72 protein-coding genes and 4 pseudogenes (1 of these 76 only partly in view) are annotated in these 115,343 nt (G+C 72.4%); 52 read left to right on the plus strand and 24 right to left on the minus strand.

The features are described from left to right. A protein-coding gene (locus ACFYOB_RS17100; RefSeq protein ID WP_119094881.1) for an MFS transporter crosses the window boundary here: on the minus strand, positions 1–554 show its 5' end (the start). Its footprint begins 1,066 nt before the window's first position; the window shows 554 of its 1,620 coding nt (coding positions 1–554); it begins with the start codon at positions 552–554; the stop codon falls past the left edge of the window. Between the two features lie 560 nt (positions 555–1,114). On the opposite strand from ACFYOB_RS17100, the gene ACFYOB_RS17105 reads away from it, so the two are divergent. Further along, complete coding sequence (locus ACFYOB_RS17105) at positions 1,115–1,591, plus strand: LmeA family phospholipid-binding protein (RefSeq protein WP_388560734.1); 477 nt, start codon at positions 1,115–1,117, stop codon at positions 1,589–1,591. A gap of 23 nt (positions 1,592–1,614) precedes the next feature. On the opposite strand, the gene ACFYOB_RS17110 is transcribed toward ACFYOB_RS17105, so the two are convergent. Further along, entirely contained in the window at positions 1,615–2,250 is a 636-nt protein-coding gene (locus ACFYOB_RS17110) for a TetR/AcrR family transcriptional regulator (RefSeq protein ID WP_133896355.1), read from the minus strand. 135 nt (positions 2,251–2,385) lie between these two features. Here ACFYOB_RS17110 and ACFYOB_RS17115 point away from each other — a divergent pair, with 135 nt between their 5' ends. The 5 genes from ACFYOB_RS17115 to ACFYOB_RS17135 are packed head-to-tail and all read left to right on the plus strand — an operon-like array spanning position 2,386 to position 8,478. Next, positions 2,386–3,540: a VOC family protein gene (locus ACFYOB_RS17115; protein WP_053788670.1), complete on the plus strand. Its 1,155-nt coding sequence runs from the start codon at positions 2,386–2,388 to the stop codon at positions 3,538–3,540. 28 nt (positions 3,541–3,568) lie between these two features. Continuing rightward, entirely contained in the window at positions 3,569–4,507 is a 939-nt protein-coding gene (locus ACFYOB_RS17120; protein WP_119094877.1) for a fumarylacetoacetate hydrolase family protein, read from the plus strand. A gap of 19 nt (positions 4,508–4,526) precedes the next feature. Next, entirely contained in the window at positions 4,527–6,158 is a 1,632-nt protein-coding gene (locus ACFYOB_RS17125) for a bifunctional 3-(3-hydroxy-phenyl)propionate/3-hydroxycinnamic acid hydroxylase (protein WP_388560582.1), read from the plus strand. Next, the gene (locus tag ACFYOB_RS17130; protein WP_388560584.1) at positions 6,155–8,128 is read left to right on the plus strand and encodes an acetoacetate--CoA ligase; all 1,974 of its coding nucleotides are present in this window, start codon (positions 6,155–6,157) and stop codon (positions 8,126–8,128) included. The genes ACFYOB_RS17125 and ACFYOB_RS17130 overlap by 4 nt, the downstream gene beginning before the upstream one ends. Further along, entirely contained in the window at positions 8,125–8,478 is a 354-nt protein-coding gene (locus tag ACFYOB_RS17135) for a DoxX family protein (protein ID WP_053788613.1), read from the plus strand. The genes ACFYOB_RS17130 and ACFYOB_RS17135 overlap by 4 nt, the downstream gene beginning before the upstream one ends. Before the next feature lie 963 nt (positions 8,479–9,441). Here ACFYOB_RS17135 and ACFYOB_RS17140 read toward each other — a convergent pair. Beyond that, positions 9,442–9,651, minus strand: a complete 210-nt coding sequence (locus tag ACFYOB_RS17140) for a hypothetical protein (RefSeq protein ID WP_388560586.1) — start codon at positions 9,649–9,651, stop codon at positions 9,442–9,444. A gap of 25 nt (positions 9,652–9,676) precedes the next feature. Next, complete coding sequence (locus tag ACFYOB_RS17145; protein WP_388560588.1) at positions 9,677–10,957, minus strand: hypothetical protein; 1,281 nt, start codon at positions 10,955–10,957, stop codon at positions 9,677–9,679. A 271-nt stretch (positions 10,958–11,228) separates the two neighbouring features. On the opposite strand from ACFYOB_RS17145, the gene ACFYOB_RS17150 reads away from it, so the two are divergent. Then, positions 11,229–11,390 (plus strand): hypothetical protein, encoded by a 162-nt coding sequence (locus ACFYOB_RS17150; RefSeq protein WP_388560590.1) that lies wholly within the window; start codon positions 11,229–11,231, stop codon positions 11,388–11,390. Positions 11,391–12,332: 942 nt separating this feature from the next. Here the strand turns inward: ACFYOB_RS17150 and ACFYOB_RS17155 are convergent. The 5 genes and pseudogenes from ACFYOB_RS17155 to ACFYOB_RS17175 form a co-directional block, all read right to left on the minus strand. After that, complete coding sequence (locus tag ACFYOB_RS17155; protein ID WP_388560592.1) at positions 12,333–12,716, minus strand: tyrosine-type recombinase/integrase; 384 nt, start codon at positions 12,714–12,716, stop codon at positions 12,333–12,335. A gap of 522 nt (positions 12,717–13,238) precedes the next feature. Continuing rightward, complete coding sequence (locus tag ACFYOB_RS17160; RefSeq protein ID WP_388560594.1) at positions 13,239–14,477, minus strand: hypothetical protein; 1,239 nt, start codon at positions 14,475–14,477, stop codon at positions 13,239–13,241. Between the two features lie 745 nt (positions 14,478–15,222). Next, the gene (locus ACFYOB_RS17165; RefSeq protein ID WP_388560596.1) at positions 15,223–16,359 is read right to left on the minus strand and encodes a hypothetical protein; all 1,137 of its coding nucleotides are present in this window, start codon (positions 16,357–16,359) and stop codon (positions 15,223–15,225) included. A 346-nt stretch (positions 16,360–16,705) separates the two neighbouring features. Continuing rightward, positions 16,706–20,311 (minus strand): hypothetical protein, encoded by a 3,606-nt coding sequence (locus tag ACFYOB_RS17170; protein WP_388560598.1) that lies wholly within the window; start codon positions 20,309–20,311, stop codon positions 16,706–16,708. A 1,067-nt stretch (positions 20,312–21,378) separates the two neighbouring features. After that, positions 21,379–22,271, minus strand: a pseudogene (locus ACFYOB_RS17175) (tyrosine-type recombinase/integrase). A 680-nt stretch (positions 22,272–22,951) separates the two neighbouring features. Between ACFYOB_RS17175 and ACFYOB_RS17180 the strand changes: the two are divergent. Further along, positions 22,952–23,256: pseudogene (locus ACFYOB_RS17180) on the plus strand (ArsR/SmtB family transcription factor). 31 nt (positions 23,257–23,287) lie between these two features. Next, positions 23,288–23,694 (plus strand): annotated as a pseudogene (locus ACFYOB_RS17185) (cation transporter); the annotation flags it as partial. 473 nt (positions 23,695–24,167) lie between these two features. Here the strand turns inward: ACFYOB_RS17185 and ACFYOB_RS17190 are convergent. After that, complete coding sequence (locus tag ACFYOB_RS17190; protein WP_388560600.1) at positions 24,168–25,433, minus strand: hypothetical protein; 1,266 nt, start codon at positions 25,431–25,433, stop codon at positions 24,168–24,170. Positions 25,434–25,643: 210 nt separating this feature from the next. Beyond that, a complete protein-coding gene (locus ACFYOB_RS17195) occupies positions 25,644–26,552 on the minus strand; it encodes a LysR family transcriptional regulator (protein ID WP_053788610.1) in 909 nt (302 codons plus the stop codon). 260 nt (positions 26,553–26,812) lie between these two features. Here ACFYOB_RS17195 and ACFYOB_RS17200 point away from each other — a divergent pair, with 260 nt between their 5' ends. The 5 genes from ACFYOB_RS17200 to aspA all read left to right on the plus strand — a co-directional run bounded on the left by ACFYOB_RS17200 (position 26,813) and on the right by aspA (position 32,373). Next, a complete protein-coding gene (locus ACFYOB_RS17200) occupies positions 26,813–27,604 on the plus strand; it encodes a gamma-glutamyl-gamma-aminobutyrate hydrolase family protein (RefSeq protein WP_388560602.1) in 792 nt (263 codons plus the stop codon). Positions 27,605–27,636: 32 nt separating this feature from the next. Next, positions 27,637–28,365, plus strand: a complete 729-nt coding sequence (locus ACFYOB_RS17205; RefSeq protein ID WP_388560604.1) for a FadR/GntR family transcriptional regulator — start codon at positions 27,637–27,639, stop codon at positions 28,363–28,365. Next, a complete protein-coding gene (locus ACFYOB_RS17210) occupies positions 28,362–29,801 on the plus strand; it encodes an amino acid permease (protein WP_388560605.1) in 1,440 nt (479 codons plus the stop codon). Before ACFYOB_RS17205 ends, ACFYOB_RS17210 begins: the two co-directional genes overlap by 4 nt. Before the next feature lie 89 nt (positions 29,802–29,890). Beyond that, a complete protein-coding gene (locus ACFYOB_RS17215) occupies positions 29,891–30,907 on the plus strand; it encodes an asparaginase (RefSeq protein WP_388560607.1) in 1,017 nt (338 codons plus the stop codon). A 56-nt stretch (positions 30,908–30,963) separates the two neighbouring features. Beyond that, positions 30,964–32,373, plus strand: a complete 1,410-nt coding sequence (gene aspA, locus ACFYOB_RS17220; RefSeq protein ID WP_388560609.1) for an aspartate ammonia-lyase — start codon at positions 30,964–30,966, stop codon at positions 32,371–32,373. A gap of 18 nt (positions 32,374–32,391) precedes the next feature. On the opposite strand, the gene ACFYOB_RS17225 is transcribed toward aspA, so the two are convergent. The 3 genes from ACFYOB_RS17225 to ACFYOB_RS17235 all read right to left on the minus strand — a co-directional run bounded on the left by ACFYOB_RS17225 (position 32,392) and on the right by ACFYOB_RS17235 (position 34,874). Then, a complete protein-coding gene (locus tag ACFYOB_RS17225; RefSeq protein WP_388560611.1) occupies positions 32,392–32,838 on the minus strand; it encodes a transposase in 447 nt (148 codons plus the stop codon). A 129-nt stretch (positions 32,839–32,967) separates the two neighbouring features. Next, entirely contained in the window at positions 32,968–33,192 is a 225-nt protein-coding gene (locus ACFYOB_RS17230; RefSeq protein ID WP_388560613.1) for a helix-turn-helix transcriptional regulator, read from the minus strand. A gap of 335 nt (positions 33,193–33,527) precedes the next feature. After that, the gene (locus tag ACFYOB_RS17235; RefSeq protein WP_388560615.1) at positions 33,528–34,874 is read right to left on the minus strand and encodes a mucin-1; all 1,347 of its coding nucleotides are present in this window, start codon (positions 34,872–34,874) and stop codon (positions 33,528–33,530) included. Positions 34,875–35,054: 180 nt separating this feature from the next. On the opposite strand from ACFYOB_RS17235, the gene ACFYOB_RS17240 reads away from it, so the two are divergent. From ACFYOB_RS17240 to ACFYOB_RS17260, 5 genes are all read left to right on the plus strand, one after another. Continuing rightward, on the plus strand, positions 35,055–36,074 hold the full coding sequence (locus ACFYOB_RS17240; protein WP_388560617.1) for a LacI family DNA-binding transcriptional regulator: 1,020 nt from the start codon (positions 35,055–35,057) through the stop codon (positions 36,072–36,074). Between the two features lie 79 nt (positions 36,075–36,153). Continuing rightward, positions 36,154–37,497: an extracellular solute-binding protein gene (locus ACFYOB_RS17245; protein WP_388560619.1), complete on the plus strand. Its 1,344-nt coding sequence runs from the start codon at positions 36,154–36,156 to the stop codon at positions 37,495–37,497. 232 nt (positions 37,498–37,729) lie between these two features. Further along, on the plus strand, positions 37,730–38,728 hold the full coding sequence (locus tag ACFYOB_RS17250) for a carbohydrate ABC transporter permease (protein WP_388560621.1): 999 nt from the start codon (positions 37,730–37,732) through the stop codon (positions 38,726–38,728). 3 nt (positions 38,729–38,731) lie between these two features. Next, positions 38,732–39,574, plus strand: a complete 843-nt coding sequence (locus tag ACFYOB_RS17255; protein ID WP_388560623.1) for a carbohydrate ABC transporter permease — start codon at positions 38,732–38,734, stop codon at positions 39,572–39,574. Positions 39,575–39,657: 83 nt separating this feature from the next. Next, complete coding sequence (locus tag ACFYOB_RS17260; RefSeq protein WP_388560625.1) at positions 39,658–40,653, plus strand: carbohydrate kinase; 996 nt, start codon at positions 39,658–39,660, stop codon at positions 40,651–40,653. Between the two features lie 489 nt (positions 40,654–41,142). Here ACFYOB_RS17260 and ACFYOB_RS17265 read toward each other — a convergent pair whose 3' ends face one another. Then, the gene (locus ACFYOB_RS17265; RefSeq protein ID WP_388560627.1) at positions 41,143–41,559 is read right to left on the minus strand and encodes an arsenate reductase ArsC; all 417 of its coding nucleotides are present in this window, start codon (positions 41,557–41,559) and stop codon (positions 41,143–41,145) included. Positions 41,560–41,662: 103 nt separating this feature from the next. Here ACFYOB_RS17265 and ACFYOB_RS17270 point away from each other — a divergent pair, with 103 nt between their 5' ends. The 3 genes from ACFYOB_RS17270 to ACFYOB_RS17280 are packed head-to-tail and all read left to right on the plus strand — an operon-like array spanning position 41,663 to position 43,862. After that, positions 41,663–41,977, plus strand: a complete 315-nt coding sequence (locus ACFYOB_RS17270; RefSeq protein ID WP_388560629.1) for an ArsR/SmtB family transcription factor — start codon at positions 41,663–41,665, stop codon at positions 41,975–41,977. A 38-nt stretch (positions 41,978–42,015) separates the two neighbouring features. Beyond that, on the plus strand, positions 42,016–42,810 hold the full coding sequence (locus ACFYOB_RS17275; RefSeq protein ID WP_388560631.1) for an aquaporin: 795 nt from the start codon (positions 42,016–42,018) through the stop codon (positions 42,808–42,810). After that, positions 42,807–43,862 carry an ArsO family NAD(P)H-dependent flavin-containing monooxygenase gene (locus ACFYOB_RS17280; RefSeq protein ID WP_388560633.1) on the plus strand — a complete coding sequence of 352 codons (1,056 nt, stop codon included), beginning with the start codon at positions 42,807–42,809 and terminating at the stop codon, positions 43,860–43,862. Before ACFYOB_RS17275 ends, ACFYOB_RS17280 begins: the two co-directional genes overlap by 4 nt. A 16-nt stretch (positions 43,863–43,878) precedes the next feature. Here the strand turns inward: ACFYOB_RS17280 and ACFYOB_RS17285 are convergent, their stop codons facing one another. The 3 genes and pseudogenes from ACFYOB_RS17285 to ACFYOB_RS17295 form a co-directional block, all read right to left on the minus strand. Next, the gene (locus ACFYOB_RS17285) at positions 43,879–44,415 is read right to left on the minus strand and encodes a DinB family protein (RefSeq protein ID WP_388560635.1); all 537 of its coding nucleotides are present in this window, start codon (positions 44,413–44,415) and stop codon (positions 43,879–43,881) included. 61 nt (positions 44,416–44,476) lie between these two features. Beyond that, a pseudogene (locus ACFYOB_RS17290) lies at positions 44,477–44,967 on the minus strand (GNAT family N-acetyltransferase). Beyond that, on the minus strand, positions 44,964–45,332 hold the full coding sequence (locus ACFYOB_RS17295) for an ArsR/SmtB family transcription factor (RefSeq protein WP_388560637.1): 369 nt from the start codon (positions 45,330–45,332) through the stop codon (positions 44,964–44,966). Before ACFYOB_RS17295 ends, ACFYOB_RS17290 begins: the two are co-directional and overlap by 4 nt. Positions 45,333–45,944: 612 nt before the next feature. On the opposite strand from ACFYOB_RS17295, the gene ACFYOB_RS17300 reads away from it, so the two are divergent. From ACFYOB_RS17300 to ACFYOB_RS17315, 4 genes are all read left to right on the plus strand, one after another. Then, entirely contained in the window at positions 45,945–47,309 is a 1,365-nt protein-coding gene (locus ACFYOB_RS17300) for an FAD-dependent oxidoreductase (protein WP_388560639.1), read from the plus strand. Between the two features lie 80 nt (positions 47,310–47,389). Further along, a complete protein-coding gene (locus tag ACFYOB_RS17305; protein ID WP_388560641.1) occupies positions 47,390–47,608 on the plus strand; it encodes a DUF1490 family protein in 219 nt (72 codons plus the stop codon). A 2-nt stretch (positions 47,609–47,610) separates the two neighbouring features. Then, positions 47,611–48,399 (plus strand): HAD family hydrolase, encoded by a 789-nt coding sequence (locus ACFYOB_RS17310; protein WP_388560643.1) that lies wholly within the window; start codon positions 47,611–47,613, stop codon positions 48,397–48,399. A gap of 83 nt (positions 48,400–48,482) precedes the next feature. Beyond that, positions 48,483–48,737: a hypothetical protein gene (locus tag ACFYOB_RS17315; protein ID WP_388560645.1), complete on the plus strand. Its 255-nt coding sequence runs from the start codon at positions 48,483–48,485 to the stop codon at positions 48,735–48,737. Here the strand turns inward: ACFYOB_RS17315 and ACFYOB_RS17320 are convergent. Then, complete coding sequence (locus ACFYOB_RS17320; RefSeq protein WP_388560647.1) at positions 48,730–49,350, minus strand: GNAT family N-acetyltransferase; 621 nt, start codon at positions 49,348–49,350, stop codon at positions 48,730–48,732. The two genes, ACFYOB_RS17315 and ACFYOB_RS17320, sit on opposite strands and share 8 nt — an antisense overlap. A 122-nt stretch (positions 49,351–49,472) precedes the next feature. Between ACFYOB_RS17320 and ACFYOB_RS17325 the strand changes: the two genes are divergently transcribed. From ACFYOB_RS17325 to ACFYOB_RS17355, 7 genes are all read left to right on the plus strand, one after another. Continuing rightward, entirely contained in the window at positions 49,473–50,747 is a 1,275-nt protein-coding gene (locus ACFYOB_RS17325) for an ATP-grasp domain-containing protein (protein WP_388560649.1), read from the plus strand. After that, positions 50,744–51,631, plus strand: coding sequence for a Rossmann-like domain-containing protein (locus ACFYOB_RS17330; protein ID WP_388560651.1), 888 nt, complete (start codon positions 50,744–50,746; stop codon positions 51,629–51,631). Before ACFYOB_RS17325 ends, ACFYOB_RS17330 begins: the two co-directional genes overlap by 4 nt. Positions 51,632–51,645: 14 nt before the next feature. Continuing rightward, positions 51,646–52,758, plus strand: coding sequence for a PLP-dependent cysteine synthase family protein (locus ACFYOB_RS17335; RefSeq protein ID WP_388560735.1), 1,113 nt, complete (start codon positions 51,646–51,648; stop codon positions 52,756–52,758). Next, on the plus strand, positions 52,755–53,819 hold the full coding sequence (locus ACFYOB_RS17340; RefSeq protein ID WP_388560653.1) for an enolase C-terminal domain-like protein: 1,065 nt from the start codon (positions 52,755–52,757) through the stop codon (positions 53,817–53,819). The genes ACFYOB_RS17335 and ACFYOB_RS17340 overlap by 4 nt, the downstream gene beginning before the upstream one ends. Then, positions 53,816–55,147 (plus strand): MFS transporter, encoded by a 1,332-nt coding sequence (locus ACFYOB_RS17345; RefSeq protein WP_388560655.1) that lies wholly within the window; start codon positions 53,816–53,818, stop codon positions 55,145–55,147. The genes ACFYOB_RS17340 and ACFYOB_RS17345 overlap by 4 nt, the downstream gene beginning before the upstream one ends. Next, positions 55,144–55,977 carry a class I SAM-dependent DNA methyltransferase gene (locus ACFYOB_RS17350; protein WP_388560657.1) on the plus strand — a complete coding sequence of 278 codons (834 nt, stop codon included), beginning with the start codon at positions 55,144–55,146 and terminating at the stop codon, positions 55,975–55,977. The genes ACFYOB_RS17345 and ACFYOB_RS17350 overlap by 4 nt, the downstream gene beginning before the upstream one ends. A gap of 303 nt (positions 55,978–56,280) precedes the next feature. After that, the gene (locus ACFYOB_RS17355) at positions 56,281–56,970 is read left to right on the plus strand and encodes a DUF6445 family protein (protein ID WP_388560659.1); all 690 of its coding nucleotides are present in this window, start codon (positions 56,281–56,283) and stop codon (positions 56,968–56,970) included. Positions 56,971–57,524: 554 nt separating this feature from the next. Here ACFYOB_RS17355 and ACFYOB_RS17360 read toward each other — a convergent pair. The 4 genes from ACFYOB_RS17360 to ACFYOB_RS17375 form a co-directional block, all read right to left on the minus strand. Further along, positions 57,525–61,151 carry a trypsin-like peptidase domain-containing protein gene (locus ACFYOB_RS17360; protein ID WP_388560661.1) on the minus strand — a complete coding sequence of 1,209 codons (3,627 nt, stop codon included), beginning with the start codon at positions 61,149–61,151 and terminating at the stop codon, positions 57,525–57,527. Positions 61,152–61,190: 39 nt separating this feature from the next. After that, a complete protein-coding gene (locus ACFYOB_RS17365) occupies positions 61,191–61,493 on the minus strand; it encodes a trypco2 family protein (protein WP_388560663.1) in 303 nt (100 codons plus the stop codon). An 856-nt stretch (positions 61,494–62,349) separates the two neighbouring features. Beyond that, positions 62,350–63,453 carry an alpha/beta hydrolase gene (locus tag ACFYOB_RS17370; RefSeq protein ID WP_388560665.1) on the minus strand — a complete coding sequence of 368 codons (1,104 nt, stop codon included), beginning with the start codon at positions 63,451–63,453 and terminating at the stop codon, positions 62,350–62,352. A gap of 367 nt (positions 63,454–63,820) precedes the next feature. Next, complete coding sequence (locus tag ACFYOB_RS17375) at positions 63,821–64,189, minus strand: zinc-binding dehydrogenase (protein ID WP_388560736.1); 369 nt, start codon at positions 64,187–64,189, stop codon at positions 63,821–63,823. A gap of 295 nt (positions 64,190–64,484) precedes the next feature. On the opposite strand from ACFYOB_RS17375, the gene ACFYOB_RS17380 reads away from it, so the two are divergent. Next, positions 64,485–67,508, plus strand: coding sequence for a BTAD domain-containing putative transcriptional regulator (locus ACFYOB_RS17380; RefSeq protein WP_388560667.1), 3,024 nt, complete (start codon positions 64,485–64,487; stop codon positions 67,506–67,508). Positions 67,509–67,603: 95 nt separating this feature from the next. Here ACFYOB_RS17380 and ACFYOB_RS17385 read toward each other — a convergent pair whose 3' ends face one another. Next, a complete protein-coding gene (locus ACFYOB_RS17385; RefSeq protein WP_388560669.1) occupies positions 67,604–67,783 on the minus strand; it encodes a hypothetical protein in 180 nt (59 codons plus the stop codon). Between the two features lie 361 nt (positions 67,784–68,144). Between ACFYOB_RS17385 and ACFYOB_RS17390 the strand changes: the two genes are divergently transcribed. The 18 genes from ACFYOB_RS17390 to ACFYOB_RS17475 all read left to right on the plus strand — a co-directional run bounded on the left by ACFYOB_RS17390 (position 68,145) and on the right by ACFYOB_RS17475 (position 115,311). Next, positions 68,145–69,185 (plus strand): BTAD domain-containing putative transcriptional regulator, encoded by a 1,041-nt coding sequence (locus ACFYOB_RS17390; RefSeq protein WP_388560671.1) that lies wholly within the window; start codon positions 68,145–68,147, stop codon positions 69,183–69,185. 129 nt (positions 69,186–69,314) lie between these two features. Beyond that, positions 69,315–72,008, plus strand: coding sequence for a penicillin acylase family protein (locus tag ACFYOB_RS17395; protein WP_388560672.1), 2,694 nt, complete (start codon positions 69,315–69,317; stop codon positions 72,006–72,008). 284 nt (positions 72,009–72,292) lie between these two features. After that, positions 72,293–73,387 carry a ketoacyl-ACP synthase III family protein gene (locus ACFYOB_RS17400; protein WP_388560674.1) on the plus strand — a complete coding sequence of 365 codons (1,095 nt, stop codon included), beginning with the start codon at positions 72,293–72,295 and terminating at the stop codon, positions 73,385–73,387. Continuing rightward, entirely contained in the window at positions 73,384–74,970 is a 1,587-nt protein-coding gene (locus tag ACFYOB_RS17405; protein WP_388560676.1) for a class I adenylate-forming enzyme family protein, read from the plus strand. The genes ACFYOB_RS17400 and ACFYOB_RS17405 overlap by 4 nt, the downstream gene beginning before the upstream one ends. Continuing rightward, positions 74,960–76,369 carry a type III PLP-dependent enzyme gene (locus ACFYOB_RS17410; protein ID WP_388560678.1) on the plus strand — a complete coding sequence of 470 codons (1,410 nt, stop codon included), beginning with the start codon at positions 74,960–74,962 and terminating at the stop codon, positions 76,367–76,369. Before ACFYOB_RS17405 ends, ACFYOB_RS17410 begins: the two co-directional genes overlap by 11 nt. Positions 76,370–76,374: 5 nt before the next feature. Next, complete coding sequence (locus ACFYOB_RS17415; RefSeq protein ID WP_388560680.1) at positions 76,375–76,644, plus strand: phosphopantetheine-binding protein; 270 nt, start codon at positions 76,375–76,377, stop codon at positions 76,642–76,644. A gap of 29 nt (positions 76,645–76,673) precedes the next feature. Further along, complete coding sequence (locus ACFYOB_RS17420; protein WP_388560737.1) at positions 76,674–77,696, plus strand: TauD/TfdA family dioxygenase; 1,023 nt, start codon at positions 76,674–76,676, stop codon at positions 77,694–77,696. 179 nt (positions 77,697–77,875) lie between these two features. Further along, complete coding sequence (locus ACFYOB_RS17425) at positions 77,876–79,114, plus strand: hypothetical protein (RefSeq protein WP_388560682.1); 1,239 nt, start codon at positions 77,876–77,878, stop codon at positions 79,112–79,114. A gap of 299 nt (positions 79,115–79,413) precedes the next feature. Then, on the plus strand, positions 79,414–79,650 hold the full coding sequence (locus ACFYOB_RS17430) for an MbtH family protein (RefSeq protein WP_388560684.1): 237 nt from the start codon (positions 79,414–79,416) through the stop codon (positions 79,648–79,650). 82 nt (positions 79,651–79,732) lie between these two features. Further along, a complete protein-coding gene (locus ACFYOB_RS17435) occupies positions 79,733–85,171 on the plus strand; it encodes an amino acid adenylation domain-containing protein (protein WP_388560686.1) in 5,439 nt (1,812 codons plus the stop codon). Continuing rightward, on the plus strand, positions 85,168–86,523 hold the full coding sequence (locus ACFYOB_RS17440; protein ID WP_388560687.1) for a cysteate synthase: 1,356 nt from the start codon (positions 85,168–85,170) through the stop codon (positions 86,521–86,523). The genes ACFYOB_RS17435 and ACFYOB_RS17440 overlap by 4 nt, the downstream gene beginning before the upstream one ends. 89 nt (positions 86,524–86,612) lie before the next feature. Further along, positions 86,613–89,855, plus strand: coding sequence for an amino acid adenylation domain-containing protein (locus ACFYOB_RS17445; protein ID WP_388560689.1), 3,243 nt, complete (start codon positions 86,613–86,615; stop codon positions 89,853–89,855). Then, complete coding sequence (gene glyA / locus ACFYOB_RS17450) at positions 89,852–91,216, plus strand: serine hydroxymethyltransferase (RefSeq protein ID WP_388560691.1); 1,365 nt, start codon at positions 89,852–89,854, stop codon at positions 91,214–91,216. The genes ACFYOB_RS17445 and glyA overlap by 4 nt, the downstream gene beginning before the upstream one ends. Before the next feature lie 36 nt (positions 91,217–91,252). Continuing rightward, positions 91,253–95,911 (plus strand): amino acid adenylation domain-containing protein, encoded by a 4,659-nt coding sequence (locus ACFYOB_RS17455; RefSeq protein WP_388560693.1) that lies wholly within the window; start codon positions 91,253–91,255, stop codon positions 95,909–95,911. A gap of 68 nt (positions 95,912–95,979) precedes the next feature. Continuing rightward, positions 95,980–102,390 carry an amino acid adenylation domain-containing protein gene (locus ACFYOB_RS17460; protein WP_388560695.1) on the plus strand — a complete coding sequence of 2,137 codons (6,411 nt, stop codon included), beginning with the start codon at positions 95,980–95,982 and terminating at the stop codon, positions 102,388–102,390. Positions 102,391–102,483: 93 nt separating this feature from the next. Then, positions 102,484–103,593, plus strand: a complete 1,110-nt coding sequence (gene vioD / locus ACFYOB_RS17465; protein WP_388560697.1) for a capreomycidine synthase — start codon at positions 102,484–102,486, stop codon at positions 103,591–103,593. A gap of 38 nt (positions 103,594–103,631) precedes the next feature. Then, positions 103,632–104,663, plus strand: a complete 1,032-nt coding sequence (gene gntD, locus ACFYOB_RS17470; RefSeq protein WP_388560699.1) for a guanitoxin biosynthesis L-enduracididine beta-hydroxylase GntD — start codon at positions 103,632–103,634, stop codon at positions 104,661–104,663. A gap of 91 nt (positions 104,664–104,754) precedes the next feature. Beyond that, positions 104,755–115,311 carry an amino acid adenylation domain-containing protein gene (locus ACFYOB_RS17475; protein ID WP_388560701.1) on the plus strand — a complete coding sequence of 3,519 codons (10,557 nt, stop codon included), beginning with the start codon at positions 104,755–104,757 and terminating at the stop codon, positions 115,309–115,311. Positions 115,312–115,343: the final 32 nt, after the last annotated feature.

The raw sequence follows: 115,343 nt of genomic DNA on the forward strand, positions 1-115,343 counted from the left end.
GCCAGCGGGACGTTCATGAGAAAGGTGGAGCCCCAGGCGTGCTCCTCCAGCAGCCAGCCGGCGGCCACCGGGCCGGCGGCGATGGCGAGACCGGACGTGGCGCTCCAGGCCGTGATGGCCTTGGCGCGCTCCGCCCTGGGGAAGATCGCGACCAGCAGCGAAAGGGTGGCCGGCATGACGACGGCGGCACCGACGCCCATGGTCGCGCGGGCGATGATGACCAGGTCGGTCTCGTGGACCAGGCCGCCCATCACCGAACCGCCCGCGAAGATCAGCAGGCCCAGGACGAGTGCGCCGCGGCGGCTGTATTTGTCGCCGATCGCGCCCAGGACGAGCATCAGCGCGGCGTACGGGACGGTGTAGCCGTCGATGACCCACTGGAGGTCACTGCTGGACAGCCCTAGATCCTTCGAGAGGTCCGGCGCGGCGACGACGAGCGACGTGTTCGCCATGACCACGATCAGCAGGCTCAGGCAGAGCACCAGCAGGGCCCACCAGCGCCGTGGATAGGGCCCGGTCATCTTCTCGGCGGGTGTGTTCGCAATGAGCGGCATCGAAAACTCCTTGGCAGGAGGCGAAGCGGAGGCTTCGGGGTTCGCAGATGGGGTGTGAAGGGCGGGCGCGGCCGTGGACCGGCGGGGCACCGGGGGCAGTTAATTGCCCACTCGTGTGCAGGTTAGTTTATTGCCCATCGCTGTGCAACTATCGGGTCCATGCCCCATCGACCGGCGGCTCCGACATGACCCGCGCGCACGTCACCGACGCTTCAGGGCGCAACCGGACCCGCGCTCGCGGAGGGCCTGGCGGAGGGCCCTGCACAGGCGCTCCGGTAGGCATTCGCGGCGCCGGGGGCTCCCGCGTGGGACGCCGTCACCGCGCTGGCGCGCTTCGCCCTCCCGCGTGACGCGGCGGCGTCGATCACCGCGCGGGGCAACGGCCGCAGACGCGCCGCGACCGCCGCTCTGATCGCGATGGGCTGGACGGCGACCGCGCCGTCACCTGCGTCCGAGGGCTCGGGCCGGCGCATGCGCCCTTGGCGCCCAGCTAGGGGCTTCCCCGTGCCGACACAGCTGGCTGAGGGCGCCTGAGTCACGTCGACCTCACTGCCCACGACATACCTGCCGACGGCTCGACCCGGCCCCTGCCGGTGACGAAGCTGTCGGTCGGCCTCGACGGTCTGAGGACCTCGGGGAGCGCCGACGAGTCCCATGCCCGCAGGGTCGAGGCGACCGCGTTCCTGTCGTACGAGGACGTGTCGGCCGCGCTCGGCGTGAGCCTGTCGCGAGGTGACGAGCCGGGCCGGATCAACGCGACGGTCAGTCTGCCGCTCGCCGGCGACGTGACCGTGAGTGCGGCAGTCTCGGCGGCGAAGGGCGACCGCATAGCCTTCACGGACGTCCGTACGGTCCAGGGTGAGCTGATCCCGCCCCTGAAGGCGCTGCTCGACAAGGCCCTGGAAGAGCCCGTCCCGCTGGAGAACGTCCCCAAGGGGCTGCACCTACGCTCGGTCACCACCACGGAGAACGGGATCGACGCCCGCGTCACCGGCCACTCGGTCACCTTCCGTCCGAGCTCGTCGTCCACCGCGTAGAGGGAGCGGACGCCGGGGATCGGTCAGGCGAGGTCGGGGAGGGGGCGCCGGGCTACCTCGTGGGCGTCGTCCGGCGGGACGCCCAGCATGCGCAGGACCATCTCGGCGAGGTTCACCGCGGCATCGTCGCCGTCCACATCGGGCCGGGCGAATCGCAGCTCCACCAGGGACAGCAGGGTCCCGCCCAGGGCAGACAAGGCGACCACCGGGTCGACGGCGGTGAAGCGGCCGGAGGCCATGCCCACCTCGACGTCCCGCAGCGCCCGCCGGGCCAGGCCGTTGTCCGAGTGGATGTGGCCCAGGCCCCGGCGGCGCAGCACCTGCATCAGCTCCGGGTGCGACTCGGCCATGCGGGCGCTGAGCCGGAAGCCCGTCGAGACGAGCTCCGCGGGGTCGTCGATCCCGGCCAAGCGCTCGTCGAAGGTCTGGCCGAACTCCTCCAGCGCGTCCTGCACCGCGGCCTCGAACAGCTCCGTCTTCGAGTCGAAGTGGTTGTAGAACGAGCCGAAGCCGACGTCGGCGCGCTCGGCGATCACCTGGATGCTGACGCTGGTGTCCCCGGTCTCGGCGAGTATCTGGCGGGCCGCGCGGACGAGAGCTCCGCGGGTCTCGGCGCGACGCCGCTCGAATCGGTTGCTGGGCGGGGCTGACGTAGGCATACGCAAAGTCTAACCGCGGAGACGATGACGATCGCAGTCCTGATGAAGTCATCATTTCCTGCCGCGAACGCCTTGACGACAGAACTGTCACACTTGATGATTTCCTCATTACGGCAATGTTGCTTGGAGGACACCATGTCCGAAACCCGCATCAACGCAGTCGGCGTCCCGGACGTCAAAACGGCCCATCAGGACCTCCACAGCGCGCAGGGCGCCCTGCGCGGCGAACATCCCGGGCGCTCCCGCAACCCCCTGATCAAGGTGGCCGACCTGGCATGGCTGGAGTTCGAGAAGCGCGACCTGGACCGGGCCGAGGTCTTCGCCCGGGACTTCGGCTTCGGTATCGCCGCCCGGAGCGAGAGCGAGCTGTGGCTGCGGGGCACCTTCGCCGGCTCGCCGTGCATGGTGATCCGGCGCGGCCGGACCTCCCGTTTCATCGGCCCGGCGTTCCGCGCCGCCGAGCGGGCCGACCTGGACCGGCTGGCCCGAGCCACGGGCACGTCCGTACGGGACGCGGACGTTCCCGGCGGCGGCAAGGCGGTCGACCTGCTCGACCCCTCCGGCTTCCCGGTCCGGGTCGTGCACTGCGCGGAGGAACTGCCGGCGCTGCCCGAGCAGCAGCCGCTGCTGCTCAACTTCGGCACCAATCACCGTCGCACGAACGTCACCCAGCGCCCGCCGCGTGAACCCTCCCGCATCCAGCGTCTGGGCCATGTGGTCCTGGAGACGCGGGTGTTCGGGCGCGCCCTCGACTGGTACCTGGACACCCTCGGGATGATCGTGTCCGACTTCCTGTTCCTGGACGGCCAGCGCGGCCGTGGCCCGACGATGGCGTTCATCCGCTGTGACCAGGGCAGCCGGGCCGTTGACCACCACACGCTGGCCATGCACCTGGGCCCGGGCAACGGCTACGTCCACTCTGCCTACCAGGTGACCGACCTCGACTCGATCGCCACCGGCGGCGAGTACCTGGCTGAGCGCGGCTACCAGCGCAGCTGGGGGATCGGCCGGCACATCCAGGGCAGCCAGCTCTTCGACTACTGGCGCGACCCCGACCGCTTCATGCTGGAGCACTTCGCCGACGGCGACCTGTTCTCCTGCGACCTGGAGCCCGGCTGGGCACCCATGTCGACCACCGGCCTCGCCCAGTGGGGACCTCCTGCCACTCGCGACTTCCTCGGCGCGAGCCCCTCCCCTCAGCGGGTCCGTGACGTCATCGAAGCCCTGCGAGGCGACAACGAGATGGACCCGGCACGCCTGCTGGGCCTGCTCAAAGCCGCCAAGTCCTGAACCCCAACCCCCTCACGAAGGTACTGATATGAGCACCAACGTCCTGCGCACCGCCGACGGATGGTGGGTCCTCCGCGGCGACCGGGCCGTCCCCGTCGACACCAAGGCCGCCACCACCGCCGAGCTGATCGCCGACCGGGCGGCCGTGCACGAGGCCGCCCTCTCCGGGGAGGCGGGCACGCCCTTCGCCGACCTGGTCGCCCTCTCGCCGGTCACCACCCCCTGCCGGGTGGTCGCCCAGATGGTCAACTACCGCAGCCACGCTCGCGACTCGGGCTTCACCGGCGACATCCCGCCCGCCTTCTTCCGCAAGGCGTCCGGGTCGGTGAGTGGCCCGGGCGAGGCGATCGTCCGGCCGTCGCACGTGAAGTTCCTCGACTACGAGATCGAACTCGGGCTCGTCATGGGCGCACCCCTGCCCGTCGGCACTGTCGTCGAGGAGCGGGACCTGCCCTCGTACGTCGCCGGACTGGTGATCACGAACGACGTCAGCGCCCGTGACGTGCAGCTCACCAAGACGCAGTTCTACGAGAGCAAGTCCTACCCGACCTTCACACCGACCGGCCCCTACCTGGCGCTGCTGGAGCCCGAGGACTTCGCCCACCTCCTCGATCTGCGGCTGCGGCTGTCGGTCAACGGCGAGCTGCGTCAGGACCGCACCCTCGCCGACATGATCGTCCGCCCGGCACAGGCGCTGACCTTGCTGGCCCGCTTCCAGACCCTCGACCCCGGCGACCTGCTGCTCACCGGGACCCCCGGCGGCACGGCCCTCAAGGCCCCGCCCAAGGCCGTCGAGAAGATCGGCGCGCTGCTGCCGCCCGCCGTGAAGTGGAAGGCGTTCTTCAAGAGCCAGGCCCGTAACCCGCACTACCTGCACACGGGTGACGTGATCACGGCGACGATCTCGACCGCGGACGGGCGGATCGACCTCGGCGAGCAGCGCACGCCCGTCACGGACGCGAAGTAAGACCCGAGGTGAGCCGCACATGACCGCCGACCAGGCCGGACCCCGGGACACCACACCCGCTCCCGCACCCGGGCCCGCGCAGACAGACCCCGCACCCGTCGTGATCATCGGCGCCGGGCCGGTGGGCGTGACCGCCGCCCTCCTCCTCGCCCGGCGCGGTATCCGCACCGTCATCCTGGAACGCCACCAGGACCTCTACCCGCTCCCGCGTGCCGTCGCCACCGACGACGAGGTGCGCCGCATCCTCCAGGCCGCGGGCGTGGGCGAGGAGTTCGACGCGATCGCCCGCCCCGCGAAAGGACTTCGGCTGCTGGATGCCCGGCACCGGGTCATGGCCGAGTTTCGGCGCTCCGAGCACGGCCATCACGGCTACCCGCAGACCAGCATGTTCGACCAGCCCGAGCTGGAACGACTGCTGCGCGACGCCCTCGCCCGCAGCCCGGAGTGCGAACTGCGGGGCGGTATCGAGGTCGCCGGCGTCGGCCCGGACACCACCGGCCCCGTTCGGGTGACCTACCGCGACGACGACGGTGAGCACCATCTGTGGGCCGAGGCGGTCCTCGGCTGCGACGGCGCGGGCAGCCTCACCCGCGACGCGATCGGCGCCGCATGGGAGGACCTGCGCTTCGAGGAACGCTGGACCGTCATCGACGTCCGCACGAAGGCCGACGTCCGCTGCTGGGAAGGCGTCGACCAGGTCTGCGACCCGCACCGGCCGGCGACGTTCATGCGCGTCGGTGAGGACCGCTACCGCTGGGAGTTCCGGCTGCAAGACGGGCAGCAACCGGTCCGCGAACTGATCGCCCCGTGGCTGTCGCCCTCGTACGACGGGGACTTCGAAGTCGTACGGGAGACGCAGTACACCTTCCGGGCGCGGGTGGCCGACCGGTGGCGCAGCGGACGGGTCTTCCTCCTCGGCGACGCCGCCCACCTCACCCCGCCGTTCATCGGGCAGGGGCTGTGCTCGGGCCTGCGTGATGCCCACAACCTCACCTGGAAACTGGCCCGCGTCCTGGGCCAGGGCGGCGACGAACGGCTGCTGGACACCTACGAGAGCGAGCGCAAGCCACACGCGCGGCGCGCGATCCGGCTCGCGGTCGCCATGGGCTGGGCCATGACCGGCGGCCAGGACGGCGCCGCCGCACTGCGCCGCAGGATCCTGGCCGCGGCCTGCCGCATACCCGGCCTCTCGGCGGCGGCGGGCCGCGACCTCAGCCCACCCCTAGCCGCCGGGCCCCTCGTCCGGCGCCGTATGCGCAGGAGCCTCGTGGGCACCCACTGCCCGCAACCATGGGTGGTGGGACTCGACGGCCGGCGCTCCCGTCTCGACGAACTGCTCGGCGACACCTTCAGCGTCCTGACCGCCGCCGAACCCTGGCCCTCGCTGCGCGCCCTCGCCCACGGGCTCGGCGTCCCGGCGATCTCCGTCACCGACCTCCGTGACGACGGCACCCTCACCGCCTGGCTGCGCGCCGGCCGGGCGGACGCCGTCCTGCTCCGCCCCGACCGCGTCGTCATGGACATCGTCCCAGCCGGGGGCCACGGCTTCACGGACACCGCCGCCTGGGCCTCTCTCCTGCACACCACGCGCAGCCCCCACCCTTCCCCACGGACCGTCGAGAAAAGCCTGCTGAGGAGCGCCACACGATGACCAGGCCGTACCCGGAACCCTTCACGACGCCCGATCCGCAGGCCGTCGCCGACAGCCGCATTACGGACTTCGCCCGCCACTCGGGTCTCGACGGCACCGACTACGCCGCCCTGCACCACTGGTCGGTCACCGACCTGGAAGGCTTCTGGGGCGCGGTGTGGGACTACTTCGACATCGACGCGGACTCCCCGTACGACCAGGTGCTGGCCGAGGAGCGGATGCCGGGCGCCCGCTGGTTCCCGGGCGCCACCCTCAACTACACCCACCACGCCCTGCGCAACCTCACCGACGACACTGTGGCGATCATCGCCCTCGACGAGACCGGCTCCAGCCACGAGGTGACCGGCAACCGGCTGCGCGCCCAGGTCGCTTCCGTCGCCGCCACCCTGCGCGACCTGGGCGTCGGCAAGGGGGACCGGGTCGTCGGCTACCTCCCCAACACCCCGCACGCAATCGTCGCGTTTCTCGCCGCCGCGAGCCTGGGCGCGGTGTGGTCGGTCTGCGGGCAGGACTACGCCCCCAAGGCCGCCGCCGACCGCTTCGCCCAGCTCGAACCCACCGTCCTGATCTCCGCCGACGGCTACCTCTTCAACGGCACCACCCACGACCGCCGCGAGGCCGCCCTCGAACTCGCCGGCGCGCTGCCGACGCTGAAGGCCGCGCTGCTGGTGGACCACGTGGGCCTGCCGTGGCCGTCACACGCATACCCGTCACTGGTGGTGCCGTGGGAGGACGCCACCACCCGCACCGAGGAACTCACCTGCACGTCGGTGCCGTTCGACCACCCGCTGTGGGTCGTGTTCTCCTCGGGCACCACCGGCCTGCCCAAGGGCATCGTCCACGGCCACGGCGGCGTCCTGCTCGAACACCTCAAAACCCTCGGACTGCACTCCGACCTCGGTCCCGGCGACCGCCTCCTGTGGTACACCACCACCCACTGGATGATGTGGAACCTGGTCGCCTCCACGCTGCTCACCGGCGCCACCACGTGCACCTACGACGGCAGTCCGGCGCCCTGTGCCAAGCTCGACGTCCTGTGGGAGCTGGCCGCGCGCCACCGGGTGACCGTCTTCGGCACCAGCCCCCAGTACCTGCTGGGCATGGCCAAGTACGGCATCGACCCCTCGGCGCACGACCTGTCGTCGATCCGCGGAGTCGGCTGCACCGGCTCCGCCCTGCCGGCCTCCGCCTACCCCTGGGTCCGCCACCACGTCGGCGACCACGTCCTGCTCGCGTCCATCAGCGGCGGCACGGACGTCGTCTCCGGATTCGCCGGCAGCGCCCCCAACACACCGGTCTGGGCGGGAGAGCTCTCAGCACCCCACCTGGGCGTGGCCCTGGCCGCGTACGACGCCGAGGGCGTCCCGATCGTGGACCAGGTCGGGGAGCTGGTCGTCACCCGCCCGATGCCGTCCATGCCGCTGTACTTCTGGAACGACCCCGACGGCGCCCGCTACCGCGACGCCTACTTCTCCTCCCACCCCGGCGTGTGGCGCCACGGCGACTGGATCACCCTCACCTCTCACGGCTCGGTGGTCGTCCACGGCCGCTCCGACAGCACGCTCAACCGCAACGGCGTACGCCTGGGCAGCGCCGACATCCACGACGTCGTCGAACGCCTCCCCGAGATCACCGAGGCCCTCGTCATCGGCGCGGAAGAACCCGACGGCGGCTACTGGATGCCCCTGTTCGTGGTCCTCGCCGTCGACGCGACCCTGGACGACCCGCTCCGCGAGAAGATCAAGGAGGCGATCCGGACCGGCGCCTCACCCCGCCACGTCCCCGACGAGATCCTCGAAGTCCCCGGCATCCCGCACACCCGCACCGGCAAGAAACTCGAAGTCCCCGTCAAACGCCTCCTCCAGGGCGCCCCGGTCGAGCAGGTCGTCAATCCGGCAGCCGTGGACGCCCCCGACCTCATCGACTACTTCGCCCAGATGGGCGCCGAGCGCCGGGGCCGGTCGACATGACAGCCGCGCAGATCACCCTCGCTGCCCTCCTGACCCTGGTCTTCCTGCCACTGGGAGCGGCGAAGATCGCCGCGGTGCCGTTCATGCGCCGGGCGGCAGCACACCTCGGCATGCCGCCGGGCCTCTACCGCCTCGTCGGCACCCTGGAAGTGGCCGGAGCCCTCGGACTGGTACTCGGACTGGCTTCCACCCCACTCGGGATGGCCGCCGCGATCGGGCTGGCGCTGCTGATGACCGGGGCCGCCGTGGCCCACCTGCGCCACGGCGACCCGCCCGTGCGTGCCCTGCCCGCCGTCGTCCTTGCCCTGACGGCGGTGGCGTACGCCGGAGTGGCGATCGGTACCGGCTGACGGCCCACAGCGGGGCGGCCCGTTGACGCCTTCTCGCATTCACGGTTCTCCTGTCCGCAGCGCTCGGAGCGCGGAGACGGTCCTTTCCCCGGCAGCTCCTGCGGCCACGGCGGCACCGGTATCCGCCGGCGCTGCTCGGCAGGCTGCCCCTCCGCGCTTCGAGATCGTGACCCAGCAGGTGGCGAGTGTCACAATTGAGGAAGGTTGCTCCCGTCTCGTCGGGGAGTCTTCCGGCAGTGGAGGTGCGCCTGGTTGGGGACCACATGGGGACCAGCAACGCCGCATGCCGGTGCACGGCAGGTGCGTTCACGCACGTTAGTCGCCCTCAAATAGCGGCACATGTCCCAATTGTGGCCCCGACGCAGCCATCTGGGGGTCAAGGGGTCGCAGGTCCAAATCCTGTCGTCCCGACTTGCGAATACGCAGGTCAGAGGCCGTATCGGAAGCATCCGATACGGCCTCAAGATCGTTTTTGGGGACCAGTTGGGGACCAGACCCTCTTGGACGCGCTTGTGGCGCACCTTGACCCGGTCAAGGTGCGCCACAAGCGCATCGGCGACGCAGCTGATTGATGCCGAAGTGATCGGGCGCGACGACTTCCGACAGACACTCGAACGCGTCCGACTCGAGGTCGCCCGGCTAACCCCAGTGTGGACTTCCGTGAAGTAGCGCCTGCGGCACTCGTCGTCGGCGTCACGCGGATGGCCTTCTAGCAAGCTTTCCGCGGGTCTACTGGCCCATGCCCGAGGTGTCATCTTGTGGTGCAGACATCGGTGCCGCCCGACCACCGGAGTTGGGTAGGGCCTTGTCGTTCATGTGCTCTTGGAGCGGCAGGGCCGTCTCCGCGCGGAACGGAGGAAGGCCCCTTGCCGCCAACGCAGCGGAACGGGGCAGTCCTCAGGGTGGAGCGCGGCCTCGGGGCGGTCAAACGATGCTGTTCAGCTGGCCAGCGGAGCCTGCCGTTCAAGCAGCTCGTACGAGAACCCGTTCGACCTGCTCCAGCTCACGGAGCACATTGCCGCAGACGGTGGCCTTTGTCGGTGGGAGCAGGTGGTGGAGGAACTCGGGAAACCTCGCTTCTAGTCCGAGCTTGCGCTCGGAGATCTGAGCGAGGCTGACATCGAGGCCGGCCAGGAAATCCGCTATCCGCAGGGGCTCGTCGACCGTGAGCACGGTTGGCGCCTCGACCTAGCCCCCCCTAGCCCGGGTCGGTCCCGCCGCCCCTGGCGGGACCACGCCAGACTTCCCGGATCATCTCGAGCGAGCCCAGCAGTCCGGCGTCCCGCACCACGGGCCGCAGGACGTCGGCGTCGCTCGCGCGCATCCGGAGCACGTCCGCTGGCCGCAGAGTCAGCAGGAGTGGCTCGGCATGCGCGTCAAGCCACTCCTGCTGCCCCAGTTCATGAGCCAGCCGCAGAAGTCCGATGACTAGCCCCGGGTCCCGCGTGTCCGCGGGCAGCTCCTCGAGCAGCCTGCGCCCCCGCTCCAGTGCCGCGCTCCCCGGGCCCCATGCCCCCTCCGCCCAGATCTGGGTGCTCCCCGCCTCCCTCAGCATCTGCTGCAGGCGTTCCCACGGTCCGCCGGACAGCGCCGCGTAACGGCGGAGGTGGCCGACCAGGGCCTTGAACTCCGCTTTCTCCTTCTCCGGATCCACCCGTTCCAACCTGCGGATCACGTACGCCTCAAGCACGGGCCACAGCGCACCCCATAGCGCCCCGTCGCCTGCGGTACCCGGTGGGATCACCTCAACGAGGAGGGACTGGACGATCTCCTCCGGCAGCCAGGCGGCGTCATGGACGAGGTGGCGTACAAGGAAGTCCGTCGCGGGCGGGCGCTCCGGCTCGGGCAGGTGTCGCAGCACATCCAGGACGTCGGCATAGTGTGTGGCGAGAGGCTGATGCGCGTCCCGGCACAACAAGCCCAAGAGGGCGTGCGCCCCCGACACGGCCCGCTGCTCCTGGTCGACGCGGTACGTGCGAAGGGTGTTTGGCAAGCTCCGCAATAGAGGTGCCAGAGCGTGGAGTACGTGCTGCACGTCCGTGTCGCACAGGAGGGACAGCCGCCTGGTCAGATCGGCGGCGTCCACCCCTTGTGCGTCGTGGTAAGCGGCCGGCCCCAGCACACTGCGGCGCAGGGTCCACGACACGTCGCCCGCGAGTTCGGTGGTCCCCTGAAGAGAGATCTGTAGGTCGCCCGTGCGGGCGCCGTCGGCCGGGGTGGTGGCTCTCTCCACAGACACCGAACGGGCGAAGGCTTCCCAGGACGCCTCACCGAACTGGGAGCGCCAGAACTGTGCGCATCGCCACCACCGGTCGACGGGATCCGCAACCGCCAGGAAGTCCGAGGCTCGGACGCCGTCTTCGACGACGAGGGCGAGCAGGAGGAGGTTCGCCTCATAGACCGCGTCCCGTTCGGTGCGCCTCCGAGCGGCTGGACGATACGTGACGTCGGACAGCCTGTCACTGGTGCGGTCGTCCATGTGGAACAGGGTCCGCAGGAGTCCCGGCAGGCCGCGATGCCAGCGTGGTCCAGCTGGCCCCGCCAGTTCCCGGAGGGTGCCGGTGCAGCATCGCGTGCAGCGCGTCGCCGCTCACGCCGGTCGTGTGGATCCGTGCGTCGAGGGGCGCATCGTCCTGGTCGGCCACGGGCCCGTGCATCCGTCGGCGGATGTAGCTCCAGGCCGTGCGGCTGCACGGCCGCAGTGTCCCAAATTACCAAGACTGTCGGGCAGTTCGGATAGGATCGCAGGTATGGGAATTGACTGGGAAAACATGCTCGGCACAAGCGGGAACGGTCTCGACGAGGCATACGACAAGGCGGTCTCCTCGGTCGTCTATGGCGAGATCTCGGAGGACGACCATCGGCCACTCCCGGTCGGCGAAGAGTCCGACGACACGGATGGCCTGCGCTGACCTGAGGGCGCACGCAGAGACTGCCCGATGAGCCGGGGTTGCTTGTTGGGCTTGGTCCGCTCTGGCGGGCATTGGGGATCAGAGGCTTCTGCCCCGTAATGAACCGGTGGTCAAGCGTGCCATCGGGAACCTCGCCTCGCCGTGTCCAGATGGGCGCGGCACGGGTGGCGAGAAGTTGCGCTCGGACGGCCCGGCGTCCGTCGCCGGCTTCTTCGGCGGGGCGCTGAGCTGGCCGGGGAATCGCGGGTCAGGCCGGCATAGCGGGAATCGACTTCGGCTTTCCGTTCGGGTGCAGACGCAACTGCTCCTCGCGGCCCTCGGTGCGTACTGCAGTGGCATCGTGCATCCGGCCTGGGCACCTCGCGGCCGACCGGCCTGCCGATCGTGGAGGGCGAGACTCCGAACAGGACGCGCTGGGGCGGCCGGCGGAGCCTGACCCCCGACGCCCCCCGATCATTCAGGCCCGGGCCGGTGCGCCCATCCTGACCTCCCGTGGTCTCCCCAGGGCACTCGGGAGCGGGGCGTGATGATTGTGTCCCGCCTCGCCACGAACCCGCTCCGGCCAGCCGTAGTCACGCGGAAGAACGAGTGTCGGTCCCAGGGGGCCACACGCTGCAGAGCACCTCGGTCACCCCGGCTGTTCCGGGCCATCAGGCGGTTGCCTGCCAGTTCCAGTGCCCGGACCACTGCCATCTCGGATACCGCGACCACGGCTGCCGTCGGCTGTGGAGGTCGGTTGGGCCGCCCGCCCGCGCGGCGATTGTTGAGGGACCTTGGGGACCAGTTGGGGACCAGCATCCATGGATATGGGTGCACGCAGCGCCTGCCTGCGAACGCAATACGCCCTCGAACGGCTGTTTATGTCCCGACTGGGGGTCAAGGGGGCGCAGGTTCAAATCCTGTCGTCCCGACTTTGCTTTATGCAGGTCGGAGGCCGTCTTCTCAGAAATGGGAAGGCGGCCTTTCGTGCGTCCGGGGGTGTGGTGGTCGCAGTGTGGTCGCAGCCGGAGTGCGCGGCCGATCGGCGCTGTCGCAGTCGCCGTGTGGGGTAGGGGAGCGGAGCTGGTTGAGGGTTTCGCGGAGGCGCTGGATGGGGTCGCGTGATGGTCGCAGCCGTTCCAGCCAGGCGCGTCGGTCGTTTCGCTTCTGGATCCTGGTGAGGGTGTGGTCGACGGCGTCGCGGGCGGCTTGTTGGGTGAGGTGGCTGTAGATGTTGGCGGTGGTCGACAGAGTGGAGTGCCGCAGAGTCTTGGAGACGACGGTGAGGGGGACGCCGGCGGTGATGGTGATCGTGGCGGCCAGGTGCCGCAGGTCGTGAACGGTCACCCGCGGTTACCACGGCTTCTTTGGACAGCTGCCGGAGCCGGTCGAGGACGGTGTGGGGCCGCAGTGGCTGGCCGTCGGGTCTGCAGAAGACGAGTCCGGAGAACGGGTCGCCTGGGTCACTGTGGGGGTGAGCCCTGGATCGGGCGGCAACACCATCAAGATCATCACGTGTTGCGCTGATGGGTTGAACCCACCACGGACTTCTTCGTGAAGGAGACCCGGTGACGGTGCACCCGCTTATCGAGGCGGGGAAGCAGCCCCCGCGCGTCCACGATGTCCTGCAACGGGAGGGCCAACCGATGCGGACGGCGCCGCGTCACCAGGCTGATGCGGGACGCCGGACTTCAAGGCCGACACCGCAGGCGGCGACATTCAGACCACCATCCCCGACCCGTGGGCTGGCCCGGGCCACGAGATCCCCCACTCGCGGCCTGACCACCACACCAATAGTGTCCGTCAAAGCGGAGCAAGCTCACCTGGAGCAAGGTGGTCAAGTGATCCGCCGTACAGAACGGGCAGCGGTCACCACACATCGGCTGCCGCGGCTACGAGAACTGATGGGTCAACGACTCCGAGGCTGTGCAACGGAAACTTCCAGTACTCCATGCGTAGCGCTCTCGCTATGAGTTGACGCGCCCATGACGGTTCGACGAGCTTCGCCAAGCGCGTGAGCACCTGAACCTGGTCGGCTGGGTCTGTGATGGTGTGCGCGAGAGCCTCGGCCTGCCGCCAGGCCCCGGCGGCGGCCAGCTCCTCTCCCAGGAGGCCGAGCATCTGGGCTTGGTAGCGCCAGTCGGCGATGGTACGTGCGACCACTACCGCGTCGGCGAGCAGCGCGACAGCCCGTTCGCGCTCCCCGCATGCGACCAGCGCTCTCGCTACAGCAAGGAGCCCGTACGTCTGGTCGGACGGGTCGGTGACGGCACGTGCCAGCGTTTCGGCTTCGGAGAGCAGCGCGTCAGCCCGTTCAGGTTCCTCGCACGCGGCCAGCGCCTGCCCGACGGCCGCGAGGGTGCTGGACGGGTCGGTGACGGTGCGTGCCAGCGTTTCGGCTTCGGAGAGCAGGGCGGCAGCCCGTTCGCGCTCCCCACCCGCGGCCAGCGCCTGCCCGACGGCCGCAAGCCCCTCCGCCCGGTCGAACACACGGTGGGTGATGGAGCGGGCCAGAATCTCGGCTTGTCGGCAGGCGCCCGCAGAAGCGAGCGCCTTCACCACCTCGGTGAGTTCGCGCTCCTGATCGTTAGGATCGGGGAGGGTGCGGACATGGTCTGCGGCGTTGGTCAGGGTGGCCACAGCTTGCTGATGTTCTCCAGCCATCGCCCACCGTTCGCCGACCGTGACGAGCACCCGGGCCCGGCCGACCGGGACCGTGATGGTGTCGGCCAGAGTTTCCGCTCGCCGATGCGCTCCGGTGGCGGCCAAGGCCTGCCCTACGGCCACGAGAGCCCATGCCCGGGATTCCGGGTCCGCGGCGGTGCGGGCCAGGGCTTCGGCGCGGTCGAGCACGGTCAGAGCCTGCGAACGTTCTCCGGCGGCCGCCAGTGCCGTCCCGAGCGCGGCGAACTCCCGGGCCTGCCGTGACGGGTCAGTGATGCTGCGGGCGAGGGTTTCTGTCTCGGTGAGCAAGGATTCGGCGTCCCGAAAGGCCCCGGTGACGGCCAAACCTTTCGCGACCGCGGCAAGTACCTTGGCCTGGTAGGCCGGGTCGGTGATGCTCCGGGCGAGAGCTTCGGCCTGCGGGCAATCCCCGGCAGAAGCCATCGCCTGTCCCACCTGTGCGAGCAACTGGTCCCGGTAGATCGGGAGAGCGATGGTGCGGGCCAGGGCTTCCGCCTGCTGAACAGCTCCGGCAGCAACCAGCGTCGCTCCATGTTGAGAAGCAACCAGGGCTGACGGTCCGGTGCCACGTCGGTCCGAGTGGCAGCTTCGGCGTCGGCGAGCAGGCTCACCACCTGCTGCTGATCGTCTGGCACCTTCCGTGCCCACCCGACGGCGACCAGCGCCATGATCTGGTCCTTCGGGTCGGTGACGGTACGGGCGAAGGCCTCGGCTTCCGTGAGAACGGCAGCGGCCCGCGGGTGCTCCCCCACCACCGTCAGGCCCTGGCCGATGGCGGCAAGCGCGTGTGCCTGGCCTTCCGGGTCGGTGACGGTGCGGGCGGCGACCTCGGCATCCGCGAGCACAGCTGCGGCCCGCCGATGCTCTCCCACACCCCACAGTTCCTCAGCCACTGCTGTCAACGCCTGCGCCCGGTCCAGCGGATCAGCAATCCTGCGCCCGAGATCGTCGGCTTCGGCGAGCACAGTCATGGCCCGCCGATGCTCATCGACACCCCCCATCCCCTTCCCCACCGCGGCCAGCTCGATGACTCGGCGGCCCGGGTTGGTGATCGTGCGGGCGCTGGCGGCCGCATCCGTGAGAACGGCTACTGCGCGGCGGAAATCCCCAGCCGCAGCGAGAGCATCCCCTACGGCGATGAGCGACTGAGTGCGGTCGGCCGGGTCGGTCAGACTGTGTGCCAGAGCTTCAGCCCGCCGGGCTGGCTCAACGCCACCCACACCGCAGGCATTTGGAAGGGAATGTTCTCGTTTCGGGAGCGCAGGCCGTCGCGATGGATGGCAAGGCGGAGCATGGCCAAGAGGTCTTGGGCACCTTCGTCCGCTACGGCCTCCTGCGCCTTGTGGATTTCTGTGAGCGCCGCAGAGTCCCCGCCGGTGATGTCGAGCATCCGGTCATGGCGCGCTGCGTCGGTCCCGCAGGCAACCATGAGTGGAAGATCCCGTGTGGCGCGCAGCATCTGGAAATAGCCTCGTAGTAGGTATTCCGGCGTGTCTGCGGGCCATCCTTGTTCCCGGAATCCGTCGGCCCACGCATGTACCTGCTCCCGGTAGCCGGCGAGCGCTTTCGCCCCAAGCATTTTCGCGGCGTTGGCCTGTAGTTCTTCGTGACCGAGGATGAGTACTTCAGGCGCACGGCCCGGCCGGTAGTGACTTGCGCTGGTCCTGAACGTGCGGCCCGCCACGCTGTTCAGGGTCTCCTCCACGGCGAACAGCGGAAGGTCGACCAGTTCGGTCAGGTCGCGGCTGCTCAGGCCGCCGCCGGACGCGGTGACCAGACCGAGCAGATCACGCTCGACGCCGACACTCGCGAGCAGCCGCTTCAGTTCCCGCTCGGCCTCGGTCCGGATCACCCGCGCGAACGGTGACCCTTCCAGCTTCCGTACGATCCCCGGCTGCCGCAATGGATGGTCCTCAGGCACGTCATCAGGAATCGGCGGGTTGGGCCTGCCGGCCACCACAACGCGCATCCCTGCCGCAGGCTGCGCCGGCAGCATCGCGGCGATGCTGTAGGCGTCCGGCCCGGTGATCACTCCTCGGTCCTCGTCCAGTCCGTCCACCAGGAGCACCAGCCGCTCGCCCCGCTCTTCGCACGCTCCGGCGGCTTCCGCCAGCAGCCGCAGGAGGTGAGCCTCCCGTGTCGCTTCCGTCAGGAAACCCACGATGCCCTCGCCGAGCAGCTCGCTCAACTGCTCCATCACCACGTCGGTGAACGCCACCCGGTCGTTCTGCGCGGCAAATCGCGCCGTGACGAAGAAGGGCACAACCCGCACGCCCGGAGGTGGATGCAGGGAGAACCAGGCCATCAGGGCGGACTTCCCAGCCCACGCCTCCGCCCGCCACCATACGTACGGCTCCGCCGAATCGCTGGTACAGAACCTGGAGAGTTCTGTCAGCTCTTTCCCACGGTCCATCAGCCGTTCCGGCGCGATCCGCCGTACCTGCTCCCAGTACCCCGACCGCACTGCCGGGCCCGCAGCTACGTACACGTCTCCGTGCAGGACGCCACTGACGGCCAAGCCGGTTGCGTGCTGTGGCGTGCCCGGTTCGGGATGCCTGGAGTGACGGTTCCGATGGCGACAACTGCACGTTCTGCTCCAGATCTCTCTGTACGGTCCGCTGCTGGGAACCAAGCGATCGACTCGGGGCTTGTCAGCCCCTCCGGCTCCCATACGGGCCCGCGCCGCCCCGACCGGCCGATGTGGCGCAGGCACCAGGTGCTCGCACGCCCGTGCGCTCGTCAACGAGAGCTGCCAACGCTGACGGATCGATCTGGTGCAGGCTGTCCAGCGAACGCTCCCAACTGTCCACGCAGAATGCCCTGGCGACCAAGAGCCGAGCGTGAGATGCCCCTGCATGCTGTGCCACCCGCCGCAGCGCGCTCGCCTGCCAGCCAGGAAGGAATATGGTCTCCGCCAGCATGACGGCGCGATCGATGGAGCCGGACGCGGCCACGGCCTCCACCAAGTCCACCAACGCCAATGCCCGCATGAAGGATTCCGGGATCGCATGGGCGACGCTCTCGCCGCGGTCGGCCAACGCGGCAGCCCGGTCGTGCTCACCGGCTGCCGCCACCGCTTTCATCAGTACCCCCAGTGCTGTCACCCGTGGGTATGGTTTGCTGGGTGTGTGGGCGAGGGTGAGGGCGAGGGCTTCTGCGCGGTCGAAGTGGCCCACCACAACCATCGCCTTCACCAAGGGCAGGACCATGGTGTCTTGCATGTCGGGGTCGTCGGCGGTGCGGGCGAGCACGGCGATGGTGTCGGCCAGTGCGGAGGCGCAATCGGTGTTCCCCGCGGCAGCGGCCGCCTTCGCCAGCACGACCAACTTCTCAGCCTTCTGATAGGGGTCCGTGATGCTGCGGGCGAGGGCCTCGGCACGGTCGAATTCACCGGACTCAAGCATCGCCGCCATGAACTCACCATGTGCTTCGGCTTGTTTGTGGGAGTCGGTGATGCTGCGGGCGAGAGCATCTGCTCGGTCGAAATCACCCGACGCGGCCACCGCCCCGACCAGCGACGCCAACACGTCTTCCTGCCACGACGAGTCGGCGATGCTGCGGGCGAGAGCCTCGGCACGGTTGAAATCACCTGATGTGACCACGGCCTTGCCCAACGCCGCCAGTGCCATCCCCTGCCGACTGCCGGTAATGCTGCGGGCGAGAGCCTCGGCACGGTCGAAATCACCCGACGCGGCCACCGCCCGGACCAGTGCTGCCAACACGTCGGCCTGCCAGTTCGGATACGGGGTGGTGCGGGCAAGGCGTTCGATGGTGTCGGCCACTGCTGCCGCTCGGGCACGATCGCCGGACGCGGCCACCGCCTCTGCGAGCGACGCCAACCCCCTTGCCTGATCGCTGGGGTAGGGGGTGGTACGGGCACGGCTTTCGATGGTGGCAGCCAGCGCTGCGGCGCGGTCACGGTCACCAGCAGCAGCCAGCGCCTCCGCGAGCGACACCAACGCCTCTGACTGCCAGTACGGGTCGGTGATCGACCGGGCGAGGGTCTCTGCTCGACCGAGATTGCCGGAGACGGCCATCGCACCGGCCGTGGCCGCCCACACCTGCGCCCGCATGTCGAGGTCGGTGCAGGTGCCAGCGAGACGTTCCAGGGTGTTGGCCAGACCTGCGGCGCGGTGCACGTCGCCGGAGGTGGCAACTGCCTTCACCGATCCCGCCAGCACAGAGCCGCTGATGGTGGAGTCCCGCCAGAACGGAAGGGTGGTCAGACGGGCGAGGCCCTCGATGGTGTCGGCCAAGGCCGCGGCACGGCCACGGTCACCGCACACAGCGACCGCCTCCGTCAGTGGCTCCAGCACTTCCAACTGCCAGTACGGGAAGGTGGTGGCGCGGGCGAGGCGATCGACGGTGGCGACCAGCGCTGCGGCGCGGTCGGGGCCCTCGGGCACAGCCCCCACTTGCTCCAGCGACGCCAGCACGTCTGCCCGCTCCTGCGAATCGGTGATCGAGTGGGCGAAGGCCTCGAGGGTGACGATCCGTCTCGCCGTGCTGGCGGGGTCATAGGACGCCACCGGCGGCCGCATCATCTCCTGCCAGTGTGTAAAGGTGTGGGCGCGGGCGAGTTCCTCGATGGTGTCGGCTGCCGCTGTGGCGCGGTCACGGTCGCCGGACGCGGTGGCCGCTTGCGCCAGTGCCGCCAGCACGTCTGCCTGCTCCTGGAAGTCGGTGATAGAGCCGGCGAGGGTCTGGAGAGCATCGGCCAGTCGCACGGCGCGTTCGCGGTCACCGGACGCCGCGACCGCTTCCGCCAGCGCTGCCAGTCTTCTCGCCTGCCAGCGCGGATGGGGCGTGGTGTGGTGGGCGAGGCTCTCGATGGTGTCGGCCAATGCTGCGGCACGGCCGTGATCACCAAGCGCGGCGACGGTCTTCGCCAGCGCCGCCATGGCCAGAACCTTTGAGTCGGGGTCGCCCATGCTGCGGGCGAGGGCCTCGGCGCGGTCGGGCCGGCCAAGGACTGCCCACAGTGCCGGCAGGGCGTGGGGGAAGTTGTTGCGGGCGACGAGGTCGTCGCGGTGGGCTGCAAGAACAGCGATGTCGAGCAGGTCGGGGTCGCTGTGGCCGAGGACGCGATCCTGAGCGGCGGTGATTTCGGTGAGGGCTTCCGCGTCGGCACCCGTGATGTCGCGCATCCGGTTGTGGCGGTCCGTGTCAGTGGCGCAGGCGACCAGGCGAGAGAGGTCGACGGCGTTGTGGAGCATCCGGTAGTAGCCGCGGAACAGGTACTCCGGGGTACGGGGCGGCCACCTGTCATTCCGGTACTGATCGGCCCACTGGTGCAGGCGGTCGCGGTAGCCAGCCAGGCGGTGTTCACCGAGCACGGTAACGGCCGTGGTCTGGAGTTCTTCGTGGCCCAGTACGTACACCCCGGGCCCGTCGGCGGGCCGCCAGTGGCTCGTGTGCACGCTGAAGGTTCGGCCGGCGACCGTCTGCAGGTGCTGTTCGATGTCATGACCGGGGCAGCCGGTGAGTTCGGCCAGGTCCGTTGCGCTGAGTCCTCCTCCCGCAGCAGTCACGAGTCCGAGCAGGTCCTGCTCGAGGGGCGTTCCGTGCAACAGACGCTTGAGTTCTCGTTCGCCGTCGATCTTGACCGCCGCAGCGTGCGGGGAACCAGCCAGTGTGCGGACGATGCGCGGGTCACGTAGGGGATGTGCCTCAGGCACATCGGCCGGGATCGGTGGGTTGGGCCGGCCGGCGACCAACACCCGCATGCCCGCATGCAAACGGGCAGGCAGCAGAGCGGCAATGCTGTAGGCGTCGGGTCCAGTGGTCACTCCGCGGTCCTCATCGAGGCCGTCGACGACCAGGACCAGTCGTTGCCCCCGTTCCTGGCATGCAAGGGCCGCCTCGGCCAGCAACCTGAGCAAGTGTGCTTCTCGAGTCGTTTCCGTGAGGTAGGCCGGCATCGGCTGCCCGAGCAGGTCGGCGAGCTGCTCGACGACGACATCGGTGAACGCGATCCGGTCGTTTTGAGCTGCGAAGCGGGCGGTGATGAAGAACGGCACAACCTGGACCCCCTTCGGGGGGTGGAGCACGAACCATGAAAGCAGTGCCGACTTGCCCGCCCATGCCGGAGCTCGCCACCACGCATACGTGTTCTGGTCCGGTTCTGTGCAGAACGCGGCAAGCTCGGCCAACTCCGTTTCCCGGTTGAGCAACTGGTCCGGCGCGATGCGCAGCACTTGTTGCCGGTAGCCCGTCCGCACCGCCGGTCCTGAACGCACGATCACGTCGCCGTGCATGATTCCGGTGATGGCTACTCCACCCTCAGTCGCCTGAGCCGCCCCGGTCTCAGTGGCTTCCGCCCGCAACCGCCGTGGCCACCACCGCACCCCCACTGAGCCCCGTCCTTTCACATCGTGCGCACGCTGCGGCCCGGAGCTCTCAGCACCGCCGTCGGCAAGAGCCTGCTGCTTAGGTAAGGCGGATGCCGCTGGTGGCGTCCCCGCCACCAGCGGCGTCCGCCGGTCCGGTACGTTCCACCTCCACTGGGCCTCGCGCCCCGGCAGGCGAACCTGTCAGCCCGGATACCGCGGTTCCGCCGGCACCAGCCCTCGCTTCGCCGGTGTCCGCCACCCTCACCGCAGCGGAAGCCGATCCGGGAAGCCCCGCCCATACGGCAACCCCCAAAGCGGCAACGGCGACGAGCACCGACACCACCGTGGCGACCCGGCTTGCCTGATCCCACCGCACGAAGGCGAGCACACCGCCCAGTCCCGCCACTGTCAGACCCGTCGCCGTCAACACTGCGCGCCGCAGACTCATCTCACCATCATCACGGTTCTGCGTAGGCAGGGCGATGTGTTTGCCCGGACTGGACCCGGCTGGGCCCTGTGGACCCTTTGGGGAATCCCTCGCTGCTCGTCGGGCGCCGCGCCCGGGTCGGTGCCTGGGTCGACCCGAGCGGGCGCCCCGGCGGCGCCTCGAGGTGACGGCTGGTTGGGGACCAGTTGGGGACCAGCGGCACTGTCCGCAGGTGCGCGACACGCGCATTCGCGCACGTTGCTCGCCCGCAAATACCCTCAAATGTCGCGATTCTGACCCTGGGGCAGCTATCTGGGGGTCAAGGGGTCGCAGGTTCAAATCCTGTCGTCCCGACTTTGCTTTTAGCAGGTCGGAGGCCGTTCTCTCATCCACGAGAGGACGGCCTTTCGTGCGTCCGGAGTCGTGGTGGTCGCAGTGTGGTCGCACGCCCGCTTCGGGGTTGGTTGGCGGTGGCGTGGAAGCCGGTCGGGGCGGGGGAGCGGAGCCGGTTGAGGGCTTCGCGGAGGTGCTGGAGGTGGTCGCGTGGTGGTCGCAGCCGTTCCAGTCAGGCCCGTCGGTCGTTTCGCTTCTGGGCCCGGGTGAGGGTGTGGTCGATGGTGTCGACGGCTTCGCGGGCTGCTTGTTGGGTGAGGTGGCTGTAGATGTTTGCTGTGGTCGACAGGGTGGAGTGCCGCAGGGTCTTGGAGACCACGGTGAGCGGGACGCCGGCGGTGAGGGTGATCGTGGCGGCCAGGTGTCGCAGGTCGTGAACGGTCACCCGCGGTACGCCAGCCTCTTTGGAGAGTTGCCGGAGCCGGTCGAGGACGGTGTGGGGCGTAGTGGCTGGCCGTCGGGTCTGCAGAAGACGAGTCCGGTGAATGGATCGCTGGGGTCGCTGTGGCGGCGAGCCCTTGACCGGGCCCGGTGCTCGAGTGCGGTGGCGACGCGGGGTGAGACGGCGACCCAGTTCCGACTGGTACGGGTCTTGGGCGTGGTGAGGACGAGGTGGTTGCTGTCGATCGCGGAGAGCGTGCAACGTACATAGAGGACACGCTCGGCCAGGTGGACGTCGTCCCAGTGCAGACCGAGCGCCTCTCCTTTGCGCATGCCGGTGCCGATGAGGAACTCGAACAGGTCGGCCATATCCGGGTCTACCTGGTGGCAGTGCTGCAGGAAGCGGACGGCCGCGTCCGCGGTCCAGATCCGTCGCTCGGGCGACGGTGGCCGGTGAAGTGCCGGCGGGCTGGAGGGGTTGTGGGCGAGTCGGCGCTGGCGGACCGCGTCACCGAGGGCGCTGGAGAAGGTGGCCAGGCAGCAGTAGAGGGTGGTCTTTCCGCGGCCTGCGGCGAGCTCGCCGGTGACGAAGGCCGCGATGTGACGGTGTCCGAGCTCGTCCAGCTTCAGGGTGCCGAAGGCGGGCGCGAGGTCGTTTTGGACGTAGTCCCGGTAACGCGCCATGGTGGTCGGCTTGAGCACGAGCGCCTTGGCGGCCAGCCAGGCACTCAGGTAGTCGGCGACGCTCTGGTTCGGGTCGGCGTTGAACCCGCCGGCCTCGCCCTCCAGGAATCTGCGCAGTGCGGTCTCGGCTGCGTCGTGGCTGACGAAGCCGCCACGGCGGATGGTTGTCCGGCGGTGGCGCGGTGCCGGGACGTCGACGGCGAAGGTCCACGTCCCGTGGTCACCGTCGGCGAACAGGTGCGGGCAGTGCGCTCCGAGCTGGTGACGCAATGTGTCGCAGCAGCCACACCTGCGGTAGATGCGGCCGCGCTGGGCGGTGGTACGTGGGGATCGCCTCCAGGAGGCGGAGGAAGGGCCGACACCGCCAATGGCAGCGCCTTGACTTACCTCCGCAGACGCCCAGGAGATTCTTCGTCTGCTGGCGGTACAGACGCCGCACCAGGCTGACCAGCCATAATGGCGCACGCTGGGCCAAGTTCCCGCCTCCTGGCCCGCGAATGGTCCGGATCTAGGGGGGCGATACGAGCAGCGTCGGCGTGGACAGCAGCACGCCGTATGGGCACGTGCCGCGCATGGGTGACGACGTACTCGGGCGGCCCCACAGGAGAAGTGGCTAGCTGCCGAATCGGCCGGCGGCGGGCACGACGGGAATCGGGATCTCGAAGCGGACCGTCCCGTAGGTGATGACAATCGCCTCCGACATCGAGGTGCTGGCGCGGTGCGGCCGCGCCCTCGCCGACCCGATCCGCTGCCGCATACTGCTCGCCCTGTGCCAGGCTCCGGTCCATCCCGCCGAGCTGGCCGACGCGCTGGGCATCTCCCGGACCGGCTGTCGAACCACCTGGCCTGCCTGCGCGACTGCGGTCTTGTCGTCACGGTCCCGGTCGGCCGCCGCACCCGCTACGAACTCGCCGACGAGCGCCTCGGCCACGCCCTGGACGCCTTGCGCACCGCCGTGGTCGCCGTCGAGGCCGACCGTGTGTGAGTGGACGCCGAGGAGAAGGGTTGCTGTTGAGATGGCTGCGGAGATATCCATCGGCCCGGCCCCGGCCCGCCGTGACGCCCTCGCGAAGCGGATACGGCTGCTGGTCGCGGCCACCATCACCTACAACGTTGTCGAGGCGATCGTCGCCATCACCGCTGGGGCTATCGCCCCCTCCACTGCGCAGTTCTCCGGCCGCGACACGCTGTCCCCGAGGCACGGGAGAAGACCATCTTACGGATCATCGCCTTCTCGTTCTTCGCGCTCGCCACGTACGTCGCCGTCGACGCCGTCCTGGCGCCCTCTGGCACCGGAGAGGCCGAGCGGTCCATCCCCGGCATCGTGCTCGCCGCTCTGTCCCTGGCCGTGATGCCGTTTCTGTCGGCCGCCCAGCGCGAGGCCGGGCACGAACTCGGCTCCGCCTCGGCGGTTGCCGACTCCGACGCTTCCAGGGTGCGACCACAGGCGACCACCGCGCTCCCGAGGCCGCCGCGACCAGTGCCTTTCCCTTGTTAGCGCTCGATGAGCGGCTTGGAACCGCCGGGCTGGGTGCCGGGGAGCGTGCGCCCACTGCACCCGCGTCGCTGCCCTGCGCAGGGGTTCACGATGTCCGGTCGTAGGCACCGGCTGAGGATGGCGGCTTCGGATCGCAGCGGCCGGAGTCCGGAGCTCGGGGCGCAGCAGGCCAGGTGCGTTTGCTCCCGAGGCCGTCGACGAGCACCGTCTCCGGTCGTCTCGCCGGTACAGCGGCCAGGTCCGGCTCCGCCTACCCCGCGCAAGCGGTACTCGCCGCGGGCCGGCGGCACCAGCTCAAGGCCTCGGGCCGTCGCCTCGGTCTACGGACGGCCGTGGCGCTCGACGGGCTGCCCGGGCGGTGAGGCTGCGGAGCGGGTGCCCTGTCTTACGCACATGCTTCAGGTTGCGGGTGTGGCCGTCGTCTGTTCGTCGGTCAGGCGGGCCCGCCAGTCGCTGACGTAATCGTCGGGCATGGACGCCAGGCGGGCGATTTCCCCGTCGCTGCGCCCATCGGACCAGGCCAGGATCCGTGTCACGGTGCGGTTCCGTGCCGCGCGGAAGTCCTTGAGCATGTTCTCGAGGCGTTCGACTTCCTCGGCTTCGCGGACGAGCTGCTGGTCGACGGCGGAGCGTTCCTCGGCGCGCAACCGGCGCAGATGGGCGTCCAGGCCCGTCAGGACCAGACCCTCCTGGTGCGCGGAGTTCTGGAACCCTTCGGCCAAGGCCGCCAGCACGCAGTCGGGGACGTCGGCGAGGGTGGCCCCGGGGGGCTTGGCCGCCTCCCAGGTGCCCCGACCCGCCTCTGTCGTCTCCAGCCAGACGCGGGCGTCTGTCGGAACACGGTCGCCGCCCGCCTGCGCGCGGTAGGCGTACAGGGCGGCACGGTGGCCGTAGAAAGTGAAACCGTCCTCGATCTGCCGGTCGGCGGCGCGGCACATCCGCCCCGGTACACCGCCATAGCCGCTCTCGGGACTGTAGTCGGCGTAGGCATCGAGTTCCGCGTCCGTGGCCAGGCCCCAGGAGGGATCGCACAGACCGGGGTTCATGGCGAGGAACGCGCCGACCTCGACACGCCAGGCAGGGATCGGTGTCGTGCGCAGCCTGGGCCAGCGGAGATCGCCGGAGGGATCGAAGGTGTGGGTCGCGGCCTGCTCGATGTCGTCCCAGGCGGTGGCGGCCTCGGCCGACCACTCCAGTTCGTCGCCCGGTCCGATGCGGTGGATGGAGTCCACGAGCCGCTGCACGGCGGGGAGTATGCGCAGGGCGAGCGCGTGCAGTTCCTCAGCGGTGAAGAAGCGCCAGGAGCAGCCGCGCTGTTCGTCATGGGCCAGGTGGCCGAGCAGCTGCACCATTATTCCGGAGGCCGGGAGGGCCCCGTCGCCGAGTGCCCTGCGGGGGAGGCCGGGGAGCTGGCTGCCGAGGTCTTCGGACGGGGCCCGCCAGTCGATGTCGCCGAACCATACGGCGCCGTCGCGTGCGTCCACTGCCAGCCACTGGTGGTACCCCGCACCCGGGCCGTAGCGCTGCTCCTGCTGCTCGGCGTGCTCGTCGTGCCATACGTACTCGCCCGGAGGCGGGTCCAGCTCCACGGCCATGAAGCCGTCCTCGGGGCGGTAGCCGGTGAGGACGCGGGCCGTTCGCGGCGCACTGTCGGCGGCGGTCATGAGGGGTTTCCTCTCGCTGGAACGTCAACCGCCGCAAACGTAGGGCTCCCGTCACACAATAGTTTAACTTTCAGCCACCGCGTCCGGTAGTCGGACAAGCCGGGAGACCTGGCGTCACCACCTGGTCTACGCGCGTGCGGCCGCCGTCAACTTGGCGCATTTCACGTGGGTTCACGCTTCGTTCGCCTCCGGTAGCCGCCCGCCGCAGCCTCATGCGAGCGCGGCCAGCGCTTGCGCGGCGAGCATCTGCTCCAGGTCCAGGACGGCGCGCGGGGCGTGCCGGGTGTCGATGCGGACGGCGTAGATGAAGCGCGTCAACTGCGGCTCGGCCAGGGGGCGGGCCACGACCTGGGTGTTGGCGCGGGGTAGGGCGAGTTGCGGCATGACGGCCACGCACAGGCCTGCGGCCACGAAGCCGAGCACGGTGTTGAAGTCGTCCCCCTCGTATTGCAGGCGGGCCTGGAAGCCAGGCGTCTTGGCCATCTGGGAAAGAAGTTCCAGGCGCAGTGCGGCCTCCGGAGCCGCGATCCAGGTCTCGGACGCGAGGCTGGCCAGGTCGATGACCTCCCTGTCGGCCAGGCGGTGGTGTGCCGGGACCACGGCCACCACTGGATCCCGTGCGACCAGCGTCCGGCGCAGCATCCGGGGCGGCGGGACGGGGATGAAGTCGTAGTCGTAGCTGAGGGCCAGGTCCATGTCCCCCCGCTTGAGCCGGTTGTAGCAGGCCTCGGGTTCCAGTTGACTGAGGCTGACCTGCACGTGGGGGTAGGCCGCGTGGAGTTGGGCCAGCGCTTGCGGAACGATGCTGGTGGCGGCCGAGGCGAAGGCGCCGAGGCGGATCCGTCCGGCCGTACCCGCGCGCATGGCGTCGAGTTCCACCGATGCCGTCGCCAACGCGTTGCGGACGCCCTGCTCGGCGTCGAGAAGGACTTCGCCGGCCGGTGTGGCGCGCACGGGCCGGCGCTCCAGCACTCTCAGGCCCGCGCGGCGTTCGAGTTCGGCGATCTGCTGGGAGACCGCGGGCGCGCTGTAGCCGAGCTCGCGTGCGGCGGCGTTGAAGGAGCCGTGCCGCACGACGGCTTCGAGGGTGGCGAGCAGGCGGGGGTCGAGTCCGTGCACGGAGTTAAGGCTCACTTATCTGTCGCGAAGATGTGTTTTCTTGTGATTGCGGATGAACGCGAGCAGGATTCTGCTCGCGGCAAGAAAAACGCAAGCCCGCGTTGCCGGGGCGTGACCGCCGCTCCCCTTGCCGTCGCGGTGCCCCTCCGCCAGTGCCCCGTCCGTCTTCTGCCGCAGCCCGCCGCGGCCGGGGACGTCTGCCGGGGCGGGTGTGGATCCGGCCGTCGACGATCACCTCGCATGCCCTGAAAGGAAGTGGTATGCCCCAGCCACCACTCATCGGACTCACCACCTACCTGGCCGACGCCCAGTGGGGCGAGTGGGACCTGCCCGCCGCGGTGCTGCCCGCGGCCTACGTCGGCTGTCTCCGGGCGGCGGGCGGCCGCGCCGTTCTGCTGCCGCCGGACGCGCCGGAGGCCGCGGCCGATGTGGTCGAGCGTCTGGACGCGGTCGTCCTGACGGGCGGTGAGGACCTGGATCCCGCCCTGTACGGTGCGGTGCCCCACCCGCGCACGGGGCCGCCGGTCCGCGAGCGCGACCGGTGGGAACACGCTGTGCTGGTCGCCTGCCTCGCCCGCGACACACCCGTGCTCGGAGTATGCCGGGGAATGCAGCTGATGAACGTGCACGCGGGCGGCACCCTCATCCAGCACCTGCCCGACAGCGTAGGCCACGACGGCCACAACCCCTACCGGGGCCACTTCTGCGCCCACGCCGTCACCACCGTGCCGGGGACCCGGATCGGCGCCCTCCTGCCGGGGACCCGTGAGGTCGCCACGCATCATCATCAGGCGGTGGATCGCCTGGGCGCCGGGTTCATCGTGGCCGCCCGTGCGGCGGACGGCACCGTCGAGGCGATCGAGAGCTCCCGGCACCGCTTCGCCGTGGGCGTCCAGTGGCACCCGGAGATGGGTGTCGATGCGCCGGTCGTGCACGCCTTGGTGGCGGCTGCGAGTTCCGCCGCGAGCGCCGAGCCTGCTCGGGTGGCCGGCCGGAAGGTGCGCCCGGTACGAAGCCCGCCAGGCCCGACTTTCCCGGCACAGGTGTCTTGACACCCTCCTGGCGCAGCCCGCAAGATCGCAGCGTGAACCTGTCAGACAGCCAGACAGGTGGCGTACCGCGGCGCGTAAGCGCGATGGAAGCGGTCTTCGGCCACCTGCGCAGCGCCATCGAGCGCGGTCAGTACGCCGTGGGCGACAAGCTCCCCTCCGAAGCCGAGTTGTGCCGGACCCTCGAGGTCAGCCGGCCCGTGTTGCGGGAGGCGCTCCGGGCCCTTCAGGCCATGGGCCTGACCGTCTCCAGGAGCGGCAAGGGCACGTTCGTCGTGGCGAACACGGTCGAGGACCCCACCTTCGGCGACTACGCCGCAAGCGACCTGCTCGAGGTGCGCCGGCACGTCGAGATTCCGGTCGCCGGGTACGCCGCGCTGCGCCGCACCCCGGAGGACCTGGACCATCTGGGCCACCTGCTCGACCGGATGGAGCAGGAGACCGACACCACCGCGTGGGTGGCGATGGACACCGTCTTCCACCTGGCGGTGGCCGAGGCATCCCGCAACCCCGTCTTCCGCCGCGTCATCGAGGAGATCCGCGACGCGCTGGCGCGTCAGTCGACCTTCCTCAACGAACTCGGCGGCCGGCGCGAGCAGTCCAACTGCGAGCACCGGGCCATCCTCGAAGCGCTGGTCGACGGTTCCGAGCACGACGCGGTGGAGGCCATGTCCCACCACCTGCTGAGGGTCGAGACGACCCTCACCGACATCGTGCGCCCCCAGCGCACGGACACTTCCACGGAAGGCAGACCCGAGGCGTGAGCGAGCAGTTCCTCAAAGACGAGAAGCGCCCCACGGCCCGTCATGTCGACGCCGGGGACACCGGCTACAGCAAGTCCTTGAAACCCCGGCACGTCAACATGATCGCCATCGGGGGTGCGATCGGCACCGGGCTGTTCCTCGGCGCGGGCGGACGCCTCGCCGAGGCCGGGCCCTCCCTGTTCGTCGCCTACGCCGTCTGCGGCGTGTTCGCGTTCCTCGTCGTGCGCGCGCTCGGCGAGCTCGTCCTGTACCGGCCGTCCTCCGGCGCCTTCGTGTCGTACGCCCGGGAGTTCCTCGGGGAGAAGGGCGCGTACACCGCGGGCTGGATGTACTTCCTCAACTGGGCGACCACCGGCATCGCCGACATCACGGCCGTCGCCACGTACACCCACTACTGGCACCTGTTCTCCGATGTCCCCCAGTGGGTGATCGCCCTCATAGCCCTGGCCGTGGTCCTCACCGTGAACCTCATCTCGGTGCGGATCTTCGGCGAACTGGAGTTCTGGTTCGCCATCGTCAAGGTCGGCGCGCTGGTGGTCTTCATGGGGATCGGGATCTTCCTCCTGGTCACCCGGCATCCCGTCGACGGCGCCGTCCCCGGCTCTGCTCTGATCACCGGCAACGGCGGGATCTTCCCCAACGGCCTGCTGCCCATGCTGCTGATCATCCAGGGCGTCGTCTTCGCCTACGCCTCTGTCGAGCTGGTCGGCGTCACGGCCGGTGAGACCGAGAACCCGGAGGAGATCATGCCGAAGGCGATCAACTCGATCATGTGGCGTGTGGGCCTCTTCTACGTCGGCTCGGTCGTCCTGCTGTCGATGCTGATGCCGTGGAGCAGCTACAGCGCCGGCCAGAGCCCGTTCGTGACCGTGCTCTCCCACATCGGTGTGCCGGCGGCCGGCGGTGTGATGAACCTGGTCGTCCTCACCGCCGCCATGTCCTCGCTCAACTCCGGCCTCTACTCCACGGGCCGCATCCTGCGCTCGATGGCCGTCAACGGCTCCGCCCCGCGCTTCACCGCCCGGCTCAGCCGCACCCAGGTGCCCTACGGCGGCATCCTGCTCACCAGCGGCATGTGCGTCCTCGGCGTCGGGCTCAACTTCGTGGTTCCGGCGGATGCGTTCGAGATCGTGCTCAACCTCGCGGCCATCGGCATCCTCGCCACCTGGGGCATGATCATGGTCTGCCACCTCTTCTTCTGGCGGAAGACCCGTGACGGCGAACTGACCCGTCCCTCCTACCGCCTGCCCGGGTCCCCGTGGACCGAACTCGTGACACTGGCCTTCCTCGCCTCCGTCCTGGTCCTCATGTACGCCGACGGAGGGGCGGCGCGCACCACCGTGCTGTGCGTGCCGCTGATCGCCGCGGTGCTGGTCGCCGGCTGGTACGCCGTCCGCGGCCGCGTGGCGCGCGCCGCCGCCAAGAGCGAGGGCTGAGCCGGGCGGCGGGCGCGGCCCGTCCCCCCGGGCCGGGCCTGCCGCCGGCCACCCCGGTCAGCAGCAACCCACCACCGAACGAGGCAGTGATGCGCAGCAGTCTCCTCGCGGACGCGCCCGCGATGCGCGAGCCCCAGCATGCACCCGTCGCCCACGTCACCCGGGGCGGTGTGATCGAGGGAGTCCACTACGGATCCGTCGTCGTCCTCGGCGGTAATGGCGACGTCCGGTTGAGCATCGGAGACATCGAGGCCGCCTGCTACCCGCGCTCAGCCCTCAAGCCGGTCCAGGCCCTCGCCATGGTGCGGGCCGGGCTGCCGCTCGACGGCGCCCTGCTCTCCCTCTCGATGGGCAGCCACTCCGGCGAGGAGCACCACCTCGCAGGTACCCGGCTGATCCTCGAACTGGCCGGCCTCACCGAGGACGACCTGCGCAACGTCCCCGACGTGCCGTACGCCCCGGCGATCCGGGATGCCTGGGTGCGCGAGGGCCGCGGGCCTTCCCGGCTCGCCCAGAACTGCTCCGGCAAGCACGCGGCGATGCTGTACCTGTGCAAGCTGGCCGGCTGGCCCCTGGAGAGCTACCTCGACCCGGGCCACCCGCTTCAGAGGGCGATCGCCGAGGTCGTCGAGGAACTCACCGGCCAGCACATCGCGAACGTCACCGTCGACGGCTGCGGAGCCCCGCTGTTCGCAGTGTCCCTGCACGGCCTGGCCCGCGCCGCCGCCCGCATCGCCACGGCCGGTCCGGACACCGCCGGGCGCCGGGTGGCGGACGCGCTGCGCGTCCACCCGGAGATGGCCTCCGGAACAGGGCGAGACACGGCCCAGCTGATGCGCGCGGTGCCCGGGCTGCTGGCCAAGGACGGCTTCGAGGGCGTCCAGGTGGCCGCGCTGCCCGACGGCCGGGCCGTCGCAGTGAAGATCGCCGACGGGGCGGACCGGGCGCGCATCCCGGTGACGGCCGCAGCCCTCGCCCGGGCGGGAGTCGAGCCGCGGCTGCTCGCCGGGTTCGAGGGCGAGCCGATGACCGGCGGCGGCCGGCCCGTCGGCGGCATCCAGCCGGTGGCGGCGCTGAACCCGCCCAGCATCCCCGCCACCGCCTGACTCCATCCCCTTTCACCACCTTGACCCACCCACCTCAGGAAGAGGGCCGCACACCCATGACCGCCGCCACCCGCAGCGAACACGACCTGCTCGGAGACCGCGACGTCCCCGCCGACGCCTACTGGGGCGTCCACACCCTGCGCGCCACCGAGAATTTCCCCATCACCGGGACGCCCATCTCTGCCTACCCGCACCTGATCGACGCCCTCGCCGCCGTCAAGGAGGCCGCCGCCCTCGCCAACCAGGGACTCGGCCTGCTGGAGCCCGCGAAGGCCGCCGCGATCGTCGCCGCCTGCCAGGAGATCCGCGGCGGGAAGCTGCACGACCAGTTCGTCGTCGACGTCATCCAGGGCGGAGCTGGCACCTCGACCAACATGAACGCCAACGAGGTCATCGCCAACCGGGCGCTGGAGCTGCTGGGCCATGCCAGGGGCGAGTACCGGCACCTGCACCCCAACGAGGACGTCAACCTCGGCCAGTCCACCAACGACGTCTACCCGACCGCCGTGCGGATCGCGACCGTCTCCGCGGTGCGCGGCCTGCTCGGCACCATGGCCGTCCTCCAGGACACGTTCGCCCGCAAGGCCGTCGAGTTCCGCGACGTTCTGAAGATGGGCCGCACCCAGTTGCAGGACGCCGTGCCGATGACGCTCGGGCAGGAGTTCTCCGCCTTCGCCGTCATGCTCGACGAGGACCGCAGCCGGCTCGCTGAGGCCGTCGAGCTGATCCTTGAGATCAACCTCGGCGCGACCGCGATCGGCACGGGTCTCAACGCCCCCGCCGGATACGCCGAATCGGCCCGCCGCCACCTTGCCGACATCACCGGGCTGCCCCTGGTCACCGCGGCCAACCTGGTCGAAGCCACCCAGGACTGCGGCGCGTTCGTCCAGATGTCCGGTGTACTCAAGCGCATCGCCGTCAAACTGTCCAAGACCTGCAACGACCTGCGCCTGCTGTCCTCCGGGCCGCGCGCGGGCTTCGGCGAGATCAACCTGCCGCCGGTGCAGGCGGGTTCGAGCATCATGCCCGGCAAGGTCAACCCGGTGATCCCGGAGGTCGTCAACCAGGTCGCCTTCGAGGTGATCGGCAACGACATCACCATCACCATGGCCGCCGAAGCCGGACAGCTCCAGCTCAACGCCTTCGAGCCGGTCATCCTGCACTCTCTGTCGAAGTCCATAACCCACCTGCGCGCGGCCTGCCTCACCCTCTCCGAGCGCTGCGTGGCCGGCATCACCGCCAACACCGAGGTGCTGCGCGCCACCGTAGAGAACTCCATCGGCCTGGTGACCGCCCTGAACCCGCACATCGGGTACACGGCCGCCACCGACATCGCCAAGGAAGCCCTCGCCAGTGGCCGGGGTGTGGCCGAGCTGGTCCTGGAGAGGGGCCTGCTGCCGGCCGAGAGGCTCGCCGCCCTGCTGCGGCCCGAGGTGATCGCGGGAACCGGCGCGGCTATGGCCTGACACGGGTCCGCTGTCGGCTTACCGGCCGCGTGCGACTCCGGCGCTGCTCCTCACTCCGGCCGTGGCCAGCCGTGGTGCGGTGGCGGGATGGTGGCCGTTCCCGCTCCACGGCGATGCGCTGGGCGCGGCCGCCTGCGGGTGCGCGGACTCCTCCGAGCGGACGGCGACGACGTAGTCCAGCCCGCGTTCCGCCAGGCCGTGGCGGAACGCGGTGATCTGGCCGTAGCCGGCGTCGGCGACGATCACCATCGGCTCCAGGCCCCAGGCGACCGCCTCGTCAATGAGGTCCAGGGCCAGGCGCCATTTCTCCCGGTGCCCGACCTCTTCGGGTAGGCCGGCTTTTATGCGGCGTTCGGTGTCGTCCTGCCACTCGGCGGGCACAAGCAGGCGCCAGTCGCCGTGGGACGACGCGGAGGTGCTGCGGGCCGTGTCGCTCCCGTGCTCGTGGACCACGTGCGACCGCACGCCACGATGCGTCGCCGTCCGAGTCGAAACATCCAGCCACTGGCACTTCGGAGGGTGCGACCCGGGAACTGCTGTGGAGGGTGCGGTGCTGGCTGGGTGTCGTTCCGTAGTGCTCCAGGAACACCTGCCTCATCGTCTAGGCGGAGCTGAACCGCAGCGCCTGGCGATCGAGGCCAGCGGCAGTGCCGTGGAGACGAGGAGTTGTGCGGCCGCCTCGGCTCGGGCGGTCCGTACGAACTGGGCAGGCGTCTGTCCGAGCTGGTCGAGGAACAGCCGGGCCAGGTGGCGCGCGCTGACTCCCGCGTGCGCGGCGAGCGCGGTGGCGCCGAGGTCGTCGCCGAGGACCGTGACCACACCGCTCGTACCAGCGTCTCTGCCTGACTGGGCATGGGAGCGCGCAGATGTCCGCCAAGCCCTCCGCACCCGCGATATCGGCACCGTGTTCCGCCACGGCCAGCAGTACAGCAGGGCCAGCCAGGCGCGCATCGCGGCTGCCGTCGGCATGACGCAGGCCCGAGTCAACGCCATGGACAGCAAGGTGTCCCTCTGGAAGATCTTGGCACTCCGCCCGGTGGAGCGCTCGAGCTGACTCGCCAGTTCCTGGCGGGCGGTCGATGTCCTCGCACACCCGATTGAGCCTTTCCGGGGTCGTGCCGGGTGACGATCAGACGGGCGTGGGCTGTCGCCCGTCAGGGTGTTGTAGAGCCTGGCCAGATGGCCGAGGCGTCGTCGCGGTGCGGGTCGGGCAGCCGGATCGGGCGGACAGGGATGGTGCGTTCGCGGCCTTCGGTGGCGGCCGTCCACGGGGCGGGGTGCCCGGAGTAGCACAGGGTGGTCAGGACGAAGAGGCCGTCGGCGTAGACCTCGACGTACTCGCCAATGGTGAGGATGCGCAGCGTGGCGGCGGGTTCGGTCAGGACGGTCTCGCCGAGCCGGGTCCCCTCGGGGCCGGTGACCCAGAGGTTCTTGCCGTCGCAGCCGACAACGAGGGCGGGGCTGCCGTCCGGGGAATTGGTGCGGAGAATAACGTCGACGGGCCCGGTGAGGCCGATGTCGCCGACTGCGTGCGGGGCGGGGTGCTCCGTTTCCTCGCCGAGCCAGACGTCCAGGCCGGGCCACCATTCCAGGCGGGGCGTCGAACCGTCCAACATGACAAGGGACTTGGGCTGGGCGAGCATCCCGCGGCAGGTCTCGCCGGAGTCAGTGAGGCCGACCCGGCGAGGCGTAGTGTGCAGCACGACGCGGGAGCCATCGGGCGCGACGATGACGCGCGGGGCGTAGGCGCCGGCCGGGCCGAGGGGACCGCGGCGGGTCCAGGGCCCGCGCAGGCTGGGGGCGGTCCACGACTCGAAGCCGCGGGTCGCGCCGATGGAGCCGAGCAGCAGCCAGCTTCCGTCGTCGAGGCGTTCCAGGACCGGGCACTCCAGTTCATCGACGTCACCGGGGGAGATGAGCGGCGGATGGACGGTCCAGTGCTCCAGGTCCGCCGAGGTGGCCAGGGCGACACAGCCGCTGACCTCCACCGGGAGGGAGGCGTCGCTGGCGCAGACGACCATGACCCAGCCGTCCGACGCGTCATCGCGTACGACGAACGGGTCACGCCAGGCCATCTTCTCGCTGGTGCGGTACCAGCGCGGGTCCGCCTCGACGACCGGCCTGGTGCCATGGCGGCGCCAACCGGTGCCGTCCGTGCGGTCCGAGTACGCCAGTCCGACCGACTGGACCGGCCAGCCGCCCGGTGTGAGACCGAAGACGCCGGTGTAGAACATCGTCATTGCGTCGCCGTGCCGGATGGGGTGCATGGTCCACACGGCCTGCTGGTCGAAGCGGCCGGGCAGGCCGTTGCCGAAGGCGGTGCCCTGGGGCTGCCAGTGGACCAGGTCGGTGGAGGTTGCCCGGCCGTAGGAGGTCTCCATCCGCAGATGATCGAACTCCGTTGTCCAGGGCCCCTGCAGGTGCAGCACCGCGTATGTGCCGTCCTCGTCCCGCAGGAGGGCGAAGTCGTTCACGCAGAGGCCGGGCGGGGCGTATCGCATGCACATTCCTGTCGGCTCACAGCGCCCAAACGTATGCGCTGATGCTTGATAACAAAAAGGTCTCTCAAGGATCAGCCCAAGTAAATCCGAACGCAAACGCTTGCGCAACAACGAGGGCGGGTTTACGGTCACGTCACCTGCAGATCACATCGACGTGAAACCAACGGGAGGGAATGCGCCGTGACGGCCAGCATCACCGATGTCGCCCGCGCCGCCGGAGTCTCGACGTCCACCGTGTCCCGCGCGCTGCGCGGACGGCCGGGCGTGTCCGAGGAGGTGCGGACGCAGATCGCGGCCCTCGCCGCCCAGCTCGGCTACACCGCCTCGCGTTCCGCGTCGAGCCTGGCCAGCGGGCGCACCTTCACCATCGGGGTCGTGGTCCCGTACGTGGGCCGCTGGTTCTTCGGCACCGTGCTGGACGCCGCCGAGCAGGTCTTCAGCGCCGCCGGGTACGACGTGCTGCTGTACAACCTGGGATCGCCGGAGACACGCAAGCGTTTCTTCACCAAGCTGCCGATCCGCAAGCGGGTGGACGCCGTGCTGTCGCTCCTCATCCCTGACGAGGAGGAGTCGGCTGCACTGCGTTCACTCGGGGTGCCGCTGGCCACCACGGTCGGCGGAGCCCGGCTCGGCTTCACCGTCGTCGGCATCGACGACCGGGCCGGAACGGAGAGCGCCGTACGCCACCTGGTGAACCTCGGTCACCGACGGATCGGGATGATCAGCGGGTCCAGTGGGCCGCTGCACTGGACCACCCCCGTCGAAAGGCGCAGCGCCTACCTGGACGTCCTGACCGATGCGGGGATAGAGCACGATGCGGCCCTGGAAGCGGACGGCGACTACACCGTCGAGGGCGGTGAGCGGGCCATGACCGAGCTGCTGGCTGTCTCCCGCCCGCCGACTGCCGTGTTCGCGCAGTCGGATGAGATGGCGATGGGCGCACTGCGCGCCCTGCGCCGCCACCGGCTGAAGGTGCCGGACGACGTGTCCGTCGTCGGCTTCGACGACCACGAACTCGCCGACGTGGTCGGACTGACCACCGTCGCCCAGCCGGTTGCCGACCAGGGCGCCGAGGCCGCCCGGCTGCTGCTGCGGCAACTGGACGAACCCGACGCCGAGCCGCCGGGGCAGGTGCAGATGCCCATCCGTCTCGTCCTGCGCGAGACCACCGCTCCGCCGCGCCTGCGCGGCCCGAGGTAACTCCCGAGCGCCGCACCCCCACGCCCCGGAAAGCTCCCCCCGCACTTCGAACCCTCGCCACAGCACGGAGGCCCAAACCATGAGCTCGACCAACAGAAAGTACCGCCGTACCGTCAGTACGGGCCTGGCCCTCGCTCTCCCCGTGGTGGCGCTGGCCGCCTGCGGCTCGGGCGGCGGCACCGATGCCTCCGCCGAGGCCGGAAGCGGCAAGGGCACCATCAGCGTCTGGGCCCACCAGGGCCAGAAGAACGAGGCCAGTGCGCTGCAGAACGCGGTGAAGTCCTTCAACGCCTCGCAGGGCGACATCAAGGTCGACTTGAAGCTGATCCCCGAGGCCGACTACACCAAGACCATCACGGCCACCGACGCCTCCAAGCTGCCGGACGTGATGGAGTTCGACGGCCCGACCATGGCGAACTTCGTCTACAACAAGAAGCTCGCCCCCATCGACACGCACGTCTCCACCGAGACCATGGACAACGCCACCGACGCGAGCAAGGCGCAGGGCGAGGTCGGCGGCAAGCACTACGGCCTGGGCATGTTCGACTCCGGCCTGGGGATCTACGGCAACAAGAAGCTGCTCGACGCGGCCGGGGTGAAGTACCCGACCAGCCTGTCCAATGACTGGACGGCGACGGAGTTCACCGCCGCGCTGGGGGCGCTGAAGGCCATGGACACCGACGGCAAGACCCTCGACCTCCAGGAGACCGGCGGCTACGCCAACGAGTGGGGCACCTACGGTTTCGCCCCGGTCGTCTGGTCCGCGGGAGGTTCCCTCCTCAAGGACGGCAAGGCGGAGGGCGCCCTCGACACCCCGGCCGTGATCTCGGCCATGAAGACCTTCCAGTCCTGGAAGACGTATGTCGACCCCAACACCGACGGCAACGCCTTCGCCAAGGGCCGCGTCGCCCTGAGCTGGGTCGGCCACTGGATGTACCCCGCCTACAGCGAGGCCCTCGGCGACGACCTCGTCGTACTGCCGCTGCCCGACTTCGGCAACGGCCCCAAGACCGGTCAGGGCTCCTGGGCCTGGGGCATCGGCGCCGACAGCAAGAACGCCAAGGCCGCTGGCACGTTCCTGGACACCCTCCTGAACGACGCCAACATCACCGCCATGACGACGGCCAACGGGGCGGTGCCCGCCACCAAGACCGCGCTCGACAAGAGCGAGCTCTACAAGCAGGGCGGCCCGCTCCAGCTCTACGCCGACCAGCTCGCCAAGCCCTGCGGCGACAAGGACATCACCAAGTCCTGCGTCGCCGTCACCCGCCCGGTGACACCCGGCTACCCCCTGGTCACCTCGAAGTTCAGCGAGGCCCTGAACTCCATCTACGGTGGCGCCGACCCCGAGAGCGCTCTGCAAAAGGCCGCCCGCGCCATCGACCAGGACTTCTCCGACAACGCCGGCTACAAGATCCCGTAGGACCCATCGGCCCGGGCGGCCGCGGCTGCCGCGCCCACCCCGCCAGGAACAGGACCCTCCCGTGACATCCGTGGAACCCGCGCACGCCGCGCCGCCCGGCCCGGAGCAGGCCTCATCCGTGACATCCGTGGAACCCGCGCACGCCGCGCCGCCCGGCCCGGAGCAGGCCTCATCCGTGACATCCGTGGAACCCGCGCACGCCGCGCCGCCGGGCCCGGAGCAGGCCTCATCCGTGACATCCGTGGAACCCGCGCACGCCGCGCCGCCGGGCCCGGAGCAGGCCTCATCCGTGACATCCGCGCGATCGACGCGATCAGCGCGGCCGGGCCGCAAGAACCGTGACTGGCTGCACGGACTACTCATGTCCGCCCCGGCCGTCGTCGGACTGATCGTCTTCGTCGGTGTGCCGTTCGGCTACGCCGTGGTGCTCTCCTTCTACAACGTCCGCCTCGGCTCCCCGCTGGAGCCCAACTTCTTCGGCTTGGAGCAATACCGGAGGCTGTTCACCGACCCCGACCTGTCCGGCCCGTTCCTGCGGGCCCTGCTCAACAACCTGACCTTCGCCGTGTTCGTCGTACCCGTGCAGACGGCCCTGGCACTGGCCCTGGCGATCCTGCTCAACCGCAAGCTCAAGGCCATCGGATTGTTCCGGTCGCTCTTCTTCATGCCGGTCGTCTTCCCCATGGCGCTGGTCGCCGTGATCTGGCGACTCATACTGGCCCGCAGTGACCAGGGGATGCTCAACTCCGCGCTGGACGCGGTGAGTTTCGGCAACTGGGGCGCCTTCGACTGGCTCGGCGACTCCGCCACCGCCATGGCCTCGATCGTCGTGCTGTCCATCTGGCAGGGCGTCGGCTTCCAGATGGTCATCCTGCTCGCCGGCCTCCAGCAGATCCCGGGTGAGCTCTACGAGGCCGCCGAACTCGACCGCGCCAGTCGTTGGCAGCAGTTCCGCCACGTCACCCTGCCCGGCATCCACTCCACCCTCGTCTTCGTTGCGATGCTCACCTCGGTGCTCTCCTTCCGGGTCTTCGACCAGGTGTACGTCCTCGTCCGCGGGGGCGGTCTGGATGAGGACGCCACCCGCACCGTGATGTACCAGGCCGTCACCACCGCCTTCGACCAGAACAACATCGGCCAGGCGTCCGCGATCACCGTCGTCTTCTTCCTGATCGTCGTCGTCCTGACCCTCATCCAGCGCCGCGTCGTCCGGCCCGGAAACGAGGACTGACTCATGGGCACGACCCCTACGCCCCTGCGCCGCTTCATGGACTACGCCGTACTCAGCGTGCTGGCCTCCGTCTTCGTGCTACCGGTGATCTACCTGTTCCTGGGCAGCCTCAAGCCGTCCGACGAGATCCTGAACGGTCTCTCCGGCTTCCTCCCGACCGACCTGTCCCTCGACAACTACTCCGCCGTCCTGAGCAGCCTCAACTCCGACAGCACCGGCTATTTCTGGCGCTTCATGGGCATCTCGCTGCTGCTGGCGTTCGTGGTCGTGACGGGCGGCCTGCTCGTCAACTCGATGGCCGCGTACGGGCTGTCACGGCTGAAGTGGCGCGGACGCGAAGCCGTCTTCACGCTCATTCTGCTGCTGATGTTGGTCCCGTTCGAGTCGGTGGCCGTCCCGCTCTTCTACATGTTCAACGACCAGCGCAACACCCTCTACATCCTGGCGCTCCCCTTCATCGCCAACGCCTTCTCGGTCTATCAGTTCCACACGTTCTTCCGTTCGATCCCACCGAGCATCGAGGAAGCTGCCCGGATCGACGGCGCGGGCCCCTGGCGCACCCTCTTCGCGATCATCGTCCCGATGAGCAAGCCGGCCTTCGCCTCTGTGGCGATCCTGACCTTCCTTATCCAGTGGGGCTCGTTCCTGTGGCCGGTGCTGATGGTCTCCGACCCGGCGGTCCGCCCGCTGCCGCTGGAGATGAGCGTCTTCCAGGGCCAGCAGCCCCCGGACTGGGGCCAGATCCTCGCCTTCGGCGTCCTGCTGGTCCTACCGGTGCTGATCGTCTTCGCGTTCTTCCAGCGGTGGTTCGTCCAAGGCGTGGCCAGCTCTGCGGTCAAGGGCTGAGTCCGGCGCGTGTCCATCCGCAAGGTCAAGGACGAACGCTACGACCGAGCCCCTCGCACTGCGCTTTTACAGAGAGACAGCCCATGAACATCCCCACCAGCAGCGTCACCGTCCTCGGCGAGTGCGTCGCCGACGCCTTCACCGACCCCGCCGTGTCCAGCCCCGCCGATCTCGCCCTGCGCGTCCTGCCCGGTGGCGGCCCCGCCAACACCGCCGTTGCCCTCGCCCGACTCGGCACCCCCACTCGCTTCCTCGCCCGGATCTCCAACGACGTCTTCGGCACCCTCTTCCGCAACCGCCTCAGCGCCTCCGGCGTCGACCTGAGCGGCAGCGTGGCCGCCCCCGAGCCCAGCACCCTGGCCATCGCCGACCTCGACGAGACCCGCCAGGCCACCTACTCCTTCTTCGCCGACGGCGCCGCCGACTGGCAGTGGACCGCCGGCGAACTGTCCGACACCGTGCCGGGCGAAACCGTCGCCGTGCACACCGGCTCCCTGGCGCTGATACGCCGCCCCGGAGGCAGCCACATCGAGGACTACCTCGCCAAGGCACGCGAGCACGCCACCGTGTCCATCGACCCCAACGTCCGCCCACTCCTCGTACCGCCCGCCGCCTACCACCAGCGGCTCCACCACTGGTGCGCCGTGGCCGACATCCTCCGCCTCAGCGAAGACGACCTCAGCTTGCTCCTCCCCGGGGCCAGCCCCGAACAGGCCTGCGATACCTGGCACGCGGCCGGCGCGCGCCTCGTCGTCATCACCCTCGGCGGACGCGGCGCCCTCGCCTCCCTCGACGGCGCACGCGTCACCGTCCCGGCCCCGACCGTCGAAGTCATCGACACCGTCGGCGCCGGAGACGCCTTCACTGCCGGCCTGCTGCACCGCCTCACCGCACTCGGACACCTTGGCGGCCGACTCGACGCCCTGACCCTCGAAGGCACCACCGACGCCTGCTCCTTCGCCGCCCGCGTCGCCGCCCTCACCTGCTCCGTCCCCGGCGCAGACCCACCCTGGGCAGAACGTTTGGCGTCCCGGCCCGCCCAGAACCCGGGCGCACGAGGGCACATCCACAGCACATGAGCCTGGGAAACGGCGCCAACCCGTGAGAAGCAGGGACTAACCTCCACCTCCACTTCCGCTTCTCAGGACCGGCTCTCGGATACGCCTCGGCCGGCGGGTCTGTAAAGTTAACGGGTCCCCGGAGGTTGAAGAGCGAGGGGCGCGGCGTGGTTGAGGGATCGGCGAGTGCGGCGACGGCACCAGAACGGCGCCGATGGGGGCCAAGGGGTCGCAGGTTCAAATCCTGTCGTCCCGACTCGCTTTTCGCAGGCCGGAGGCCGTCCTCTCACGACTGAGAGGGCGGCCTTTCGTGCGTTCGGGGCCATGGTGGTCGCAGCCGCGCCTTACGGCCCGTTTCGTGGCTGGCCTGCTCACTCCGGTGAGGGTGCGGTCGATGGTGTCGACCGCTTCGCGGGCTGCCCGCCGGGCGGCTGCAGGTGTTGGCGGTCTGACGGTCGTCGAACGACGTCGTGTATGCCGTCGGCGGGGATTGTCTCGCTCCCCTGTTGCTCACGCCTTTGTCGCGTCGATCTCGGCGATCAGGCCCTCGACGAGGCCCTTGATCTCGTCGCGGATGGGTCGCACGGCCTCGACGCCCTGCCCGGCCGGGTCCTCAAGCTGCCAGTCGAGATAGGTCTTGCCGGGGAAGTACGGGCAGGCGTCGCCGCAGCCCATGGTGATGATGTAGTCCGATGCCTGGGCCGCCTCGGGCGTCAGCACCTTCGGCGTCTGGTCGGAGATGTCGATGCCCGACTCGGCCATCGCGGCCACCGCGGAGGGATTGATCTGGTCGCCCGGCATCGAGCCGGCAGAGCGGACCTCGACGCGGTCGCCGGCGAGGTGGCGCAGGAAGCCTGCGGCCATCTGGGAGCGGCCGGCGTTGTGGATGCAGACGAAGAGAACGGACGCGAGCGGGTTCGCGGACATCGGCTTTTCCTTCATGGCAGGCACGGCCATCTCACGCCACAGACCCGTAGCGTGGTTCAGCCTGGACTGGTGTCAGCCCTCAATGATGTGACAGTATCAGTCCATGATGACGTCAGTCGACACTGATCTGATCCGCGTTCTGGCCGACCCGCTCAGGCTCCAGATCGTGACCCTCCTCGCCAAGGAGACGCTCTGCACCACCCATCTCGTGGAGGAGACGGGTGCGAAGCAGACCAACCTCTCCAACCACTTGAAGGTGCTGCGCGAGGCAGGGGTCGTGGAGACGGAGCCGTGCGGGAGGTTCGTCTACTACCGCCTGCGCCCGGAAGTCATCGAAGGCATCGCCGGTCAGTTCGCCGACCTCGCCCAGACCGCGCGTGCCACCGTCGAAGCGAACCTCAAGCGGTCCTGCCCCTAACCGTCCCGCGTGCCACAACTGCCCGAGGAGAACCTGTCTTGACCGCCACCGAGCCCGTCGGCGCCGCGCCCGCAGCGGAGTCCGCCATAGCCGCCAAGGCGCCGCAGCCCGCCCCTGGCGCGACCCCGCCCCGTGCGCCGTTGATCGCCCGTGCGGCCGCCGAGCTGGTCGGTACCGCCGCCCTGGTCGCGATCGTGGTCGGCTCCGGGATCCAGGCCACCGAGCTCACGGAGGATGTCGCGCTGCAGCTGCTGGCGAACTCCACCGCGACCGTCTTCGGCCTCGGCGTCCTCATCGCCCTCCTCGGCCCGGTGTCCGGTGCGCACTTCAACCCGGCCGTGACGCTGGCCGAGTGGTGGACCGCCCGCCGCGGGGGCGCCGGCGTGAACGCCCGCGAGCTCGCCGTGTACGTGCCGTCCCAGATCGCCGGCGCGATCGCGGGCGTGATCCTGGCGGACGCGATGTTCGGCGAGCCATTGGCCAAGTGGTCCACGCACGATCGCTCCGCAGGGAATCTGCTACTGGGCGAGGTCGTCGCCACGGCCGGGTTGATCCTTCTGATCTTCGGCCTGGCCAAGGCCGACCGGCTTCGCTTCGCGCCCGTCGCGGTCGCCTCCTACATCGGCGCCGCGTACTGGTTCACCTCCTCCACCTCCTTCGCCAACCCGGCCGTCACCATCGGCCGCGCCTTCACCGACACCTTCGCCGGCATCGCCCCGGCCTCTGTGCCGGGATTCATAGGCATGCAGCTGATCGGCGCCGTGGTCGGCCTGGCTCTCGTCGCGGTCATCTTCCCGCGGGGCAAGACCGGCGAGGGACAGCCCGCAGCATGACCCAGCACACCGGGGTGGTGGTGATCGGCGGCGGCCAAGCCGGGCTCGCCGCCGGCTACCACCTGCGCCGCCTGAGCATCGAGCACGTCATCCTCGACGCCCAGGCCGCGCCCGGCGGAGCCTGGCAGCACACCTGGGACTCGCTTCGCCTCTTCTCACCGGCCGCCTACTCCTCCCTGCCGGGCCGGCTGATGCTGGCGCAGGAGGGCCAGGTCTACCCCGAAGCCGAACACGTCGTGGCGTACCTGGCGGACTACGAGAAGCGGTACGAACTCCCCGTTCAGCACAGTGTGTGGGGCGCGGCGGTCCACCGCGACGGCGCCTTCCTGCGGGTCGAGACGGATCGCGGTGACTGGCGGGCCCGCGCGGTCATCAGCGCCACAGGAACCTGGACCCGACCCTTCCTGCCCGCCGTCCCCGGTCGCCGGGAGTTCACCGGGCGCCAGCTCCACACCGTCCAGTACCGCAGCCCTGCTGAGTTCGCCGGACAGCGCGTGATCGTGGTCGGCGGAGGGAACTCCGGCGCCCAGATCGCCGCCGATCTCGCCGGTACCGCCGAGCTGACGTGGGTGACCCAGCGGCCTCCGCGCTATCTGGCTGACGACATCGACGGGCGCGCCCTCTTCGACCACGCCACCGCCCGGCGCCGCGCCCTGGACGAAGGCCACACCGACACCGGCGGCGTCGCCTCCCTCGGCGACATCGTCGCCGTCCAGCCCGTCCGTGCGGCCCGCGACGCCGGACTCCTGACCGCGAAGCCCATGTTCACCCGTCTCACCGAGACCGGCGTGGAGTGGGCCGACGGCATCCGTGCCGAGGCCGACGCCGTCATCTGGTGCACTGGCTTCCGTCCGGCGCTGGCCCACGTCGCCGGCCTGCGCCTGCGCGGAACCCGCGGGGGCATCGCCACAGACGGCACCCGAGCCGTCGACGACCCACGCCTGCACCTGCTCGGGTACGGCGACTGGACCGGTCCCGCCTCCGCGACTCTGATCGGCGTCGGACGCCCGGCCCGCGAGGCAGCCCGGCAGATCGCCGATCTCCTACGCTGACCCGCCGCGGTGCTGCTCAGCGGCCGGGCAGGGTGAGCTGGCGGTGGTGAAAGTCGAAATGCCGGGTGGGGTAGCGGTAGAGGTCCGCCAGGCTCATGAAGTCGTTGAAGCAGGGATCCCAGCGGGTGGGGCAGTGCATGCCGCGCTCAAGGTCGGCCTCGGCTTCCGTTGCCAGACGCCCTGCCAGGGCGGCGGTGACGCGGTCGAACGTGGCGACCATCCGCCGGGGGGTGAAGGCCTTCACCGCTCCCACCGGGCCGAGGTAGTTGACCAGGTCGAACGGCGCCGTCGCTGCGTTCAGCAACCGGGCGAAGCCCTTGCCGACGCTGTCAGGCAGGCGGCCGAAGACGCGCATGAGGACGAGCAAGGCGCGGACGACGATGTAGCCGAACAGCATGTGCCACAGCAGCTGCTCGTTGGTCCACTTGGTGCCCTGGCTCGGTCGCCGCAGGTCGGTGGCGGAGGCGGTCTCCAGCAGGCGGCGGAACGTGTACCGGGCGCGCTCGTAGTCGTCGTACACGGCCTGCCGGTCCAAGACGTGGCTGCTCGTCATGGCCCGCTGCTCTCACTCGGGCCGTGGTGATACCCGCTCCGTGGCTGAATTCACCGCATCGTCAGGTGACGGCACGGCTGCGGTGCTCCATGACGTCACGCCAGGCGCCGCGGTGGCGTCCGATGCGTTCGCGGGTACCGATCACCCGGAAGCCTGCCTTGGCGTGGACGGCCAGGCTCGCGGCGTTCTCGGGGAAGATCCCGGACTGGATCGTCCAGATCCCCGCTGCTTCCGTGGAGGCGATCAGCGCGTCCAGCAGAGCACGGCGACGCCGCCGCCGCGGGCGTCGCGGTGGACGTAGACGGAGTGCTCGACCACGCCGGCGTAGGCGCACCGGTCCGAGACCGCGCTCGCCGCGACCCAGCCGAGCACGGCCTCGTCCTCGTCCAGCGCGACGAAGCGGTGCTCGGCCGGCTTCGCCGAGTCAAACGCAGCCCAGTCCGGCGCGGTGGTCTCGAAGGTGGCGTTGCCCTCCTCGATTCCGGCCTGGTGGATCACGAGGACCCGCTCGGCGTGCTCGGGCAGCAGCGGGGCCGTGTGCACCACGGTCATGCCGCCTTCGCGGCGCCGGTCAGAAGCGCGCCCATGGCGGCGAGGACGGAGGGCTCGACCCGGTAGTACACCCAGGTTCCGCGCCGCTCGGAGGACAGCAGGCCGGCTTCCTTGAGCTTCTTCAGGTGGTGGGAGACGGTCGGCTGGGAGACGCCCACGTCGGAGATGTCGCACACACATGCTTCTCCGCCCTCGTGGGAGGCGACGGCGGAGAACAGGCGCAGGCGCACGGGGTCGCCGAGGGCCTTGAACATCTTCGCCGCGACCTCGGCCTCCTCCGCCGACATCGGGCGCTCGTTCAACGGCGGGCAGCAGGGCGCTACGGCCTCGGGCTCCAGGAGCGGCAACGCCTTCACATTCGACATGCGTCTATGTTGACACATGTCGAACCAGTGCGGAGCGGCCTTTCACCTGCGGCCGAGGTGGACGACCGGGCGCCGGGCGGCGCGTTCCGCATCCCGGCCGCATCCGCGCAACGATTTCGAGGACAGGCTGCGCTGCCACTCCAGCCCCACGAAGGCGATCCCGGGATGGGTGAGGGAGGCGCCGTCGCGGTGACGGGGCGGCCGGCGGAGTCGAGGGCTCCGTCGAGGTGGGTGAGGTGGGGCAGGTCGGGGCGGTAACCGGTGGCCAAGATGATCGAGTCCACTGCCTCCGTACTGCCGTCCGGCCATGTGATCTTGTCGCCGTCCAGGCCGGTGAACATCGGACGCCGGTCGGGCAGGCCGGCGGCGAGGGTGGCCCGGTGGCGGCCGTCGTCCAGGCGGGCAGTCTCCAGAACGACCGGCGCCGCGCCCTGCCTGGCCAGCGCGTGTGCGGCGGCGAGGCCGGACTGTCCGCCCCTGATGACGACTGCTTCCACATGCTCCACGACGACCCGTACGGGTTCGATGAATGTCTATGTTGACGCACATCGAAACAGGTGTCACGCTGATCACGCAAGCCATCGACAGACATCGAAACAACCGGAGCCGACCGTGAACTCGCCTGCCACCACCGACCTGCCCGTCATCGTGATCGGGGCCGGACCCGCCGGCCTGGCCGCCGCCGCCCACCTCGAAGACCGCGGCCTGGACTTCCTCGTCCTGGAAGCCGGCCCCCGCGCCGGGACCGCGACCCGCGACTGGGCCCACGTGCGGCTGTTCTCGCGGTGGGGTGAGGTCGTCGATCCGGTTGCCGAGAAGCTCCTGGCCCCGACCGGCTGGGTCAAGCCGGATGCGGCCTCCTACCCGACGGGCGGGGACTGGGCCGAGCTCTACCTCCAGCCCCTCGCCGACACCCTGGGCGACCGCGTCCGCTTCGGCGCCCGGGTCACCGGGGTCTCCCGCACCGGCCGCGACCGCATCGTCGACGCCGACCGCGACGCCCAGCCCTTCGTCGTCCACATCGAGCACGCCGACGGTCGCGAGGAGCGCGTCTTCGCCCGCGCCGTGATCGACGCCTCCGGCACCTGGTCCACCCCGAGCCCGGCAGGCGGCAGCGGCCTGCCCGCCCTCGGCGAGAAGGCCGCCGCCGACCGGATCGCCTACCGCGTCCCCGACCTCAAGGACCCGGTCGTCCGCGCCCGCTACGCGGGCAGGCGCACCGCCGTGATCGGCTCCGGCGCCTCCGCCTTCACCGCCCTTGCCTACCTCGCCGACCTCGCCAAGGCCGACGACGGCTCCGGCACCAAGGCGCTCTGGGTCCTGCGCCGGGGCATCTCGGGCTCCACGTTCGGCGGCGGCGAAGCCGACCAGCTTCCCGCCCGCGGTGCTCTCGGCCTCGCCGCCAAGGCCGCCGTCGACAACGGGTACGCCGACGCGGTCACCGGCTTCCGCACCGACGCCATCGAACGCGACACCGACGGCTGCCTGATCCTCGTCGGCGAAGACGGCCGACGTCTCGACCCGGTGGACGAGGTGATCGTTCTGACCGGCTTGCGTCCCGACCTGTCCTTCCTGGACGAGCTGCGCCTCGGCCTCGACGAGCGCCTGCAGGCGGCGGTCGAGCTGGCGCCGCTGATCGACCCGAACCAGCACTCCTGCGGCACCGTCTATCCGCACGGCGTGAACGAGCTGTCCCACCCGGAGAAGGATGTCTACCTGGTCGGCATGAAGTCCTACGGCCGCGCCCCGACCTTCCTCGCCATGACCGGCTACGAGCAGGTCCGCTCGATCGCGGCACACCTCGCCGGTGACCAGGAAGCCGCCGAACGCATCGAGCTGACCCTGCCCGAGACCGGCGTGTGCGGCGGAGCAGGCCTCTTCGACCAGCCCGAGACCACCGAACAGAACGGTGGCGGCTGCTGCGCGGCCCCGACCACCCTCACCATCGGCGCACCCGCCTCCTCCGGCGGCTGCTGACCCGCATGCCCACACCAAGGCAAGCGTGGCCGCGACCGGGACGGGGGTCCGGTCGCGGCCCGCGCCGTCCTGCCCGTCCTGTGTGCCACCCAGCCGATGCGCAGCCCGCCGCGCGCAAGGCGCTGGCGGGAGGCCCGGCAGGCGGCATCGTGGCGAGCCGGTGGCTGTCCTCGGCCGCCGAGGAGGCCCGGCTCAAGGCCGGGGACATGCTCGCGGAAGCCCGTACCTCGCTGGGCGAGGAGGTCCCACCTCCCTCGGCCGTCAAGGTCGACCACGACGATCACGGCCACGAGCACTGATCATGTCCGCGATATTCGTCCGCTCGGTCGCCACGGGGCGGGCCCGGCTGACCGGCCCGTGGCTGCGCGACCGCCCCGGCTGCGCCGGACTCGTCGACGACCGCCTCACCCACCTCGGCGGCTTCCACGCCAGCGGATCTTCCCGCGAACGGCAACGGCGCCCGCCGTGGCACCTCATCAAGGGCGGCACCCACCTCGAAGGCATCGGCCGGGTCGCCGCCGTCGTCTTCGACAAGACCGGCACCCTCACCTTCGGCGGTCCCCTGGTCACCAGCGTCGTCACTCTCAACGAGCGCTTCGGCACCGACGATGTGCTCAGCCTGGCCGCCTCCGGCGCGCTCCACGCCCGCCACCCCCTCGCCCGGGCCATCGTCACCCACACCGAAGAGCAGCACCTGCACGTCCCCATCCACCAGGCCTGCGAGGTCGTCCTCGGCATGGGCTTGCGCGCCGAACTCGACGGCACCCGCCTCCTGGTGGGCAGCCCCGCCCTGCAGCGCCGGCACGGCATCGAGCTCACCGAGGACGCCCAAGGCTGGACCGACCACCTGCGCCGCAGCGGCGCGACCGTCATCTGCCTCGCCCAGGACGAGGAGTTCATCGGCCTGCTCGCGGTCTCCGACGCCGTACGGGCGGCGGCGACATCGTCGTCCGGCAGCTGCGCGACCCGGGCGTCTCGCGGCTGGTCCTCCTCACCGGCGACGCCCCCGAGACCGCCCAGGTCGTGGCCGACGCCCTCGGCATCACCGAAGTGCACGCCCACGCCCTGCCGGAGGCCGAACTCCAGCTGATCCGCGACCTAGCACTCCTCCCACGTAGCCCTGGAGACCGCCGACATCGCGCTCGCCGGCAACGACCTGCGCCAGTCGCGGCCGTGGTCGAGCTCGGCCGCCACACCCTGCGCGTCGTGCGGCAGAACTACGGGCTCGCCATCGGCGTCAACCTGCTCGGGCTGGTCGCCGGCGCGGGCGGCTCCATGAACCCGGTGCTCGCGGCGATGCTGCACAACACCAGCAGCATCGCCGTCGTGGGCAACTCCGCCCGCCTGGTCAACCACACCCCGCACCTGCCCCGGGTGGACGAGAGTCTGCTGAGGGCGGCGCCCCTGGAGGAGCGGCGGGTCACATGACGGCGGCCGGCTCCCGGTCAGGTCCCGTCCCCGGCTCGGAGTCCGATCCCGTCACGGGGAGCGGCATCTCGAAGTGGACGGTCCCGAATCCGCCGTGTTCGCCGGTGGCGCGGGCGTCGAAGACCTCCGTGGCCATGCTGCGCCAGAAGCCCTCCGCGCCGGGGATGTCGACGTTGGTGTGCAGGTAGATGCGTTCGTAGCCGGGTACGGCCGCGGCGAACGCACAGGCGGTGTGCACCATCACGCGGGCCAGGCCGTGCCGCCGGTGCTCGGGGCGTACGTAGACCCGCAACAGCTGCGCGGTCCGACCCGAGGGGTAGCGCTCGACGAGGCTCCGCGGGTGCGGAGGGTGGGTGGGACCACGCGAGTTGAGTGCGGTGGTGCCCACCACTTCGCCGTCCTCGCGTACGGCCACGACGAGGGTGTGCCGCGGATGCCGCAGGTAGGTGCCTTCGAGGTCGACGACGTCGGGGTGCCAGTCCGGCACGTACCCGTAGCCGAACTCCCGGTAGAAGGTGTCCAGCATGACCCTCCGGGCACCGGGCAGGTCCTCGGTTCTCGCGTGCCGCACCGTGTACGGCCCGACCCTCTGATCCTGCGTCAGCTCTGTCATCACACTCCGCCTCTCGTGCTCCGGGGGGCGCAGGCTATCGGAAAACCGTCGTATTGGAAATGAAAACGATTTCAGATAACGTCCCGTCGCACAGAGCCGACGGCAGTCTGGAAGGAAGTCCGGTGGGACATCTGCTGGTGATCGAAAGCTGGGTGGGATCGATGAGCGGGCTGCTGCCCAGGGCGATCCGCGAAGACGGGCACGAGTTCACCTTCGTCACCCGCGACCTGCACCACTACCTGCGCTCGGCCCCTGCGGGCGACGGGCCGCACCCGCTGCTCGCGGCCCGCAACGTCATCACGGCGGACACCAACGACACCGGCGCCCTCCTGGCGCATGTCGAGGGGCTGCACGCCGTCCTCGGCTTCGACGGGGTGGTCTCCTCGTGCGACTACTACCTGCCGGCCGTCGCGCACACCGCCCGGCGGCTCGGTCTGCCCGGGCCTTCCCCGGATGCCGTCGAGGCGGCGTGTCGCAAGGACCTGACGCGCCGTGTGCTCGCCGAAGGCGGCGTCCCCGGACCGCGTTTCGCGCTCTGCGCAGGGGCTGCGGAGGCAGCGGTCGCCGCTCGTGAGATCGGGTACCCGCTCGTGGTGAAGCCGGTGGACCTGTGTGCGGGCATGCTGGTCCGCGCGGTGGGCGACGAGCGTGAACTGGAGCTTGCCTGCCAGGCCCTCGCCGAGTTCCCGGTCAACGCGCGCGGTCAGGACCGTGCACACGTCATCCTGCTCGAGGAGCTGCTGCACGGGCCCGAAGTCAGCGTCGAGACCGTCTCCTTCGGCGGCGCCACGCACGTCGTGGGGGTCACCGACAAGAGCATCGGCGGTGCGCCCGCCTTCATCGAGACCGGCCACATGTTCCCGGCCGCCATCGAGGACGTCCGGGCGGCGGAGGCCGCCGAGACCGCGCTGCGGGCGGTCAAGGCGCTGGGCCTGGACCAGGTCGTCTGCCACACCGAGGTCAAGCTGACGCCCGATGGGCCCCGGGTGGTCGAGGTCAACCCCCGCCCGGCCGGCAACCGCATCACCGAACTCGTCCGGCACGTCACGGGCGTCGACCTGGCTGCCGCCTGCGTGGACGTGGCCCTGGGGCGTATGCCCGACCTGGCGCCCCGACCCACCGGCGTGCGCAGCGCCGCCATCTCCTTCCTGCTGCCCGACACCGACGGCATCCTCGCCGGCATCGAGGGGGCAGAGGCCGTACGGGCCCGGCCGGAGGTGCTGGAGCTCAGCCTCGCCGAACCCGGCCGCACCGTGCGGCCCGCCACCAGCAACAACGAGTACCTCGGCCACGTGATGGCCGCCGACACCGAGGGTGTCGGCGCCCGAGCCGCCGCCGAGCGGCTGCTGGCCGGCCTGCGTCCCTGTTACGGGCCCTCCCCGGCGGTGCTCGCATGACCCTGCCGGCCCTGCATGCACCTGAAGCGATCCCGGTGGGCGAGCGCCCGCATGCCGAGCCCGTCGTCCGGACCGTCGACCAGCTCTTCGGTGCGGTCCTGGCTGGTGCGTACGGCCCCGACCCGGTCGGCGAGCGGATCTCGCTCGCGTTCACCACCTCCCAGGCCGTGCGGCACGAAGGGCGCAGCAGCGGCTACCGCAACGAGGTGCTCAGCCTGCGGCTCGACGCGGCGGTCGGATCCTGCGCGGTCGAGCCCGGGGCGCTGCCAGGACGTGCCCTCGACGACTGCGTGGGCGCCAGCGTCACCGACCTCCTCGGGCATCCCTTCCTGCCGGTGCGGATCGCGGCGCTCGACGCCTACCTGGCTCACGTACGCCCCCACACCCCGGACAACGGGGCCCGCCCGTATGCCCTGCCGGCCGGCAGCTCGCTGAGCCGGTCGCGGGCGCGGGCCCGTGCCGTCGTCGACCTGCTGCCCGTCCGCGTGCACCAATCCGGCGAACGCCGTCCGATCTTGGTGATCGGAGTGGTCAACTCGCTTCTGGAGCAGCTGCGTTCGCGCGGCCTCGACTACGTGCCGTGCGACCTCAAGGGCGGCACCACCGAGTGGGGCGAGCCCGTCGCGACCGATGCGGCCGCACACCTGGAACGCTGCGGTGCAGTCCTGGCCTCCGGCATGACCCTCGGCAACGGCACCTTCCAGGGGCTGCTCGACCACGCCGCCCGGAGCGGGAAGCCCCTGGTGATGTTCGCCCAGACCGGCAGCGCCGTCCTGCCCCGCTTCCTCGGCGCCGGCGTGAGCGCCGTCTCCGCCGAGCCGTACCCGTTCTTCTGGCTCGACGGCGGTCCGGGTGTCATCCACCGCTACGGAGGCTGTCCGTGACCACCGCTCCACTCATGCACAGGTCCCACACGGCTGCCGCAAACCCTGGTCTCCTGCCCCTACTCGGGCGGACTCCCGTGGCCCGCATCCATACCCACCTGCCCCATCCCCACCCCGGCTTCTGGGCCAAGCTCGAATGCCTCAGCGCCGGCGGGATGAAGGCCCGCGCGGCGATGTCGATGCTCACCGGCGCCCGCAGACGCGGTGAGCTGCGCCCCGGCGCCCCGGTCGTGGAATCCACCTCCGGCACCATGGGCATCGGGCTGGCCTTCGCCGGGCAGGCCCTCGGCCACCCCGTCATCCTCGTCGGTGACGCCGAACTCGAACCTTCCATGCGGCAGTTGCTGCGCACCTACGGTGCCCGCCTGGAGCTCGTCGACCGCCCCGCGCCCCAGGGCGGCTGGCAGGCCGCCCGCATCGCCCGGCTGCGCGAGGTCCTGGCCCGGACCGAGGACGCCTACTGGCCCGATCAGTACAACAACCCGGACAACCCCGCGGGCTACCTCTCCATGGCCGGGGAACTGATCAGCCAGCTCGACCACCTCGACATCCTGGTGTGCAGCGTGGGCACCGGCGGCCACAGCGCCGGGCTGGTCGGCCCGCTGCGCCGCCGCTGGCCCCGGTTGAAGGTCATCGGCGTCGACTCCGTCGGCTCCGCCATCTTCGGACAGCCCGCGAGGCCACGCCTGATGCGCGGGCTCGGCAGCAGCATCCACCCCCGCAACGTCCGCCACGGGGCGTTCGACGAGGTGCACTGGGTGGGCGCCGCCGAGGCCGTCGACGCCTGCCGCCGGCTCGCCCGCGGCAGCTTCGTCAGCGGCGGCTGGAGTACCGGCGCAGTCGCCCTGGTCTCCGCGTGGGCCGCACGGGCCGAGCCCGGCGCCGTCGTCGCAACCGTGTTCCCCGACGGACCGCACCGCTACCTCGGCACCGTCTACGACGACGACTTCTGCCACGCCCACGGTCTGACCGCCACGGCCCCCGCCACTCGCCCGCTGGAGATCCGGCACCCGTACGGGGCCGAGGCCCTCGGCTGGACTCGCTGCCGGACCGTCGTCGATCCGGTCGCCGCCCCCGGCGGCCAAGCCCGCGCTGCCCGCGTTCCGGCCCCCGGAGGTGCCGTATGAGACTCACCTGGCACACCGCCTCGCTCGAACTGGCGGAGCCGCTGCGGATCTCCCGCTCTGTGATGGCCCGCCGCGACGCGGTCTGGGTCTGCCTGGGGCACGACGGGCTGCACGGCTGGGGGGAGGCCGTCAGCAGTGTCTACCTCGGGCTGCCCACCGAAGACATCCTTCGCCACCTGAGCGCCCTGCGCCCCGCGGTCGAGCGGCTGCCGGACCCGGAGACCGCGTGGGCCGAACTCACGCCCGCAGGCGCTCTCGGCGCGGAGCTGCCCGCAGGGGTCCTCGCCGCGGTCGAGGCCGCCGTACTGGACCTCAGAGGCAAACGGGCGGGTCAACCCGCCCACCAGCTCCTCAGCCGATCCCAGCCCCCGTCGGCCGCCACGGCCCGCACCATCGGCATCGTCGCGCCCATCGCCGCCGCTGCCCAGGCCGGTCGGCTCGCCGAGGCCGGATTCAGCGTGCTGAAGGTCAAGGCCGGATCCGCCGACCCGGCCGAGGACCTCGCCCGGGTCGAGGCCGTCCGCGAAGGAGCACCCGCCGCGGACCTGCTGCTCGACCCCAACGGTGCCTGGACCGAGGACCAGGCCCACGCGCTGCTGCCCCGCTTCGCGGCCCTCGGCGTCACGGCCGTGGAACAGCCGATCGCCGCTGGCCGGCCCGCGGCGCTGGCCCGGGTCGCCGCCGCCTCACCGGTCCCGGTGATCGCCGACGAGGACGCGGTCTCCTACGAGGACGCCGCAGCCCTCGCCGGCCGGGTCCACGGGGTCAACGTCAAACTCGCCAAGTGCGGGGGCGTACGTGCCGCGCTGCGGATCCACGCCGCGCTGGAAGGCAGCGGCACCGACCTCATGCTCGGCTGCCTCACCGCGAGTTCGCTCGGCATCGCTCCCGCCGTCCACCTGGTCGACCGGGCCCGGTGGGTCGATCTCGACGGGCACCTGCTCCTCGCCGACGATCCGTGGACCGGGATCGGCGGCGCCGACGGCACCGTACGCCCCGCTCCGCGCGGTGGCCTGGGGGTGCTGTGCCGGGCAGCCATACCCGCGGGGGCCGCACGGTGAGAACCCTCGCCGCGGTGCGCGGCTTCCCGCCGGCCGTGCAGCTCCTGCTGATCAACCAGCTCGGCGTCAACATCGGCTTCTACCTGCTCATCCCGTACCTGGCCACCCACCTCACCGACGACCTCGGACGGTCGGCGGCCGTGGTCGGCCTGGTCCTGGGCCTGCGCAACCTCAGCCAGCAGGGCCTGTTCCTGATCGGGGGCTCGGCGGCCGACCGCCTCGGGGCCCGCGGCGTGATCACCGCCGGCTGCGGCCTGCGCACCCTCGGCTTCGCGCTGTTCGCCCTGGGCGACGCACCGGCCGTACTGATCGCCGCATCGGTGCTGAGCGGGCTGGCCGGCGCCCTGTTCAACCCGGCCGTGCGGACGTACATCGCCCAGGAGTCCGGACACCGCAAGGCCGAGGCGTTCGCACTGTTCAACGTGTTCGCCACGGCCGGGGCACTGCTCGGGCCGCTGCTGGGGAGCCTGCTGCTGCTCGGCGGTTTCAGAACGGCCGCACTCACCGCTGCCGGGGTGTTCGCGCTACTCACCCTCGCGCAGGCAGTGGTGCTGCCCGCCCGCGTGGTGCCGCGGCCGACCGGCTCGCTCCTCGCAGATTGGCGGGAGGCCGCGGGCAACCGCCGCTTCGTGGCCTTCGCCGTGGCCATGGTCGGGATGTACGGCATGGAGAGCCAGCTCTACCTGCTCCTCCCGCATGCGGCGCGGCAGGCCACCGGCTGGGCGGGGGCCGTCGGGCTGCTCTTCGTCGTCGGGACGCTCGCCAACTTCCTGCTCCAGCTGCGCCTCACCCGGCGGCTCGCCGCGCGGGGCGGCGGACGGGGCCGCTGGATCGCGGCCGGCCTGACCGTCAGCGCGCTCGGCTTCGTGGCGCCGATGCTGGTATCCGGAGCAGCGGGGACGCAGCCGGTGCGGCTGCTGCCGGTCCTGGCCGGAGCGCTGCTCCTCTACCTCGGGTTGATGACCGCCCAGCCGTTCGTCATGGAGCTCATACCCGCCTTCGGCCGCGCCGAGCTCACCGGCACCTTCTACGGCCTGTTCTACGCCGTGTCCGGAGTGGCCGCCGCGGGCGCCGGCACCGGTGTCGGGTGGGCCATGGACGCCGCCACGCGCGGCGGCCCGGCCTGGCTTCCGTTCGGGTGCTGCACGGCCCTGGGCCTCACGTCGGCCGTGGCCGTCACCGTGCTGCACCGGCGCCGGATCCTGCCTGCCGTCCCCGACGCGCCCACTGCGGCGGCGTCCCCGGACCGCGAGGACCCCAGCCCACCCCCGGAAGCGGCGTCCGCCGCCCCGCGCAACGACTCCCGTCCCCTGAGCGAGACCAGATGAGCACCGGAAACCTCCTCACCGACCACCCCGAGCTCTACGAAGAGCGCTTCCCCGATCCCGACCGGCTCGCCGCCCGCTGGGCCGAGGACACCCTGCGCCGTCACGGTGCGGGAGCCCAGGTCCTGGACATCGGCTGCGGCACCGGCCGCGACGCGGCCTGGTTGCACAACGAGGCCGGACGCCGTGTCACCGGCCTCGACACCTCCGAGGCCATGGTCGACCACGCCAGCCGGCGACACCCGGGCCCCGACTACCAGCGCGCCGACATGAGGGACTTCGACCTCGGCCGCACCTTCGACACCGTCCTCTGCCTGGACAGCGCCCTGCTCTACTGCCACACCAACGACGACCTCACCTCCTGCCTCGCCGCCGTCCGCCGCCACCTCACCCCCGGCGGACTTCTCGTCGCGGAGATGCGCAACGGGGCCTTCTTCCTCGGCAACACCGAGCTTCTCCACGGACCGCGCACCGCCTCCTTCGAGTGGCGCGGCACCACCCATACCTCCCACACCACCCTGTGGATCGACCACGGCGCCCAACTCCTGCGCCGCCGTAGGACCTGGAATACCGACGACGGCACCCCGCCGCAGGAGCAGCACTCCGCCTGGCGGCTGCTGTTCCCCCAGGAACTGCGGTACTTCCTCACCACCGCCGCGGCACGTCGCTGGTCAGCGGACGGCCCGTCGCCGCCTACCTGTCCGGCGGGCTCGGTCCCACGGTGCTGCTCGCCTGTGCCACGCTCGCCGTGCTGCTGCCGCTGTCGGCCGGGCTCGGGGTGCTGTGCGCCCGACGCGAGGGCGGTCCGCTGGACCGCACCCTCAGCGCGCTGACCCTGGCCGTGCACTCCGTACCCGAATTCGCCCTCGGAGTGCTGATCACCCACGACGGGGCAGCCGCCGACGCCCTGGCCGACCGAACCGCGGTCCTCGACACCGGCCGCTTGGTCACATGCCAGTAGCCGTCTGCTCCGGCTTCCCTCCAGCGGGAGGGGCTCGGCAGGCAGCGAACGGCCTTGCGGACCCAGTCGGTATACGGGCATTTCAACGGGGCTGAATGCCGGCATGACGATGTCTTGCCGCAGTCTTGGTGGCGCTTTGGCGCATGACGCCATCCCCAGCCCTAGCGTTCCCGTCATGCCGTCTCTGCCGTCACACCCCCCACGCCATGGCAGGCTCCAGGTTCTGCCGTACCGCAAGCCGACGCGCGGTCGGGACTACTGGATCCTGGACGATGTCCTGCCCGACCCCGATGCCGTACGGGCTCGCGTACTTGAGCGGGACGAGTGGGTGGAGGGCTACCCCCACAAGCCCGAGCCGTGGCCGGGGCTGCGCACGATGCCCGGTCTTGAACCGGCGGAGCTCGCGCACGTGGAGAAGCTGGTTTGCAGGACGGTCGGGGTACCCAAGATCTGGACCGTGGATCCCACCGGCGGTGGCACCTTCAACCACAACTGCGTCCAGGTCGTGGGCAAGGACGAATGCGAACCGCGCCCGCACACCGACTCCCGGAGCCTGTGCCGCTACGCGGCGGTGCTGTACCTCAGCCCGGACCTGCCCAAGGACTGCGGAACCAGCTTCTACCGCCAGAATCTGCCCGGCGGCGTCCTGGGCGGCAATCAGGTGCTCGCCCCGCACAACAACCTGGTCGACGCACTCGGCACCCGCTTCGTGCCGGAGGACTCCTTCACCGAGGACCTTCGCGTCCCGCCCCGCTACAACCGTCTGCTGCTGTACTCGGCCAACCTCATCCACACCGCGACCGGTTACGCGGGCAGCACCTTGGAGGACAAGCGAATGACGGCCGTCTTCTTCTGGATGGCCTAAGCGTGTCAGGAAGGCCCTGCCTTCCACACCCTGCTGGGCGAACAGGCGCTGTGGTCTCGGCGGCCCTGAAGTAATGCATGACCAGCTACGCCAGTTGCCGGATACGACGGAGCTGCCCCTGGCCTGTCCTTGGGGATCATCCCGGCTCGCGTTCGCCTCCTGGTCCACCGGGGGACGGCGGCTTCTCGGTGTCCCACTGCGCGAGCAGCACCTCCGCGGGCGGCGCGCTGCCCGCGGGAGCCAAGCGCTGAACGGGCATTGTCATCGGAAGCACACGAGAGCAGTTGCTCGGCGACGAGGTGGGGGACCAGTAGGGCTGTGGTGCCGGCCTTCCGGTCGAAGGCCACCTGGTATGGGGCGATGACCGAGGCCTCCCACAAGATGAGAGCGGCCCGTTCCGGCTCGCTGTGGTGGGTCCGGGGGAGGGGGGCGCCTTGACTGCCACGAGCTGCCATGGCGTCTGACGGGGCGGCGGGCTTCCTCGCGGGGCCTGGCTGATCCAGTCGGGGTGAGCCGGTCGAAGCGGTGGCCTTGTCATACAGGCTTCGAGCCGGTCAGCACCGGGCAGCCGGTCCTGAGTCGGCTCCGAGGTGTTCCCGCGAGGCGTCGCGCCGCGTTTCTGCGTCGAGCGTCGAGCGGAGGCGATCTGCGTACGGCAGGTCTTCGTGCCGGGTCAACCAGTCGGCTGCCAGGCGCATCACGTGGACTCTCTGGATGGGCGAGAGCGCCGGCAGAGCGAGCAGATCCTCGATGACCAGACGTACCTTCGGCCCCATGTCGTGCTCTTCGAGCCAGCTCAGGGCGCTGTCGACGGCGCGGGATCGTCGGTCCTCGTCGAGGGCCGGGTGGCGCAGGACACCGGAGAGCACGGAGCGGGACTTCATCGACCGGTCGGTGCTCAGACGGTCCAGAGCGATGTCGATGCCGATGCGTGCCTGTTCGACGGACAGGTCTGAGCGTGTGAGGAAGGAGGCGAGCACCGGGCGCTGGACCTTGCCGCCGTGGCAGGCGAGCCACCGCAGGCTGACGTCCGCGAGGGACCGTGCCTGATTGCGCGTCAGCCCATCGAGCTGGCTGAGCATGACGGCCATGAGCACGTGGGCGTCTGGATGCGCGAGGAGCGCGGCGCATCCGAGACGGATGGCACGCTGTAGCTGTGCGGACGGCAGGTCCGGCAAGCGCAGGAGGGAGCCCAGTACGGAACCGAACGCCTCGTGTTCCGGGTGGCTGTCGAGCCACGTGAAGGCGAGCGTGACGGCGGTCCGAGCCTGGTCCTGGGTGAGTTCCTCGCAGTGGATGAGCAGGCGAAGGAGTATGGCCGGGGCGGACTGGGCGTCAGGTTCCGACCCCAGTCGGGCGAGGAGGAGGGCGGCGGCGTCCGCCACGCTGTCGGCGGACAGCAATGTGCCCAGGACGCGGGAGCCTGCCGGGTGGTCGGCAGGCCCCTCGGCCGCCCACCAACGGGCGACGGCGATCATCCTGGGACGCAGCTCCGGCGGACACCCTTCCGTGGACAGGAGTCTTTGCACGACCCGGCCCGTGCTCGGGTACACCTGTCCCGTCTCCAGCCAGTCCAGTGCGCTTCGGATCAATGTCGCGCGGTCCGGGTCCGGGAGGTGGTCGTCTTCGAGGAGAACACACAGTTCCGGACCGATGTTCGAGCCTGGGCGCAGATCGGAACGCAGCCACACGAGGCCGTGATCCACGAGTTTCCGGCGGGCGGCCGTCACGATGTCCGCGCGCTGCAGGAACGCACGGATCACGGGTGCGACTCCGAGGGACCGGTACGGAGTGAGCCACGCCAGTACGCCCGCGACCACTCTCTCCAGTCGATCCCTGGAGTGGTTCATGCCGAGCAGGCGTTTCAGCAGCGCCGGCGTATGACGCCAGTCGGGCCGGGAAGACACCCAGGCGAGGGTGCAGTCGACCACCAGGTCCTCGGTCCTCGGCGAAAGGTCGGGGCGCTCGATCAGTGCGAGCAGAAGGTACTCCGTGTCGGTCTGTCCGCCCCGGCGAACAAGCCATCCGACGGAAGCCTCGACAAGGAATGCGGGAGCGGGATCCATACCTCGCAGGGCGGCTGTAAGAAACGGCTGCGCGGTGTGGTCGGCCTCGGCGTGGGAGAGCCAGGGAGCAACCAGTGTGTTCCACACAGAGCGGTCGAACCCTTGCCAGGGCCGGCTCGTCACCATCGTCAGCAGCGCCTGGCCGCCGTCGTCACCGGCTCCCGCCAAGAGGTGGCCGAGCGGATCCATCTGGGCCGTGAGCCATTCCCGGCAAAAGCGTTCCAGGGCAGCGATCCGATGGGCGGGGCCATGCGCTGCCATGTCGACGGCCAGCCGTCGGAGATGGCCGGTGAATAGGGAGAACGTACGTGCATGCCGCGTGAACGCGGCGAAGAGCGCACCGGCGGCGCCTGCGTCGACGCTCCATCCGGGAGAAGGCATCAGTGACTGCAGCAGGAGTTCGTCGGTGACGATGTCGTGGACCACGACCAGCTGACCGCCGACCTCATCGAGCCACCCAAGAGAGATCAGCGTGTCGACGACGCGCCGCCCTCCGAACGGAACGGCCAGCCCACCGGCCACCGTGAGGAACGTGTCGATGGCCTGTTCGACGACCATCCGGGACTGTGGGCTCGCCACGACCGCCACGGTGAAGGCCAGCTGCTCGATGGCAGGGGTGGTGATACCCAAGGGGGAGGGGCTGAGTGCGGGGCTCGTGGTGAGCGCGTCCCGGCGCATGCCCTCGCGCAGCCAGTCCAGCAGCTCGCCGGGCCGGACAGATGCCGCCACCCCCGGTGTGTGCTCGGCCAGCCCCTGCTCCTCGATCGCCCGCGCGATCAACAGCGCGATCACCGGACGCCGCCCGCAGATCCGGGACAGCGCCTCGTTCCCCCATCGGCGCACGGTTTCGGGTGCCGTGTGGCGGACTACCTGGTCGATGATCGCGGACTGGTGTGGCCAGTCCTCTCGTACGTAGATCTCGTCGAGCACTCGGCTGCTGCCACGGAGCTGAACCGTGGGCAGGGATCCGGGCCGCACGGATGCCAGGCACGCCACGGTCACGCCACGTCGCTTGGCCTCCGGGATCAGCACTTCGGCGAGGACGCGCAGGTCGACCTGTGGGCAGGCGTCGAGGTAGTCCAGTATCAGCAGCACCCGTCGGCGGCCGCACGAGACGACGGACGCGGCCACGTCGTCGACCGTCACGGCGCTGTCGGGCTGGACGTGCAGGACTTGCCAGCCCGCGCGGTCCGCCCGGTGCGCGACCTCGAAGCATGTCCGCGTCTTGCCCGAACCGGCTGGTCCGACCAGCAGAGCCCCTCGTGAACGGCCAGTGCTCAGCCGGGCGAAAAGGAGGTCCGGATGCGATGCGTGGTCCATCCCCGGCTGGATGAAGGGCAGGTGCTCCTCGTCGAGAAAGCTGCGTCGTCCGAGTAGGCGCTGCATGACCTCGGCATGGGTGCGTACGCGACCGAGCACGGCTGGGTCGAATGGCGTCGGCACGATGTCCCCCGGCGGCACCGGCTCCACCCCGTGCTCGGCCAGCAGGCGCACGAATTCAGGATCTCGGGACACCTGGGAGAGGTCGGTCGCGGTGAGGCTCGCCGCGCCGGATGGAACGTGATGGCTCGTGCACACGCCGACGAGAACGCCGTCTTGCGTGATGACCCCTGCCCCGGATACCCCCTGCCAGGGGGATCCGCTTGACTCCAGCGGCGCAGGGCTGCTGAGGGACAGCTCCATCTCGTGGCTCCCCAGGAAGGAGCCCAGAAGGATCGACCCGGTCAACTGACGCGATTTCGGTACATCTTGACGCGACGCATGGTCGGGGAACCCGATCGCGATGAACGGTACCGACTCCACGGTTCGGGGCAGGACGCCCCACCGGGCGGGAGGGATGAGGGGCCCGCCCTCCCCGAGAACCAGGAGGGCGAGGTCCACCTCGTCGATCCGGTGCCGCAGCACCGCGGTGACCTGAAGCCTCTGCGCCGACTGCCCTGGCGGTCTCACCTCATAGCGGTCACCGGGCCGGATGAAGCCGTGGCCAGCGCAGATGGCCAGTCGTGAGGCGAGCATGAAACCGGAAGCGGCGAATCGAGGGACGCCGTCGGATCCGCGGCGCACCACCATGGCCACACGCTCCAGGGGCTGCTGCGCGGCGATCAGATCAGCCACAGCCGACGCCACTCTCGGAGGGCCGACTCATTCACGAGGTCAGTCCTCCAGAACGGCTCCACGCCCCGAATCCGTCAGGACCGAGCCGCCGTTGGCCGTCTCGGCCGAGAGTTCCAAAGACACGGTGTGCGTGGCGGAGGCGCCCCCGGTCGCCTTACCTCCAGCCGACAGCACCCAGAACTTGACGCCGCCCTGGGCCTCTGCCGATGCCGTCACCGCGACCTGTACGTCTAGCTTCACCGACTGCACTCGAAGCCGGACCGGTTGACCCTCGCCGTCCGCCATCGCCTGCGCCAGCTCACCACGCAGTGCCTTGATGGTCTCCGCCAGGCCGATCTCCACCAGTCCCCCTCTTCCGGACCGCTGCCGCCGCCATCGTGCCTGTGCGGTGATGGTGGCGGAGACGGCCTACGTGATCACCCAATCATGGTAAACGGTCGAGCCGAAGGTGTTCGGGGTCTGCTTCGAGGAGGGGCGCTATGGTCATGTCAGGCCGCCTGTGCGGGATCGACGCTACAGAGTGACGCGATCGGAGACGGGTCCGGCTCCTCCTGCGTGCCGGAAACAATCTGGGTCGGCTGTGTGTTGGCCGGAGGTTGGTCGCCGCTACCGAGGCTGATCTGTGGCCGGCGGCTTCACCCGGGACGCCGTCCCCGCCGTCTGTGAATGCCGATACGCGATCGACCTGGTGCGCCACTGCTGCTTCGGCAACGAGCACGTCGGCCGTGTGGCGGTGGCCTCCTTTGCCGGCCGGGCCGAAAGCTGGCAGCCGAGCACGTGGCACGGCGATGGCGCAGCGGACCGCGACCGGGGCTGAGGTCATGGCGGAGTTGGCCGCAGGCCAGCCCCGCCCCGCCTTCCGGCCGCGGTCGCCCCTATGCCGTGCAGTCGTATTGCCTGGCAGGGTTGTCGACGGCCTTGAGCATGAGCGTGCGGGAGGTGTGGGCTGCTCGCCCGGGTGGTTGCGGCGCCCGCGCACGCCACGGGCGCGGGCGCCGCCAAGGCCACCGGGGCACGCCGGGCCCGCGTCCGCGGCGGTACGGGACGCCGGTCGGCGGGCGTCCCGAGGGGCGCGGCTCAGGCCGACGCCTCGTTGACGGCCGTCATCGGCACGTCCTTCCGCTCGGCGCCCGGAGGTCTTCGTCGGCCGCGGTTCGATGGTCCGTGACGGACAGGCCCACGGGCCCCTGGGCGGCGGTCATTTCGCGGCGACCGGGCCGCGCATCCGGTCGCTCATCCACTTCAGGTCACCGTTGAACAGGGTGTCCGTGTACTTGTACCCGTCGTGGCCGCCCTCGAAGGACGTCACCCGGGTCTCTATCGGGCCCTTGGTGATCTCCTGGCGGAGCTTGTCGAGAGCCGCGACCTCCTGCTTCGGCTCCTTCGTGCCCATGAGGAAGGAGATCGCCACCTTGTGGCCGGTCGCGGGCCCGGTCGAGGGGTCGGGCGGGGGACTGCTCTTGGGGCTGCTCTTCGAGCCGGCCTTGGCGCTGCTCGACGGGCTGCTCGTGGGGCCGCCCGCGGCGGCGCTCTTCTTGATCAGCTGCTCGGCCAACCAGGCCGGGCTGTTCTCCTGCTTCTCCTTCGGATGGCCGTTCCACAGCGGCGAGTCGGGGGCCGCGTCGGGCCCGCCCGCGATCGCCACGCTGAACCGCTCGGGGTACTGGAGCACCATCTTCATGCCCACGTAACCTCCGGAGGAGGAGCCGAAGAAGCCCCAGCCCTTCGGGTCGGCGTAGGTGCGGAAGTTCTCCCGCACCAGGTCCGGGACGTCGTCCGAGATCCAGGTGCCCATCTTGGGCTGCCCCGGTATGTCGCTGCCGTCGTAGTAGGTGTCCTTGTTGGCGTTCAGCACCGGCATGACCACGATGAAGGGCAGGCTCTCGCCCTTGTCGGCGGCTTCCCCGATCCGTTCCTGGAGGCGGAACTCCTTGGAGAAGAAGTAGTTCGTCGGGTAGCCCACGGCGCCGGGCAGCGCCATCAGCACCGGGAAGGCGCTGTCCTTGTACTCGGGCTTGCCGTACTGCTTCGGCACCCAGGCCCACACCCGGCCGGTGAAGCCGGACTTCGGCCCCGTCAGGTCGGTGCGCACCACCCGCGTCCCGTCCGGCAGCTCCCGCTGCGTCGTCCACTCGCGCGGGTGGGTCGGCATCCGGACGTCGCCGGCCTTGTTGCTCTCCTCCGGCTTCGCCGTCTCCTTCGGGGCGAAGGAGACGGGATCGCCCTCGCTGGAGCAGCCGGACAGTGCGGCGACGGCGGACAGGACGAGGGCCGCGCAGAGCGTGGCTGAACGGTGTTTCACTCGGACTCCGGTGCAGACTTACGGATCTCGAACGGGGGCTCGAACGGATCTCGCTCGTATAGATCGGTACGGCGACATATCGGTTCCCACGAACCAGCACGAACGGGACCGAGCGCGAACATGCCGTCCGGGTCAGGGCGCGAGCCGCTCCGTAGTCACCCGGGTGCGGGATGAAGGCGATGGCGATCCGGCGGCCGGTGGCGTCGTCGGGAGACTCGCGCGGCCGGAGCAGGTCACGGCTGCGGGCTCAGCGGGTCCGTTCGGCACCACGCCGGGTCGGTATCGGGGAACTCCGCGATCGGGCGATAGTCCGGCCCGCGCCGCGATTCTCGGTGTTCGTGTCGATCCGCGAGCAGCGGTCCGCTCATCAGGGCACGAGTACGATGCGCCCGCGCCGGCCGCGCGAGGCCAGAGCGTCGTGGGCGGCGGCGGCTTCCGCGAACGGCATCGTCCGATCCACTCGGAGGGTGACAAGGCCTGTCGATGTCGAGGCGGGGGCGGGGCGCGGGTGCGCGTGGCCTGGTCGGCGTACGGGCCGGATCCAGCCGTCCGTGTCGATCTCCCCGATGCGGTCTGCGGAGACCTCGACGATGCGGACCGCCCTGGACGCGGTGAACGTGAGCGTTGTCCATCGGCCAGAGGCGGAGGGCGAGTTGGGCGTCGCCGGCCAGCTGTGCGGCGCGCGCTCCGGCTCGGCGGATGCCTTGCGGTGACTGCCGTATCGTGCCGTGTTCAGGTCAGAGGTCGTACCGGAAGCAACCGATACGGCCGTGAGGCCGTCTTCGGGGTCGCTGTGGGGCCGGGGCGTGGTGACGCGCGCGCGGGTCGGTTCCGGGGCACCCGGGCCGGCCGCCGGACCAGCGGCCTCCCGGTGTCGGGGACACCCGGAGGTTCATCTGGTGGTGGCGCGGGCAGGCTCTTCGATGATGCTTTCGTCCCACTATGGTGTGATAAGCAGGCTGCAAACGGTGGAGTTGCCGGGGGGCACCCCACCGCGATCGCAAGACCAGTGGGGAAGGAAAACGGGGCTTATGGGGGACGACGGCATCCGGTTCACCGTGCTCGGAGCCGTACGGGTCGTCCGGGACGGAAGTGTTCTGACCACCGGGTCGCCGCAGCAGCAGGCGCTGCTGGCCGCGCTGCTCATGCGGGCCGGCCGGGCCGCGCCCGCACACGAGCTGCTGGCCTCGATCTGGGGCGAGGAAGCACCGGACTCCGCCCTGTCGAGCCTGCGCACCTACGCCTGGCGGCTGCGCCAGATCGTGGAGGAGGACCGCACCGCGCCCAAGGTCCTCGTATCGCTGCGCGACGGCTACCAACTGCTGGTCCCGCCCCGCTCGGTGGACGCGCTGTACGCCGAGGAACTGGCGGCCGGAGCCGCGCGGGCCCGGGCGGCCGGGCGGGAGGACGAGTGCGGCAGGCTGCTCGCCGAGGCCCTCGGTCTGTGGAGCGGCGAGCCGCTGGCGGGCGTGCCGGGACCGTTCGCCGAGCAGCAGCGCTCGCGGTTCACCGCGCTGCGGCTCGCGCTGGTCGAGGAGCGCTTCGAGCACGACCTGCGGCAGGGGCGGCACGCGCTCGTCATCCCGGACCTCATCGGCTTCACGCACGAGCAACCGCTCCAGGAGCGGCCGTACGGCTTCCTGATGCGGGCGCTGTACGCGGTGGGACGGCAGGCCGACGCGCTCGCGGTGTTCGGCCGGGCCCGCCGGGTCCTGGCCGAGGAGCTGGGCATCGACCCCGGGCCCGAACTCAACTCGCTCCACGAGCGGATCCTCGCGAACGACCCGCTCCTGATGGGCCATCTGGCCGAGGTACGGGACCAGCCGGCCGACCTCTCCGCGCCCGAACCGGAACCGGAACCGCCCGCCGAGGCGCCCAAGGAAGCACCCGCGCCCACCCGTCCCGCCCAGCTGCCCGCCGACATCCCCGACTTCACCGGCCGCGAGGACCAGGTCCAGGACCTCTACCAGGCCCTCACCGACCCCGCCCGCCCCTCCCTCGCGGTGGTGTCCGTCACCGGCATGGGCGGCATCGGCAAGAGCACCCTCGCCCTCCAGGTCGCCCACCAGGCCAAACAGGACTTCCTCGGCGGCCAGCTCTACGCGGACCTGCGCGGCAACGGCATGGAGCCCGCCGACCCGGGAGCCGTCCTGGGCAGCTTCCTCACCGCGCTGGGCATCCCCGGCCAGAGCATGCCCGCCTCGACCGAGGACCGGGCCCTGCTCTTCCGTACGACCCTCGACGGGCGCCGCATCCTGGTCGTACTGGACAACGCCCGCGACCCCGCTCAGATCAGGCCGCTGCTGCCGGGATCCGCCGACTGCGGAGTGATCGTCACCAGCCGGGCCATGCTCGCCGGGCTCTCCACCACCATCCAGAGCGACCTGGACGTCTTCGACACCGCCGAGGCGATCGCCCTGCTGCGGGCGATCGTCGGAGCGGTCCGCATCGAAGAGGAACCGGAAGCCGCTGCCGAACTGGTCACCCTGTGCGGCCACCTCCCGCTCGCCGTGCGCATCGTGGCGGCGCGGCTGGCGGCCCGGCCCCGGTGGCGGGTGGCGACCATGACCGGCCGCCTCGCCGACGAACGGCTGCGCATCGGCGAGCTGCGCGCCGGAGACCTGGCCGTGTCGGCCGTCTTCGAACTCGGCTACCGCCAGCTGACGCGTCCCCAGGCGCGGGCGTTCCGGCTGCTCGCGCCGTTGACCCGGCAGGGCATCGGGACGGCCGCCGCGGCGGCGGCGCTGGGCATGGACGAGTACGACGCCGAGGAACTGCTGGAGGCACTGGTCGACGCGGCCATGCTGGAGGCGCCGCTGCCCGGCCACTACCGCTACCACGACCTGGTGCGCTCCTTCGCGCTCCAGCTCGTGGTGTCCGATCAGCCGGGATCAGAGGGGGCCGACGGCGACGAAGGGGCCGCGGCACTGGGGCGGCTCCTCGACTTCCTGCTGGACGGATCGTGTTCGGCCTTCCAGACGATGGTCCCGGGCGACCCGGTCGGCGCGATCCTCGGCGGCAGGCCCGAGTCCGGGCCGCGCTTCGCCACGCTCGCCGAGGCGCGCGCCTGGGTGACCGAGGAATTCGACTGCGCCGCCAACGCGGCGGCCCTGGCCGCCGCCCAGAGCTCCCCGGGCGGACCCACCCGGACCCTGCGCAAGGCCGGCGACCTGCTGGTCGCCCTCAGCCCTTTCGGGCAGGACATCCAGTACCTGCAACTGGCCACGGCCGCCCGCAAGGTGGCCGACGCCGCAGCGGCGCGCGGCGACGACCAGGCCGAGGCGCGGGCGCGGTTCGTGTGCGGCAACGCCGCCCTCCAGCACACCCGGCTGGCCGAGGCCGAGCTGCACGCCCGGCTGGCGACCGAGGCCTGCGGGCGGGCCGGGGACGACGTCATCCTGCGGCAGATCCTCAACGACCGGGGCCTGATCGCGCAGTGGCAGCGGCGCTTCACGGACGCGGTGGACTTCTACGACCGCGCGCTGGAACTGGCCCGGCGGCTGGGACACCGCTCGGGGGAGCTCACCACCGAACTGAACGCCGCCCAGGCCCGGCTGCGCAGCGGCCGCCCCGCCGAGGCGGTGGTGGTGTGCGAGGCCGCCCTGGACCGGCTGCGCAGCGAGCAGGACCCGCACGTGACTTCGTACGCCTGGTACGTCCACGGCATGGCGCTGCACGAGCTGGGGCGGCACGCGGACGCCGTCGTGAGCTACACCGCCTGCCTGGAGGTCTGCGCCTCGGCCCGGCTGCGGGGACGGGAGACCCAGGCGAGGTTCCGGCTCTCCGACAGCCTGCGGGACCTGGGCAGGTACGACGAGGCGCTGGCGGAGGCCGAACGGGCCCTGGCCTTGAGCGAGGAACTGGGCTCCCAGCGGGAGCGCGGGCACTGTCTGCTCGCCCTGGCCCGCGCCCTGGCCGAGACCGGGGACGGCACGGCGGCGTCGGCCCGTGCCCGCCAGGCCCGCGACATGTTCGCCCTCCTCGGGCTGCCCGACACGGACCAGGCCGAGGACCTGGAGCGGACGCTCGGCGGGCCCGTGGGCGCGAACGGCTGAACGGCTGAACGGCTGAGAGGCCGAGCGGCCCGGCGACGGGAGGCACCGGGCGGCCTGGTCGATGACCGCGCCCGGGGCCCGCGGCGGGCTGTGGTTCAGCCCTGGCTGTTCCACTCGGTCGGGTCGATCGGGCCACCGGCGAGGACGGTCACGGTGTGCCCCGGCGCCGGAGCGTCGTGGTGGGAGACGGCCACGGAGAACAGCGAGGCGGCGCAGCCGACGGCGACGAGGATCGCGGCCTTGCGCAGGACCAGGGACTTGATGGATCGCTTCATGGGGTGCCGTCCGCTTCGTGGATCGATGCCTGTGTACGGGAGAGAGCCGGTAAGACGGTGAATCTTTCGGCTGCTCGACAACAAGACTGGTCCAGTCCGCTCTACGACGGATATATGCGGGATAACCGGCTCCCCGCCCGTTGTCGGCGCACCTGAGGATCCTCCGTATATGCGCCCCGTGCAGCATTCCGACCGTGCGGTGGTCGGCCACTGAGCCGGTGCCGCCCGCCGGACCCACCACCCGGTCCGTCCGGACCCGCGCACCGCACCGACCCGGCCCCGGCCGACCCCGACCACGCACCGTACTCCCACAGCTGCCCCCGAACCGCCACACGATGGACCCGGGCCAGCGGAGGTTGCCATGACTGCCCTTCCGTCTCCTTCGACCGCGCACCCCTCCTCTGCCGCGCACTCGGCCGGCCTCAGCTTCGAACTGCTGGGCGAGGTCCGGGGCTGGCGCGGCGGCGCCGAGCTCCAGCTCGGCGCGCCCCGCCAGCGCGCCCTGCTCGCCGTCCTGCTGCTGCGCGCCGGTTCGCCCGTCGGCCGCGACCACCTGATCGACGGGATCTGGGGCGACACCGCCGTGCTGGACGGCGCCAATCTGGTGCAGGCCTACGTCTCCAAGCTGCGCAAGCTGTTCGAGCCCGACCGGGCACCGCGCACGGCCGGCGGCGTGCTCACCCGGGTCGGCGCCTCCTACCGGCTCTCCATCGCGCCCCAGCAGTGCGACCTCGGCCGGTTCGAGCAGTCGGTGGCCGACGCCCGGGCGCTGCGGGCGGCCGGGCAACCCGACGTCGCCGAACGAACCCTGGCCGCCGCCCTGGCCTCCTGGCCCGGCCCCGCGCTCACCGGCGTGACCGGCCCGCTGCTCGACGTCGAACGCACCCGGCTCGCGGAGCTGCGGCTGGCGGTCGTCGAGGAGCACGCCGAGCTCTCGCTCGAACTCGGCGGCCACGCCCGCCTGGTGCCGCACCTGCTCGTCCTCACCGCCGAACACCCGTACCGCGAACGGCTCTGGGCGCTGCTCATGGTCGCGCTCTACCGGGGCAGCCGACAGGCCGACGCGCTGGCCGCCTACCAGCGGGCCCGGCACACCCTGATGGAGAACCTGGGCCTGCTGCCCGGCCCGGAGCTGCGCGGGATAGAGGAGGCGATCCTCGGCGGACGCCCCGACCCGTTCACCCGCTTCGCACCGGCCGATGTGGCCGCCGCCGCGCCGGGCCACGAAGGGCTCGGCGGCGTACCGGCCGCGTCGTACGGCGCGACACCCGAACCCGGACGCCCCCACCTGACCCTGGTCGACCCGGCGCCGCTCACCGCACCCGCGCCACGCACCGCAGCCCGCGGCCAGCACGGCCGACACGGCCCCTGGGCCGACGGTGCGGCCCGTATGGCCCGCTGAGCCACCCCCGCCCACCGTCCTCCCTTCCCACCCGTCCGTCGCCCCACCGCCGTGCGCCGCGCCTCCGGGCCCGTGCACGGCGGTGTTCGCCATGGCCGAAATCCCGTCGAGACAAGGAAGCGCCACCCCATGACAGTCCAGACCGACACGGCTCCGCCGGACGATCCCCGCCCGGTCCCCGGACCGGAAGCCGCCGAGGTGACCGCGGCCGACCCCGGCACGCCCGCCCCCGCGCCCCGCACCCGGCGCCGACGCCTGCGGCGGATCCTCACGCGCACCGCGGTCGCCCTCACCGCCCTGGTGCTGCTGGCAGCCGGCAGCCTGGCCGGGTACGCGTACTGGACGGTCCAGCGCTCGCTGCCGCAGCTGTCCGGCAGCACCGGCGTGCCCGGTCTGCGGGGCGAGGCCCGGATCGTCCGGGACGCTTCCGGCATCCCGCAGATCTACGCCGACAACGCGCACGACCTGTTCATGGCCGAGGGCTACGCCCAGGCCCAGGACCGGTTCTGGCAGATGGACACTCAGCGGCACGTCACCTCGGGCCGGCTCGCCGAGATGTTCGGCCCCGGCCAGGTGCAGACCGACAAGGTGGCGCGCACGTTCGGCTGGTACCGGGTGGCCGAGCAGGAGGTGACCATGCTGTCGGCGCAGACCCGGGCGTACCTGCAGGCCTTCTCCGACGGAGTGAACGCCTACCTCGCCCGGAACGAGGGCGCCGAGCTGTCGGTGGAGTATCCGGTGCTCGGATTCGTCTCCGGAGACTACCGGCCCGAGCCGTGGACCCCGGCCGATTCGGTGTCCTGGCTGAAGACCATGGCCTGGAACCTCAACACCGGCATGATCGACCAGTTCCAGCAGGCGATGCTGGCGGCCCGGCTGCCCGTGGGTACGGCCGACGACCTCTTCCCCGGCTACGACTTCCAGCGCTGGTCGCCTATCGTTCCCGACCGCACACCCGCCGCCGCACCCGTACCCGCCACCGCGACCGCAACGGCGGCTTCGGCCCCTGCCCCGGTCCCGGCGGCGCCCGCCGTCCCCGCCGCGGCCTCCACCGCGCTGGCCGACAGTGCGGCGGTGCGCAACGTGCTGGCCGCCGTCCTCGGCCCGCAGGGCATCGGCATCGGCTCCAACTCCTGGGTGGTGGCGGGCAGCCGTACCACCACCGGAAAGCCGCTGCTGGAGAACGACCCGCACCTGACCCCCTCGCTGCCGGGCATCTGGTACCAGGTCGGTCTGCACTGCACCCGGATCAGCCCCGACTGCCCCTACGACGTCAGCGGCTTCACCTTCGCGGGCATGCCGGGCGTGGTGATCGGCCACAACGCCGACATCTCCTGGGGCTTCACCGACCTGGGCGCCGCCGACTCCGACCTGTTCGTCGAGAAGGTCAGCGGTTCCACCTACGAGCACCAGGGCGAGCAGCGGCCGATGACCGTCCGCCAGGAGCAGATCAAGGTGGCGGGCGCCCCTCCGGTGGACCTGACCGTCCGCTCGACCCTGCACGGCCCGCTGATCTCCGACGTGCTCAAGTCCGCCGACGAGGTGGCCGACGACGGCAAGGAGCCCGACGTCCCGCCGCGTGGCGCGCAGGAGGACTACGCGGTGGCGATGCAGTGGACCGCGCTCGACCCGGCCCCCACCATGGACGCCCTCTTCGCCCTGGACCGGGCCGCGAACTGGAACGAGTTCCGCGCGGCCGCCGAGGTCTTCGCCTCGCCGGTGCAGAACATGATCTACGCGGACACCGCCGGGAACATCGGCTACCAGACGCCGGGCCGCATACCCGTCCGCAAGGCGGGTGACAGCCGCCACCCGGTACCGGGCTGGACCGGGGCCTACGACTGGACCGGCTACCTGCCCTTCGACCAGCTGCCCACGAGCTTCAACCCGCCGGAGGGCTACATCGTCACCGCCAACAACGCGGTGGTCGGCCCCGGTTACCCGCACCTGATCGGCAGCAGCTGGGGCACCGGCTACCGCAGCCAGCGGATCGCCCAGCTGATCGAGCAGGGCGGGAAGCTGGACGTCGCGGCGATGGAGCGGATCACCCAGGACAGCTGGAACGGCAACGCCGCCACCCTGGTGCCCCGGCTGCTCCAGGTCGGGGTCGGCCCCGAGGCCCAACCGGCCCAGGACCTGCTGCGTGACTGGGACTTCACCCAGGGCGCCGACTCGGCCCCGGCCGCCTACTTCAACGCGGTCTGGCGCGAACTGCTGGAGAGCGCGTTCACCGACCGGCTGAGCGCGGCCGGAGTCAAGGGCTACGCCTACCCGGACGGCGGCGGTCGCTGGTTCGACGTGGTGCGCGGCCTGCTCGGCGAGCCGGACAGCATCTGGTGGACCAGCGCCACCGACCCCTCCGTGCACGGCCGTGACGCGATGCTGCGCCAGGCGATGGAGCGGGCCGCCACCGACCTGCGCAAGCGGCTCGGCGACGAGCCGCACAAGTGGCGCTGGGGCGCCCTGCACACCCTGACGCTGGAGAACCCGACCCTGGGCACCGGCGGCCCGGCCCCGCTGCAGTGGCTGTTGAACGCCGAGCCGGTCGGGGTCGGCGGCGGTACCGATTCGGTGCTGGCCAACGGCTGGGACCCGCAGAAGGGCTTCGAGGTGATCTGGGTGCCCTCGATGCGGATGGTGGTGGACCTGGCGGACTTCGAGCGCTCCCGCTGGATCAATCTGACCGGCGCGTCCGGCCACGCCGGTGCGGACACCTACACCGACCAGACCGGGCTGTGGGCCAAGGGCGGCAGTCTGCCCTGGCCGTACGGAGCGGCAGCGGTGGACACGGCGGCGCGCGACCGCCTGCGCCTCACTCCCTGAGCCCCTTCCGGAAGCAAGCGGCCGACCGGGTCTTCGGCCGGGTCTTCAGTCGGTCTTCAGTCGGGCTTCAGTCCGGCACACGCGGGCCGTCGGCGGTGTCACCGCCGACGGCCCGTCGCGCGTCAGCGGATCGGCAGCCGGGCTGCGGTGCCCGGCCAGACGACGGACAGAGCGGCACCGACCGGCTGTCAGCGGAGGGCAACCGTGCGGTAGGCGGCGGACGGAAGCATCGTCACCGACAGTCGCCCCGGGCGCCCTGCCACGGGGCCGGAGATCGGAGAGACATGCGCTGGGAGCAGGTGTACCTGGCCGGCACGGGTGTCTGGCTGGCCGACCGCGCGAACGCCGTGGCGGCGGTCGCGGCCGGTGCGTACGACGCCGGGGAACACGCCGTCAACCAGATCCACTCGGTCAGCTCGGCCGCGGCCGACGGGCCGGACGATCTGTCCGCGCCGGAGATGGCGGTCCGCGCGGCCCGTACCGCGCTGCGCCGGTCCGGCCGGGCCGCGGAGCGGGTCGCCGCCGTGTTCCACAGCTATCTGTGGTTCCAGGGTGCCGAGCTGTGGCCGTCCGCCGCATACGTGGCACAGCACACGGTCGGCTCGGCGGTGCCCGCCTTCGACCTGTTGCAGCAGTGCAACGCGGGACTGGCCGGACTGGAGCTGGCGGCCCGGCAGCTCCGGTCCGGAGGGTCCCGCGCGTCCCGCGGGTCCGGCGGGTCCGGCGGGTCCGGCGAGGGCGAGGCAGTGCTGCTGACCACGGCCGACCGCTTCGCTCCCCCCGCCTTCGACCGCTGGCGGGCCGAACGGGGCATGGTCTACGGCGACGGTGGCACCGCGCTGGTGCTGAGCTCCTCCCCCGAGGGAGCGACCGGCCGCCTGCTGGCCACCGCGACCCGGGTGGACAACTCGCTGGAGGGCCTGGCCCGGGGCGCCGGATTCCGTTCCGGGCCGGAGCTGGAGGCCAGGCCGGTGGACCTGGGGGCGCGGGCAGAGGAGTACTTCCGCGCACAACGCAACATGCGGGCAGCGACGCTGCGCACCGCCGAGGTGGCGGCCGAGTCGATCCGGGTCGCGCTGGCCGATGCCGACACACCGATGGAACAGATCGACCGGGTGGTGCTCAACGCCACCGGACACCAGCGGATGCACTGGCAGCTGGAACACCAGCTGGGCGTCGAGGAGAAGCTCTCCAACTGGGAGTTCTGCCGTGAGGTGGGCCACCTGGGCGCGGGGGACCACTTCGCCGGACTGAACGAGCTGCTGGAGACGGGCGAGGTCGGCGAGGGAGACCGGGTGCTGCTGGTCGGCGGCGGCACCGGCTACAGCTGCACCAGCGCGGTCGTCGAGATCACCGACGCCTCGGGCGGGTGCGCATGAGCACCGCGACCCCGACGGGACCGTACGACGCCCTCCCCGGGGCCGCGGCGGACGACGGCACCCTCGTCATAGACCTGCTGGACGCGGCCGCGGCCGCCCATCCCGCCGCGACCGCGGTCCGGGACGCCTCCGGTGCCTGGAGCTACGCCGAACTGGCCGACGCCAGCCGGACGGTGGCCGCCCGGCTGCGCGGGTCCCAGGGCGTCGCGCCGGGTGACAGGGTGGTCCTGCGGCTCGGCAACCGGCGGGAGTTCGTCGCGCTGTACTACGGCGTACTGCGTGCCGGGGCCGTCGCGGTGCCGCTGAACCCGGAGCTGAAGGCCTTCGTGCTGCACGGAGTGCTGGCGGACGCCGCTCCCGCGGTGGTCGTGCTCGACCCGTCCGAGGCGGAGCCGGTCCGCGAGGCGGTCGCCGCCTGCGGCGCCCGTCCCGTCACGCCCGCCGAACTCCTCGACCGGCCCGCCCCGCACGTGGGCACCGACGTGGACGCGTACGTGGATACGAACACGGTCCCGGGCCCCGGCCCCGGCCGCCCGGACGCCGACGCGATCGCCCAGCTGATCTACACCTCCGGCAGCACCTCCGCCCCCAAGGGTGTGGTCTGCACCCACCGCCAAGTGGTCTTCGCCGCCCGCGCGATCGCCCGCCGGCTCGACTACCGGCCGCAGGACGTGGTGCTCGCCGCGCTGCCGCTCTCCTTCGACTACGGCCTCTACCAGCTCCTGCTGGCCGCGATCGGCGGCTCCGAAGTGGTGCTGGCGGACGCGGCCGCGCCGGTGCGCGTGCTGACCGTGCTGCGCGAGTGCCGGGTCACCGTGGTGCCGGTGGTGCCCTCGCTGGCCGAGATGCTGTGCCGCCTCGCTGCCCGCGCCGCGCCACCCGAGCACGTGCGGCTGTTCACCAACACCGGCGCCGCACTGGCCGGTTCGACCGTCGCGGCGCTGCGCTCCGGGTTCCCGGGCGCGGCCGTGGTGGCGATGTACGGAATCACCGAGTGCAAGCGGGTCACGATCGCGGAACCGGACGCCGACCGCGAGCGCCCCGGGTCGGTGGGCCTGCCCCTGGACGGCACCACGGTCGAGGTGCTCGACGAGCAGGGCCGCGCAGTGCCGCCGGGCGAGCTCGGCGAGATCGTCGTCGGCGGCCCGCACGTGATGACCGGCTACTGGAACGCGCCCGAACTGACCGCCCGGCGCTACCGCCCGGACCCGCACACCGGACGGATCCGGCTGCACACCGGCGACCACGGCCGGCTGGACGCGGACGGACACCTCTACATCAGCGGTCGCCTCGACGACCAGTTCAAGCGGCGCGGCGTCCGGATGAGCACCCCGGAGATCGAGGCCGCCGCACTGGACGTGCCCGGCGTACGGGCGGCCGCCGCGCTGCCGCCCCGGGACGGGCTCGACCTGCGCCTGGTCGTCACCGGCGAGGACGGGCTGACCGCGCGCCGGGTGATCGAGGGCCTGGAACAACGGCTGGAAGCGGCGAAGGTACCCGCCGGCTGCCGGGTCCTCGCCCGGATGCCGCTCACCCCCAATGGCAAGACCGACCGGAAGGCGCTGGAGACCGATGCGCACTGACCCGCCCCCCACCGCACCGGCACGGACTCCCGCCCCGGTGCCGCCGCCTCCCGAGGACCTGCTGGCCGCCGAGCTGGTGCGCCGCTACGGCAGCCCGCTGTACGTGTACGACCTGGCCCGGGCCGAGCGGGCCGCCGCCGACCTGCGTGCGGCCCTGCCCGAGCGCTCCCACCTCTACTACTCCCTCAAGGCGAACCCGCACCCCGGGCTGGTCCGCGCCCTGCGCCTGGCCGGCTGCCGCCCGGAGATCTGCTCCACCGGTGAGCTCGCCGCCGCGCTGGCAGCGGGTTTTGACGGCGCCGACTGCCTCTACGGCGGCCCCGGCAAGACCGCCCGGGAGCTGCGCGAGGCGCTGGCCGCAGGGGTGCGCACCTTTTCGGTCGAGTCGCCCGCCGATCTGCGCCGGGTCGGCGCCGAGGCCCGGGCCAGTGGCTCGACCGCGCGCATCCTGCTGCGGATCAACGGCGCGGGCGCGGGAGCGGGCGTCGGACTGCGGATGACCGGCGGGGCCTCGCAGTTCGGCCACGACATCGTGGACGGCCTGCCGGGCCTCGACGAATTCACCGTGGAGGGAACGGAGCTGTGGGGGCTGCACTTCTTCCCGCTGACCAACGCCGTCGACCCGCAGGGGCTGCTCGCCGAAGCCGTCGCTTCGATCCGTACCGCCGCCGCACTGGAGGCCCACTGGGGCCGGCCGCTGCGCATGCTCGACCTCGGCGGCGGCTTCGCCTGCCCGTACGCGGCGCCGGGTGAACGGCCGCTCTACCACGCCCTGCGCGCACCGCTGGAGGCCGCGCTGGACGAGCATCTGCCGGGCTGGCAGGGGCGGTTGGAGCTGGCCTTCGAGTCCGGCCGGTACCTGGTCGGTGACAGCGGGCGGCTGGTCTGCACCGTGACCGAGGTCAAGGAGAGCCGCGGGACCACGTACGGCGTGCTGGACAGCGGGATCAACCACCTGGGCGGGCTCTCAGGGGTGGGCCGCCTGCCCTCGCTGCGCGCCGAACCGCTGCACCTCACGGACCCCGGGCCCGAAGCGGAGGAGGCCGCGACCCGCCGGGTGGCCCTGGTCGGGCCGCTCTGCACCCCCGCCGACGTGATCCGCCGGGCCACCGAGGCCGTACCGCCGCGGCCCGGCGAGCTGCTGGCCGTGCCCAACGTCGGTGCGTACGGCGCCACCGCGAGCCTGCTCGGCTTCCTCAGCCGCCCGGCCCCCGCCGAGGTCACCGTCCGGGACGGCCGGGTGGTCGGCGCCGACCGGCTGGCCCTCGTACGCGAGCCGCTGCCCGACGACCACGGCGACCCCCGGAGCGACCGCCGCACCGACCACCAGACCGACCCCCCGACCCACCACCGGACCGACCACCACCGCGACCTCACCGGTCGCACCTCAGGGAGCTGAACAGCGTGACCACACACCACTGTTGGGACGACCGTTACGAGACCGTCCTGGCCGAGCTGCTGCCCCGGCTCGCGGAGCAGCGGCCGCTGTCCGCCGACTGCGGGCTGCGGGCCGCCGGGCTGGATTCGATGGCCGTCGTCGAGCTGCTGGTGCAGCTGGAGGAGGCCTACCGGGTGGCCATCCCCGACGAGGAGCTGGGCCCGGAGGCCTTCGAGACCGTCGGCAGCCTGTGGGCGGTCGTCGCCCGGCAGCTGGACCCGGCCACACCGCACTGACACCGGCCCCCCCACCGCTGAGAGAAAGGCTGGCATCCGTGCCGGTATCACTGGACATCGAAGTAGAAGTATCGGCGCCGGGCCTGGTGCTGACCGGGGCCGAGACGGCCGCCGTCCAACGGGTCGCCGCACGGCTCTGCGGCGGGCCGGAAGGGGCCCGGGTCGACGAGCCCGCCTGGGTGGCCTCGGTCCGCGACGACTGGGAGGAACTGCCGGCCCGGCTGCGCCGTGCCCTGCGCGCCTTCCGCCGGGACCCCGGACCGGGCGGCGCCCTGCTGGTGCGCGGACTGCCGGTCGCCGGGCCCGCGCTGGGCGGCACCCCGCTGACCGACGGCTCGGTGCAGCGCACCGCCACCGTACCGGCCTCGGTGCTGGTGCTCGCCGCGTGCGGGCTCGGCGACCCCGCCGCATTCCGCCCCGAGAAGACCGGTGCGCTGGTACAGGACGTCGTCCCGGTGCCCGGACGCGAGGAGTTCCAGGGCAACGCGGGCTCGGTGCTGCTCACCTTCCACAACGAGAACGCCTTCCACCCGCACCGGCCGGACTTCGTCATGCTGCTGTGCCTGCGCGCCGACCCGGACGGGCTGGCCGGACTGCGCACCTCCTGCGTGCGCGAGGTGCTGCCGCTGATGGACGAGCAGACCCGGGCGGCGCTGCACCGGCCGGAGTTCCGCACCGCGCCGCCGCCGTCGTTCGGCGCGGCCGACGGCCCCGCCGAGCCGCACGCGGTGCTCACCGGCGCGTACGAGGACCCGGACCTGCGGGTGGACATGGCCGCCACGGAGCCGCTCACCGAGCGGGCCGCGGCCGCACTCGTGGAACTCCAGCTCCTCTTCGAACGCACCGCCCGGACCGCCCGGCTGGAGCCCGGCGACCTCGCCGTCGTCGACAACCGGATCACCGTGCACGGGCGCACCGCGTTCAGCCCGCGCTTCGACGGCACCGACCGCTGGCTGCAGCGCACCTTCGTCCTCGCCGATCTTCGCCGCTCGCGCGCCCACCGGGCGGGCGACGGCTATGTGCTGGCCGACCCGGCCGGGCAGCGCGCCTGATCCACCACACCCCCGCAGCCTGGCCGGCGCGGCCCTCCGGGGCCCGCGCCGGCCAGGCTGCGCCGTCTCGCCCGCGCGCCCCCGTGCCGCGCGCCACCAGCCCCGCAGGCCGCTGCCCCGCAGCCCCCTGCCGCACCGGGCCGTTCCCGGCCCGGCCGCCCACCGAACGGAGCTACCCCGTGACCACCGTCCTCTCCCCGGCCGCCGCCGTCGGGCCCGTCCCCACCGCCCCCACGGCCAAGGCCGCACCCGCGCCCGCCGTCGACCCGGCCCACGCGCCCGGTGTCGGCGGGCCGAGCATGGCCGCCGCCCGGCCCGACCCGGCCGACCTGGATCCGCGCCGCGCGCTGCGCGAACTGGAGTGCTGGCGGGCCGACGGCCGGGACGCCGCCCGGTTCCCGTACCGTGCGGTCCTCGGCCACTACCGGACCGTCGGCAAGAACGCGGTCGGCGCGGAGCTGCTGACGGCCCTGCGCGCGGTCGGCCCGGCGCTGTCGGCACCCGCCGAGACGGCCGGACCGGCCGCGCGGCTGCTCACGGACTGGCTGCCCCAGGTGGTGGACGGCACGCAGGGCGACTACGACAGCTACCTGGGCAGCCCGGTGTACGCCTCGCTGGCCAGGACCGGTGCGCGCACGGAGGAGGTGATCACCGCCCTGCTCGCCGACCTGGTGGCCACCGAGGCCGCCACCCTGGCCGGAGCCCCTGCCGGACTCGCCCGTACCCGGGCCGCCCTCCGCGCCCTCACGGCGTCGGCCGGGCTGCCGGCCGGGCGCGAATCGAAGGGCGCGCCGCATACCGCCCAGGACGACACGGCCGACCTGGTCCGGGCCTGCGCCGCCGCGGTCGCGGCGGCGCGGGACGCGGCGTCGTCCGGGGTGCTGCGGGCGGTGGAGCTGACGCTGACGCCGACCACCCGGAGCCACGACGAGCAGATGTTCATCCGGGTCATCCAGATCTTCGAGGCCGTCTTCGCCGCCGTCGGCCGGTCCATACAGGCCGCCACCGAGGCGGTGGCCGCCGGCCGGGCCGACCGGGCGCGGGAACTGCTGGAGGGCGCGACCCGGCACGTGGCCGGGACCTCTGGGGTGTTCCGGGTGCTGACCACCATGCCCAAGGACGCCTTCGCGGTGATCCGGGCCAACACCGACGGCCGCAGCGCGGTCCAGTCCAGGGCCTACCGGACGGTCGAACGCTCCTGCCCGGAACTGCACAGCGCGCTGCTGAGCAGCTCCGTCCATCAGTACGAACTCCAGTCGGTCATGCGCGAGTTGGACACCGCCTGGGGTGCGATGAAGCGCACCCACTGGGGCATCACGATGAAGGTGATCGGCAAGGTGCGCGGTACCGGCGGAACCGCCGGTGCCTCCTACCTCCGCGAGGCCGCCGAGGCCCGGCTGTTCCCCGCCCTCGGCTGAGTCCGCCCTGCCCGCCGAGGCCTTCAGCCGGCGTTCAGTGAGCGGTCAGCGAGCCGTCAGCCCGGGCCCGGTCCGGCGCCGGGAAGCCGCCGGAAGGGCATCCGCGATCACCCAGGCCGGGGCCAGGACAGACCCAGGGCAGACCCAGGACCGGTCCAGATCCCGGTCAGGTGGGGCCAAGGGCGCGGTCAGGGCGCAACGACAGCATCGAAGACAGAACGGCAGGCCCGTACGGCCCGCACCGGGCGGCGGCACGGACCCCGCCGACGCAAACCCATCCAACGAATCGGAGCGCACTGATGAGCAGCGAGGACACCACCGTCTACCAGGTCGTCGTCAACGACGAGGAGCAGTACTCGATCTGGCCGGCCGACCGGGAGCTGCCGGCCGGCTGGCATGCCGAGGGCACCCGGGGCGAGAAGGCGCACTGCCTGGCCCACATCGACGAGGTGTGGACCGACATGCGGCCGCTGAGCCTGCGCCTGGCCATGGAGCAGCAGGCAGCCGAGGCCGCCGCGCTGCCGGCCGCGGGCTGAGCGCGAGCACCCGAACGAAACCGGTCGCCGACGGCGGCAGCAGGAACAGGGCATCGGACACCGAACGGTGAGGGAAGAACGCGTGGACCCGCGACTTGAGCATCAGGACTGGATCTCGGCGATCGCCGCCACCGCGGCGGCGGATCCGGACCGCACGGCCTTCGAGTTCTCCGGAAGGGAGGACGCACCGGCCGAGCGGCTGAGCTACGGACAGCTCGACCGGCGGGCCCGGGCCGTCGCCGCCCGGCTGCAACGGCTCGGTCTGACCGACCGTCCGGTGATGCTGCTCCAGCCGCCGGGCCTGGACTACGTGGTCTCCTTCGTGGGCTGCCTGTACGCCCGGGCCGTCGCGGTGCCGGTGTACCCGCCCAACCGTCGGCCGCGCTCGCTGGAACGGCTGGTCGACATCGTCGCGGACTGCGGGGCGACGGTGGCGCTGACCACCGCCGCCGTCCGCGACCGGCTGCTGCCCGACGACCCGGACGGCGCGGTCATGGACGTGCTTCGGCTGCTGGCGACCGACCGGGTGCCCGAGGCGGAAGCGGCGCAGTGGGTGCACCCGCAGGTCGGCGCCGACACCGTGGCCTTCCTCCAGTACACCTCCGGCTCCACCTCGGCGCCGCGCGGCGTGGTGCTGACGCACGGCAACCTGTTGCACAACTCGGCCCTGATCCAGCGGGCCTTCCGCACCACCGGCAGCACCCGCGGCATGTCCTGGCTGCCGCTCTTCCACGACATGGGGCTCATCGGCGGCATGCTCCAGCCGCTGTACTACGCGGGCTCCTGCTCGCTGATGGCCCCCACCTCCTTCGCGCAGGACCCGCTGCGCTGGCTGCGCGAGATCAGCCGCACCCGGGCCACGGTGAGCGGCGGCCCCAACTTCGCCTACGACCTGTGCGCCGACCTGGCCACCCCCGAGGTGCTGGCCGGACTCGACCTGAGCAGCTGGGAGGTGGCGTTCAACGGGGCCGAGCCGGTGCGCGCCGAGACCTTCCGGCGGTTCGCCGCCGCCTACGCACCGGCGGGCTTCCGGGCCGAGGCCTTCACCCCGTGCTACGGGCTGGCGGAGGCCACGCTGATCGTCTCCTGCAAGCCGCACGGCACGGCCCCGGCCCGTCACCTGGCCCCGAACGCGCTGCTCGCCGGAACCGGCGACGGGACGGACGGGACGCAGGGGACGGACGGGACGCAGGGAACGGACGGGACCACCGAGCTGGTCAGCAGCGGGCGCCCGGACGACTCCCAGCGGCTGGAGATCGTCGACCCGGTCACCCGGCGGCCGGTGCCCGCCGGGGCGATCGGCGAGATCTGGCTCTCCGGCCCGAGCGTGGCCCAGGGCTACTGGAACCGGCCCGAGCACAGCGCGGCCACCTTCGGCGCCCGTCTCGTCACCGACGAGAACTCCGCCCTGACCGCCCTGACCGCCGGGACCGCCGAACCGGCCGCCGAGTCCGGCCCCGCCTTCCTGCGCACCGGCGACCTGGGCCTGCTGCACGAGGGCGAGCTGTACGTCACCGGCCGCCTCAAGGACCTGATCATCGTCCGCGGACGCAACCACTACCCGCAGGACATCGAGGAGACCGTCTCCCGCGTCCACCCCGCGCTGCGCGCCAACTGCGGCGCCGCCGTCCAGGTCGAACTGGCCGGTGCGGCCGAGCTGGTGATCGTCCAGGAAGTGTCCCGGGACCACCAGGACGGCGACCTGCCCGCGCTGGCCCGCGCGGTGCGCGAGGCCGTCGCCGAGGCGCACGGGGTACGACCGGCCGCGGTGGTGCTGATCCGCGCCGCGACGCTGCCGCGCACATCCAGCGGCAAGGTGCAGCGCCACGTGTGCGCCGCCTCCTACCGCGAGGGCGACCTCACCGAGCTGGCCCACAGCGGCCGGCCGCAGGGCGCCGCCGCCGAGCGGCCGATGGCGCTGGACGCCGCCGCGTTGCGGGCGGCCGCCCCGGCCGAGCGCCCGGCACTGCTGCTGGCCGCGCTGCGCGGGCTGCTCGCCGCCCGGCTCGGACTGGCCGTGGAGGACCTCGCCCCCGAGCACCGGCTCGCCGAACTGGGCCTGGACTCGCTCGGCGCGGTCCGGCTGCGGCACGAGCTGCACACCGTACTGGGCGTGGACCTGGCCCTCACCGAGGCGCTCGTCCTGGACCTGGCCGGACTGGCCGGGCTGCTCGCCGAGCGCTTCGAGGAAGCGGCCGGGGTACCCGAACCGGCCGCGGCGGCCGGGCCCACCGAGCCCGGCGACCACCCGCTCTCCCCGAACCAGGCCGCCCTCTGGCTCCTGCACCAGGTCGCCCCGGAGAGCCCCGCCTACCTGGTCTCCACCGCCTTCCGCGTGCACGGCGCACTCGACCCGGCCGCCCTGGGCACCGCCCTGGCGGGCCTGACCCAGCGGCACGCCGTGCTGCGCAGTACCTTCCCCCGGACCGCAACCGGACCCGTTCAGCGGGTGCACGCAGCCCTCCCGCCCGCCTTCGAGCAGGTCGACGCCTCCGGCTGGAGCGCGACCGAGCTGGCCGCACGCCTGACCGAGGCGGCCGAGCAGCCCTTCGACCTGGAGGCCGGACCGCTGCTGCGGGCCCGGCTGTTCACGGGCGCCGAGGACGGTCACCGGCTGGTCCTCACCGCCCACCACCTCGTGGCCGACCTGTGGTCGCTGTCGCTGCTGCTGGACGAGCTGGCCGCCGGTTATCCGGCGGCGCTGCGCGGCGAGCCGGTCGTCGACGCGAACACCGCCACCGCCGCCCCGTTCGCGGCGTTCGCCCACCGGCAGGCCGGCCTGCCGAACACCGCGGCCGGCCGGCGCCGACTGGCCCAGTGGCGCACGGCCCTGGACGGGGTCCGCGCCGGTACCTCGCTCCCCGCCGACCTGCCGCTGCCCCGGCGCCAGCGGCTGCGCGGCGCGTCGCTGCCGCTGGAGGTGGACGCCGCCACCACCGAAGCGCTGACGGCACTGGCCCGGCGCGAGGGCAGCACCCTGTACGCGGTGCTGCTGGCCGCCTTCCAGCTCCTGCTGGCCCGCAGCACCGGTGAGCCGGACGTGGTCGTCGGCACCCCCACCCACGGACGCAACGACGCCGCGTTCGCCGGTACGGTCGGCTGCCTGGTCAACACGGTGCCGCTGCGCACCCGGATCGAGGCCGCCGAGCCGTTCACCGCCCTGCTGACCCGGGTGCGCGACGGCGCGCGGCTCGCGCTGGACGGCGCCGAGGTGCCGTTCCCGGCACTGGTCGAGCTGATCCGCCCGGACCGCGACCAGGGCGGCCGACCGCTGGTACGCAGCCTGTTCAGCCTCCAGCAGGCCCCGGGCCGGCACGCCGAGGCGCTGGTGGCGATGGCCACCGGCCGAGGCGGCGTCCCGTTCGACCTCGGCGCACTGGACTGCTCGACGCTGGCGCTGCCGGTCGGCGGCAGCCAGTTCGACCTCCAGCTGACCCTGGGCGAGGCCGGGTCCGGCCTGGCCGGTGCGGTCCGCTACGACACCGACCGCTACCTGCCGGCGACCGCCGAGCGCTTCGCCGCCCACTTCGCCACCCTGCTGGCGGAGATCGCGGCCGACGCCGCCCGCCCGGTCGGCGAACTGCCGCTGCTGGCCCCGGCCGAGCGCCGGGCCGTCCTCGCCGAGGGCAACGACACCGCCCTCGCCTACGACCCGGCCGACGGGGTGGTGCGCGGCTTCGAGGCCCAGGCCGCCCGTACCCCGCTGGCGGTAGCGGTCCGCGCCGCGGGGCCCGAAGGCGGCGAGCAGCTGGACTACGGAACCCTGGACCGGCTGGCCGACGGGGTCGCCGCGCGGCTGCGCGCCATGGGCATCGGCCCCGGCCGCACCGTCGCCGTCCTGCTGCCGCGCACCCCGCGGCTGCTCGCCGCGCTGCTCGGCGTGCTCAAGTCCGGCGCCGCGTACCTGCCGCTGGACCCCGGCCACCCGGCCGACCGGCTGGCCCTGGTGCTGGCCGACGGCGCCGCCGCCGCGGTGCTGACCGACCTGCCCGCCGACCGGGTGCCCGCCGGGGACTGGACCGTGCTGGGGATCGACAGCATCGGCGAGGCGCGGCGCGACGCGGACACGCCGATCGCCCCGGAGGCAGCGGCCTACGTCCTGCACACCTCCGGTTCGACCGGGCGCCCCAAGGGCGTGGTGGTCCCGCACCGGGCCCTGGCCAACCTGCTGGCCTCCTTCCAGCGCGACCTCGCGCTCGCCCCCGGCGCGGGCTGGCTCTCCGTCACCACGCCGGCCTTCGACATCGCCGCGCTGGAGTACTTCCTGCCACTGGTCCACGGCGCGACCGTGCACCTGGCGGACGCGGCGACGGCGGGCGACGGCTCGCGGCTGCGCGCCTGCCTGGAGGCCGGCGGGATCAGCCACCTCCAGGCCACCCCGGTGACCTGGCAGCTGCTGCTGGACGCGGGCTGGCCGGGCACCCCCGGGCTGACCGCGCTGTGCGGCGGCGAGCGCCTGCCCGTGGAGCAGGCCGCCGAGCTGCTGACCCGCGGCGTGCGGCTCTGGCAGGTCTACGGCCCGACCGAGACCACCGTCTGGTCGGCGCGCGGCGAGCTGACCGCGGCCGACGGGGAACTGCCGCTGGGCACGCCGGTCGCCAACACCCGGCTCTACCTGGTGGATCCGTTCCTGCACCCGGTCCCCGCCGGGGTCACCGGCGAGCTGCTGATCGGCGGCGACGGCCTGGCCCACGGCTACCTGGACCGGCCCGGCCTGACCGCCGAGCGCTTCGTACCGGACCCCTTCGGCAGCGCACCGGGCGCGCGGCTCTACCGCACCGGAGACCTGGTGCGGCGCGGGCCGGACGGCGCGCTGCTCTTCGTCGGCCGAGCCGACACCCAGGTCAAGCTGCACGGGCACCGGATCGAACTCGGCGAGATCGAGACGGCGCTGGAGCGACTGCCCTCGGTACGCCGGGCGGCGGTCGTGGTGGACGGCGAGGGCGCGCGGGCCCGACTGGTCGGGTACCTGGAGCAGTACGGGACGCACGCGGCCCCGGCCGAGCTGCGCGAGCTGCTGCGGCGCACCCTGCCCGGCTATGCGGTCCCCTCGCTGCTGGTCACGCTGGACGAGCTGCCGCTGACCGCCAACGCCAAGGTGGACCGGCGGGCGCTGCCCGCGCCGGAGACCACCCGCACGACGGGCGTCGTGGAGGAGCCGGTCGGGGCGACCGAGCAGCGGATCGCCGCATTGCTGGCCGAGCTGCTCGGAGTCGAGCGGATCGGCCGGCACGAGGACCTCTTCGAGCGGGGCGCGCACTCGCTGCTGCTGGCCCGCTTCGCCGAGCGCCTCAGGGCCGAGTTCGGCGCCGCCCCGCAACTGCACCAGCTGTTCGACCGGCCCACGGTGGCCGCCGTGGCCACCCTGGTCGACGCGGTGGCCCAGCGGCCCGGAGGCGCGCCGGCCGGCCGGCCCGCCCCGGCCCGGGTGGACCGCACCCGCTACGCCGTCAGCCGCGGGTCCGACGGCGCGCTGCGCCCGGTGCTCACCGGTGCGGCCGCCGAGGGGGAAGCACGATGACCTCCGCCCCGTACCTCCCGGCCGCGCCGGCCGGCCGGCCGGTGACCGGCCCCGGCGCCGCCCCGGCGGACCGCCCGTACCTGCTGCGATGTCCGGTCTGCCGCGAGAGCTACCAGGACGACGGACTTCGGCTGGACTGCGCCGGGACACACCGGCCCGGCCTGCTGAGCACCGAGTACGCCCGCGCCTTCGCGCCCGGCCCGGGCAGCGGCCCGTTCCGCTACGCCTGCTGGCTCCCGAACGCGGGCCGGGCCCTGCCCGAGGGCGGCATCGGCGCCACCTACCGGGCCGAGAGGCTGGGCCGCGAGCTGGGACTGGCCGAGCTGTGGGTCGCGTTCAGCGGCCACTGGCCCGAGCGCGGCGCGGCCCTGGACACCGGCAGCTTCAAGGAGCTGGAGGCGCAGGCGGTGCTGGCCCGGCTGCCCGAGCGCCCGCCGGTCCTGGTGGTCGCCTCGGCCGGGAACACCGCCGCGGCCTTCCTGCGGGCCTGCTCGCGGCAGCGGGTGGACTGCGTACTGGTGGTACCGGACTCGGCGCTGCCGGCACTCGCCGCCGCAGGGGAACGCGCCGACTGCGTACGGCTGGTGACGGTGGCGGGCGACTACACCGACGCGATCGAACTGGCCGACGCGATCGCCGCCCGGCCCGGCTTCCAGGCCGAGGGCGGTACCCGCAACGTGGCCCGGCGCGACGGCCTGGGCACCGCGCTGCTGGCGGCTGCCGAGACCATCGGCCGGCTGCCCGACCACTACGTGCAGGCGGTGGGCAGCGGAGCCGGGGCGATCGCCGCGCACCAGGCGGCCCGGCGGCTGCTGGCGGCCGGTTTCCCGGTGGCGGACCGCCCGGGCGCCGCGTCCGGCGGGCTGCCGCGGCTGCTGCTCTGCCAGAACGCCCCGTTCGCGCCGATGGTCCGCGCCTGGGAGGACGGCCTGGCGGAGCCGGTCATCGGCGCCGGACCCGAGGTGCGGGCGGCGGTGGCCGCCGTCCACGCCCGGGAACTGACCACCCGCAAGCCGCCCTACGCGGTGGCCGGCGGGGTGCGCGAGAGCCTCACCGAGAGCGGCGGGGAGCTGCGGGCGGTGGACAACGCCGAAGCGGCCGCCGCCGGAAGGCTGTTCGCCGCGGTCGAGGGCAACGACATCGAACCGGCCGCGGCGGTGGCCCTGGCCGGTCTGCGCCAGGCGGTCGCCGCCGGACGGATCCGGCCCGAGGAGACCGTGCTGCTGCACGTCACCGGCGGCGGCCGGGCCCGCCGCGCGGCCGCCCACCCGCCCGCCGCGGTCCACCCCGACCTGCGGATCCCGCCCGGACTGGGCGCCGAGGCCGCCGCCTACCTGGTGACCGGCGCATGACGGCCCCCGCCCCCGCCCCCGCCCCCGCCCCTGACCACGTCCCTGACTTCGCCCCCACCCCATCCGGTCGGCAGAGAGCAGAACAGACCATGCAGCAGTTCGCCTTTCCCGCCACCTCGGCCCAGCGCCGGATCTGGCTGGTGGAGCGGCTGATCCCCGGCACCAGCGCCTACCACCTGCCGTTCGCCCTGCACCTGGACGGCGCGCTCGACACCGCCGCGCTTCAGGCCGCGCTGACCGCCCTGGTCCACCGGCACGAGTCGCTGCGCACCTGCTTCGAGCAGGCGGACGGCGAGCTGGTGCAACTGGTCGGCGAACCGGCGCCGTTCGCGCTGGAGACCCGCGATACCGCGGACGCCGAGCTGGAGACAGTCCTGGCCGCCGACGCCTCACGCCCCTTCGACCTCACCCGCGGCCCGCTGCTGCGCGCGGTGCTGCACCGGCTGGCGCCGCGGCGCCACGTACTCGCGGTCACCGCACACCACCTGGTCGCCGACATGTGGTCGATCGGCATCCTGCTGGCCGAACTGGCGCAGTGCTATGCCGGACGCTCCCACGAACTGCCCGAACTGCCCATCCAGTACGGCGACTTCGCGGTGTGGGAGGGTGAGTGCCACGCCGCCGACGACGGGACGGGCCGCGCGTACTGGCACCAGGCGCTGGCCGGTGCGCCCGAGCTGCTGGAGCTGCCCTGCGACCGGCCGCGCCCGGCCGTGCAGTCGCTGCGCGGGGCCGCGCTGCCGGTGGAACTCCCGGCGGAGCTGACGGCCGGGATCCGGGCGCTGTGCCGCCGGGCCGGGGTCACCCCCTTCATGGCGCTGCTGGCCGCCTTCCAGGCGGTGCTGGCCCGGCACAGCGGCAGCGAGGACATCGTGGTCGGGACCGGCGCGGCGGTGCGCCCGTCCGAGACCGAGGCGCTGATCGGCTGCTTCATCAACATCCTGCCGGTGCGCACCTCGCTGGCCGGTGACCCGACCTTCGACGAGCTGCTCTGCCGGGTCCGCTCGGCCTCGCTGGCCGCCTTCGAGCACCAGGACCTGCCGTTCGAGCGGATGCTCCCGGAGCGGGGGGCGGGCCCGGCACTCAGCCACAACCCGCTGGTCCAGTCGCTGCTGCTGGTGCAGAACGCGCCGCTGGCCGCACCCGAGCTGCCCGGCCTGGCGGTGACCGTGCGGGAGGTGCCGCGCGGCGGTGCGCAGATCGACCTCAACCTCCAGATGCGCGAAGTGGAGGGCGTGTTCACCGGCACCGTCGAGTACGCGAGCGACCTGTTCGACGCGGCCACGGTCGAGCGGCTGCTCGGCCACTGGTACACCCTGCTGGCCGCCGCCGTCGCCGCCCCCGGCACCCGGCTGTCGGCACTGCCGATGCTCACCGGCGCCGAGCGGCGGCAGGCCCTGGCGGAGTGGAACGACACGGCCCACGCGTACCCGGGGGCCGGGGCCTGCCTGCACGAGCTCTTCGAGGAGCAGCTGTCGATGCGCCCTCAGGCACAGGCCGTCGTCGGCCCCACCGGCGAGCTGAGCTACGCGGAGCTCGACGCGCTCGCCGAGCGGATCGCCGGACGGCTGGCCGAACTGGGCGTGGGCCCGGACACGACCGTCGGCCTCTGCCTGGCCAAGGGCCCGGCGCTGGTGGCCGCCGTACTCGGCGTGCTCAAGGCGGGCGGCGCCTACCTGCCGCTGGATCCGGCCTACCCGGCGCAGCGGCTGGCCTTCATGCTCCAGGACGCGGCGCCGCCGGTCGTCCTCACCGAGCGGGCCCTGGCCGGGCTGCTGCCGTCCGTCGGGGCCGAACTGCTGGAGGTGGAGGACGCCGGGCAATGGCCCGCCGCCCGGCGGCGCCCGGACGGGCTGGGCCCGGACCACCTGGCGTACGTCATCTACACCTCGGGCTCCACCGGAACACCCAAGGGGATCGCCGTCCCGCACCGGGGCGTCGTCAACAACCTGCTGGACCTGAACGGCACCTACGGCATCGAGCCCGGCGACCGGGTGCTCGGCCTGTCGTCCCCCAGCTTCGACATGTTCGTCTACGAGACGCTCGGCATCCTGGCGGCGGGCGGCGCGGTGGTCATGCCGCACCCGGACCGGGCCCGCGACCCGCACCACTGGGTGGACCTGGTGCGCCGCCACAAGGTGACGGTGTGGAACTCGGCCCCGGCCCTGGCCGACGCCTTCGTCCGGGCGGGGGAGGAGCGGGGCGTCCGGCTGCCCCGGCTCAAGGCGGCCTTCCTCGGCGGCGACTGGATCCCCGTCGCCCTGCCCGGGCGCTTTCGCCGCCTCGCGCCGGAACTGGCCTTCATCGCGCTCGGTGGCGCCACCGAGGCGTCCATCCACTCGATCACCTATCCGGTCGCGGAGACCGACCCGGCCTGGACGAGCATCCCGTACGGCCGCCCGATGGTGAACCAGCAGGCCGTCGTGCTGACCCCCGCGCTGGAACCGGCCCCGGTCGGGGTACCGGGCGAACTCTGCCTGGCCGGAACCGGGCTGACCCGCGGCTACCTGCACCGCCCGGGCCTGACCGCGGACCGCTACCGCCCGCACCCGGGCGCCGGCACCGGCCCGGTACCGGCCGGGGCGCGGCTGTACCGCACCGGCGACCTGGCCCGCACCCGCGCCGACGGGGTGATCGAACTCATCGGGCGGCTGGACCACCAGGTCAAACTGCGCGGCCTGCGGATCGAGCTGGACGAGGTCGAGGCCGTGCTGCGCCGCCGGCCGGGCATCGAAAGGGCCGTGGTCACCGCCCGCGGCAGCGGGGACGACCGGTTCCTGGTCGGCTACCTCGTGCTCGCCGAGGATGCCGGGGAGGTCCCGTCCGTCGCCGAGCTGCGCGCCCTGCTCAAGGCGGACCTGCCCGAGTACATGGTCCCGGCGGCCTTCGTGACGCTGGACGCGCTGCCGCTGTCGCCCAACGGCAAGGTGGACCGCGCCGCGCTGCCCGAGCCCGACGGACGGGCCGACCGGGACGCCGCCGCGTACGTGGCCCCCCGTGACGACACCGAGCTGGTGCTCGCCGCGCTCTGGGCCGAGCTGCTGGAGACCGACCGGGTCGGCGCCGAGGACGACTTCTTCGCACTCGGCGGGCACTCGCTGCTCGCCACCCGGCTCGCCTCGGCGCTGCTGGAGACCTTCGGCGTCGAACTGCCGCTGCGCGAGCTGTTCGAGGCGCCCACCCTCGCCGAGCAGGCGCTGCGGCTGGCCGCCCGGGGGCGCGAGACGGGCACCGACGTCGCGGCCGTGGCCCGCATCGCGGCCGGACTGCTGGAGATGACCGACGAGGAGGCCCACGGGCTGCTCGCCGAACACGAGGAGAGCAACGCATGAGCACCACCACCACGACCACGGGCACCGGCGTCCTGGCCGACTACGCCGGCCTCGGCGCACAGCGCCTCGCCGCCGCCGACCCGCTGCTCTGCGGCCTGCTGGAGCGCGAACACGCCCGGCAGAACGAGACCCTGGCGATGGTGGCCGCCTCCAGCAGCGCCGACCCCTCGGTCCTGGCCTGTACCGGAGCGACCGTCTCCAACGTCACCACCGAGGGCTACCCCGGCGCCCGGTACCACGCGGGCTGCGAGCTGGTCGACGAGGTCGAGCGGCTGGCGGTGGCACGGGCCCGGTCGCTGTTCGGCGCCCAGTACGCCAACGTACAGCCGCACTCGGGTAGCACCGCCAACCAGATCGTGCTGTGCACCCTGATGAAGCCGGGCGACACCCTGCTCGGCATGGAGCTGAGCGCGGGCGGGCACCTCACCCACGGCTCCGCGGCCTCGATATCGGGCCGGTTCTTCCACGCGGTCGGCTACGGCACCGACGCCGACGGCATGCTGGACTACGAGCAGGTCGCCGAACTGGCCCGCGCACACCGGCCCAAGGTGATCGTCTGCGGCGCCAGCGCCTACCCGCGCACCGTGGACTTCCTCAGGTTCCGGCGGATCGCCGACGAGGTCGGCGCCTTCCTGCTCGCCGACATCTCGCACATCGCCGGCCTGGTCGCGGCCGGACTGCACCCCAGCCCGGTGGACCACGCGCACGCCACCACCACCAGCACCTACAAGCAGCTGTACGGGCCGCGCGGCGGCCTGATCCTGCTCGGCCGGGACGCCGACCTGCCGCTGCCCGGCACCCGGCGCACCCTGGCCCAGGCGATCGCGCACGGCACCTTCCCCTTCCTCCAGGGAACCCCGGACCTGGGCGCGGTCGCGGCCAAGGCGCGCGCCTTCGACATCGCCGCCCAGCCGGAGTTCCGCGCACTGGCCCGGCGCGTGGTGTCCGACGCCCGGGAACTCGCGGACGCCTTCACGGGGCTGGGCCACACCCTGGTCACCGGCGGTACCGACAACCACATGGTGCTCCTGAACCTCGGCCCCCGCGGCCTGACCGGCGCGATCGCCGAATCCGCGCTGGCCGACTGCGGGATCGTGGTCAACCGCAACCGGATACCGGATGACCCGTACGGCCCCCGGGTCACCAGCGGCATCCGCTTCGGCACCAACACGCTCGCGCTGCGCGCCATGGGACCGGCCGAGATGCGCCGGTGTGCCGCGCTGATCGACCGGGTGCTCAGCGCCGTGGTGCCCCGAGGCGAGCGCGAGTTCACCCTCGATCCCGCTGTACGCGCCGAGGTGCGCGGCGAAGTCACCCGGCTCTGCCGGGAGTTCCCGCTGCCGCACCACCTGCCGGCCTGACCCACTCCACGCCACCGACCCACCCGGGATCACCCAATGAGCCAGTCACCCCAGCGCACCGCGCTCTCCTCCGACAAGCGCCGCCTGCTCGCCAAGCTGCTCCAGCAGCAGGGCCTCGCCCGCACCGGCACGGCCGACCTGATCGCCCGCCGCCCCGAAGGGGCCCGGCTGCCGTTGTCCTTCGCCCAGCAGCGCCTCTGGTTCGTCGAGCAGTTCGCCGGTCCGAGTCCGCTCTACAGCATCGCCTGCACCGTCCGGCTGACCGGACGGCTGGACGCCGCCGCGCTCGAAGGGGCCCTGGGCCGGGTGGTGGCCAGGCACGAGGCGCTGCGCACCACCTTCCGCGCCCCGGACGGCCGCCCCGAGCAGGTCGTGCACGCCGCGGCCGAGGTCGCACTGCCGCTCACCGACCTGTCAGCCCTGGCCGACGACGCCCGGCAGGCCGCGCTCGACGAGCTCACCGAACGGGAGAGCCGCCGCCCGTTCGACCTGGGCGCCGGACCTCTGCTCCGGGGCAGCCTGGTCAAGCTGGCCGACGAGGAGCACCTGCTGCTGCTCGCCATCCACCACATCGTGGCGGACGGCTGGTCGCTGGACGTCCTGGTGCGCGAACTGGCCCACCACTACCGCCCCGACGCGGCTGATCTCCCCGAACTGCCCGTCCAGTACGCCGACTTCGCCCTTTGGCAGCACGAGCGGGTGTCCGGTGAAGCGCTGGACCGACAACTGGCGCACTGGCGCGAGCGGCTGGCGGGCGCGCCGAGCACCGTGGACCTGCCCACCGACCGGCCGCGCACCGCCCGGCAGAGCTTCGCCGGTGCCAGCTTCCCGTGGCGGCTGGACGGTGACCTGGCCACCCGGCTGACCGCGCTGGCCCGCGAGCACGACGCCACCCTGTACATGGCCCTGCTGGCCGGATTCACGGCCGTGGCGCACCGCTGGAGCGGGCAGGAGGACCTGGTGGTCGGCTCGCCGGTCGCCAACCGCAACCACCCGCAGACCGAGGGTCTGATCGGCTTCTTCGTCAACATGCTGCCGCTGCGCGCCGACCTTTCCGGCAACCCGACCTTCCGCGAACTGATGGGCCGCGTGAGGGAGTCCGCGCTCGCCGCGTACGCCCATCAGGACGTGCCGTTCGAGCGGATCGTCGAGGAGGCCCGCCCGGACCGCGACGCGGGCGGGCGCACGCCCTTCGCCAACCTGCTGCTGGTGCTCCAGAACACCCCGGAGACCCGGATCGAGCTGCCCGGGCTGCGGATGGACGTGGCCGCGGTGGACACCGGCACCGCCAAGTTCGACCTGCACCTCCAGGTCACCGAGACCCCGCAGGGCCTGACCGGCCTGGCCGACTACAGCACCGAGCTGTACGAGGAGCGCACCGTACGCCGGTTCGTCGATCAGTGGCTGCGCCTGCTGACCGCCGCGGTCGCCGACCCGGACACCCGGCTGGACGCGCTGCCGCTGCTGACCGGCGCCGAGCGCCGCGCCGAACTGGCGGCCGGCGCCGCCCGGCAAGCCATCGGAGCGGGGGCGCGCAGCCTGCCGGCGGCCTTCGCCGAACAGGTCCGGCTGCGGCCCGACGCGATCGCGGTCGGCTGCGGTGAGCAGCGCCTGAGCTACGCCGAGCTGGACCGCCGCTCGGACGCGCTGGCCCGGCGGCTGCGCGAGCTGGGGGTGGGCCCGGAGAGCCGGGTGGCGATCTGCGTGGAGCCCTCGGTGCGGCTGGTCACCGGGATCCTGGGCATCCTGAAGAGCGGCGGCGCGTACGTCCCGCTCGACCCGCGCCACCCGGCCGAGCGGCTGGCCTTCACCCTCGCCGACTCCGGCGCGGTGGCCCTGGTCGCCGACCCGGCACACGCCGCGCTCGCCGACGGGATCGCGGTCCTGGACGTCGACCAGCCGCTGTCCGCGCAGCCGTTGTCCGCGCAGCCCCAGGAACTGGCCCCGCTGGGCCCGGACCACCTCGCGTACGTGATCTACACCTCCGGCACCACCGGGCGCCCCAAGGGCGCGCTGCTCACCCACGCCAACGTGCTGCGGCTGTTCGACGCGGCCGCCGCGGACGTGTCCTTCGGCCCGGACGACGTCTGGTCGCTCTACCACTCGGCCGCCTTCGACTTCTCGGTCTGGGAGATCTGGGGCGCACTGCTGCACGGCGGGCGGATCGCCGTGGTGCCGCAGGAGGCCCGGCGCACCCCTGCCGCCTGCCGCGCGCTCGTGCGCGCCGAAGGCGTCACCGTGTTCAGCCAGACCCCCACCGCGTTCCGCCAGTTCGCCGACGCCGACGCCGACGCCGACGCCGACGCCGACGCCGACGCCGACGCCGACGCCGACGCGGCGGCCGACGAGCCGCAGGCCCGTCCGCTCGCGCTGCGGCACGTGGTGTTCGGCGGCGAGGCCCTGGAGCCGGGCACGCTGCGCGACTGGGCCGCCCGGCACCCCGACGGCCCGCGCCTGGTGAACATGTACGGCATCACCGAGACCACCGTGCACGTCACCGCGCACACGCTCGGCCCCGCCGACCTGACCGCCTCCGGCAGCGTGATCGGCCGCCCGCTCGCCGACCTGGCGGTGCACCTGCTGGACCGGCGCGGCGAACCGGTGCCGCCCGGGGTCCCCGGCGAGCTGTGCGTCGGCGGGCCGGGCCTGGCCCGCGGTTACCTGGGCCGCCCCGGCCTGACCGCCGAACGCTTCGTCCCCTCCCCGCTCGGCGACGGCGACCGGCTCTACCGCAGCGGCGACCTGGCCCGGCGGCTGCCCGACGGCACGCTGGAGTACCTGGGCCGCATCGACCAGCAGGTGAAGGTCCGCGGGCACCGGGTCGAGCTCGGCGAGATCGAGGCGGAGCTGGGCGCCCACCCGGGCGTACGGCACGCGGCCGTACTGCCCCGGGAGGCCCCGGACGGCGGCACCGGGCTGGTCGCCTACCTGGTCCCCGACCAGGAGGCCGGACAGCAGACGGCGCAGGGCCCGGGCCGCGCGGCCGACGCCGAGCAGGTCGACCGGTGGCGCACCGTCTTCGACACCGCCTACGACCAGTACGAGCAGGTCGGCGGCGCCGACCCCACCTTCAACATCCGTGGCTGGACCAGCAGTTACACCGGCGAGCCGATCCCGGCCGAGGAGATGCGGCGCTGGGTCGAGGACACCGTCGCCCTGGTCCGCCGCACCGGCCCGCGCCGGGTCCTGGAGATCGGCAGCGGCACCGGCCTGCTCCTCTTCCGGCTGGCCGGCGCGTGCGAGCAGTACACCGGCCTCGACCTGTCCGATACCGCCGTCGCCCACGTGCGCCGCCACCTCCCGGCGGACTGGGAGCACGTACGGCTGCTGCGCCGGGCCGGCCACGAGGTGGACGACCTGGCGGCCGAGGAATTCGACACCGTGATCGTCAACTCGGTGGCGCAGTACCTGCCGAGCGCCGCCTACCTGACCGAGGTACTCACCAAGGCCGCCGCCGTACTCGCCCCGGGCGGGCGGATCGTGGTCGGCGACGTACGCCACCTGGCCCTGCTCGACGCCTTCCAGGTCTCGGTGCTCCGGCCGGGCCTGCCCGCCGGGGCGGGTGACGCGGAACTGGCCCGCCAGGTCCGCCTCGCCGTACGGCAGGAGGACGAACTGCTGCTGGACCCGCGCTTCTTCCAGGCGCTGCGCCAGGAGATCCCGCGGATCGGCCGAGTCGAGGTGCTGCTCAAGCCCGGCCGCGACCCCAACGAGATGACCCGCTACCGCTACGACGTCGTACTCCACCTGGACACCGCACCCGCCCCCGACCCCGACGCCCCGGTGCGCACCGTGCAGTGGACCGGCGGCGACCCGCGGACACTGCTGGGGACACTGCTGGACGGCTCCCCGCTGGTGGTCACCGGCATCCCCAACGCCCGGGTGCACGCCGACGCCCGCACCGCCGCCCGGCTCGCCGCCGCGGCCCCGGGCACGGATCCGGCCGATGGCGCCACCGAGGACCCCGCCGCCCTCGATCCGCAGGAGCTGCGCGAGCTCGCCGACGAGCTCGGCCTCGCCGTCGAGCTCAGCTGGGCGGACGGCGACCCGCTCGGCCGCTTCGACGCCGCCTTCCGCCCGGCGGGAACCGACCCGGAGACGGCGCTGCCGCCCGCCGGGGACAGCGCCGGCCTGCCGTGGCCGCACTGGGCCAACGACCCGCACCGCGGCCGCGCCGCCCGCGGCCTCGTGCCCCGGCTCCGCACCCACCTGCGGGAACGGCTGCCGGAGTACATGGTCCCGGAGGGCTTCGTCACGCTGGACGCGCTCCCGCTGACCGCCAACGGCAAGCTCGACCGGGCCGCACTGCCCGCGCCGGACTGGTCCACCGGATCCACCGCCCTGCTCGCCCCGCGCGACGAGACCGAGCGGGCCCTCGCCGAGATCTGGAGCACCGTCCTGGGCGTGGCCCGGATCGGCCTGGCCGACGACTTCTTCGACCTCGGCGGGCACTCGCTGCTCGCCGTCCAGGTGACCGCCGCCGTGCGCGAGGCCCTGGGCCGTGAGCTGACGGTGCGGGCGCTGTTCGAGGCACCGGTCCTGGGCGAGTACGCCGAGACGGTGCGCCGCGCCCCGGCCGTCGAAGCGCCGGCCGCGTCGGCCGGGCCGGTGCGCGAGGTCGTACCGGCCGCCGACGCCGGGTTCGACGACCTGTCCCCCGGGGAGCTGGCCGCGTTGATGGGCGCAGACCTGTGAGCGCCGCCGCGAGCGGCCCGAGCGCCACCGCCCCCACCCCCGACCGCGCCCCCGTGAAGGAGCACCCCGTGGCCACCACCCCCCGTACCGTCGAGGTGCTGCCGACCTCCGCCGCCCAGCGCCGCTTCTGGCTCATCGACCGGCTGGAAGGCCCCAGCGGCGTCTACAACACCGCTGCCGCGCTGCGGCTGCGCGGACCGCTGGCCACCGAGCACCTGCACCGGGCGTTCCAGCTGCTGGTCGACCGGCACGAGGCCCTGCGCACCGTGTTCCCGGCCCGCGACGGCTCCCCGGTCCAGCTGGTGCTGCCGCGACGCGCCTTCGAGCTGGGCCTGACCGAGGCCGCCGGAGCCGGCGAAGAGGAAGCCCGCGCACTGGCCGGCCGGCTCGCCGAGCAGCCGTTCGACCTGGCCAAGGGCCCGCTGATGCGGGCCGAACTGATCGTGCTCGGGCCGCAGGAGCACCTGCTCGTCGTGGTCCTGCACCACATCGTGGTGGACCGCTGGTCCTTCGGGCTGCTGATGTCCGAACTCTCCGAGTGCTACGCCGCCCTGGCCGAACAGCGGCCGGTACGGCTGCCCGAGCTTCCGGTGCGCTACGCCGACCACGTGGCCGGCCGGCAGGCCCTGCTGGACGGCGGGCTCGGCGAACGGCTGCTCGACTACTGGCGCGGCCAACTGGCCGGAGCACCCGAGGCGTTGGAACTGCCCGGCGACCGGCCTCGGCCGCCGGTGCGCAGCTTCCGCGGCGCGAGCGTGCCGGTGAGGCTGGACGCTGCCGCCTCGCAGGCGGTGCGCGACCTGTGCAAGACCGCGGGGGCGACCCCGTTCATGGTGCTGCTGGCCGCCTTCCAGGCGGTGCTGGGCCGGCACGCGGGTACCGGGGACGTGGTGGTGGCGACCGGGCCCGCCACCCGGGCCCCGGGCGCCGAGCTGCTGGTCGGCTCGCTGGTCAACACGGTGCTGCTGCGCACCTCGCTGGCCGGTGATCCCACCTTCGCCGAGCTCGTCGAGCGGGTGCGGGGCACCGCGCTGGACGCCTTCGACCGCCAGGAGCTGCCCTTCGACCGGCTGGTCGAGGAGCTGGCGCCCAGCCGCGACCTGTCGCGAAACCCGCTGGCCCAGGTCGGCTTCGTGCTCCAGAACGCGCCCGCCACCACACCCGCCCTGACCGGCCTGGCCGTCGAGCCGGTGCCCGTGGCACGGGACAGCGCGCACCTGGACCTCGACCTGCAACTGGCGGAGGAGGACGGTTGCTTCACCGGGTTCGCGGAGTTCGCCCTCGACCTGTTCGACGCCCCGACGGTGGCCCGGCTGCTCGGCCACTGGACCACCCTGCTGAGCGCCGCCGTCCGCGCACCCGGCACCCGGCTGTCCGGACTGCCGATGCTCACCGCGGCCGAGCTGGAGCGGGAGCTGCACGGCTGGAACGACACCGACGGCGAGTTCCCCGCCGGACGGCGGGTGGACCAGCTGTTCGCCCGCCAGGCGGCCCGGACCCCCGGAGCGTCCGCCGTGATCGACGCGTCCGGGACCCTGGACTACCGGTCCCTGGACGCCTGGGCCGGACGGATCGCCCACCGGCTGAGGCAGGCCGGCGTCGGGCCGGACGTACCGGTGGCGCTGTGCCTGGAGCGCGGGGCCGGACTCAGCGCCGCCATGCTGGGCACGCTGCGCGCGGGCGGCGCCTTCCTCGGACTGGACCCGTCCTATCCGGCCGACCGGCTGGCCTTCATGCTCGCCGACGCGGGCCCGGCCGTGGTCCTGGCCGACCGGTCCACCGCGGTTGCGCTCCCGCCCGGCACCGAACCGCTGCTGCTGGAGGAGATCCCCGCCGACGGACCCGAGTTCGGCCGTACCGAGGGCGAATCCGGCCGTACCGGAGGCGAGCCGGCGGGAGCGGGCGAGACCAACCTGGCGTACCTGGTGTACACATCCGGCTCCACCGGGCGCCCCAAGGGCGTCGCGGTGACCCACCGGGCCATCGTCAACACCTTCGCGGGACTGGCCCGTTCGCACGGCTTCGGCCCCGGCGACCGGATGATCGCGCTGCACTCGCCGAGCTTCGACCCGGCCGTGCACGACTGCCTGGCCCCGCTGGTGGCCGGAGCCACCGTCGTCTTCCCGGCCGAGGACACGGTCCGCGACCCGCGGCACTGGGCCGAGCTGGTCGCGCACCACCGGGTGACCGTGTGGTCGATGGGGCCGGCCGGTACCGAGGCGATGCTGGCCGCCGCCGAGGAACACGGCCTGGCCCTGGACAGCCTGCGCACCGCGATGATCGGCGGCGACGTACTGCCGCCCGCGCTGCCGCCGCGGCTGCGCGCCGCGGCCCCCGGCTGCCGGGTGGTCAATTCGGCCGGTGTGGCCGAGGCCGCCTTCTGCAACAACGAGTACCTGGTCCCCGAGGACGCCGGGCCCGGCCCGGTGCCCTACGGCCGCCCGCTGCTCAACCAGCGCCTGCTGGTGCTGGACGGTTTGCTGCGCCCGGTACCGGCCGGGGTCCCCGGCGAACTGTGCGTGGCGGGCGAGGGCCTGGCCCGCGGCTACCTGGGCCGCCCCGGCCTGACCGCCGAGCGCTTCGTGCCGCACCCGTACGGCCGGGTGCCGGGGGAGCGCCTCTACCGCACCGGCGACCTGGCCCGCCGCCGGGCCGACGGCGAACTGGAGCTGCTCGGCCGCGCCGACAACCAGGTCAAGATCCGCGGCTTCCGGGTCGAGCCGGGCGAGGTGACCGGCATCCTGCTCGGGCACCCGGCCGTGGCCGACGCGGTCGTCGTGGCCCGCGAGGCAGCCCCCGGCGACCGGCGGCTGGCCGCCTACTGGGTGCCCGCGGCCCGCCCGGACCACGCCCCGGTCTCCGACGCCGAGCTGGCCGCCTGGCTGCGCGAGCGGCTCCCCGGCCACCTGGTCCCCGCGCTGTGGACCGGGCTGGCGGCCCTGCCGCTCTCGCCCAACGGCAAGGTGGACCGGGCCGCGCTGCCCGAACCGGCCGCGGCGGCCGACACCGCGGACCGCCTCGCCCCCCGCACCGCCGACGAGGCCGCCGTCGCCACGATCTGGCAGCGGCTGCTGGAGCTGCCCGAGGTCGGCGTACTGGACGACTTCTTCGACCTCGGCGGCCACTCGCTGCTCGCCAACCGGCTGGTCAGCGCGCTGCGCGCGGAGTTCGGCGTGGAGGTGCGGCTGCGCGAGGTGTTCGCCGCCACCACGGTGGCCGCGCAGGCCGGCCTGGTCGGGCGACTGCGCTCGGCCGAGGGCCCGGCGCCCGCCGCCCCGTTGCCGCCGGTCACCCCCGCGGACCGCTCCCGCCCGCTGCCACTTTCCTTCGCCCAGCAGCGGATGTGGCTCTTCGACCGCTTCGCCCCCGGCAACCCGGCCTATCACGTGCCCACCGCGGTTCGGATCGGCGGCGACCTGGACCCGGTGGCGCTGGCCGCCGCGCTGCGCGCGCTGATGGCCCGGCACGAGGTGCTGCGTACGGTGGTGGTGCAGACGGACGGCGCCCCGACGCAGCGCGTCCTGCCGGCCGGCGAGGCCCCGCTGACCGTCCGTGAACTCGCCGTCGACGAGCGGGCGGAGGACCTGGTCGACGCGTTCGTCACCCGTCCCTTCGACCTTGCGGCGGAGGCGCCGCTGCGCGCCCTGCTCCTGCGGATCGCCCCGGCCGAGCACCTGCTGGTACTGGTGATCCACCACATCGCGCTCGACGGCTGGTCGATGGGCGTACTGGTCGAGGACCTGGCCGCGCTCTACGACGGCCGCGACCTGCCGCCGCTTCCCGTGCAGTACGCCGACTACGCCCAGTGGCAGGCCGACCGGGCCGCCGAGGGCCGCTGGACCGAGCAGCTGGAGCACTGGCGCGGACGGCTGGCCGGACCGCTGCCGGTACTGGAACTGCCCGCCGACCGGCCGCGCCCGGCCACCCCGAGCCTGGCCGGTGCGGTCCACGAGTTCACCCTGTCCGCGGAGCTGACGCAGCGGCTGCGCGCGCTGGGCACACGGCACGGCGCCACCCTGTTCATGGTGCTGCTCGCCGGTTACCAGACACTGCTGGGACGGCTCTCGGGCGCCGAGGACGTGCTCGTCGGCACCCCGGTCGCGGGCCGCGGCCAGCGCGAACTGGACGGCCTGGTGGGCTGCTTCGTCAACAGCCTCGCGCTGCGCGGCGACCTGTCCGGTGACCCCGCCTTCGCCGAGCTGCTGGAGCGCACCCGCGACCGCGTGCTCGCCGACTTCGACTGCCAGGAAGTGCCGTTCGAGCAGGTGCTGGACGCCGTCGGAGCCGAGCGCGACCCCGCCCGGCACCCGGTGTTCCAGACCATGCTGACCCTGCAGAGCGCCCGCCCGCCCCGGGCCGGATTCGACGGGCTGGACGTCGAGCCGGTGGACGCGCAGACCGGCTCCTGCCTGATGGACCTGATGTTCACCGCCGCCGAGCAGGGCGGAGGCATGGTCTTCACGGTGGAGTACGCGACGGACCTGTTCGACGCGGAGAGCATCGTCCGCCTGGCGCACCGCTTCGGCGTGCTGCTGGAGGCTGCCGCCGACGCGCCGAGCACCGCCCTGTCCGGGCTTGCGCTGCTGGACGCCGAGGAGCGCCGCACCGCGCTCACCGAGTGGAACGACACCGCCCGCCCCCTCCCGTCCGTCGGCCTGCACGACCTGGTGGCGGCGGCAGCGGCCCGCACCCCCGGCGCCCCGGCGCTGGAGCACGAGGGCCGCACCACCAGCTACGCCGAACTGGAGGCCGCCGCCGAGCGGTGCGCCGGCCGGCTGCGGGCGCTGGGCGTCGGCGGGCAGAGCGTGGTCGCGGTGCACGCGGCCCCGACGCCCCAGCTGGTCACCGCCCTGCTCGGGGTGCTGAAGGCGGGCGCGGCGTTCACGACGCTCGACCCGGCGCTGCCCGAACAGCGGCTGCGCCTGCTGCTGGAACTGTCCGGCGCACAGCTCGTGCTCACCGACGGCAGCGAGTCCGGCGGGCTCCTGGACGGGGTCCCGGTGGCCCCGATCGAGGCGGCGGCCGCGCCGGACGCGGCCGCCCCGGTGACCGGCACCGCGACCGCACCGGACGCGCTGGCCTGCGTCTTCTTCACGTCCGGCACCACCGGTTCCCCCAAGGGATCGATGTTCACCCACCGGGGCCTGGTCAACTTCACCCTCGCGATGGCCGAGGAATTCCGGCTGGCCCCCGGCGACCGCTTCCTGCAACTGGCCTCCACCGGCTTCGACGTGCTGCTGGAGGAGCTCTTCCCGGCCCTGGCCGCCGGTGCCACCGTGGTGCTGCCCGGTGCCCGGCTGCTGGCCGGCGGCGTCGACCTGACCGGCTACCTGGCCGAGCACCGGATCACCGGCCTGGAACTGACCACCGCCTACTGGCACGACTGGGCCGCCGAACTGGAGCGCACCGGCGCCGCGCTCCCCGCGGACCTGCGGTTCGTGGCGATGGGCGGCGAGCGGGTGCGCCGGGACCGGCTGGCCGCCTGGCAGCGGCTCGGGGTGCCGCTGGTGCACGTGTACGGGCTGACCGAGGTGACCTGCACCTCGACCACCCGGCGCGTCACCGGCGAGCCGGTGGACGGCGACGGCCTGCCGATCGGCCGCCCGCTGGCCAACACCACCGTCTACCTGCTGGACGCGGCCGGTCAGCCCGTACCGGTCGGCTCCCCGGGCGAGCTCCACCTGGGCGGCGCCGGTCTGGCCCGCGGCTACCTGGGCCGCCCCGGCCTGACCGCCGAACGCTTCGTCCCGGACCCGTACGGAGAACCCGGCGCCCGGCTCTACCGCACCGGCGACCTGGCGCGCCACCGGGCCGACGGCGAGGTGGAGTTCATCGGCCGCGCCGATCAGCAGGTGAAGATCCGCGGCCACCGGATCGAGCCCGGCGAGGTGGAGGCGCAGCTCGCCGAGCGGCCCGAGGTCGGCGCCGCCGCGGTCGTGGTCCGCGAGGACGAGCCGGGCGAGAAGCGGCTGGTCGGCTACGTGGTGGCCGCCCCCGGTACCGAACCGGACGTCTTCGAGCTGCGCACCGCTCTGCGCGAGCGGCTGCCCGAGTACCTGGTGCCGTCCTCGATCGTGCTGCTGCCCGCGCTGCCGCTGAACGGCAACGGCAAGCTCGACCGCGGTGCGCTGCCCCGCCCGGGTCGTGCCGAGCTGACCGGCGGTGCGGCGGTGGCCCCGCGCACCCCCGCCGAGGCGGAGATCGCGGAGCTGGCCGGGGAACTGCTCGGCCTGCCGGCCGTGGGCGTCCACGACAACCTCTTCGACCTCGGCCTGCACTCGCTGCTGGCCGTCCGGTTCGCCGCCCGGGTGCGCGAGACCTGCCAGGTCGAGGTGGACCTGCGGGTGTTCTACGAGGCGCCCACCGTGGCCGAGCTGGCCCTGCGGGTGGTGCAGCTCCAGGCCGAGGCGACCGACCCGGACGACCTTGCGCGGCTGCTCGCCCAACTGGAGGCCGAGGACGGCCTCGCCACCGCCTGAGCCCGGCGCAGCAACCTGCCCACGCACCCACCCCCGAACACGTCGAACCCCGAGTACGTCGAAACCCGGCCGACCCGGCCACCGGAGGAACCCATGCCCATCGCCCCGGCACTGCTGGAGGACTGGCTCCGCGAGCGGTACTTCACCACCACCTACGACATCAGCAGCAGCGGTGTCGAGAACTACACCGTCGACCAGGTCCTCGCCCTGGCCGGCACCAGCGCCGCCTCGCTCGGCGACGTCGTGTTCCGCGACAGCCACTCGCTGGGCGGCGAGCCGCTGCGCGCCGCGCTCGCCGAGCGGCACGGCACCGACCCCGGCTCGGTGATCGCCACCCAGGGCTCCAGCGAGGCGATCTACCTGGTCATGCACGCCCTGCTGAAGCCCGGCGACGAGGTCGTGGTGCAGGCCCCCGCCTACCACGCGCTGGTCGAGGTGGCCGCCTCGCTGGGCTGCCGGATCGTCCCGTGGGCGATGCGCACCGAGCACGGCGTGGTCACCAACGAGGACGAGCTGCTGGCGCTGATCGGCCCGGACACCGCCATGGTGGTGGTCAACTTCCCGCACAACCCGACCGGCGCCACGGTGACCGAGGACCAGCAGGCCGCCGTCATCGAGACCTGCGCCCGGTACGGCACCTGGCTCGCCTGGGACAACGCCTTCCAGCACCTGGTGTACGACCGTCCGCCGCTGCCCGACCCGACCGCCCGCTACCCCCGGGCGATCTCCTTCGGCACCCTGTCCAAGGCGTACGGCCTGCCGGGCCTGCGGGTCGGCTGGGCGCTCGCCGCGCCCGAGGTCCTGGCGGGCTGCGTGCGCCGCCGCGATTACACCAGCCTGGCCCTCTCCCCGCTCGTGGAAGCGGTGGCCACGCACGCCGTCCGGCACGCCGACGAACTGCTGCGCCCCCGGCTGGCCCAGGCCGCCGCCAACCGGGGGGTGCTCGCCGACTGGCTGGCCGCGCACCGCGACCAGGTGTCCGCCGACCTGCCGGCCGGCGGGGTCACCGCCTTCCCCGAGCTGACCACGGTGGCGGACGTGACGGAGTTCGCCGACCGGCTCGACCGCGAGCACGGCGTGCTGGTCGTACCCGGCGCCTGCTTCGGCGCCCCCCGGCACATCCGGCTCGGCTTCGGCGGCGCCGCCGAAGAGCTGACCGCCGGACTCGACCGGCTCGCCGCGCTGCTGCCCGAACCCCGCTGACTCCCTTCGCAGACCCGACCACCGAGGTGATCCACCCCATGCACACCCTCACACTCGACCCCGCCGACGCCGACGCGGTCGCCGCCCTGCTCGACGAACTGGCCGAGCGGCACGACAGCGTCGAGGACCAGACCCTCCAGGACGAACTGACCCTCCAGTCCCACCGGTTGCCGCTCGCGCTGCGCCGCTTCCTGACCGACTTCCGGCTGCACGAACCGGCCGGAGCCTGCGTGGTCTCCGGCTACCGCGTCGACCAGGACCGGATCGGCGCCACCCCGGCGCACTGGCAGCACCGCACCGGGGTCTCCCCGGCCCTGCGCGAGGAGATCTTCCTGCTGCTGTGCGGGGCGCTGCTCGGCGAGCCGGTCGCCTGGGCCACCCAGCAGGACGGCTACCTGGTGCACGACGTCCTGCCGGTCAAGGGCCACGAGGACGAGCAGATCGGCACCGGCAGCAACCAGACCATCTTCTGGCACGTCGAGGACGCCTTCCACCCCTACCGGGGCGACTACGTGGGCCTGCTCTGCCTGCGCAACCCGGACCGGGTGCCGACCACCTTCGTCGGAGTGCAGGACCTGGAGATCTCCGCCGAGGACCGGCGGGTACTGGCCGAGCCGCGCTTCTACATGCTGCCCGACAACTCGCACCTCCAGATGCTCGACGCCGGCCCCGGACGCCCCCTGGAGGGCGGCACGCGGCTGCTGGACGCGGCGTACGAGCGGCTGAAGCAGATGCGCGACGACGCGGCACCGGTACCGGTGCTGTTCGGCTCACCGGCCGATCCTTACCTGTGCCTGGACCCGTACTTCATGGACCTGGACCGGCTGGACCCGCAGGCCCGGGACTCCCTCCAGCGGCTATCGGACGAGATCGACCGCCGCCTCGGCGGCGCCGCACTGGCCTCCGGCGAGATCGTCTTCGTCGACAACTACCGCGCGGTGCACGGCCGCAGCTCCTTCGCGGCGCGCTTCGACGGCACAGACCGCTGGCTCAAGCGGGTCAACGTCGCCCGCGACCTGCGCAGGTCCCGAGACGCGCGGGCCACCGCCGCATCCCGCGTCCTGTTCTGACCAGGGCCCGTCGGCCCCGTCCGCCGCCGACGCAACTCCGCCTTCCACCCACGGCCCTAGGGCCCGCCTGATCTTCTCCGGGGAGAGCACCGTGAGCACCACCCAGACCGCCGCCGCCGAGGCCGCCACCGCCGACACCGCCCGCCGCATCGCCGAGCTGCCGCCCGAGCAGCGGGCCCGGCTGGAGGCCCGGCTGCGCGAGCGGCTGGCCCGGCGCCCGGCCGCGCCCGCTGGCGTGCCGCGCCGCCCCGAGGGGGCGCCGGTGCCGCTGTCCTTCACCCAGGAGCAGATCTGGCTTGCCCAGCAGCTCGCCCCGGAGTCGGCCGCGTACAACGTGCCGATGGCGGTGGCCTGCTCCGGTCCGCTCGACGCCGAGCGGCTGGCCCGGGCGTTCCGCATGGTGATCACCCGGCACGAGGTGCTGCGTACCACCTTCGCGGCCGGACCCGACGGCCTGCCCGTTCAACTGGTGCACGAGGAGGCCAGGTTCGAGCTGCCGGTGACCGACCTCCGGGCCCTGGCGGCGGACGAGGCCGAGGCGCGGGTGCGCGCCCGGCTGGCGGAGGAGGCGCACACCCCGTTCGACCTGGCGGCCGGGCCGCTGCTGCGGGCCGCGCTGATGCGCACCGGGGAGCAGGAACACGTCCTGTTGTTGACGATCCATCACATCGTGTCGGACGCCTGGTCGGTGAACGTGCTGCTCGCCGAGGCCGCGACGGCCTACCGGCCGGCCGACGGTTCCGCAGGCGCGGAACTGCCCGCGCTGCCGGTGCAGTACGGCGACTTCGCCGCCTGGCAGCGCGGCAGCCGGGGCGGCGCCGCGTACCAGGAGAGCCTCGGCTACTGGCAGCAGCGGCTGTCCGGCCTGACCGACACCCCGCCGCCCGCCACCACCACCGGCCGGCCGGAGGGCGGCGCGGCCGCCGGAACGCACAGCCTGGAGCTGCCCGCCGAGGTCGCGGCCGGCCTGCGTGCACTGGCCGTACGACACCGGACCACCCTCTTCACGGTGTCCCTCGCGGCGCTCCAGGTGCTGCTGCACCGGTACGGCGGCGGGCCCGACCCGGTGATCGCCACCCCGGTCGGCGGACGCGGGCGCAGCGAGCTGGAAGGCCTGATCGGCTGCTTCGTCAACACCCTGCTGCTGCGGGGCGACGTTTCCCCTCGCTCCGCTGGGGATGCCCCTGGCGGCGAACCGACCTTCGCCGAGCTGCTGGACCGGACCACCGAAGCGACCCGACGCGACTTCCGGCACCAGGAGGTGCCCTTCGAGCAGCTGGCCGCACAGCTGCGGTCCAGCTCGCCGGACGGACTGGCACGCACCATGCTGGTGCTCGACCAGGCCGCCCCGGAAACCGCCCGGGACGGCGCCGACTCCGGCGGACTGGTACTGCGCCCGCTGGACGCGGCCGGCCCGGCCGACGCCAAGCGGGACCTGACGTTCACCGTCTCGGAGACCGGCGACACGCTGACGCTGACCCTGGTCCACCGCACCGACCGATACGAGGAGCGCTCCGCCGAGCGCCTGCTCGCCCACTACGCCACGCTGCTGCGCGAGGTCTGCGCCGACCCGCACCGCCCGGTCGGCCGGCTGCCGCTGCTGACCGCCGAAGAGCGCACACTGCTGCTCGACACCTGGAACGCCACCGCTCTCGAAGTGCCCGCCGGGACCTTCCACGGCCGCTTCGCCGAGCAGGCCGCCCGCACCCCGCACGCCGTGGCGGTGGTCGGCGCCGACGGCACCCACCGCTACGCCGAACTGGACCGGCTGGCCAACCGGCTGGCCCACCACCTGCGCGCGCTCGGCGTCGGCAGCGAGACGCCCGTGGCCATCTGCCTGGAGCGCGGGGCCTGGACCGTGGTCGCGCTGCTCGCCGTACTCAAGGCCGGCGGCTGCTACGTGCCGGTGGACCCGGCCCAGCCGCAGGAGCGGATGGCGATGATGCTCGCCGACACCGCCGCCCCCGTGGTGATCACCCGCGCCGCCCTCGCCGACCGGCTGCCGTCCGGTGTGCGGGCGGTCGCGGTGGAGGAACTGGCTCTCGACGCGCAGCCCGACACCGCCCCGGAGGTGCCCGTGGATCCGGGCCAGGCGGCCTACGTCCTGTTCACCTCCGGCTCCACCGGCCGGCCCAAGGGCGTGGTGGTCGAGCACCGGCAGGTGCTCAACTACCACACCGCCGTGGTGTCCGCGCTGGGCCTGGAAGCGGCCGGGTACGCGATGGTGCAGCCGTTCACCTTCGACTCCTGCGTCACGGTCCTGTCGTCCGCGCTCCTGGGCGGCGGCACGCTGCACATGGTGGACGCCGACACCGCTTCGGACGGGCGACGGCTGGCCGCGTACTTCGCCGAGCACGCGATCGACTACCTGAAGATCAGCCCCTCGCACCTGGCGGCGCTGGAGGGGCCGGGCGCCGAGCACCGGGTGCTGCCCCGCCGGGGCCTGATCCTGGGCGGCGAGGGTTCGACCAGCAGCTTCGTGCGCGAACTGCTGGGCCGGGCCGAGTGCGAGGTCCTCAACCACTACGGGCCGACCGAGACCACGGTCGGCGTGACCACCCACCGCCCGCGGGCACGGGAACTCGCCCGTACCTCGACCGTGCCGATCGGCAGCCCGCTGGGCAACGTCCGGGCGTACGTGCTGGACGGCCGGGGCGAGCCGGTGCCGGTCGGGGTGCCGGGCGAGCTGTTCATCGGCGGCGCCCAGGTCACCCGGGGTTACCTGGGCCGTCCGGGCCTGACCGCCGAGCGCTTCGTGCCCGACCCGACCGGTGCGCCGGGCGCCCGGATGTACCGCACCGGCGACCTGACCCGCCGACTGCCGGACGGCGCGATCGAGTTCCTCGGTCGGCTGGACGACCAGGTGAAGATCCGCGGCTTCCGGATCGAACTGGGCGAGGTGGAAGCGGCCCTGGCCGCCCTGGAGCCGGTGGCGGCAGCGGCCGCGGTGGTCCGCGAGGACCGGCCCGGGGACCGGCAGCTCGTCGGCTACCTCGTCCCGCTGCCCGGCGCCGAGATCGAACCCTCCGGCCTGCGAGGCGAGTTGGCCAAGGCGCTGCCCGGCTACATGGTGCCGTCCGCGCTGGTGGTGCTCGACGCGCTGCCGCTCACCGCGCACAACAAGCTGGACCGTCGCGCCCTGCCGGCCCCGCCGCGCCAGGAGGCCGGGGCCGGGCGGGCCGCGCGCGACGAGCGGGAGGCCGCCCTGTGCCGGATCTTCGCCGAGGTGCTGGGCGCCGAGCGGGAGCCGGGCATCGACGAGAGCTTCTTCGACCTCGGTGGCCACTCCCTGCTGGCGATGCGGCTGGTTGCCGCGGTGCGGGCCGAGCTGGACGTGGAGGTGGGCGTCCGCGACCTGTTCGAGGCGCCGACCGTGGCCGCGCTGGCCGAGCGGCTGGGCCGGGCCCTGCCCGCCGCCGCACTGCCGCCGCTGGTCAGGGCGGAGCGCCCGGACGTGCTGCCGCTCTCCTTCGCCCAGCGTCGGCTCCGGTTCCTCAACGGGATGGAGGGCGAGGCGAGCGCGTACACGATGCCGGTGGTGTTGCGGCTGACGGATGCGGTGGACGCCGTCGCGCTCCAGGCCGCGCTGGACGACGTGGTGGAACGGCACGAGACCCTGCGCACCGTGTTCCCGGAGACGGACGGCGCACCGTGCCAGGTGATCCTGCCGGCCGTGGCCGGGCTGGTGTCCCTCGACGTGGTGGAGTGCGACGAGGAGGAGGCGCGGGCGCGGATCGCCGCGCTGTCGGCGCAGCCCTTCGACCTGTCGGCCGAAGCGCCTTTGCGTGCGGCGTTGTTCACGCTGGCTCCGGCGGATCATCTGCTGGTTCTGGTGTTGCACCACATCGCGGGTGACGGCTGGTCGATGCGTCCGCTGACCGAGGACCTGACGGCCGCCTACGAAGCGCGTGCTCGTGGGGGTGCGCCCGGGTGGTCGCCGTTGCCGGTGCAGTACGCGGACTTCGCACTGTGGCAGCACGAGCACCTGGGCGACCCGGACACTCCTGGAACGGTGTCGAACCGGCAGCTGGCCCACTGGACGGCCGAGCTGGCCGGGCTGCCCGAGGAGATCGCGCTGCCCGCCGACCACAGCCGGCCCGCCCGTCCCACGCACCGTGCCCGTATCCACACCACGCGTACCGATGCCGGTGTTCACGAGCGTCTGACGGCTCATGCGCGGGCGCATCAGGCGACGTTGTTCCATGCCGTACACGCGGCGCTGGCGGTGCTGCTGACCCGCAACGGCGCCGGTACGGACGTGCCCATCGGCACGCCGACCGCCGGTCGTACGCACCGTGACCTCGATCAGTTGATCGGGTTCTTCGTCAACACCCTCGTGCTGCGCACGGACACCACTGGGAACCCCACTCACACCGAACTGCTGCGCCGCAGCCGTGAGGTGAACCTCGCGGCGCTCACCCACCAGGACGTTCCCTTCGAGCGGATCGTGGAGGCCCTCAACCCCAGCCGCGCCCCCCACCGCCACCCCCTCTTCCAGACCGTTCTGACCCTCAACAACACAACTGGCGCCACGGCCGGGCAAGACGGTCAGAATGTCGAGTTCGAGGGCGCCGCGAAGTTCGACCTGTCCTTCACCGTCACCGAGCACCACGCCGCCGACGGCGCTCCCGGCGGGCTGACCATCACCATCGAGTACGCCGCCGACCTCTTCGAGCCCGTCACCATCGTGCGGCTGGCCGATCAGTTCCAGCGGATCCTGACCAGCGCCGCCGAACACCCCGACACCCCCCTCCACGACATCGAGCTGCTGGGCGGGACCGGCCGGGCCGAACTGGCCGGGCTGTCCACCGGCGCCGTCCATCCGCTGCCCGCCGCCGCCCTGCCGGAGCTGTTCGCCGCTCAGGTCGCCCGCACCCCCGACGCCACCGCCGTCGTCTGCGACACCGGCACCCTCAGCTACGCCCAGCTCGACACCGCCACCGACCGCCTCGCCCGCCACCTGGTAGCCCTCGGGGCGGGTGCGGAACGCCGGGTCGCGATGCTCCAGCAGCGCTCGGCGGAGCTGGTGGTCAGCACACTGGCCGTGGTGCGAGCGGGCAGCGCGTACGTACCGCTGTCCGAGAGCTGGCCCGACGAGCGGATGGCCCTGGTGCTGGCCGACACCGGCGCCGAACTGCTGCTGGTGGACGCCGCCACCCGCGACCTCCCGTTCGTCCGCGCCCGGGCCGCGGCCGGTGTGCGGGTGGTGGACGTCTCGGCACCGCTGCCCGACGCCCCCGCCCGGCCCGTCCCGGCCGTCCAGCCGGACCGGCTCGCCTACGTGATGTACACCTCCGGCTCCACCGGCACCCCCAAGGGCGTCGCCGTCACCCACGCGGACGTCGCCGCGCTGGCAGCCGACCGCTGGTGGCAGCGGGACGGCCACCACGAGCGGGTGCTGTTCCACTCCCCGCAGGCCTTCGACGCGGCCACCTACGAACTGTGGGTGCCACTGCTGAGCGGCGGTCAGGTCGTGGTCGCACCCGCCGGTGACCTGGACGCCGAGCGGATCGGGCGGCTGATCGCCGAGCACCGGGTCACCGCGCTCTGGCTGACCGCCGGCCTGTTCCGGCTGCTCGCCGAGGACGCGCCGCAGAGCCTGGCAGGCGTGAGCGAGGTGATGACCGGGGGAGACGTGGTCCCGGCGGCCGCGGTGCGCCGCGTGCTCGCCGTCCACCCGGGCCTGCGGGTGGTCGACGGCTACGGCCCGACCGAGACCACCGTCTTCGCCACCCGGCACTCGATCACCGCGGGGGACGCGCTCGGCAGCACCGTGCCGATCGGCCGACCGCTGGACAACATGCGCGTCCAGGTGCTGGACGCGGCGCTGCGACAGGTGCCGCCCGGCGTGCCGGGCGAGCTGTTCATCGCCGGTGCCGGACTGGCCCGCGGCTATCTCGGTCGTCCGGCCCTGACGGCCGAGCGTTTCCTGCCGGATCCGTTCGGTGAGCCGGGTGCGCGGATGTACCGCACGGGTGATCTGGGCCGCTGGCAGTACGACGAGCGGGGTGAGGGGCGGCTGGAGTTCCTGGGCCGCACCGACGACCAGATCAAGCTGCGTGGTTTCCGTATCGAACCCGCCGAGATCGAGGCCCACTTCACCAGCCGGCCCGACATCGCGCAGGCCGCGGTCCTGCTGCGCGAGGACAATCCCGGCGACCAGCGCCTGGTCGCCTACCTCGTCCCCACCACCGACACCGACACCGGTGTCACCGTCCTCGATCCGGCCGAACTGCGTGCGCACGCCGCCGCCCACCTGCCCGCCTACCTCGTCCCCTCCGCCCTGGTCCTCCTCGACACCCTCCCGCTCACCCCCAACGGCAAGCTCGACCGCCGCGCCCTGCCCGCCCCCAGCACCGCCACCACCCCCACCCGAGCCCCCCGCACCCCGCAGGAAGAAGTCCTCTGCGGCCTCTTCGCCACCACCCTCGCCGTCGACCACATCGGAATCGACGACAACTTCTTCGACCTCGGCGGCCACTCCCTGCTGGCGATGCGGCTGGTTGCTGCGGTGCGCGCCGAGCTGGACGCGGAGGTGGGTGTCAGTGACCTGTTCGAGGCGCCGACCGTCGCGGCGCTGGCCGAGCGGCTGGGCCGGGCCCTGCCCGCCACCGCACTGCCGCCGCTGGTGCGCACGGAGCCCCGCCCGGCGCGCATCCCGCTCTCGTACGCACAGGCCCGGCTGTGGTTCCTCAACCGGATGGAGGAGACCGAGCGGGCCTCGTACAACATCCCGGTGGTGTTGCGGCTGGCCCGGGCTGTGGACGCCGTCGCGCTCCAGGCCGCGCTGGACGACGTGGTGGAACGGCACGAGACCCTGCGCACCGTGTTCCCCGAGACCGACGGCCGGCCGTGCCAGCTCGTCCTGCCCGTCGCCCCGGCGCTCGTGCCCCTCGGCCTCGTGGAGACCGACGAGAGCGGTGCGCGGGCGAGGATCGCGGAGCTCTCGGCCGAGCCCTTCGACCTCGCCGGTGAACTCCCGCTGCGCGCCGCACTCTTCACCCTCGCGCCGGACGACCACCTGCTGGTCCTGGTGCTGCACCACATCGCAGGTGACGGCCTCTCGATGCGTCCGCTGACCGAGGACCTCACCGCTGCCTACCAGGCCCGGAGCCACGCCCGGACCCCTGACTGGTCGCCGTTGCCGGTGCAGTACGCGGACTACGCGCTCTGGCAGCACCGCCACCTCGGTGACCCCGACACTCCCGGTACGCCCCTGCACGAGCAGCTAGCCCACTGGACCACCCGGCTGGCCGGCCTGCCCGAGGAGATCGCCCTTCCCGCCGACCACACCCGGCCCGCGCACCCCACGCACCGGGCCCGTACGCACACCACGCACACGGACTCCACCGTTCACCAGCAGCTCACGGCCCACGCCCGCGCCCACCAGGCCACCCTTTTCCAAGCGGTGCACGCGGCGCTCGCCGTCCTGCTGACGCGCAACGGCGCCGGTACGGACCTGCCCATCGGTACTCCCACGGCGGGCCGCACGCACCGCGACCTGGACGAGCTCGTCGGCTTCTTCGTCAACACCCTGGTCCTGCGCACGGACACCGCCGGCAACCCCACCCACACCGAACTGCTCGGTCGTACCCGTGACGTCGGTCTCGCGGCCCTCTCGCACCAGGACCTCCCCTTCGAGCGTCTCGTCGAGGCCCTCAACCCCAGCCGCACCCCCCACCGCCACCCGCTCTTCCAGACCATCCTCACCTTCAACAGCACCACCGCGGCCGGCGTCGAAGCCGCCGGCACCGACGTCGAGTCGGAGAGCGCCGCGAAGTTCGACCTGTCCTTCACCGTCACCGAGCACCAGACCGCCGACGGCGCTCCCGGCGGGCTGACCGTGACCATCGAGTACGCCGCCGACCTCTTCGAGCCCGTCACCATCGCGCGGCTGGCCGATCAGTTCCAGCGGATCCTGACCAGCGCCGCCGAACACCCCGACACCCCCCTGCACGACATCGACCTGCTCGCCGAGCACGAGCGCAAGGCCTTGTTCACCGACTGGAACGGGCCGTCGCGTGCACTCCCCGGCCGGACCCTGCCCGAACTGTTCGCCGCTCAGGTCGCCCGCACCCCCGACGCCACCGCCGTCGTCTGCGACACCGGCACCCTCAGCTACGCCCAGCTCGACACCGCCGCCAACCGGCTGGCCCGCCACCTGGTGGCCCAGGGTGCGGGCCCCGAACACTTCGTCGCGCTGGCCGTGCCGCGCTCGGTGGAGACCCTGGTGGCCGTGCTGGCGGTGCTCAAGTCCGGCGCGGCGTACCTGCCGATCGACCTCACACACCCGGGCGAGCGGATCGCCTACACCCTGGCCGACGCCCGGCCGCTGTGCGTGCTCACCACCGCCGAGGCGGCCGCGCAACTGCCCGTCACCGAGCACCCGCACCTGCTGCTCGACGCGCCGGACACGGCCGCCGCGCTGGCCGCCCTGCCCGCTCACGACCTCACCGACCGCGACCGGTCGGCGCCCCTGTCCCTGCGCAACCCGGCCTACGTGATCTACACCTCCGGCTCCACGGGACGCCCCAAGGGCGTCGTGGTCGAGCACCACTCGCTGGACGCCTACCTGGCCTGGGCCCGCGAGGCCTACGACAGCGTGGCCGGCCGGGCGCTGGTCCACTCGCCGGTCTCCTTCGACCTCACCGTGACCGGCCTGTTCGCCCCGCTGACCAGTGGCGGCACCGTGCAGCTCATCGAGCTGGACGACCAGGCGCCCACGGCGGGGGAGTTCGACCGTCCGAGCTTCGTCAAGGCCACCCCGAGTCATCTGGCCCTGCTGACCGCGCTGCCCGAGCGCTTCTCGCCCAGCGAGCAGCTGGTGCTCGGCGGCGAGTCCCTGATGGGCGAGGTGCTCGACGAGTGGCGGCGACGGCACCCGGGCGCAACCGTGATCAACGAGTACGGTCCGACCGAGACCACGGTCGGCTGCACCGAGTTCCGGATCGAGCCCGGCGACACCGCGCCCTCCGGTGTGATCACCATCGGACGGCCGATCTGGAACACCCGGATGTACGTGCTGGACGAGTCCCTGCGGGCGCTCCCGGTCGGGGTCGGCGGCGAACTCTTCATCGCCGGTGACCTGGTGACCCGCGGCTATCTCGGTCGTCCGGCCCTGACGGCCGAGCGTTTCCTGCCGGATCCGTTCGGTGAGCCGGGTGCGCGGATGTACCGCACGGGTGATCTGGGCCGCTGGCAGTACGACGAGCGGGGTGAGGGGCGGCTGGAGTTCCTGGGCCGCACCGACGACCAGATCAAGCTGCGTGGTTTCCGTATCGAACCCGCCGAGATCGAGGCCCACTTCACCAGCCGGCCCGACATCGCGCAGGCCGCCGTCCTGCTGCGCGAGGACAATCCCGGCGACCAGCGCCTGGTCGCCTACCTCGTCCCCACCACCGACACCGACACCGGTGTCACCGTCCTCGATCCGGCCGAACTGCGTGCGCACGCCGCCGCCCACCTGCCCGCCTACCTCGTCCCCTCCGCCCTGGTCCTCCTCGACACCCTCCCGCTCACCCCCAACGGCAAGCTCGACCGCCGCGCCCTGCCCGCCCCCAGCACCGCCACCACCCCCACCCGAGCCCCCCGCACCCCGCAGGAAGAAGTCCTCTGCGGCCTCTTCGCCACCACCCTCGCCGTCGACCACATCGGAATCGACGACAACTTCTTCGACCTCGGCGGCCACTCCCTGCTCGCCGCCCGGCTGACCGCCCGGGTCCGCGAGGAACTGGGCATCCAGATCGGCCTGCGGGCCCTGTTCGAGACCCCGACCGTGGCCCTGCTGGCCGAACGGATCAACGTCGAGGGCAGCACCGGATCCTCCGACGGTCTCGGCCAGTTGCTGCCGCTGCGCACCGGAGGGACCCGTCCGCCGCTGTTCGCAGTGCACCCGGGAGGCGGCCTCGGCTGGTGCTACTCCGGCCTGGCCCGCCACCTGGACCGCGACCGGCCGCTGTTCGCACTTCAGGCCCGAGGACTCGACGGTGTGGACGAACTGCCGCGCTCCGTACCCGATATGGCGGCCGACTACCTGCGGCTGATCCGCGAGGTGCAGCCCGTGGGCCCGTACCACCTGCTCGGCTGGTCCTTCGGCGGCACGGTGGCCCACGAGCTGGCCCGCCAGCTCCAGGAGGCGGGCGAGGAGGTGGCGCTGCTGGCGATGCTCGACTCGCACCCGACCGGACGCTTCCGGCACGCCGGGCAGCCCAGTGAGGCGGAGATCCTCTCGCTGGCTCTGGACGGGCTCGACCTCGACGAGCTGGGCGCGCTCGCCGACGCTCCGGCGGACGGCGCGGACGTCCTGGGCGACGGACTCCCCACCGCCGACGCCGTGCTGGAGCTGCTGCGGGAGCGCGGCAGCGTTCTGGGCGGGCTGGACCCGGCGGCACTGGGCCGGCTGGTGAAGGTGACCGCCAACAACCTCGCGCTGGCCCGGGGCGAACAGCCGGGCCGGTACCGGGGCCCCGTGCTCTTCTTCGAGGCCCTGCCGGGCCGGGGTGCCGACGGCACCCCGCTGGCCGAGCTGTGGGCCGCGCACGTGGACGGCCCGGTGGAGAACCACCCGCTGGACATCCCGCACAGCCGCTTCACGACCCCGCAGGCCCTGGCTGAGATCGGCCCGGTCCTCGCCGCCCACCTGCGCTGACCGGGTTCACGGGGGGTGGTGCGCCCGACCTC

This window comes from Streptomyces sp. NPDC006463 (assembly GCF_042870715.1).
Lineage (GTDB): Bacteria > Actinomycetota > Actinomycetes > Streptomycetales > Streptomycetaceae > Streptomyces.

Bases quoted from the DNA above. Each gene is read 5' to 3' on its own strand.
- ACFYOB_RS17110 (WP_133896355.1), bottom strand. From the start codon at position 2,250: ATGCCTACGTCAGCCCCGCCCAGCAACCGATTCGAGCGGCGTCGCGCC.
- ACFYOB_RS17115 (WP_053788670.1), top strand. From the start codon at position 2,386: ATGTCCGAAACCCGCATCAACGCAGTCGGCGTCCCGGACGTCAAAACG.
- ACFYOB_RS17120 (WP_119094877.1), top strand. From the start codon at position 3,569: ATGAGCACCAACGTCCTGCGCACCGCCGACGGATGGTGGGTCCTCCGC.
- ACFYOB_RS17125 (WP_388560582.1), top strand. From the start codon at position 4,527: ATGACCGCCGACCAGGCCGGACCCCGGGACACCACACCCGCTCCCGCA.
- ACFYOB_RS17130 (WP_388560584.1), top strand. From the start codon at position 6,155: ATGACCAGGCCGTACCCGGAACCCTTCACGACGCCCGATCCGCAGGCC.
- ACFYOB_RS17135 (WP_053788613.1), top strand. From the start codon at position 8,125: ATGACAGCCGCGCAGATCACCCTCGCTGCCCTCCTGACCCTGGTCTTC.
- ACFYOB_RS17145 (WP_388560588.1), bottom strand. From the start codon at position 10,957: ATGGACGACCGCACCAGTGACAGGCTGTCCGACGTCACGTATCGTCCA.
- ACFYOB_RS17150 (WP_388560590.1), top strand. From the start codon at position 11,229: ATGGGAATTGACTGGGAAAACATGCTCGGCACAAGCGGGAACGGTCTC.
- ACFYOB_RS17160 (WP_388560594.1), bottom strand. From the start codon at position 14,477: ATGGCTTCTGCCGGGGATTGCCCGCAGGCCGAAGCTCTCGCCCGGAGC.
- ACFYOB_RS17165 (WP_388560596.1), bottom strand. From the start codon at position 16,359: ATGGCCTGGTTCTCCCTGCATCCACCTCCGGGCGTGCGGGTTGTGCCC.
- ACFYOB_RS17170 (WP_388560598.1), bottom strand. From the start codon at position 20,311: ATGCACGGCGACGTGATCGTGCGTTCAGGACCGGCGGTGCGGACGGGC.
- ACFYOB_RS17190 (WP_388560600.1), bottom strand. From the start codon at position 25,433: ATGACCGCCGCCGACAGTGCGCCGCGAACGGCCCGCGTCCTCACCGGC.
- ACFYOB_RS17200 (WP_388560602.1), top strand. From the start codon at position 26,813: ATGCCCCAGCCACCACTCATCGGACTCACCACCTACCTGGCCGACGCC.
- ACFYOB_RS17215 (WP_388560607.1), top strand. From the start codon at position 29,891: ATGCGCAGCAGTCTCCTCGCGGACGCGCCCGCGATGCGCGAGCCCCAG.
- aspA (WP_388560609.1), top strand. From the start codon at position 30,964: ATGACCGCCGCCACCCGCAGCGAACACGACCTGCTCGGAGACCGCGAC.
- ACFYOB_RS17235 (WP_388560615.1), bottom strand. From the start codon at position 34,874: ATGCGATACGCCCCGCCCGGCCTCTGCGTGAACGACTTCGCCCTCCTG.
- ACFYOB_RS17245 (WP_388560619.1), top strand. From the start codon at position 36,154: ATGAGCTCGACCAACAGAAAGTACCGCCGTACCGTCAGTACGGGCCTG.
- ACFYOB_RS17255 (WP_388560623.1), top strand. From the start codon at position 38,732: ATGGGCACGACCCCTACGCCCCTGCGCCGCTTCATGGACTACGCCGTA.
- ACFYOB_RS17260 (WP_388560625.1), top strand. From the start codon at position 39,658: ATGAACATCCCCACCAGCAGCGTCACCGTCCTCGGCGAGTGCGTCGCC.
- ACFYOB_RS17265 (WP_388560627.1), bottom strand. From the start codon at position 41,559: ATGTCCGCGAACCCGCTCGCGTCCGTTCTCTTCGTCTGCATCCACAAC.
- ACFYOB_RS17270 (WP_388560629.1), top strand. From the start codon at position 41,663: ATGATGACGTCAGTCGACACTGATCTGATCCGCGTTCTGGCCGACCCG.
- ACFYOB_RS17280 (WP_388560633.1), top strand. From the start codon at position 42,807: ATGACCCAGCACACCGGGGTGGTGGTGATCGGCGGCGGCCAAGCCGGG.
- ACFYOB_RS17285 (WP_388560635.1), bottom strand. From the start codon at position 44,415: ATGACGAGCAGCCACGTCTTGGACCGGCAGGCCGTGTACGACGACTAC.
- ACFYOB_RS17295 (WP_388560637.1), bottom strand. From the start codon at position 45,332: ATGTCGAATGTGAAGGCGTTGCCGCTCCTGGAGCCCGAGGCCGTAGCG.
- ACFYOB_RS17310 (WP_388560643.1), top strand. From the start codon at position 47,611: ATGTCCGCGATATTCGTCCGCTCGGTCGCCACGGGGCGGGCCCGGCTG.
- ACFYOB_RS17320 (WP_388560647.1), bottom strand. From the start codon at position 49,350: ATGACAGAGCTGACGCAGGATCAGAGGGTCGGGCCGTACACGGTGCGG.
- ACFYOB_RS17330 (WP_388560651.1), top strand. From the start codon at position 50,744: ATGACCCTGCCGGCCCTGCATGCACCTGAAGCGATCCCGGTGGGCGAG.
- ACFYOB_RS17335 (WP_388560735.1), top strand. From the start codon at position 51,646: ATGCACAGGTCCCACACGGCTGCCGCAAACCCTGGTCTCCTGCCCCTA.
- ACFYOB_RS17340 (WP_388560653.1), top strand. From the start codon at position 52,755: ATGAGACTCACCTGGCACACCGCCTCGCTCGAACTGGCGGAGCCGCTG.
- ACFYOB_RS17350 (WP_388560657.1), top strand. From the start codon at position 55,144: ATGAGCACCGGAAACCTCCTCACCGACCACCCCGAGCTCTACGAAGAG.
- ACFYOB_RS17355 (WP_388560659.1), top strand. From the start codon at position 56,281: ATGCCGTCTCTGCCGTCACACCCCCCACGCCATGGCAGGCTCCAGGTT.
- ACFYOB_RS17380 (WP_388560667.1), top strand. From the start codon at position 64,485: ATGGGGGACGACGGCATCCGGTTCACCGTGCTCGGAGCCGTACGGGTC.
- ACFYOB_RS17385 (WP_388560669.1), bottom strand. From the start codon at position 67,783: ATGAAGCGATCCATCAAGTCCCTGGTCCTGCGCAAGGCCGCGATCCTC.
- ACFYOB_RS17390 (WP_388560671.1), top strand. From the start codon at position 68,145: ATGACTGCCCTTCCGTCTCCTTCGACCGCGCACCCCTCCTCTGCCGCG.
- ACFYOB_RS17395 (WP_388560672.1), top strand. From the start codon at position 69,315: ATGACAGTCCAGACCGACACGGCTCCGCCGGACGATCCCCGCCCGGTC.
- ACFYOB_RS17400 (WP_388560674.1), top strand. From the start codon at position 72,293: ATGCGCTGGGAGCAGGTGTACCTGGCCGGCACGGGTGTCTGGCTGGCC.
- ACFYOB_RS17405 (WP_388560676.1), top strand. From the start codon at position 73,384: ATGAGCACCGCGACCCCGACGGGACCGTACGACGCCCTCCCCGGGGCC.
- ACFYOB_RS17410 (WP_388560678.1), top strand. From the start codon at position 74,960: ATGCGCACTGACCCGCCCCCCACCGCACCGGCACGGACTCCCGCCCCG.
- ACFYOB_RS17430 (WP_388560684.1), top strand. From the start codon at position 79,414: ATGAGCAGCGAGGACACCACCGTCTACCAGGTCGTCGTCAACGACGAG.
- ACFYOB_RS17440 (WP_388560687.1), top strand. From the start codon at position 85,168: ATGACCTCCGCCCCGTACCTCCCGGCCGCGCCGGCCGGCCGGCCGGTG.
- ACFYOB_RS17445 (WP_388560689.1), top strand. From the start codon at position 86,613: ATGCAGCAGTTCGCCTTTCCCGCCACCTCGGCCCAGCGCCGGATCTGG.
- glyA (WP_388560691.1), top strand. From the start codon at position 89,852: ATGAGCACCACCACCACGACCACGGGCACCGGCGTCCTGGCCGACTAC.
- ACFYOB_RS17455 (WP_388560693.1), top strand. From the start codon at position 91,253: ATGAGCCAGTCACCCCAGCGCACCGCGCTCTCCTCCGACAAGCGCCGC.
- vioD (WP_388560697.1), top strand. From the start codon at position 102,484: ATGCCCATCGCCCCGGCACTGCTGGAGGACTGGCTCCGCGAGCGGTAC.
- gntD (WP_388560699.1), top strand. From the start codon at position 103,632: ATGCACACCCTCACACTCGACCCCGCCGACGCCGACGCGGTCGCCGCC.